Annotated in this window: 97 protein-coding genes, 1 tRNA gene and 1 pseudogene (1 of these 99 running past the window's edge); 49 read left to right on the top strand and 50 right to left on the bottom strand. The window is 54.3% G+C overall.

Features of this window, described 5'->3' with window-relative positions:
- Nucleotides 1-40 precede the first annotated feature (40 nt).
- The 5 genes from VN12_RS01760 (at nt 41) to VN12_RS01740 (ending at nt 7,261) form a co-directional block, all read left to right on the top strand.
- Nucleotides 41-1,702 carry a hypothetical protein gene (locus VN12_RS01760; protein WP_146675217.1) on the top strand — a complete coding sequence of 554 codons (1,662 nt, stop codon included), beginning with the start codon at nt 41-43 and terminating at the stop codon, nt 1,700-1,702.
- 42 nt (nt 1,703-1,744) lie between these two features.
- On the top strand, nt 1,745-3,415 hold the full coding sequence (locus VN12_RS26155) for a hypothetical protein (protein WP_205855165.1): 1,671 nt from the start codon (nt 1,745-1,747) through the stop codon (nt 3,413-3,415).
- Nucleotides 3,412-4,596: a prepilin peptidase gene (locus tag VN12_RS01750; RefSeq protein ID WP_146675216.1), complete on the top strand. Its 1,185-nt coding sequence runs from the start codon at nt 3,412-3,414 to the stop codon at nt 4,594-4,596. The genes VN12_RS26155 and VN12_RS01750 overlap by 4 nt, the downstream gene beginning before the upstream one ends.
- Before the next feature lie 95 nt (nt 4,597-4,691).
- On the top strand, nt 4,692-6,197 hold the full coding sequence (locus tag VN12_RS01745; RefSeq protein WP_240491291.1) for a sialate O-acetylesterase: 1,506 nt from the start codon (nt 4,692-4,694) through the stop codon (nt 6,195-6,197).
- 65 nt (nt 6,198-6,262) lie between these two features.
- Nucleotides 6,263-7,261, top strand: a complete 999-nt coding sequence (locus tag VN12_RS01740; protein ID WP_240491290.1) for a ligase-associated DNA damage response exonuclease — start codon at nt 6,263-6,265, stop codon at nt 7,259-7,261.
- 1 nt (nt 7,262) lies between these two features.
- On the opposite strand, the gene VN12_RS01735 is transcribed toward VN12_RS01740, so the two are convergent.
- On the bottom strand, nt 7,263-8,645 hold the full coding sequence (locus tag VN12_RS01735; RefSeq protein ID WP_146675214.1) for an O-antigen ligase family protein: 1,383 nt from the start codon (nt 8,643-8,645) through the stop codon (nt 7,263-7,265).
- 244 nt (nt 8,646-8,889) lie between these two features.
- Between VN12_RS01735 and VN12_RS01730 the strand changes: the two genes are divergently transcribed.
- From VN12_RS01730 to VN12_RS01700, 7 genes are all read left to right on the top strand, one after another.
- Nucleotides 8,890-9,783 carry a polysaccharide deacetylase family protein gene (locus VN12_RS01730; RefSeq protein ID WP_146675213.1) on the top strand — a complete coding sequence of 298 codons (894 nt, stop codon included), beginning with the start codon at nt 8,890-8,892 and terminating at the stop codon, nt 9,781-9,783.
- A 49-nt stretch (nt 9,784-9,832) separates the two neighbouring features.
- Nucleotides 9,833-11,032, top strand: a complete 1,200-nt coding sequence (locus VN12_RS01725; RefSeq protein WP_146675212.1) for a glycosyltransferase — start codon at nt 9,833-9,835, stop codon at nt 11,030-11,032.
- A gap of 71 nt (nt 11,033-11,103) precedes the next feature.
- On the top strand, nt 11,104-12,750 hold the full coding sequence (locus tag VN12_RS01720) for an ATP-dependent DNA ligase (RefSeq protein ID WP_146675211.1): 1,647 nt from the start codon (nt 11,104-11,106) through the stop codon (nt 12,748-12,750).
- On the top strand, nt 12,743-15,352 hold the full coding sequence (locus VN12_RS01715; protein ID WP_240491289.1) for a ligase-associated DNA damage response DEXH box helicase: 2,610 nt from the start codon (nt 12,743-12,745) through the stop codon (nt 15,350-15,352). The genes VN12_RS01720 and VN12_RS01715 overlap by 8 nt, the downstream gene beginning before the upstream one ends.
- Complete coding sequence (pdeM, locus tag VN12_RS01710) at nt 15,315-16,028, top strand: ligase-associated DNA damage response endonuclease PdeM (protein WP_168164145.1); 714 nt, start codon at nt 15,315-15,317, stop codon at nt 16,026-16,028. The genes VN12_RS01715 and pdeM overlap by 38 nt, the downstream gene beginning before the upstream one ends.
- Before the next feature lie 113 nt (nt 16,029-16,141).
- Nucleotides 16,142-16,669: a hypothetical protein gene (locus VN12_RS01705; protein ID WP_146675209.1), complete on the top strand. Its 528-nt coding sequence runs from the start codon at nt 16,142-16,144 to the stop codon at nt 16,667-16,669.
- Between the two features lie 79 nt (nt 16,670-16,748).
- Nucleotides 16,749-17,711, top strand: a complete 963-nt coding sequence (locus VN12_RS01700) for an AEC family transporter (protein ID WP_146675208.1) — start codon at nt 16,749-16,751, stop codon at nt 17,709-17,711.
- Between the two features lie 85 nt (nt 17,712-17,796).
- Here VN12_RS01700 and VN12_RS01695 read toward each other — a convergent pair whose 3' ends face one another.
- Nucleotides 17,797-18,909 carry an ADP-ribosylation factor-directed GTPase activating protein isoform b gene (locus tag VN12_RS01695; RefSeq protein ID WP_146675207.1) on the bottom strand — a complete coding sequence of 371 codons (1,113 nt, stop codon included), beginning with the start codon at nt 18,907-18,909 and terminating at the stop codon, nt 17,797-17,799.
- A gap of 193 nt (nt 18,910-19,102) precedes the next feature.
- Between VN12_RS01695 and VN12_RS01690 the strand changes: the two genes are divergently transcribed.
- Entirely contained in the window at nt 19,103-19,360 is a 258-nt protein-coding gene (locus tag VN12_RS01690) for a hypothetical protein (RefSeq protein WP_240491288.1), read from the top strand.
- 53 nt (nt 19,361-19,413) lie between these two features.
- Here the strand turns inward: VN12_RS01690 and VN12_RS01685 are convergent, their stop codons facing one another.
- Nucleotides 19,414-20,733, bottom strand: a complete 1,320-nt coding sequence (locus VN12_RS01685; RefSeq protein WP_168164144.1) for a PQQ-binding-like beta-propeller repeat protein — start codon at nt 20,731-20,733, stop codon at nt 19,414-19,416.
- A gap of 270 nt (nt 20,734-21,003) precedes the next feature.
- Here VN12_RS01685 and VN12_RS01680 point away from each other — a divergent pair, with 270 nt between their 5' ends.
- Entirely contained in the window at nt 21,004-21,204 is a 201-nt protein-coding gene (locus VN12_RS01680; RefSeq protein ID WP_146675205.1) for a twin-arginine translocase TatA/TatE family subunit, read from the top strand.
- Between the two features lie 150 nt (nt 21,205-21,354).
- Nucleotides 21,355-21,633, top strand: a complete 279-nt coding sequence (locus VN12_RS01675) for a twin-arginine translocase TatA/TatE family subunit (RefSeq protein WP_168164143.1) — start codon at nt 21,355-21,357, stop codon at nt 21,631-21,633.
- 220 nt (nt 21,634-21,853) lie between these two features.
- Here VN12_RS01675 and VN12_RS01670 read toward each other — a convergent pair whose 3' ends face one another.
- Nucleotides 21,854-22,087 (bottom strand): hypothetical protein, encoded by a 234-nt coding sequence (locus tag VN12_RS01670; RefSeq protein ID WP_146675203.1) that lies wholly within the window; start codon nt 22,085-22,087, stop codon nt 21,854-21,856.
- Between the two features lie 168 nt (nt 22,088-22,255).
- On the opposite strand from VN12_RS01670, the gene mutY reads away from it, so the two are divergent.
- On the top strand, nt 22,256-23,377 hold the full coding sequence (gene mutY / locus VN12_RS01665; RefSeq protein ID WP_146675202.1) for an A/G-specific adenine glycosylase: 1,122 nt from the start codon (nt 22,256-22,258) through the stop codon (nt 23,375-23,377).
- Between the two features lie 19 nt (nt 23,378-23,396).
- On the opposite strand, the gene VN12_RS01660 is transcribed toward mutY, so the two are convergent.
- The gene (locus VN12_RS01660; RefSeq protein WP_146675201.1) at nt 23,397-25,460 is read right to left on the bottom strand and encodes a YgiQ family radical SAM protein; all 2,064 of its coding nucleotides are present in this window, start codon (nt 25,458-25,460) and stop codon (nt 23,397-23,399) included.
- Between the two features lie 406 nt (nt 25,461-25,866).
- Between VN12_RS01660 and gap the strand changes: the two genes are divergently transcribed.
- On the top strand, nt 25,867-26,895 hold the full coding sequence (gene gap / locus VN12_RS01655) for a type I glyceraldehyde-3-phosphate dehydrogenase (protein ID WP_146675200.1): 1,029 nt from the start codon (nt 25,867-25,869) through the stop codon (nt 26,893-26,895).
- A 182-nt stretch (nt 26,896-27,077) separates the two neighbouring features.
- Here gap and VN12_RS01650 read toward each other — a convergent pair whose 3' ends face one another.
- The gene (locus VN12_RS01650; RefSeq protein WP_146675199.1) at nt 27,078-27,920 is read right to left on the bottom strand and encodes an ABC transporter permease; all 843 of its coding nucleotides are present in this window, start codon (nt 27,918-27,920) and stop codon (nt 27,078-27,080) included.
- Complete coding sequence (locus VN12_RS01645) at nt 27,917-28,939, bottom strand: ATP-binding cassette domain-containing protein (protein WP_146679752.1); 1,023 nt, start codon at nt 28,937-28,939, stop codon at nt 27,917-27,919. The genes VN12_RS01650 and VN12_RS01645 overlap by 4 nt, the downstream gene beginning before the upstream one ends.
- Before the next feature lie 53 nt (nt 28,940-28,992).
- Between VN12_RS01645 and queC the strand changes: the two genes are divergently transcribed.
- The 4 genes from queC (at nt 28,993) to tgt (ending at nt 33,212) form a co-directional block, all read left to right on the top strand.
- Entirely contained in the window at nt 28,993-29,691 is a 699-nt protein-coding gene (gene queC / locus VN12_RS01640; RefSeq protein ID WP_146675198.1) for a 7-cyano-7-deazaguanine synthase QueC, read from the top strand.
- Nucleotides 29,692-29,804: 113 nt separating this feature from the next.
- On the top strand, nt 29,805-30,875 hold the full coding sequence (locus VN12_RS01635; RefSeq protein WP_146675197.1) for a PstS family phosphate ABC transporter substrate-binding protein: 1,071 nt from the start codon (nt 29,805-29,807) through the stop codon (nt 30,873-30,875).
- Nucleotides 30,876-30,905: 30 nt separating this feature from the next.
- Entirely contained in the window at nt 30,906-32,075 is a 1,170-nt protein-coding gene (locus VN12_RS01630) for a YbaY family lipoprotein (RefSeq protein ID WP_146675196.1), read from the top strand.
- A gap of 3 nt (nt 32,076-32,078) precedes the next feature.
- The gene (tgt, locus tag VN12_RS01625; RefSeq protein ID WP_146675195.1) at nt 32,079-33,212 is read left to right on the top strand and encodes a tRNA guanosine(34) transglycosylase Tgt; all 1,134 of its coding nucleotides are present in this window, start codon (nt 32,079-32,081) and stop codon (nt 33,210-33,212) included.
- A 29-nt stretch (nt 33,213-33,241) separates the two neighbouring features.
- On the opposite strand, the gene VN12_RS01620 is transcribed toward tgt, so the two are convergent.
- The 9 genes from VN12_RS01620 to secG form a co-directional block, all read right to left on the bottom strand.
- Nucleotides 33,242-34,033 carry a metal ABC transporter ATP-binding protein gene (locus VN12_RS01620; RefSeq protein WP_315850183.1) on the bottom strand — a complete coding sequence of 264 codons (792 nt, stop codon included), beginning with the start codon at nt 34,031-34,033 and terminating at the stop codon, nt 33,242-33,244.
- Complete coding sequence (locus tag VN12_RS01615; RefSeq protein WP_146675194.1) at nt 34,033-35,061, bottom strand: metal ABC transporter solute-binding protein, Zn/Mn family; 1,029 nt, start codon at nt 35,059-35,061, stop codon at nt 34,033-34,035. The genes VN12_RS01620 and VN12_RS01615 overlap by 1 nt, the downstream gene beginning before the upstream one ends.
- Nucleotides 35,058-35,792: a bacillithiol biosynthesis deacetylase BshB1 gene (bshB1, locus tag VN12_RS01610; protein WP_146675193.1), complete on the bottom strand. Its 735-nt coding sequence runs from the start codon at nt 35,790-35,792 to the stop codon at nt 35,058-35,060. Before bshB1 ends, VN12_RS01615 begins: the two co-directional genes overlap by 4 nt.
- Entirely contained in the window at nt 35,789-36,427 is a 639-nt protein-coding gene (locus tag VN12_RS01605) for a phosphopantothenoylcysteine decarboxylase (protein ID WP_146675192.1), read from the bottom strand. The genes bshB1 and VN12_RS01605 overlap by 4 nt, the downstream gene beginning before the upstream one ends.
- 9 nt (nt 36,428-36,436) lie before the next feature.
- Complete coding sequence (locus VN12_RS01600) at nt 36,437-36,982, bottom strand: flavoprotein (RefSeq protein WP_146675191.1); 546 nt, start codon at nt 36,980-36,982, stop codon at nt 36,437-36,439.
- Nucleotides 36,983-36,997: 15 nt separating this feature from the next.
- The gene (locus tag VN12_RS01595; protein ID WP_146675190.1) at nt 36,998-37,261 is read right to left on the bottom strand and encodes a DNA-directed RNA polymerase subunit omega; all 264 of its coding nucleotides are present in this window, start codon (nt 37,259-37,261) and stop codon (nt 36,998-37,000) included.
- Nucleotides 37,246-37,842: a guanylate kinase gene (gene gmk, locus VN12_RS01590; RefSeq protein ID WP_146675189.1), complete on the bottom strand. Its 597-nt coding sequence runs from the start codon at nt 37,840-37,842 to the stop codon at nt 37,246-37,248. Before gmk ends, VN12_RS01595 begins: the two co-directional genes overlap by 16 nt.
- Nucleotides 37,843-37,905: 63 nt before the next feature.
- Entirely contained in the window at nt 37,906-38,784 is an 879-nt protein-coding gene (locus tag VN12_RS01585; protein ID WP_146675188.1) for a YicC/YloC family endoribonuclease, read from the bottom strand.
- An 83-nt stretch (nt 38,785-38,867) separates the two neighbouring features.
- Nucleotides 38,868-39,494, bottom strand: a complete 627-nt coding sequence (gene secG / locus VN12_RS01580) for a preprotein translocase subunit SecG (protein WP_240491287.1) — start codon at nt 39,492-39,494, stop codon at nt 38,868-38,870.
- Nucleotides 39,495-40,755: 1,261 nt separating this feature from the next.
- Here secG and VN12_RS01575 point away from each other — a divergent pair.
- The 6 genes from VN12_RS01575 to katG all read left to right on the top strand — a co-directional run bounded on the left by VN12_RS01575 (nt 40,756) and on the right by katG (nt 49,902).
- Complete coding sequence (locus VN12_RS01575) at nt 40,756-41,358, top strand: hypothetical protein (protein WP_146675186.1); 603 nt, start codon at nt 40,756-40,758, stop codon at nt 41,356-41,358.
- The gene (locus VN12_RS01570; protein ID WP_146675185.1) at nt 41,355-42,260 is read left to right on the top strand and encodes a hypothetical protein; all 906 of its coding nucleotides are present in this window, start codon (nt 41,355-41,357) and stop codon (nt 42,258-42,260) included. The genes VN12_RS01575 and VN12_RS01570 overlap by 4 nt, the downstream gene beginning before the upstream one ends.
- A gap of 42 nt (nt 42,261-42,302) precedes the next feature.
- Nucleotides 42,303-43,313, top strand: coding sequence for a sugar phosphate isomerase/epimerase family protein (locus tag VN12_RS01565; RefSeq protein ID WP_146675184.1), 1,011 nt, complete (start codon nt 42,303-42,305; stop codon nt 43,311-43,313).
- 54 nt (nt 43,314-43,367) lie between these two features.
- Complete coding sequence (locus tag VN12_RS01560) at nt 43,368-45,065, top strand: sulfatase-like hydrolase/transferase (RefSeq protein ID WP_146675183.1); 1,698 nt, start codon at nt 43,368-43,370, stop codon at nt 45,063-45,065.
- A 623-nt stretch (nt 45,066-45,688) separates the two neighbouring features.
- Nucleotides 45,689-47,233: a mechanosensitive ion channel domain-containing protein gene (locus tag VN12_RS01555; RefSeq protein WP_146675182.1), complete on the top strand. Its 1,545-nt coding sequence runs from the start codon at nt 45,689-45,691 to the stop codon at nt 47,231-47,233.
- A 158-nt stretch (nt 47,234-47,391) separates the two neighbouring features.
- Nucleotides 47,392-49,902, top strand: coding sequence for a catalase/peroxidase HPI (gene katG / locus VN12_RS01550; RefSeq protein ID WP_146675181.1), 2,511 nt, complete (start codon nt 47,392-47,394; stop codon nt 49,900-49,902).
- A 155-nt stretch (nt 49,903-50,057) separates the two neighbouring features.
- Here the strand turns inward: katG and VN12_RS01545 are convergent, their stop codons facing one another.
- Together VN12_RS01545 and VN12_RS01540 are read right to left on the bottom strand one after the other, a co-directional pair.
- Complete coding sequence (locus tag VN12_RS01545) at nt 50,058-51,299, bottom strand: rhomboid family intramembrane serine protease (protein WP_146675180.1); 1,242 nt, start codon at nt 51,297-51,299, stop codon at nt 50,058-50,060.
- A gap of 142 nt (nt 51,300-51,441) precedes the next feature.
- Nucleotides 51,442-51,723 (bottom strand): hypothetical protein, encoded by a 282-nt coding sequence (locus VN12_RS01540; RefSeq protein WP_146675179.1) that lies wholly within the window; start codon nt 51,721-51,723, stop codon nt 51,442-51,444.
- Nucleotides 51,724-51,920: 197 nt separating this feature from the next.
- Here VN12_RS01540 and VN12_RS01535 point away from each other — a divergent pair, with 197 nt between their 5' ends.
- A complete protein-coding gene (locus VN12_RS01535; protein ID WP_146675178.1) occupies nt 51,921-53,156 on the top strand; it encodes an acyltransferase family protein in 1,236 nt (411 codons plus the stop codon).
- Here the strand turns inward: VN12_RS01535 and VN12_RS01530 are convergent.
- A complete protein-coding gene (locus VN12_RS01530; RefSeq protein ID WP_146675177.1) occupies nt 53,153-53,494 on the bottom strand; it encodes a hypothetical protein in 342 nt (113 codons plus the stop codon). The genes VN12_RS01535 and VN12_RS01530 overlap by 4 nt on opposite strands.
- 323 nt (nt 53,495-53,817) lie before the next feature.
- Between VN12_RS01530 and VN12_RS01525 the strand changes: the two genes are divergently transcribed.
- Genes VN12_RS01525 through VN12_RS01515 form a run of 3 tightly spaced genes read left to right on the top strand, consistent with a single transcriptional unit; the run spans nt 53,818 to nt 58,180 of the window.
- Nucleotides 53,818-55,242 carry a MotA/TolQ/ExbB proton channel family protein gene (locus VN12_RS01525; RefSeq protein ID WP_146675176.1) on the top strand — a complete coding sequence of 475 codons (1,425 nt, stop codon included), beginning with the start codon at nt 53,818-53,820 and terminating at the stop codon, nt 55,240-55,242.
- Nucleotides 55,239-57,155 carry a hypothetical protein gene (locus VN12_RS01520; protein ID WP_146675175.1) on the top strand — a complete coding sequence of 639 codons (1,917 nt, stop codon included), beginning with the start codon at nt 55,239-55,241 and terminating at the stop codon, nt 57,153-57,155. The genes VN12_RS01525 and VN12_RS01520 overlap by 4 nt, the downstream gene beginning before the upstream one ends.
- A 20-nt stretch (nt 57,156-57,175) precedes the next feature.
- Nucleotides 57,176-58,180, top strand: a complete 1,005-nt coding sequence (locus VN12_RS01515) for a hypothetical protein (protein ID WP_146675174.1) — start codon at nt 57,176-57,178, stop codon at nt 58,178-58,180.
- Between the two features lie 96 nt (nt 58,181-58,276).
- Here VN12_RS01515 and VN12_RS01510 read toward each other — a convergent pair whose 3' ends face one another.
- Nucleotides 58,277-59,884: a TolC family protein gene (locus tag VN12_RS01510; RefSeq protein ID WP_146675173.1), complete on the bottom strand. Its 1,608-nt coding sequence runs from the start codon at nt 59,882-59,884 to the stop codon at nt 58,277-58,279.
- 265 nt (nt 59,885-60,149) lie between these two features.
- Between VN12_RS01510 and VN12_RS01505 the strand changes: the two genes are divergently transcribed.
- Nucleotides 60,150-63,395: an efflux RND transporter permease subunit gene (locus tag VN12_RS01505; RefSeq protein ID WP_146675172.1), complete on the top strand. Its 3,246-nt coding sequence runs from the start codon at nt 60,150-60,152 to the stop codon at nt 63,393-63,395.
- Entirely contained in the window at nt 63,385-64,749 is a 1,365-nt protein-coding gene (locus tag VN12_RS01500; RefSeq protein ID WP_168164142.1) for an efflux RND transporter periplasmic adaptor subunit, read from the top strand. The genes VN12_RS01505 and VN12_RS01500 overlap by 11 nt, the downstream gene beginning before the upstream one ends.
- Before the next feature lie 29 nt (nt 64,750-64,778).
- On the opposite strand, the gene pyrF is transcribed toward VN12_RS01500, so the two are convergent.
- Together pyrF and VN12_RS01490 are read right to left on the bottom strand one after the other, a co-directional pair.
- Nucleotides 64,779-65,663, bottom strand: a complete 885-nt coding sequence (gene pyrF, locus VN12_RS01495; RefSeq protein ID WP_146675170.1) for an orotidine-5'-phosphate decarboxylase — start codon at nt 65,661-65,663, stop codon at nt 64,779-64,781.
- 91 nt (nt 65,664-65,754) lie between these two features.
- Nucleotides 65,755-66,594 carry a YdjY domain-containing protein gene (locus VN12_RS01490; protein WP_146675169.1) on the bottom strand — a complete coding sequence of 280 codons (840 nt, stop codon included), beginning with the start codon at nt 66,592-66,594 and terminating at the stop codon, nt 65,755-65,757.
- A gap of 184 nt (nt 66,595-66,778) precedes the next feature.
- Here VN12_RS01490 and VN12_RS01485 point away from each other — a divergent pair, with 184 nt between their 5' ends.
- On the top strand, nt 66,779-68,698 hold the full coding sequence (locus VN12_RS01485; protein WP_146675168.1) for a hypothetical protein: 1,920 nt from the start codon (nt 66,779-66,781) through the stop codon (nt 68,696-68,698).
- A gap of 563 nt (nt 68,699-69,261) precedes the next feature.
- Here the strand turns inward: VN12_RS01485 and VN12_RS01480 are convergent.
- From VN12_RS01480 to VN12_RS01470, 3 genes are read right to left on the bottom strand one after another with little or no spacing between them, the layout of a single operon-like run.
- Complete coding sequence (locus tag VN12_RS01480; RefSeq protein WP_146675167.1) at nt 69,262-69,816, bottom strand: cob(I)yrinic acid a,c-diamide adenosyltransferase; 555 nt, start codon at nt 69,814-69,816, stop codon at nt 69,262-69,264.
- The gene (locus VN12_RS01475) at nt 69,816-71,096 is read right to left on the bottom strand and encodes a hypothetical protein (RefSeq protein ID WP_146675166.1); all 1,281 of its coding nucleotides are present in this window, start codon (nt 71,094-71,096) and stop codon (nt 69,816-69,818) included. The genes VN12_RS01480 and VN12_RS01475 overlap by 1 nt, the downstream gene beginning before the upstream one ends.
- The gene (locus tag VN12_RS01470) at nt 71,093-72,310 is read right to left on the bottom strand and encodes a hypothetical protein (RefSeq protein WP_146675165.1); all 1,218 of its coding nucleotides are present in this window, start codon (nt 72,308-72,310) and stop codon (nt 71,093-71,095) included. The genes VN12_RS01475 and VN12_RS01470 overlap by 4 nt, the downstream gene beginning before the upstream one ends.
- Nucleotides 72,311-72,741: 431 nt before the next feature.
- Between VN12_RS01470 and VN12_RS01465 the strand changes: the two genes are divergently transcribed.
- The 4 genes from VN12_RS01465 (at nt 72,742) to tmk (ending at nt 74,685) form a co-directional block, all read left to right on the top strand.
- Nucleotides 72,742-72,815 (top strand) — tRNA-Arg (locus tag VN12_RS01465).
- Nucleotides 72,816-72,925: 110 nt separating this feature from the next.
- A complete protein-coding gene (locus VN12_RS01460) occupies nt 72,926-73,618 on the top strand; it encodes a hypothetical protein (protein WP_146675164.1) in 693 nt (230 codons plus the stop codon).
- 15 nt (nt 73,619-73,633) lie between these two features.
- On the top strand, nt 73,634-73,882 hold the full coding sequence (locus VN12_RS01455) for a hypothetical protein (protein WP_146675163.1): 249 nt from the start codon (nt 73,634-73,636) through the stop codon (nt 73,880-73,882).
- A 62-nt stretch (nt 73,883-73,944) separates the two neighbouring features.
- Entirely contained in the window at nt 73,945-74,685 is a 741-nt protein-coding gene (gene tmk, locus VN12_RS01450) for a dTMP kinase (RefSeq protein WP_205855164.1), read from the top strand.
- A gap of 24 nt (nt 74,686-74,709) precedes the next feature.
- Here the strand turns inward: tmk and VN12_RS01445 are convergent, their stop codons facing one another.
- The 3 genes and pseudogenes from VN12_RS01445 to VN12_RS26730 all read right to left on the bottom strand — a co-directional run.
- Nucleotides 74,710-75,594, bottom strand: coding sequence for a BRCT domain-containing protein (locus VN12_RS01445; protein ID WP_168164140.1), 885 nt, complete (start codon nt 75,592-75,594; stop codon nt 74,710-74,712).
- An 85-nt stretch (nt 75,595-75,679) separates the two neighbouring features.
- On the bottom strand, nt 75,680-76,114 hold the full coding sequence (locus VN12_RS01440; RefSeq protein WP_146675161.1) for a hypothetical protein: 435 nt from the start codon (nt 76,112-76,114) through the stop codon (nt 75,680-75,682).
- 84 nt (nt 76,115-76,198) lie between these two features.
- A pseudogene (locus VN12_RS26730) lies at nt 76,199-76,345 on the bottom strand (GYF domain-containing protein); the annotation flags it as partial.
- A 317-nt stretch (nt 76,346-76,662) separates the two neighbouring features.
- On the opposite strand from VN12_RS26730, the gene VN12_RS01435 reads away from it, so the two are divergent.
- Both VN12_RS01435 and VN12_RS01430 read left to right on the top strand, forming a co-directional pair.
- Nucleotides 76,663-77,040, top strand: a complete 378-nt coding sequence (locus VN12_RS01435; protein ID WP_146675160.1) for an IS5 family transposase — start codon at nt 76,663-76,665, stop codon at nt 77,038-77,040.
- A complete protein-coding gene (locus tag VN12_RS01430; RefSeq protein ID WP_146675159.1) occupies nt 76,947-77,504 on the top strand; it encodes an IS5 family transposase in 558 nt (185 codons plus the stop codon). The genes VN12_RS01435 and VN12_RS01430 overlap by 94 nt, the downstream gene beginning before the upstream one ends.
- Nucleotides 77,505-77,546: 42 nt before the next feature.
- Here VN12_RS01430 and VN12_RS01425 read toward each other — a convergent pair whose 3' ends face one another.
- Together VN12_RS01425 and VN12_RS01420 are read right to left on the bottom strand one after the other, a co-directional pair.
- Nucleotides 77,547-79,820, bottom strand: a complete 2,274-nt coding sequence (locus VN12_RS01425; RefSeq protein WP_146675158.1) for an ATP-binding protein — start codon at nt 79,818-79,820, stop codon at nt 77,547-77,549.
- A gap of 44 nt (nt 79,821-79,864) precedes the next feature.
- A complete protein-coding gene (locus VN12_RS01420) occupies nt 79,865-80,230 on the bottom strand; it encodes a hypothetical protein (RefSeq protein WP_146675157.1) in 366 nt (121 codons plus the stop codon).
- Between the two features lie 199 nt (nt 80,231-80,429).
- Here VN12_RS01420 and VN12_RS01415 point away from each other — a divergent pair, with 199 nt between their 5' ends.
- Nucleotides 80,430-80,726, top strand: coding sequence for a DUF1580 domain-containing protein (locus VN12_RS01415; RefSeq protein ID WP_146675156.1), 297 nt, complete (start codon nt 80,430-80,432; stop codon nt 80,724-80,726).
- A gap of 519 nt (nt 80,727-81,245) precedes the next feature.
- Here VN12_RS01415 and VN12_RS01410 read toward each other — a convergent pair.
- On the bottom strand, nt 81,246-82,064 hold the full coding sequence (locus tag VN12_RS01410; RefSeq protein ID WP_146675155.1) for a DUF3037 domain-containing protein: 819 nt from the start codon (nt 82,062-82,064) through the stop codon (nt 81,246-81,248).
- Complete coding sequence (locus VN12_RS01405) at nt 82,061-82,918, bottom strand: hypothetical protein (protein WP_146675154.1); 858 nt, start codon at nt 82,916-82,918, stop codon at nt 82,061-82,063. The genes VN12_RS01410 and VN12_RS01405 overlap by 4 nt, the downstream gene beginning before the upstream one ends.
- Before the next feature lie 984 nt (nt 82,919-83,902).
- Between VN12_RS01405 and VN12_RS01400 the strand changes: the two genes are divergently transcribed.
- A complete protein-coding gene (locus VN12_RS01400) occupies nt 83,903-85,255 on the top strand; it encodes a hypothetical protein (protein WP_146675153.1) in 1,353 nt (450 codons plus the stop codon).
- 83 nt (nt 85,256-85,338) lie between these two features.
- On the opposite strand, the gene VN12_RS01395 is transcribed toward VN12_RS01400, so the two are convergent.
- The 3 genes from VN12_RS01395 to VN12_RS01385 form a co-directional block, all read right to left on the bottom strand.
- The gene (locus VN12_RS01395; protein ID WP_240491286.1) at nt 85,339-85,899 is read right to left on the bottom strand and encodes a PEGA domain-containing protein; all 561 of its coding nucleotides are present in this window, start codon (nt 85,897-85,899) and stop codon (nt 85,339-85,341) included.
- 167 nt (nt 85,900-86,066) lie between these two features.
- Nucleotides 86,067-89,138, bottom strand: coding sequence for a PVC-type heme-binding CxxCH protein (locus VN12_RS01390; RefSeq protein ID WP_146675152.1), 3,072 nt, complete (start codon nt 89,136-89,138; stop codon nt 86,067-86,069).
- A gap of 41 nt (nt 89,139-89,179) precedes the next feature.
- The gene (locus VN12_RS01385) at nt 89,180-89,614 is read right to left on the bottom strand and encodes an RrF2 family transcriptional regulator (protein ID WP_146675151.1); all 435 of its coding nucleotides are present in this window, start codon (nt 89,612-89,614) and stop codon (nt 89,180-89,182) included.
- Nucleotides 89,615-89,750: 136 nt separating this feature from the next.
- Here VN12_RS01385 and VN12_RS01380 point away from each other — a divergent pair, with 136 nt between their 5' ends.
- The gene (locus VN12_RS01380) at nt 89,751-90,302 is read left to right on the top strand and encodes a DUF3365 domain-containing protein (RefSeq protein ID WP_146675150.1); all 552 of its coding nucleotides are present in this window, start codon (nt 89,751-89,753) and stop codon (nt 90,300-90,302) included.
- 58 nt (nt 90,303-90,360) lie between these two features.
- On the opposite strand, the gene VN12_RS25590 is transcribed toward VN12_RS01380, so the two are convergent.
- The 3 genes from VN12_RS25590 to VN12_RS01370 are packed head-to-tail and all read right to left on the bottom strand — an operon-like array spanning nt 90,361 to nt 93,262.
- A complete protein-coding gene (locus tag VN12_RS25590; protein ID WP_168164137.1) occupies nt 90,361-90,537 on the bottom strand; it encodes a hypothetical protein in 177 nt (58 codons plus the stop codon).
- 11 nt (nt 90,538-90,548) lie between these two features.
- The gene (locus VN12_RS01375) at nt 90,549-91,964 is read right to left on the bottom strand and encodes a purine-cytosine permease family protein (protein ID WP_146675149.1); all 1,416 of its coding nucleotides are present in this window, start codon (nt 91,962-91,964) and stop codon (nt 90,549-90,551) included.
- Nucleotides 91,965-91,993: 29 nt separating this feature from the next.
- Nucleotides 91,994-93,262 carry an L-rhamnose isomerase gene (locus tag VN12_RS01370; protein ID WP_146675148.1) on the bottom strand — a complete coding sequence of 423 codons (1,269 nt, stop codon included), beginning with the start codon at nt 93,260-93,262 and terminating at the stop codon, nt 91,994-91,996.
- Nucleotides 93,263-93,351: 89 nt separating this feature from the next.
- Here VN12_RS01370 and VN12_RS01365 point away from each other — a divergent pair, with 89 nt between their 5' ends.
- Nucleotides 93,352-94,689: a hypothetical protein gene (locus VN12_RS01365; RefSeq protein WP_146675147.1), complete on the top strand. Its 1,338-nt coding sequence runs from the start codon at nt 93,352-93,354 to the stop codon at nt 94,687-94,689.
- Here the strand turns inward: VN12_RS01365 and VN12_RS01360 are convergent, their stop codons facing one another.
- The 4 genes from VN12_RS01360 to VN12_RS01345 form a co-directional block, all read right to left on the bottom strand.
- Entirely contained in the window at nt 94,690-95,469 is a 780-nt protein-coding gene (locus tag VN12_RS01360; protein WP_146675146.1) for a DUF4013 domain-containing protein, read from the bottom strand.
- A gap of 138 nt (nt 95,470-95,607) precedes the next feature.
- Nucleotides 95,608-96,792, bottom strand: a complete 1,185-nt coding sequence (locus VN12_RS01355) for an aminotransferase class V-fold PLP-dependent enzyme (RefSeq protein WP_146675145.1) — start codon at nt 96,790-96,792, stop codon at nt 95,608-95,610.
- 30 nt (nt 96,793-96,822) lie between these two features.
- The gene (locus VN12_RS01350; protein ID WP_146675144.1) at nt 96,823-98,286 is read right to left on the bottom strand and encodes a hypothetical protein; all 1,464 of its coding nucleotides are present in this window, start codon (nt 98,284-98,286) and stop codon (nt 96,823-96,825) included.
- The gene (locus VN12_RS01345) at nt 98,287-99,147 is read right to left on the bottom strand and encodes a leucine-rich repeat domain-containing protein (RefSeq protein WP_146675143.1); all 861 of its coding nucleotides are present in this window, start codon (nt 99,145-99,147) and stop codon (nt 98,287-98,289) included.
- A gap of 191 nt (nt 99,148-99,338) precedes the next feature.
- On the opposite strand from VN12_RS01345, the gene VN12_RS01340 reads away from it, so the two are divergent.
- Nucleotides 99,339-99,956: a pyroglutamyl-peptidase I gene (locus VN12_RS01340; protein ID WP_168164136.1), complete on the top strand. Its 618-nt coding sequence runs from the start codon at nt 99,339-99,341 to the stop codon at nt 99,954-99,956.
- 9 nt (nt 99,957-99,965) lie between these two features.
- Nucleotides 99,966-100,766 (top strand): nickel pincer cofactor biosynthesis protein LarB, encoded by an 801-nt coding sequence (gene larB / locus VN12_RS01335; RefSeq protein ID WP_146675141.1) that lies wholly within the window; start codon nt 99,966-99,968, stop codon nt 100,764-100,766.
- Nucleotides 100,767-100,794: 28 nt separating this feature from the next.
- Here the strand turns inward: larB and VN12_RS01330 are convergent, their stop codons facing one another.
- Both VN12_RS01330 and VN12_RS01325 read right to left on the bottom strand, forming a co-directional pair.
- A complete protein-coding gene (locus VN12_RS01330) occupies nt 100,795-102,618 on the bottom strand; it encodes a DEAD/DEAH box helicase (protein ID WP_146675140.1) in 1,824 nt (607 codons plus the stop codon).
- A 3-nt stretch (nt 102,619-102,621) separates the two neighbouring features.
- A complete protein-coding gene (locus VN12_RS01325) occupies nt 102,622-103,173 on the bottom strand; it encodes a hypothetical protein (RefSeq protein WP_146675139.1) in 552 nt (183 codons plus the stop codon).
- Between the two features lie 277 nt (nt 103,174-103,450).
- On the opposite strand from VN12_RS01325, the gene VN12_RS01320 reads away from it, so the two are divergent.
- Nucleotides 103,451-103,933, top strand: a complete 483-nt coding sequence (locus VN12_RS01320; protein ID WP_146675138.1) for a hypothetical protein — start codon at nt 103,451-103,453, stop codon at nt 103,931-103,933.
- Between the two features lie 247 nt (nt 103,934-104,180).
- Here the strand turns inward: VN12_RS01320 and VN12_RS01315 are convergent, their stop codons facing one another.
- A complete protein-coding gene (locus VN12_RS01315; protein ID WP_146675137.1) occupies nt 104,181-105,653 on the bottom strand; it encodes a sodium:solute symporter family protein in 1,473 nt (490 codons plus the stop codon).
- Nucleotides 105,654-105,881: 228 nt separating this feature from the next.
- Here VN12_RS01315 and VN12_RS01310 point away from each other — a divergent pair, with 228 nt between their 5' ends.
- Nucleotides 105,882-107,429 carry an amino acid permease gene (locus VN12_RS01310; protein WP_146675136.1) on the top strand — a complete coding sequence of 516 codons (1,548 nt, stop codon included), beginning with the start codon at nt 105,882-105,884 and terminating at the stop codon, nt 107,427-107,429.
- Nucleotides 107,430-107,493: 64 nt separating this feature from the next.
- Entirely contained in the window at nt 107,494-108,564 is a 1,071-nt protein-coding gene (gene tsaD, locus VN12_RS01305) for a tRNA (adenosine(37)-N6)-threonylcarbamoyltransferase complex transferase subunit TsaD (RefSeq protein WP_146675135.1), read from the top strand.
- Here the strand turns inward: tsaD and VN12_RS01300 are convergent.
- The 5 genes in view from VN12_RS01300 to VN12_RS01280 are tightly spaced (at most 39 nt apart) and all read right to left on the bottom strand, a layout consistent with a single transcriptional unit that may run on beyond the window.
- Nucleotides 108,537-110,045, bottom strand: a complete 1,509-nt coding sequence (locus VN12_RS01300) for an arylsulfatase (RefSeq protein ID WP_168164135.1) — start codon at nt 110,043-110,045, stop codon at nt 108,537-108,539. The genes tsaD and VN12_RS01300 overlap by 28 nt on opposite strands.
- A gap of 25 nt (nt 110,046-110,070) precedes the next feature.
- Nucleotides 110,071-112,092, bottom strand: a complete 2,022-nt coding sequence (ligA, locus tag VN12_RS01295; RefSeq protein WP_146675133.1) for an NAD-dependent DNA ligase LigA — start codon at nt 112,090-112,092, stop codon at nt 110,071-110,073.
- A 39-nt stretch (nt 112,093-112,131) separates the two neighbouring features.
- Nucleotides 112,132-112,914, bottom strand: a complete 783-nt coding sequence (locus VN12_RS01290) for a response regulator transcription factor (RefSeq protein WP_146675132.1) — start codon at nt 112,912-112,914, stop codon at nt 112,132-112,134.
- Between the two features lie 11 nt (nt 112,915-112,925).
- The gene (locus tag VN12_RS01285) at nt 112,926-114,290 is read right to left on the bottom strand and encodes a hypothetical protein (RefSeq protein WP_205855163.1); all 1,365 of its coding nucleotides are present in this window, start codon (nt 114,288-114,290) and stop codon (nt 112,926-112,928) included.
- 9 nt (nt 114,291-114,299) lie between these two features.
- On the bottom strand, nt 114,300-115,343 hold the 3' portion of the coding sequence (locus VN12_RS01280; protein WP_146675131.1) for a PVC-type heme-binding CxxCH protein. Its footprint extends 3,699 nt past the window's final position; the window shows 1,044 of its 4,743 coding nt (coding positions 3,700-4,743); the start codon falls outside the window, past its right edge — the gene reads right to left on this strand; its stop codon occupies nt 114,300-114,302.

The following is a 115,343-nucleotide window of genomic DNA, read 5'->3' as shown; positions in this document are numbered from 1 at the left end:
GGACAAGGGCTTTGAACTGCTGGGAGATTGGAAATCGGCGATGGATGATACGTCAAATCGACAAGTGCCAGAAAGTTTTGAACGACCCTTTGATTCCCATGAAGCTGCCAACATTCACGAGACGTCAAGGTATGGGGCAGGTGGGGATCGCCCTGTTGGGAGGGTTCTCGAAGAAGGGACCGCAACCCGCCCTACCCAATCTTGGGCCAACCCTACCCGATCTTGGGTAAGTGCCTTATGGCGTTCGATGCCGAGTTGGTTGATTAGCACCGTAGTGCATGTGGGGGCGATACTCGCGTTGGCGGCTTGGAACATTGAGCCCATCCAGAAGGAGATCAAGCTCATGTTGACGGCGGGCGAGGCACTCGATGAAGGCGAGGATTTGGAGCAGGTCGAGCTCTCGGCGGCGGAGGCATCGAGTTTGGAGGTCTCCGAGTCGGAGAATATTCCATCTGAGATGCCGGCAGTGGATACGTCCACCATCGCTGAGTCCGACTTTTCGGAGATAGTGTTACCGAGCGGGCCGGATCTAAGTATCCCCAGTTCTGCCAGTCTGGCACCTCAGAGCGCGATGTCCGCACAGAGCAATGCCGCGATGAAGGCGGCGATGACGGGGCGATCCAAGGAAGCCAAGCGAGAGCTTTTGAAAAAATTTGGTGGGACGAGCGACACCGAACGGGCCGTCTCGATGGCATTGAAGTGGCTCGCCGAACATCAAGACAAACAAACTGGGGCTTGGACGCTCGCGCACGGTATGGTCTGCAACAACCAGTGCGACCATTCTGGCCGGCGGGATAAGAGCTTTAATGCTGCAACAGGCCTAGCGCTTCTTTGTTTCCTCGGCGCAGGACAGACGCACATGGAAGGGGAGTACAAAGAGGTTGTGTTCAAGGGGTTGAGCTTCTTGATCCGCAATGTGAAGTATCAGAAGGGCATGGGGTCGTGGTGGGTCGGCGAAGGGGGGAAAGGACTCGATGATATGTATGCCCATGGGATCGCAACGACCGCACTGTGTGAGGCGTTTGGGATGACCCGTGACCCAAAGCTGCTCGAACCCGCGCAGGCGGGTGTGAACTTCTTAGCATTTGCCCAGAACGCTTCGACGGGAGGCTGGCACTACGCCCCAGGCGGGCTGGGGGATACATCGGTGGTGGGTTGGCAGATGATGGCCTTGAAAAGCGCGTCGATGAGTGGATTGGCAGTGGATATCAATGTCGTGCGCAAGGCAAATCTGTTTCTCGATCAGATGGCTTGGGATAACGGCACGGCCTATCACTACGATTTCAAGAGGATGGCGAGCAAGTCAGGTTACAACGCGAGTTGCACCGCCGCTGCGGCGTTGTGCCGAATGTACTCGGGTATGAAGAAAGATCATCCATCTCTGCAGGGAATGGTTGAGAAGTTTGGCAAGGCGGGACCGAGCAAGTCGACGACTTATTACAACTACTATGCGACTCAGGTCATGAAGCAGATGGGTGGAGATGTTTGGGAGAAGTGGAATGCGAAGATGCGGGATCAACTAGTATCGACCCAATCTCAATCAGGACATTCCGCTGGGAGCTGGTATTGGGACGATGGGCATAGTACCGATTCGGCAGGGCGTTTCTATACGACTTGTATGGCAACAATGATTCTAGAGGTATACTACCGATATCTTCCGATTTATGCGGAGCAAGAGGAGGAGGACGCCTTCGCCCTTTGACGCTTGTCCGATCACTGGTCCTCAGTTGAAGGAAATCGATCCATGGACCGTCTTGATCTTAAACGATGTTGGATTTGGTTTTTGGCCCTGTCTTGTGGGCTTCAACAGGGCTCGCTTTATGCATTGCCGCAGACGGCGACGATCCAGAGTGCAATCCGCTCGCGGAATAGTGATTTCGAGCTCAAGGCACCTGGGTTGGAACGTCCTTCCACAGCGACATTGACGGACGAGGACTTGACGATTCGGTCGCCAGATGGATCGGTATCCCGTTACAAGAGGTTGACCCGTTACGACACCAGCGATGGAGCGTTTCTGAGCTATAGTTCGCGCGAGCTACAGCAGATCATACGATGGCCTGTCAGTGGTAGCGGTGGAATGCAGATCGGGACCTTGCAGCAGGGGCGCATCCAATTTGTTCCTAGCCGTATGACTGTTCATCCGGTTGGGAGTGGCAACGCAGAAGCCGCAACGCCCGGCGTTCTTCCCAATCTGCTCGAGCAGCCACCTTCGGTACCACGACAGTTACCGACTCCTAGTCAACTGCCCAGCGCGACGCAGCGGAGTGAATCGGGAACCGTTGTGGGAGAACTGCCAACGATGTCCGCCATGATCTTCGCCATCGGGCCGAGTTCGAGGCGCTATTTGTCCGTTGAGGGGATTGATCGATTTCAATTGCGGACGGCGGCGGATGATCCGAGTGCAGCATGGTTTATTCAACCGGTACGCGAAGATTTGGTTAGGATCCAGCAACGGGTTGATTCCAAGTGGATGGCGATTGGGGTTGGAGGCCCGCAGCCGCGCGATGGACTCCGATCCAGGCGCGGAACGAGAGGGTTTCCCTCGGGGCCAAGCTTCGGTGGAGGAGTATTCCCGCCGGGTGGAGCGTTTGGTGGAGGAGGGTTCGGGAGCGGCGGCTTTCCCGCATTGCTCGCCCCCGTGCATGGAGGGATCGACCAATTGTGGCGCGTACAGAGTTACATGGGTGGCGGCTATTACTTCGAAAGCGTCATGTATCCTGGCATGTGCCTTACCTTTCCGACGACAGGTGGCCTTTGGATAAGGCCATGGGCATACGATCCTTGGCAAATTTGGTATCCCATGACTCCGATTGTTCCATTGCCCGTGCCACAGTTTCGGACAACGCAGCAGCAGTTTGTACCGAATGCGCCGTTACCCCCCGTCGACATCGAATTGGCGAATCGTCATAGTGGCGAGCTGTTGGTTCTATTTGCCGACCGCAGGATTCCCGACAACCCTGTGAAAATCCGAATTCCTGCTGGAGAGCGAAAGCGGGTGCGAATAGAAAGGGATGCGGGAGGGACGATTGTAGAAAGCGTTTCCATTGACGATGCATTGGGAAATTGGGTAGACGAGCAGTACACCACTCCAGTTCCCCCTGCTGTTTTATATGATTTGAGTGTCTACGAGATATTCTTGCAGTCGATCGCCATCGATCGAACGGGGACAAGTCCCAATGTGGTAGAGGACGTCAATTTTCAGCCTCGGAGCATTGGCTTTTTTCTATTGCCACCAGGAGACGAACTCGTAGAAGGAACGGAGTTGGACGTCTTTCGAGCGGCTCAGGATCAAGAGAATCCCGGGGCTGTCCGTCGTCTGTCCGAACGGGACTTGAAAGAGGGCGGGAATTCCAATACGAAGGATCCTTTGAAAGAGATCCTCAATCAAGTTCAGAAGCAACGAGCTGCGTTTTGACCGACCTTCCTAAATCTTGGAACGCTTTGAATGGAACCAACGCATTTTCGCAATCCGTGGCGCTCGAGGGTGACGTAGGCCCCCCCAGGATCCGCCGACGGAGAAAACGCATTCTGCGGATCAACTGGATGCTCATCGCGCCCCTTTTGTTATGGGTGTTCGGGTGGTATCTGTACACGTATCCCGGAGTGGCTTGGGAAGAGGGGCTGAGAAAGTGGTGGAATCCCAAGCCAAAGACTTGGTCTACGACTTGGAGTTCGCCACAACGCGAGTTGATTCGAACGATTCAGTACCTGGCGACCTTTTGGTTCTTTTACTTCGGTGCGAGCATCGGCAGCTTCTTGAACGTCGTCGCAGGGAGATGGCCGGTTGGAAAAGGGATTGTCTTTGGGGGCTCAAAGTGTCCGTACTGCGCCAATCGGCTTCGATTTATTCATAACACCCCCGTCATTGGATGGTTGTGGTGCAAGGGGCGTTGTGCCTTTTGTCATCTGCCGATCGCCACTCGGTACTTGTGGATGGAGGTGATCATCGGTTCCATCTTCATGGTCCTGATGTTTCGAGAGCTTATAACGGGAGGAGCAAATCTACCCAACTGGCGCGTCGAGTCGTTCGTCGGATTCGAGAACACCATATTTTCTCCGAAGTGGCTTTTGATCACCGCCTATCTTCAACACGCTATGTTGTTTGCATCCTTGGTGATGCTCGTCTCGTCGAGCATGGAGGGGCTTCGTTTTCCTTGGTTGGGATGGTTTGGATTTGTGGTCATTATTTGCAGTCCCAAGCTCTTTTATATGCCGCTAGAGTTCGTGCGGTGGTCGGATGGACTAGCTATCGCGCGTTCGTTTCCCATTTCGTTTTTGTCTACGGGTTCTACCCTTCTAGCTGGTCTTGGTATGGGAGGAGCGGTGGCGGGTCTTACGTGCGTCATGCTTCCGAAATGGGTAACCAGCGACGGGAGAACCCACTGGCGGCAAGCCGGTTGGATGGTGGGCGGGGTGTTGGGATGGCAAGCGGCGCTCGTTATTTTTGTCGTGGGATGGTTCGCATATTTGCCGCTTTCCATGGCATTTCGGCACAATCCAAGAGCCGCAACGCTCACGCTCTTGGCAACTTTCATCACCGTGGCGTTCGGTCACCACATGTTTTGGCGTGAAATCGCTAGTATGATAGGGCTTTAACGGGGGGCACGATCGTTCCCCTTCCAGCCTTTACCCTCCAGCTGCAATCAGCAGCCTTGGTAGTATTCCCTCCCAATCTCCTCAAGGAAATCGTAATGAGAATTCGGTTTTTGCTAACCGCAGCGTTGGCATCCCTTTCGTCGATGGCATCTTCGGTCCAGGCCGAAATCAAGCTTCCCAATATCTTCTCCGACCACATGGTCCTTCAGCAGGGACAGGAGAACAAGATTTGGGGCAAGGGTGAGCCTGGTGAAACCGTAACCATCACCCTCGGTGACAAAAAGGTAACTTGCAAAGCCGATGGCAAGGGAGATTGGAGTGCCAAGCTCCCCTCGATGGGGCTTGGGGAGCCCCTCGTATTGAAAGTAGCTGGATCCAGCACGATTGAAATCAAGGACGTTCTCATCGGTGAAGTTTGGATCTGTTCCGGTCAGTCCAATATGCAATGGTCCGTGAACTCATCCAACGATCCAGACCTTGAAAAGCTTTCGGCCAAGTATCCGAAGATTCGAATGATCAACTTCCCTCAAAAGGGAACTCAAGAAGCGATTTGGAGTCATGACGATCGCAAGTGGATGGTCACCACGCCCGAAAACGTCGGAAACTTTTCCGCGGTCGGCTACTTCTTTGCTCGGCAGCTTCATCAGACGACCGATGTGCCCATCGGAATGATCAACAACGCATGGGGAGGCTCCGCCTGCGAAGCTTGGGTCAACCGCGACGTCCTCAGCGCTGAGTTCCCCAAGTTGGTAGACCGTTGGAAGGGGATGGAAGACGAGTTCGCGAAGCTCAACAGCAAATCAGATCGCAACGAACAAGAAAACAAACGCTTGGGTGATCTCGGTCGCCAGATGAGTGGCAACGCTCGACCCGGTAACATTTACAACGGTGTTCTCAAATCCCACCTTGGATATGGCATCAAGGGAGCTATTTGGTACCAGGGAGAATCCAATGCAGGGCGAGCATACCAATATCGTGACCTGTTCCCTCGTATGATCAAGAATTGGCGCGACGAATGGGGCCAAGGGGACTTTCCATTCTACTGGGTCCAATTGGCTGACTTCCAAGCCGAAGTGAAAGAGCCAGGCGACAGCGATTGGGCGGAACTTCGCGAAGCCCAAACGATGGCCATGGACAAGCTCCCCAACTCGGGGCAGGCGGTGATCATCGATATCGGCGAAGGGAAAGACATCCACCCAACCAACAAAGAGGATGTGGGCAAACGATTGGCACGTTGGGCGTTGGCCAAGCAGTATGGGATCCAGATCGACTTTCAAAGTCCTCGGTATGACTCCATGGTCGTCGAAGGAGACAAAGCGATTGTGTCCTTCAAGCACGTAGGATCGGGATGGCGTCCGTTTGATGTGAACGAAGTGATCGGATTCACCGTCGCCGGCGAAGACAAGAAGTTCTACAACGCCACCGCGAAGATCTTGAAGGATGGTCGCATTGAAGTCTCCGCACCGGAAGTCAAAACACCCGTTTCCGTGCGTTACGCTTGGGCGACCAACCCAGTCTGCAATCTATTCAGCAAGAATGGGCTTCCTGTCACTCCATTCCGGACTGACGATTGGCCTGGCGTTACAATGGGTCGTGATTAATCCGCTGTTCGGGATCCATCGGGCAGCATGTGTTGACTGATGGGGGATCCGAATTGCAAGATTTATTGAAATGGACACCGTCCGGTCTCTATTGCGAGCCGGGCGGTTTTTTTATCGATCCTTGGCGAGCCGTCGAACGTGCGGTGATCACGCATGCGCATAGCGATCACGCTCGCATGGGATCGAGTCGTTATCTTTGCGTTTCGGATGGGGAGCGGCTTCTTCGAGAGCGGCTCGGTCCATCCATCTCCCTCGATACGTTGGGCTACGGCGAAACGATGACACTCGGAGATGTCCGTTTGTCGCTTCACCCGGCGGGGCATGTTCTCGGTTCGGCGCAGGTTCGCATCGAGCGAAAAGGGTATACAGCGGTTGTAAGCGGCGATTACAAGCGGCAACAGGATCCTACTTGCGAGCCCTTCGTACCGCTTCGGTGCAATCTGTTTGTAACGGAGTCAACGTTTGGCTTGCCGGTGTTTCATTGGACTTCTGCGGAGGCAGTTGCCAGCGAGATTATCGAGTGGAAGCAAAAGAACCACGAGGCTGGGCGAGCGAGTGTTTTGTTTGCGTATTCACTCGGTAAAGCCCAGCGATTGATGGCCATGGTGGGGGATCGATGCGGTCCCATCTATTTGCATGGAGCGATGGAGGGAACGACGCACTCGTACCGAGCTTCAGGCCGAGCGTTGCCGGCGACCGTACAGGTTCGCGATGCCTCGGTGGACACACCTTGGCACGAAGGGATTGTTCTGGCACCCCCCAGTGCTCAGGGGAGCCCTTGGATGCGTCGCTTCGGAGACTACTCCTCGGGCGTCGCGTCGGGTTGGATGGCGATACGCGGGACACGCAGGAGGCGGGCCGTCGATCGAGGGTTCGTTCTTTCGGATCACGTGGATTGGGAGGGGTTGCTTCAGACCATTCGCGAAACCGAGGCTGAATCTGTCTGGGTCACGCATGGCTTTAGCAATATAGTCGTTCGCTATTTGGCCGAGCAAGGGATAGACGCTCGGACGCTTGAGACCCAATTTGTCGGCGAATCACCCGAAGCGAGGGAAGATGCTTAGATCATGCGCTGGCTGCCTCGCGAAATCGTTTCGTCTGTTCGACCAGTTCGTCTCGATAGACTTGGACCATTGCGAGAGAGAAAGCCAGGATCGTGTATTCGATACTGGAGAATGAAACTTCATGGAATGCCATTTGAATTGCATGGACCGCGATCGTGCAATAACCGAGGATGGCGGCGCTGCGGCCGAAAGGGTTCGATAGGGGATGGGTGAGCAATGTCCATCCATTTCGGAGTTGGCTCCACGCGACGAAGCTGAACAGCACCGCCCCGATCAGGCCCAAATCGACGAGCAGGCTCAGATAGGAATTGTGGTGGACATATCCTCGGATGGATTCGAGGCGAATCGAGGTTGTGCGATCGTCGAGGTAGGGGCGATTGAGGACTTGAAACTGATTGAATCCAAAACCTGCCAAGGGACGATCTTTGAACATTTGAACGGAAACGTAGGCAAACGCGCCTCGCATCTTCGTACTTTCGAGCGTTTCTGCTTCGCTGTACTCTCGTTTGAACGCAACGAGGCTGGGGCCCAGAATGAGACCACCCATCGTACCGGTCACAACCAAAGAACCTAGCGCTATCGCGCGCATTTTGCCGGTGAGCATTGTGGACATCAAGATGATCACGACGGCGATCGCTCCCATCCATATGCTCCGCGTGTAAGTCAGGAGGATTCCAAGCAGGAGCAAAGGCGAGAGCGAGAGTGTGGTCAACCAAGCCCATTTTTGGTGTGGATACAGTCGCAGTACGAACGCCCAGAGGATGGAAAGGCAAAAGCAAAGGCACATTCCCAATCGAACCGATTGCAGCATCGGTCCGCGAGCTCGTCCGAAGTGGATGCCGAGAGTTGGGTCGGCTATGAAGGAGGGCCACACCAAACTCCATTGCTTGGTAATTTCTAATAGGGCTGTGATGCTTAAATAAACTCCGAATATCAAGATCAGGACAATGGCGGGCCAGGCGTCGGAGGGCTTGAGTCGCGAATGACGCATCAGAAAATAAAGGAAGACCGGTGCAAGGTATCCATTGATCAGATGCATGACGGTCGAGGGTTGGCCCGGAATCTCTTTTCCAATGGGCGTCATAAGCGTTCGGAGAATGAGCCAAGACAAGAAGAGGAAGAGGACGGCATCGCTCCCCGTCATATTGCGCCAGTGCGATTTGCCATGGTACAGATCCCACGCAAATTGGCCTGCCACGACGAGAATCCAAGCCCGGTCGATCGTGAGAGAAAGACCGCCTACATCCAGCTTGAGGTATTCGGGCGGGAAGAGAGTCGTAGCAACGAGAAAGAGAACACTGCCAGCGAAAACATTATGGACGCGCAGGAAGAAAACGCTCCAAGCCAGAACGGATAAACCCAACAATGTGGCAACAAATTCCACCGAATGACCTCGTTACTTGTTTCAGCGAAAGCGTCCTCGCTTTGACACATCGACCGAAATCTGCAGTGAAAACCTGAGAATCCCGCCGTATGGACAGGAATCCCGTCCGAGGTCGATATAGCCGGAACAACTGGTGCGACCGCTACGTTTTGGCAGTCTTCTCTGATCAATTATCTTCTCGCAGTTGGCACAAACTGAATTTCGTCGAATTTTTGAAGGTCCCTCACCGACGGAGTTCTAAATCATGCCATCTTTATCACGAGAAATCGGATTGTCGCTTTACCGCTGGTCGACGATGCGAACTCGATTGCATCTCGCTAAACAATTTGAGGCATCTGGAACCTATCCCGCGGCGGTACTCTTCTACCATCGCGTTGCCGATAAACACCCTAACGGCTGGTCGATCTCGAACGCGAATTTTGTTCAGCACCTGAACTGGGTGCAGCAGCACGCTCGATTTGCTTCGCTGGGTGATATTCGAAAGTCTCAGTCGAATGGCCATCGTCGAATTCCGATGGTCGCGATCACCTTTGACGATGGCTATTCCGACAATTGCGAGCGCGCCATTCCCGAGATCTTGGAGCGCAAAATACCTTGTACCTATTTCGTATCGACCCACTTTGTCGAGTCTGGAGAGCCGTTCCCGCATGATCGCGCAGCGGGGATACCTCTCAAGCCGAATACCATTGAGGAGATCCGGCGCATGGCTTCGCAGGGGATCACCATTGGCGGACATACCCATACCCATTTGGATTTGGGAAAGACGCTTTCCTCCGAACAATTGCGGCGCGAGATCTCCGATTCCAGAAAGAAGTTGCAGGATTGGAGCCAGCAACCGGTTACCTATTTCGCGTTCCCATACGGATTAAAAGACAACGTCTCCCAGCAGTCGATCGATGCGGTATTGGAGGCGGGTTTCGAATGCTTTCTTACCGCAGCGGGCGGGCTCAATTGGCCTGGAGAGGACCCCGTCCATTTGCAACGCATTCACGGAGATCCCGGCATGGCCGCACTGACGAACTGGCTCACCCTCGATCCACGCAAACTCAACTTGAAATCACCGGTGGTGATCGACCCATCCGCGCTCCAACGTCCGACTGACTCCTCCAGTGAGTCAGGCCAGTCCTCGCCGGGTTAAAACCAATCCTCGTTCGTCTTTTCTCCTTTGACCTCCAACCTAATTCCGTATGAACGCAGTTGCATCTCCACGCCTTCGTCCCATTTCGACCCCTTCTTCCCAGCCAACCGCGTCATCCGCGACGAAGCGCGCGCTGCGAACCACGTTCGTTATCACAAGCATGCCGGTAGGGGGCGCCGAGACGCTGCTGGTGAACTTGGTTCGTGGGTTCGATGATTCGCAAATCGAGCCGAGCGTTGTCTGTTTGAAGGATCGTGGACCGCTAGGGCAAGAGATCAGCAGTGATTTTCCCGTCTACGATCGGCTGTTGAAACACAAATACGACATTGGTATTTTGAATCGATTGACCAAACACTTTCGACGCGAGAAAACCGATGCCGTCATCACGGTCGGTGCGGGCGACAAGATGTTTTGGGGCCGACTCGCGGCAAGGAGAGCGGGTGTTCCCGTTATTTGTTCTGCGCTTCACTCGACCGGATGGCCTGATGGGATTGGCAAGCTGAATCGAATGCTCACATGCATTACCGATGGATTTATTGGCGTCGCGAAGTCGCACGGTGAATTCTTGGTCGAGCAAGAGCGATTTCCCAAATCCAAAGTCTTCGTGATCCCCAATGGGGTCGATACCAGACGATTTGCTCCGTCGACAAACGCTTATCAAGATGTCCGAACGGAGCTCGGAATTCCAAGCGATGCCAAACTGATCGGGATCGTAGCCGCCCTGCGTCCCGAAAAGAATCACGGTCTCTTCCTGCAGCTTGCCAAGCGGCTTCAGGAAAAGAACCTGAAGACGCACTTCGTCATTATTGGAGATGGACCCGAGCGAGCATCCCTACGCGTGCAACGGGCGACCATGGGACTTCAGCATTGCGTTCACTTCTTGGGTTCCCGAAGCGACACCCCAAGGCTTTTGGCGGCGATGGATCTTTTTGTTCTGACCAGTCACAATGAAGCGAGTCCGGTTTCGATTCTGGAAGCGCTCGCGTGTGAAGTCCCGGTGGTTGCTTCCCGGGTGGGTTCTATTCCGGACACGGTACTCGATGGATGGAACGGTTACACCGCCACCCCGGGTTCTGTCTCCGATTTCGAAAAAAGAGTCCAATCGATCTTGGATCGGGCCGACGAATCGAAGGAGTTTGGCAGAAACGGGCGCCAATTCGTCGAAAGCCATGCTTCCCTGCAAAATATGGTCGATTGTTACACCGATCTGATAGGACGGATCTACGAGGCGAAGCAAAAACGATCGTAAGAGGCGGAGGCAGGGGCTGGTTCGAGCGATAACCTATTTCCCCGCCACTTCACGGGTGGCGATAATGGGGCATGCGAGCCTTCTGCCAACTCTATCGCCAGATCGACGAAACAACCAAGACGAATGCAAAACTCGGTGCGCTCGTTCGTTATTTTCGTGAGGTGGAACCTCGCGATGGAGCTTGGGCGGTCTATTTTCTTTCTGGTAACAGACCGAAGAGAAGCTTGAGCGGTGCCGCGATTCGTGAGTGGGTCCAAAAGCGGACGAGTCTTCCCGATTGGTTGATCGAAGAGAGCTATCAATACGTTGGGGATCTTGCTGAGACAGTCCACTTGCTAGCTGGATCGAACGCGAGTCCCTCGACGGTCTCGCTAGCGAGTTGGGTGGAATCATTCTTGATACCCCTTTCGAGATCGCCCGTGGAAGAGGCTCTCTCGAGTCTCGATTCGGTTTGGGATACTCTTCCTGGCAGCGAGCGGTTTGTTGCGTTGAAGATGATCACGGGAGGATTTCGAGTAGGCGTGAGTCGTGGGCTCGTCACCCGCGCTCTTTCTTTGGCTTTCGAGATTCCTCCGGAACATATTGCCCACCGCCTGATGGGTAGTTGGACCCCGAGCGAGGAATTCTTTCGGCGATTAAGATCCCCTGCATCCAGTTCTTCGTTCGAGGGGCAGCCGTTTCCTTTCTGCTTAGCGAACGCGTTGGAGTCCGACCCCGCTGTGTTGGGTTTGCCATCGGACTATTTGGTCGAATGGAAATGGGATGGGATTCGAGCTCAAGCCATTCGAAGGTCAGGGGAGTTCTATCTTTGGAGTCGTGGAGAGGAGCGAATCGAAGAGCAATTTCCTGAAGTGACAAAATCATTGCTAGGGCTTCCCGATGGTACGGTGCTCGATGGAGAGTTACTGGCTTGGCAAGGAGACAAGCCGATGCCTTTCCAAGCCATGCAGCGACGGTTGGGGCGTCGGAAAGTCGGTCGCAAGCTGTTGACAGAGGTGCCGGTTCGCTTTGTCGCGTTCGATTTATTGGAACTAGATGGTCGGGATGTTCGGGATCAGCCGCTAGAGTGGCGCCGTGCGGCGCTGGAAAATCTTCGCAGCGCCCTAGGAGATCCGACGCTCGCAGAATCGACACAGGACCCCATATGGAATATCTCTCCAATTGTTTCTGGAGATTCGTGGGACGCGATCGCACTGGCTCGGGAGGGTGCCAGAGAGATCGAAGCAGAGGGGCTCGTTGTAAAGAGAAAGAGCAGTCCCTATTCGGGGGGACGGACCAAGGGCGTTTGGTGGAAATGGAAAGTGGCACCTTGGACCTTTGATGCCGTCCTGCTTTATGCTCAAAGAGGACATGGAAGGCGAGCGAGCCTGTACACCGATTTTACGTTTGCGGTATGGGATGGCGATCTACTGGTTCCCTGCGCGAAAGCTTATTCGGGACTTACGGATGATGAGCTTCGGGCGGTGGATCGTTTTGTTCGAGAAAACACACGAGAGAAGTTTGGTCCTGTACGAAGTGTTGCACCGAAGTTAGTCATGGAGATCGCCTGCGAAGGGATTCAGCCTTCGACACGACACAAAAGTGGCGTCGCGGTCCGCTTTCCGCGAATTCTCAGGTTGAGATTGGACAAGACTCCTGACCTGGCGGATAGCTTGGATTCACTCAAGCAGAGGATCGTCGATCGGGCGAATACAACCGAGGAAAACGAGAATGCCTGAAGAGGCCAGTCCCATCGCCAATACAGCAATGGCCGAGAAATCCCGGTCACCCTGCGAGGAAAAGCTGCCTCGGAGGTTCGATTTTCGCCGGGCAATCGATTGGTTTGAGAGCAAGGGGTGGTCGCCGTTCCCATTTCAGCGAGAGTGTTGGACCGCATATATGCGCGGCGAGCACTATTTACTTCATTCGACGACTGGGACTGGCAAGACGCTTGCTGCGTGGTTTGGCCCAGTGCTGGAGTACCTATCGGAATCAGGGAGTAAGAGGTCTAACCCTCCGCGATCGCGCTCGTCCGAGCCGCCTCTGACTGTACTTTGGATTACTCCACTGCGAGCCCTGTCTGCCGATACCGAGGAGACGCTACGTGGCACGATTGAGGAACTGGGGATCCCATGGACACTCGAACGCAGAACGGGAGACTCGAGTGCGCGGACGAAAGCGGCGATTCGAAAACGGCTCCCCACCGCTTTGATCACCACGCCCGAAAGTCTGACATTGCTCCTGTCGTATGCCGATCTCCAGGACCAGTTCCGATCGCTTCGGTGCATTGTCGTAGACGAGTGGCACGAACTGTTGGGATCGAAACGTGGAATGCAAACCGAATTGGCGCTCGGCAGGCTCTCGTCCTTGGCACCGCAAGCTAGTCGATGCGCATTGAGCGCAACGATTGGTAACCTTGACGAAGCATTGAGTGTGTTGGTCGGGCGCCAGTCGACTCGAGCTGCAAGGATGGTTCATGGAAAGTCGAAGAAGAAGATATCTATCCGTTCGATTCTCCCGGAGAGTATAGAGCGATTCCCTTGGGCAGGCCATCTAGGGATGTCGATGGCCCCACGCGTTGTTGAAGCGATCGAACCGGCGAAAAGTACGTTGGTCTTCACCAACACACGCAATCAAACCGAGCAGTGGTACCAAGAGCTGCTACGACTGCGGCCCGACTGGGCAGGTTGTTTGGCTCTCCATCATGGTTCGCTCGATGGGAGTGTTCGGAGCTGGGTGGAGCAAGCCCTGCGTGAAGGGAAGCTGAAGGCGGTTGTTTGCACCAGCAGTTTGGATTTGGGTGTCGATTTCAGCGAGGTTTATCAAGTTATTCAAATCGGTAGTCCCAAAGGGGCTGCTCGATTGTTGCAGCGCGCGGGGAGAAGTGGCCATCAACCCGATGCGGTTAGCAATCTCCAATTCGTGCCGACCAACACATTTGAGTTGATTGAGCTAGCTGCCGCCAAACGCATTGCAGCGAGCGTTGCCAAGGGTGGAAATGGTCTTGAACATCGACCATCTCTTTTATCGCCACTGGATTGTTTGGTGCAACATTTAGTTACGAGAGCGATGGCCGAGCCATTTGATCGCGAGTCTCTAAAACGGGAACTAGCGTGCGTCGCTGGATATCGAACTCTGTCGGATGACGATCTGGAATGGGCGTTCAAGTTCGTCGTAAGCGGTGGGGACTCCTTGCGGGCCTACGACGAGTTTCGACGGGTGCAAGAGACAAGTGGTCTATTTTCGGTGGTGGATCCGCGGGTCGCCAAGCTCCATCGCATGGCGATCGGTACGATTGCCAGTGAGATTTCGATGTTGGTCCAGTATGCCACAGGACAGACCCTGGGGACGGTCGAGGAGGGATTCATCGCTAAGTTGAAAGCAGGTGATCGATTTCAATTCGCGGGCAAGACGCTGGAACTGATTCAAGTCCGGGAGGGGACTGCTGTGGTGAAGCGGTCGAAACTGCTGCCCACCGCGACGCCGAGGTGGGGTGGCGGCAGGATGCCCCTCTCGACGCAGATGGCATCGGAGGTTCGCGAATTGCTTGACGAAGCCGCCGCGGGACGCTTCATGGAGGATGAGATGAAAGCGATTCGACCTGTCCTCGAGTTGCAGCGGCGATGGAGTGTCGTGCCGAAGAAGTCGGAAGTTTTGGTAGAAAGTCTGGAATGGAAGAATAGTTGGTCGATCGTTCTTTATCCCTTCGAAGGCAGGATGGTGCATGAAGGATTAGCATCGCTGGTTGCCTATCGAATCTCTCGTCGCGTCGAAGTGACGATGAGTATGACAGTCAACGATTATGGATTGATGATTCAAAGCAACCAGCCATTGGGCAATGAGCCGGCGTTCTGGAAGGAATTATTGACTCAACAAGGGTTGGAAGAGGATTTGCTCGCAAGTCTCAATGCGACGGAATTGTGCAAGAGGCAGTTTCGAGAGATTGCACGCATCGCTGGGCTTATCCATCCCGGCTATCCCGGGCAAGTCAAACGAGGCAGGCATCTGCAGGCTTCGAGCAATATGTTCTTTGATGCGTTTGTTCAATACGATCCTTCCAATCGATTGCTCCAGCAAGCCCGCGACGAGGTGATGCGGTCGCAGCTCGAGATCGATCGAATACGAAACACATTATCCCGTCTGGAGAGCTCGGATTGGCGATGGATTCTTTTGAAGCGTCCGACGCCCCTTTCGTTCCCATTGATTGTCGAGCAACTCCGCCAGAGAATGAGTAGCGAGTCGCTCGAAACTCGAGTCCGAAAGCTACAGGAACAGTTGGAAACGGAATTAGCGAAGGAAGATCGTGGACGGAACGAATCGGGAAAAGCACGCCAGAAGTAAAAAGCCGTGCACGCTGATCTTTTCCAATCAAGAGCTGGAACTGCGACCGACAGGAACGGTGGTTTGGGAAGCGAAACGAACGTTGTTGATTTCTGACCTGCATCTTGGGAAAGAGGTTGCGTTCCAACGCTCTGCCATTCCCTTGCCCGCTGGTGCGACGTCGAGGACCCTTTCGAGATGGACCCAGGAACTGCAGTCGGGCGAGTTTAGTCGATGTATCGTTCTCGGTGATCTTCTCCACTCGCGAATCGCGCATGGTGCATCGCTCGAACGTGATTTGGACGCGTTCCGCGATCGGCACCAGGAGATGGAATTCCTCTTGGTGTTAGGTAATCACGACACCTCCTCGCGGAAGTGGTTGCAACGCTGGAAGTGGTCGTGGGTAGGAGATGTTTATCGGGATGAAGGCATTTGTTTCGTCCATGATCCACTAGCGGACGAATCGACCGAGGAAGCGAGAGTAGGGGGGCACTGGCATCCGCTGATCCAGTTGCGTGACAACGGAGAGAGGCTCAAGTGCTTTTATGAGGTTCGCAATCGGCTCATCTTGCCGTCTTTTGGCGAGTTGACGTTTGGAAAAAAACTGATTCGCACGCCAGGTGATCGCGTTTGGGGAATCACTGGCTCGGAGGTGGTCGAGCTGCCGCGAGGGGTAACCTCGTCCGCTGGTTGGTAGTTTGGGTGGTTTGTGGCGCATTTTCTGATAAAGTAGATTTTTCCTTGAAGGCGAGAGGTGCGGCTGCCGATATCCGAGATGTGACATCAATTCCTTTGAATGAGACCTCGGCTATGGCATGCAATCCAAACTGCGCGGGCAAATCCTCTTTGTTGAGCTCGTTGATTCTTTCAATGCTTTGCTTAACTTTGAGCGGTTGCTCCATGTTGGTGGGGCGATCAAAAGGTCCGCTCGATAACCTGGATACCCAGAGTTTGAAGGCTGCTGGATATGGCATCGGTCCTCATGGAGCCGAGCGTCCCGTCCTCACCGATAATGGGGAAACTTGTGTGGTCCTTGACATCACCGATGGCAAGCGTCATTTAGAGAAACTCCCTTTGCAAAATGGGCAATCCCTTTTTGTGGGAGATGTGATTCGAGACGCGGATCTTTTCAAGAAGATCGGTCGCATGAAAGTTACGGTGCTTCGTCCTAATGGCGGAAATCGACCGCCCGTTCGGATGGATGTGGATTTCGACGATTCGGGCAAGCATGTGATGGAAGGTCAAAACTATTCCTTGCGGCCAGGGGATCACATTATGATCCGCCGCGACGAAAAGCCATTTTTCGGGGGGATGTTGAAATCGATGGCGAGCCGCTAACTGCGGTAGCGGTCGACGTTGAGGATTCGCCTGATCCGTCGTGACAACCCAACCCGTCGTGACATAGGAAGGCAATTCTTTGAACAGCCAATATCTATCCATCGCTACCACCGTATCGGGAGTCTTTCTCGTCATGGCGATGGGAGCGCTCGCCCGCTATTTGAAGTGGTTTACGAGCGAAGTGGATCGGTCCCTCGCAGGATTCCTTTCCAACGTTTTATTGCCAGCGTTCTTCTTTCATCGGATTATGACGGATACGAAGCTATCCGCCGATCTCACCGCATGGACTCCCACTCTCTTCGGCGCGGGTCTTACGATCTTCGGCTTTCTCTTTGCCTATGCCATCGCAGTCTCGATCGGTCGCTGGTTTGGATTAGAGACCAACAGTCGAGCGCGAACGTTCGGGCTATGCAGTGGGATTGCAAACTATGGCTATATTCCTTTTCCATTGGCAGAAGCTTTCTATCCTGGTTGCGTCGTTACCTTGCTAGTACACAACGTCGGAGTCGATGTCGCCCTTTGGAGCGTGGGGTTGTTTATCATTAGCGGCCAGGGGCTCAAGAAATCTTGGAAGCGCATCGTATTCAGTCCCCCACTTCTCTCCGTAGCGATCGCCTTGGCGATTCGGCAGTTGGGCTGGAATGTCTGGGTTCCACGGCCGATTCTTAGCATGACCGATCAACTGGGGCGTTGTTCGATCCCGATTGGGTTGGTGTTAAGCGGTGCCATCGTCTACGACTGTTTGACCCAAGTCGATTTGAAGAATGCATGGAAGCCCCTAATCCTGGCGATTGGGGTTCGGTTGATTGCTTTGCCTGTACTCTTTCTCTTGATCGCCAAACATTGGGTTAGCGACGTCGATTTGCAGGAAGTGCTACTGCTGCAAGCATCGATGCCGGCGGCCACCTTTCCCATTGTGATGACTCGATTGTTCAATCAAGACATCGAGGTGGCGTGTACCGTCGTGGTTGGAACATCGCTGATTGGATTGGTGACCATTCCATTTTGGATGGTCACGGCCGCTGCGTATCTTGGGTTTTAAACCGTGTTCTCCGCGCGGCCGCATGCGTAGGAGCGTCAACACGAAAACGACTGGAACGGAGCCTTAGCATGTACTGCCTATGGAACTACTTGGGTGCGGGCTCCGGAAATCGACGTTCCGCGTAGAGTCTGAGCCCTGCGAGCGCGTGATAACCTCCGCCGCATTCGAGGTCCGTTGGCTCGGCGTTGTGAAGCATCTCGCACAATCGGAGAACCGATTTCTCTAGCCACGGTGCGCGGAGTTCTTCCGCCGGCAACGCGTAGGCGAGGAACTCGAGTGTGTGTCCTGTCGCACCGATGCAGGTGCTCAAGTCGGCGCTGTTTCCGGCGCGTTCGGTATAGCGCGTCGAAAAGGAACCGTCGCTGTTTTGAAACGCTTTGGCTTTGGCAATGGCGCTTTCGACAACTTGTTTTGCTTTGAGCCATCCACCTTCAAGTCGACCGCCCTGCTTTTCACGATAACGCACGCTATGAGCCAATCCCATGAGGCGGTGCATTCCGCCGCATGCGCTGCGAGTGAGATCCTGTCCGGCCTCTCGTTCGACAAAGGGTTCCAACGTCCACTGCCGCCCGTCGGTTCCCTCCCATTGCGTCTCGTTAGGAAAGTAATTGGTAAGTGCGATGAGAGTCCAGGAGTATTCTTGGTAGGGGTTTTGGCAAATGTCTCGCTGCGCCTGTCGGGCCCAATCTTCCAAGGTATGTTCGTTCTCACCGATTTTGATTTTGGTGCTCAGCGGAATGTTCACTTGGGACAGGTATCCGAGGAATTGATCCACGTGTCCTTGACCTGTGAAGCTCCCTTCTTCGACCGAAACGCGAATTCCTTTTCGGCCAGTGCTCGCCAGGAGATCCCCTTCGCGGAGTTCCCAGCCAGCCAGTTCGCCCCCTTGGAAAAGATAGGGAAGGGCCCGCTCGGTTTTTCCGTTTGCCTCCATCAAAAGTGCGTCGCCGTACGCAACAGCCCCATGGATGACTTGCCAAGCGGCATTGCGATCGCTAGCAAGGCCTCGCAATCGAAGATTTCGGTCCAGAGTCATCTGGATAATCTCGCGCAGTTCCTCGGGGGAAACGGGAGCGGGATCTCGCTGCGACGACACCTCGGAAATTTTTTCCGGTGATGGCAAGCAACCTACATACAGGGGGGCGGCCAGTACCAAGGAAACGAACAAGACCGGCTTCAAGCTAAAACGGCAGGACATACAGCGAAAATGGGATACGAGCAGGAAGTAGAAAAAACGCGTTCTTCCGATAAGCCGCGATTTTAGTCCAAGGAGTGGGAATCCCTACCACGTTGACCCGGGAATTACTATCTTTTCAAGTTGGGGTGCCGAAAAGCCGAGATCGAGATCTTGGGGTCGGCAACCAACGCGAAACACAAGGGAGGACAGCATCATGGCTATGGAAAACTACACTCGCTACCAACAGGGTGTCATCAAATCCTACTACCAGAATCGAGACAATGTTTCCTTTCAACGAGTCCAGGAGCTTTTGACCGATCTTTATTTGGCCGAGGGGAAGAAGAAAGAAAAGGTCTGGGAAAGCATGTTCAATCACCTTGAAAAGCTGGGTGTTCCCCCTGACCAGTTGGAACACCTGAAGAAACAGAGGAAGCCCGAGTTAATCGCTCAGCTGATTCAAAAAAAGGTGTAGCGAAGGCGGTTCAATTCGAACTTCGTTTGGTGGCACGTCCGTGGGATGCGGCGTTATTGGTTACCAAGCCTCATTAAGTATTCTTGACGTTTGTCCCCTTCGAACGTGGCAACCCGCAAGTAGACTTGGCCATTGCAGATCGCTGGGCTCGCAAACGATTCGTCGCCAATTTTGTTTTTGGATACTTGGACGAATCGTTCGGGGTTGGCTTCGAACACAAACAGATCGCCTCGTTCGTTGGCCCAGTAGATTCGATTTCCGACGAGAACGCCCGAGGCGCTGACCGGGCCGGAGAGCCTCTGTTTCCATTTTTCTTCGCCTGTCGTGCCATCCCAGCAGAAGAGAACTCCGTTGTCGGTCAAGCAATAAAGATGGCCCGCATGGGCTACCATCGACTGCTCGTAAGCCTTTTGATTGTTCTTCCAAAGTGGATTGCCGGTTTTCACATCGATGGCGATGGTTTCGGCGCGAGGGTATCCACCGCTGGCGAAGACGATCCCATTGTCCCAGACCATGGTTCCGCAGGTTGCCATGGTGGTTCCTTTCGTCTCCCACCGCAGCTTTCCATTGGCTGGATCGTACGCGCTCACCTTGTCGATACCGCTGATGAGCAAGTAGTCTTGATCGCCATGGGACATGACTACCGGGGTCGAAAACGAGGTGGATTGAGGGCGATCGGTTCGCCATCGTTCGACTCCGGAGATTCTTTCCAGTGCGACAATGGCCGATGGGCCGTCGTACTCGTACGTGAACAATACGGAGTCGTTGTATAGGACGGGAGAGGGGGCGTAACCGTACTCGTATTGCTTTGGATTGAATGCACCGAGCTTCGTTTCCCACACCAGCTTGCCGTCCAGATCGATCGCGGTTCCCCACACCGCTTCGTGATGGAATAGTGCGGAGAACAGATGGTTTCCGTCGCAAGCGAGTGTGGGACTAGCTTCTGTGTTCTTGGGGTGATTCTTGGCAGGAAAGCCCCCTTGGTTCAGTTCTCGTTTCCATAACTCTTTTCCAGTGTCGCGGTCAAAGGCCATGACAAAGTGCACTTGCTTCGCGTTATCCGCGCTAAGCAGGAACACCCGTTTGCCAACGACGATGGGTGACGAATGACCGCGACCTGGAACGGGCGTTTTCCAAACCAGGTTCTTCGATTCATCGAGCGTGTCCGGCGCAGGAGCTCCAAGGGACGAGCCATCCCGGTTGGGACCTCGCCACCACGGCCAGTCGTTGATGGGGTCGAAGGTGATACCCTTCGTTCCGGCGATCGGGTACGACGGCGACTGCCCCACCGCGGTAGAGAGAATGCAACCGATCAAGAGTCCGATGGAAGCCATGGGAAATAATTGGTGCCAGATGCGGGAGCTTGTTCTCATGCTGAACCGTACAAAAGAAGGGTGCAAAGGGGGAAAGGTCGCGATTCTAATGCAGGCGACGATCCTCCCCAACATTTTTTTGCGGAGCGAGGGAGCCCAGTAGTGATCGTTGCGCTCGATGGATTGCATCACATGGTGTCTAAGGTGCGTTAAATCGCCTTTAGTTCGGCGGAAGGTGTAGCGGGCGTTTGACAGCAGACTGGGTTCACCTAAAATGAAGGTGTCGAATCAAATCTTCTTGATTCCCACCCCCACCTTTGGAAACAGCATATGTTCCCCCTCGCATTTCTACCCTCGGTCGGAACTCAGGAACTTTTGATCATTTTGGTCGTCGCGATGCTCCTGTTCGGTAGCGCGAAGCTTCCTACTTTGATGAGAAACTTGGGACGCAGTGCGACCGAGTTCAAGAAGGGGATGCGGGACGATGATTCCGAGCCATCCTCCGATACCGCTTCCAAGCCATCCGCCTAAGGTGCCAAGTGCATTTCAATCCCTGTGGGGTCGATTGACTCCGCAGGCGAATGGAGTGTGCAAATGGGCAGCGGTTGGTGATGCAGTTTGTGGTTGGTTGTCAATAAATTCATGGAACATAGCGTGGTTCCATTTCCAGAGGGGTGTTGGATGAATTCAATTCCATTCGCGATCATCGGTGGCATTGGCAGCTCCGAGATGGTGATGCTGGGAATCGTCGCGTTGATGTTGTTTGGGTCGAGACTTCCGGAGGTGGCCCGCAACCTGGGAGGGACTTATCGAAACCTTCGTCGCAGTGTCGACGATTTTAAGAAAGAGTTCGAAGCGGCTGATCCCGTCGAACCTCGATATATTCCGGCAGCCATGAAAGAGGATGAAGAGGGTCTTCAGACAGACGCTCCCAAGTTCACTCCACCGCCTTCTTCGTAATTTGGCTTCTTCGTAAGATGGCTTCTTCGTAAGATGGCTTCTGAGTAGTCTGGGCTCTACGCAACCTAGTTTCTGCGTAGTTGATTTCTAGGTAGTTTGTTTCTTCTCAGTGAGCGTTTCGAATCGTCGGCTGGAATCTGCGAGCGAGCATCCGTCTCAAGGGTCTGTTCCGGACTGGTCGCTGGGAGCCAGCTCTTTTGGCAGTCAGCTCGTCAGGCAGTTAGGCTTGATGGGCCTCGACCGCGTCTGCTTCGCTGAGTAGGCTTTCGAGTCGATCGAGTTCTTCGTTGATCTCCTTCGAGAGACCAGAAAGGGATCGAGGAGCCTCTGGAGAATTGCGACGGAGTGAAATCGCGTCGACGTCCTCGGTATTTCTTTTGAGCCGCGTGATCAACATGCGGTCCAATTGATTCAGATACGATTCTTCTTGCGTTCGCTCTAACCAAGACGCCATAGTAGGACTCCTCGTGACATGAACCATACAGTGAATGGGACTGGGCATTCGCTCCAAAGAAGAACGTAGAACACCGTTTCGAGGGAGCTTGAGAAATTTTCTTACTCTTAAACCAAATCGACCGAGAGAGGCGTTACAGGCCCTACGGTTGTTACATCGATCGCAAGCATGAAGACTTGGACGGCTGAAGAGCTACAGCAACTGCGCAAGCGAATGAAAGTTTGGTTCTCGAAACAGGGGCGATCGCTCCCCTGGCGGGAAACGCACGACCCATATGCGATTTGGGTGAGCGAGATCATGTTGCAACAGACGCAAGTAGCGACGGTGATCCCCTATTTCCATCGATTCTTAGACGCCTTTCCTACAGTGACTGCCCTGGCGGACGCTCCTGAGGAACGGGTTCTGTTGCACTGGGCTGGGTTGGGCTACTACCGACGTGCAAAGCAACTGCATGCTGCCTCTAAGGTCATTCGGGACCAATGGGAAGGTTGCTTTCCTCGAGACTACGATGCGATCCTCGCGCTTCCCGGGATAGGACGCTACACGGCGGGAGCTATCTCTTCGTTCGCGTACGATATGCGAGCACCCATCGTGGAGGCAAACACTCAAAGGCTTTATGCGAGATTGCTTCGGCTGCGAGGGCAGCTCACGGAGCGAACGATTCAGAACCATCTCTGGAAATTTGCGTCCGACATCCTGCCGGAGCGATCTGGGAGCGGCAGGCTAAACCAAGCGGTCATGGAGCTCGGTTCGCAGGTCTGCACACCGAAGGCCCCGTTATGTCACGAATGCCCATTGCAAAGCCTCTGTCCCACCTATGCGCACTCGGAGCAGTCCGAGATACCGTCTCCAAAGCCATCGAAGGTTTATGAAGACAAAGTGGAAGTCGCGCTTCTGGTCCGAGACGAAGGTTGCCGTTATTTGCTGCGACGCTGTCAAGCAGGAGAGCGGTGGGCTGGATTATGGGACTTCCCAAGATTCGATGTGACGAGTGCTCAAAGCGAAGACGAACTGATGACCTCCGCGTCCCGACAGTTTTCAGACCGCTTTGGCGCATCTGTTTGTTTGTCCGATGAGGCGATGCAGATCAAGCATGGGGTAACTCGATACCGGATTTCGCTCCGTTGTTTCCACGCTTCGGTGGAGGGCTCAAACGGCAATCCATTAGAGCCATTGCGTGGAGAGGATAGTCCGGATGCCGTTTGGTGTTCGGTACATCGCTTGACCGAAGTGCCCTTGAGCTCCACGGGAAAGAGGATCGCCAAACACCTGGCGGGGTTGCAGCGATAGGGGGCGAGCAGCCTCGGTATTACTTTACCCGGCGGCCCGGTCGGTAGCCTGCGTTGGGCTTCTTACCGCTCTGAGCAGCGGTCGATCGTTGCTCTTTTCGGGGGCCTTTTCGTTTTCTGGTTTGGTTTGCAGAGGAAGCGTTATCGGACGGCCGGGACTCGGGTGCATCCGATGGTTGCGAGTTCGCTTTGGGAATGGTGTGAACGTATTCACCCCGAAAGCGTTGATTCGCATCGGCTCGTCGTTTTTCGAGCGCCTCCTTCGGGGGGCGGGACGGGATGAGACAGTCGCAGCCCTCCCCGATCAGATCGGAACGGTTGACCGACCGAAGCGCCTCTCGGACCTCGAAGTAATTCTCGGGTTTGAAGAACTGCATCAACGCGCGTTGAGATTTTCGATCCCGAAGTGCTTTCGCGATGTAAACGGGTTTGAGATTGAACGGATCCAAGCCCGTGTAGTACATGCTGGTGGCCACGTCGAGCGGCGCTGGAATGAAGTCTTGGACTTGATCCGGTTTGTAACCGTTTCGTTTGAGGAACAATGCCAATTCAATCATCGACTCGATCGAGCTACCGGGGTGAGAGGCGATGAAGTACGGGATGATGAATTGTTTCTTGCCGGCTTCTTCGGACGCCTCTTTGAATTGCTCCGTAAAGAACTCAAAGTCGTCATTTGCGGGCTTGCGCATTTTATAGAGGACGTCCGGATCGACGTGTTCGGGAGCAACCTTGAGATGGCCTCCCACGTGGTGTTTGGTTAGTTCCTGGATGTACTCCGGAGACTGGCGTGCCAAGTCCATACGGATGCCGCTGGCGACCAGGACCTTTTTGATGCCCGGCGTCTCCCGAGACTCCCGCATCAATTCCATCACGGGAGTATGGTCGACTCCGAGGAGTTTGCAGATCTTTGGGTGGACGCAGGACTGGCGCCGGCAAACCGCTTCGACATCGGGCTTGGTGCAACGCATTTGGTACATGTTTGCTGTCGGGCCACCGATATCGCTCACGATCCCCTTGAATTCCGGGTCGGCCGTCATGCCTTGGATTTCCTGGAGGATAGACTCCTTCGAGCGAGATTGAATGATTCGCCCTTGGTGGGCCGTGATCGAGCAAAATGTGCAGCCGCCGAAGCATCCTCGCATGATCGTGACGGAATTCTTGATCATGTTGAAGGCGGGGATCGGCTCGGTGTAACTCGGATGGGGCTTTCGCGTGTAGGGAAGGCCGTAGATACGGTCCATCGCTTCCTGGCTGATGGGGAGTTGCGGCGGGTTGGCCACGATGACTTGCGTGCCATGTCGCTGCATCAATCTGCGAGCATTGAGTGGATTGGTCTCGTTATGGATAATCCGGGTCGCGAGGGAGAAACGTACTTTGTCCGAAACGACTTCCTCAAAGCAAGGCATCTCGAGAGCGTCCGACGGGAGGGCCTCCGAGGCGCCGAGGGCGTAAGCGACCCCTCGCATATCTCGCAGATCTTTGACCGTTTCGCCCGCTTCCAGTCGGCGAGCCATCTCGATGATCGAGTTTTCTCCCATCCCAAATGCGACCAAATCCGCCTTGCTATCGAGCAAGATACTCTTGCGAACTTTATCGCTCCAGTAATCGTAATGAGCGAAGCGACGCAGCGAGGCTTCAACACCCCCGGCGATGACCGGAACCCCCTTGTACGCTTCGCGGGCCCGCTGGCAGTAGGCGAGGGTCGCGCGATCAGGACGCAGACCAATTCGACCTCCAGGGGAATAGGCATCGTCGTTACGAACCTTTTTGTTCGCCGTGTAGTGATTGATCATGCTGTCCATGTTGCCAGCAGAAATCGCAAAAAAAAGTTTCGGGCGCCCGAAGCGCTTCCACTCCTCGCAGGACTGCCAATCGGGTTGGCTGATGATCCCCACTCGATATCCGGCCGCCTCGAGCACCCGCCCTAGGATCGACATGGCGAAACTCGGATGATCGATATAGGCGTCGCCGGTGACGAAAACGACATCCAATTCGTCCCAGCCGCGAGCTCGTGCCTCCTCCATGCTCATCGGCAAGGGAGCTTTCCCCAGCGGTCCATGGGGCGCTCGCTCTTCTCGCTCCATGCCGAGGTTATCCAAGTACCGGGAAACAATGTTCCCATATCTGCCCCCATTCGACGCGCAGGAGCTATTGTCCGCCTTTGTGAGATCTGCCGAGGGGTTCAAAACTGGAAGAGATTGCGACATATCTGGCGACATATCCGTCGATGGCACGAAAAGCTTTTATCAGCATAAAGTGAGCTGATTTCATTGTAGGCGAGAATCGGAATTCGACATGGGGTTTTCTTAGCGATTGCTGATGTTTCAGGTCGTTTGTATATTCAGCGGCACATCGAGATTGAACCGGTCGCCTAGTCGACGGGATGTGGTTTCGGTGAAAGGGTTGGGGAGGTAACCTGATCGCGAACGACGGGGTACGCGGCGGCCTCAACCAGTGTCCGTTTCTTTTTTTGAGTTGGAGATACCAGCGGTGACAGTTCGAATCGCAATTAACGGGTTTGGTCGTATCGGTCGATTGACATTCCGCAACTTGATGAGCCGATCGAGCGAGTTCGAAGTTGTTGCCGTCAATGACTTGACCGACAACGCAATGCTCGCAACTCTTCTAAAGTACGACAGCATTCACGGTCGCTACAACGGCACAGTAAGCTACGACGACAAGCACTTGATCGTCGACGGCAAGAAGATCCTGGCGTTGGCCGAAAAGGATCCGACCAAGTTGCCTTGGGGCGAAAATAACATCGACATCGTGATCGAGAGCACCGGATTTTTCACCGGTCGGGCAAAGGACGGTAAGCCAGGTTACGATTCCCACCTTACAGCGGGTGCTAAGCGAGTCGTGTTGAGCGCCCCTGCCAAGGATGGAGCCGATTTGACGTGTGTTCTCGGGGTTAACGACGACAAACTAACGAAAGATCTCAAGTGTATCTCCAACGCATCCTGCACGACAAATTGCTTGGCACCTGTCGCCAAGGTTCTCAACGAGACCTTCGGTATCGAGACCGGCTTGATGACCACCGTTCATGCTTACACGAACGATCAACGCGTTCAGGATATGCCGCACGCCGATGCGTATCGCGCACGAGCCGCCGCTCTGAACATCATCCCTACGACGACTGGAGCAGCTTCGGCAGTTGGTTTGGTCATTCCTGAATTGAAGGGCAAGCTCACCGGTATCGCGATGCGAGTTCCAGTTCCAACCGGTTCGGTTGTCGACTTGACCGCTAACCTCAAAAAGGATGCCACCGTCGCAGAAATCAACGCCGCGATGAAGGCGGCTGCGGAAGGTCCACTCAAGGGAATTCTTTGCTACACCGAAGATCCCATCGTTTCCAGCGATATCATCGATGATTCCCACAGCAGCATCTTCGCCGCAGACTTCACCCAAGTCCTCGGTGACAAAGGCAAGCTGGTTAAGGTGGTTTCCTGGTACGACAACGAATGGGGTTACAGCTGCCGAACCGCCGACCTTTGCGCTCGTTTGGCAAAGCTTCTCTAAGCGATGAAGCTGGGCTCGCCCCAGTCCTCTGCAGAGGTGGTGATCACCGCCTCTGCGACAAAAGTCAACATCCAAGAGCCGGAACCGCACGATGCGTTCCGGCTTTTTTTACGCGCAGTTCCGAGCTGCCGGGGGAATGACGCTTGTTTCCGACGCCCAACGCTCAGGCTGCAGGCTGTGCATCAGCCGCCGAATCCGCTGTAGCGTTTCAACCCCGCGGCATAGAGCACGCGGCTCAGTATGAAAAAGAAAAAGGTCCATCCGATGAGCATGGCCATGTCGATCGCCAAGGCGGTTCCTGTCACCTTGCCAAGGAACACGGCTGCGGGGAAGTAGGCGAGATACTTGATGGGCAAATAGCCGACAATCGTCGCAAACGGCTCGGGGAGAATGTCGAGCGGGAACATGTGACCCGATAGAAAGAATTGAAAGAGCATATAGACAAAAAGAAGCGACGAAACCTCGAGCATCCAAAATCCTACCAGTCCGATGCAAGTCTCAAGATAGAACCCAAGCGCAAAGCTGAAGACCAGTGAGCCGACGAATGCGAATAGCACTTCAGGTTCTGGCCATCCGCGCGTGAAGTAGTCACGACACAGGAAAAACACGAGCGCGAAGGGGAGAGTGGCGATGGTGTAGTAAGCCAGTTTATGCGCAACACGAGACCAAAAAAGAAAGGAAAGCAAATCAACGGGTTGCACCAAGAACTTTTTGATCTCGCCATCGCGCACTTTGAGAGCGATGCTCGACGAAAGTCCTGGCATCGACGAAAAGGCACGCCCCACCATGGTGAGCAAGTAGTAGGCGACCATGTCTTGAAAAGTGTAGCCGCTGAGGGTGGCAGTTTTAGGAGAGTCGGGATCGAGCGATTGAAAGATCGCCCACCAGAGGAAGATCTGGGTGACGATGGGCAAGAATCGCATGAGCGTGCCGATCGCGAAATCCCCTCGATACGCGACTCGCTCTGCCAAAGCCATTTTGAGGATATTCCATCGCAAGCTCCACGCGCTGGCCCAGTCGCTCATGACTTCACCTCGTTCGATGGGAGGTGCGACGGTGCATGAGGGCCGGAAACGTGTGCGAAAAGTTTAGCGATGACTTCCTCGAGCGGAGGATCCGCGACAGCCATGTCGTGAATCTTGTAGTTGTTGAGAATCCCAGATAATACCTGGGAGACTTCGCTGCGATTGCAACGGAGCGAAACCCTCGGCATCACAATCTTCTCAATCGTTCCCAATCGCTCCAAACCTTCGGGCGATACGCCATCGGCTAGCTCGAGCGTGATGATCTTGTTCGTAGAAAAATCCTCGACGATACCTTCGAGGGAACCATCGTATTGCACGGTCCCCTGCGCGATAACCACGACACGCTTGCAAAGTGCAGCCACATCCTTCATGTAGTGGCTGGTAAGCAAGACCGTGATTTTTCTCTCTTCCTGGTAGTGCTTGAGAAACTGTTGGATTTTGTGCTGCGCGATAACATCCAGCCCGATTGTCGGTTCATCCAAAAAGAGGACTTCCGGACTGTGCAGTAAGGCGGCGATGAGCTCCATCTTCATCCGTTCGCCCAGAGAAAGCTCTCGAACGGGGCGACCTAACAATTCGCCGACTTCGAGCAAGTCTGTCAATTCATCCCTGGTTCGTCGAAAGCTCGCATCGTCGATGTTATAGATCTGCTGGTGCAGTCGAAAGGACTCTTGAGCGGGAAGATCCCACCACAGCTGATTCTTTTGTCCCATGACCAGCGCGAACCGTCGGCGATACTCGAGGTTACGTTGCCAAGGTACAAAACCCATGACGCTGGCCTCGCCCGAAGTGGGGTAGATCACTCCGGATAGGAGCTTGAGGGTTGTCGTCTTACCCGCTCCGTTGGGGCCGAGAAATGCGACGAACTCGCCTGGCTCCACTTGCAAGCTAACATTGCGGACCGCTTCCACGGTCTTGTACTCGCGATGAAAGAGCCCGCGGAGAGCCTGCCCAAGCCCTTCTCTCTTTTGGTAGACGCGATACGATTTTGACAAGTTGCGAATTTCGATGATGGCCATGGCGGGATTATAGAGATTCATCGGTTCCCTCCTAGAAAGAGAATGCTCCGAAGATGAAGAATTTAAAGAAACCCGCGGTGGTTCTGTTGAGCGGTGGCCTCGATTCGGCCACCTGCATGGCTCTCGCACGCGAGCAAGGTTTCTCGTTGTACGCAATCAGTTTCCGATACGGCCAACGGCATCGGGTGGAGCTGGAAAAGGCCCAGGCGGTCGCCAGCGCTTTCCAAGCCGAGAAGCATGTGATTCTCGATATAGATCTTGGCAAGCTGGGTGGGAGCGCGTTGACCGATGTCTCGATCGATGTACCGAAACATGAATCGGTGGACGAAATCGGCGAGGATATTCCACTTACCTATGTTCCTGCTCGCAACACCGTCTTTTTGTCTTACGCACTCGCTTGGGCCGAAGTCCTTCAGTCCAATGACATCTTCGTCGGCGTGAATGCCCTGGATTACAGCGGTTACCCCGATTGCCGGCCGGAGTATATCCAAGCCTTCGAGACGATGGCGAATCTGGCGACGAAGCGGGCGGTGGAGGGAGATCGCCTGACGATTCATGCACCATTGATCCATTGGTCGAAAGAGGAGATCGTTCGCAAAGGCTTGGAGCTGGGCGTAGATTATTCCCTCACATCATCCTGTTACGATCCGTTGCCGGGCGGATTCGCTTGCGGGCACTGCGATTCCTGCCTTCTTCGCGAAAGAGGCTTTCGGCTCAATGGAATGCAGGATCCGGCTCGACAGCCCTTGTAGGGGAAGTTCCGAGCTGGGATTGTCCAGGCTGCCGGGATCGATCTGGGCACCAAATGCGAATTCCTGTAGATTGATGCGATTGATCAGCGTTGGCGATACCAAGGAGGAGTTTCATGCGCGTCGCATTTGTTTGCAGTCTTTTGATTTCTATGGTGAGTGGGAGCGGTGTCGCTTCGGCTCAAACCCGTGCAACTCCCGCTAGCAATCCCGTTGCCGTTCAGCCCAGCGGTGTAGCCACGACGAGTGTTCCGGCAGCCCCGGACTCCCAGCACCTGGCCCTCATGTCGCTGCTGGAGTGTCTAGAGCTTTATCATCCCTCCAAGGACTTGCAGGGGGCAGCAAAGCTCAGTGGCTCGACCACTATGATGTTGCTCGGTAAAGCTTGGGCCGATCGCTTTCGAAACTTCCATACCAAGGTCGAATTCACACGCGGGCCCGACGGTACCGATGCCGGCATCAAAGCGCTCGCAGAAGACCCGAGCTTGATCGTCGGCGCGAGTCGCCCGATCTCCGAGCAAGAAATAGCAACACTCAAAGCGGGTAAATGCAAGGAACCGATGAGCGTGATCGTCGCGCTCGATCCGCTCGCGTTGTATGTGCACGAATCCAACCCGCTCGCAGCCGTTACCCCGGAGCAACTCGAGGGCATTTTGAGAGCTCCTGCCCAAAAGGGCGTCCATTATGCGACTTGGGGGGAATTGGGTGTGACGGGTGCTCTGGCAGATCAGCCGATTCGCATCCACGCTCGCAGCGAAATCGCTGGCACCACCGCGTTTATCAAGCAGTTCCTATTGCGAGGAGAAAACGTGGCCAAAGAAGTGGGCTCGCACATGTCCAGCCAAGCGGTCTGTGAAGCCATCGCTAAGGACACAGCGGCTGTCGGAATCGCTGGATTTGGCGATGCGGTACCCGGGGTACGAACCGTGGCTCTCTCCCTGAGAGGGACTATTGTTCCAGCGAATGAACAAAGCTTTTTGAGCGGCCAGTACCCGTTGGTCCGACCATTGGTTCTGGTCTTTGACAAGGCGCAAATGAAAACCGATGGCGGATTGCGCGAGTCGATGCTTCGCTACATCCTCAGTCGCGACGGGCAGATGGAAGCGATCCGAGCGGGCTTCTTTCCGTTGGATCCATCGTTCATTCACAAAGAGTTGGATGAGATCTGCGGAACGCAGATGCGATAACCCCAAGAGTCATTTTTCAGGAGCTACAACATGAATAAGCTGATTGCATTTGGGGTAGGAATCGCTTTGCTCGTTTCCGGTGAGCATGTTTCCGCCCAATCGTCCACATGGGTTGATATGCTTTCCGGGGCTTTGCCTCGGTCCACCTTTCCCACTCCGAGTACCACCCAGCCCTCCGCGTCAAGCACCGGAAATTGGGGAGCCCCTTCGTATGCGGGTGGGTACCTCAACACGCGACGTGATTGGAAGTTGGGGGTGGGTATCCAGAACAACGAGGTCGGGGCGATTGTAACGACCGTAGCGCCTGGGAGCGCGGCACAGCAAGTCGGGCTTGGGGTGAACGATGTGGTGGTCGCTGCCGGTCCTTCCCGATTGGGACTGGTCGATGGCAGAGTGATCGAGCTCGCCGAAGAGATCAAACGGTACGCGGATTCCTATGGTCGTATCAATCTCTTGATCATGGATTCACGAACACGAAGCTTGCGCAGCGTCACGGCGAACTTGACATCCAACTCCAGCGCATTGTCAGGCTCGATCGCAATCCGTGACAATATGAACTTGCCCGCGGGCGCTTACCTCAATGTGCAGCTCAAAAACATCACGCGACCGTTCTATGAGGTCGGCGGAGGGAGCACCACCGTGGCCGTGCAAGGCTTTGGGCCATTTGCGTATGAACTCAATGTCGATCCACGTTATGTGTCGCCCAGCGATCAGTACCAACTGATTGCAACGATCACCTATGGAGCACAAATTCTCTACCAACTCAACAACCCGCCTACGCTCAACGCCAGCTCGTTAGGTCAAAACTATAACTTGGTGTTGGACCGTTCTGGTGGCATCTCGACGGCCGGCTCGTCTGTCAGTGCCGCTTATCCACCCTCGTTCGGTGGTTCCAGTGAAGCCATTAGCAAACTCTTTTTGCAATACTTGGGTCGCGCTCCTTCGTCCGCGGAATTGGTTGGATGGCAAGGCTACTTGAGCCAAGGAAATTCGCTCGACGCATTGAAAGTGGGAATCCTTTCCAGCATCAAGTATCGAGAGATGTTTCGAGGCGATGACGCAGCGTATGTGCAAAGCTTGGTGACGGCCTTGGTGAACCGAACACCAAACCAACAAGAACTCAGTTTCTGGTTGGGACGGCTGCAAGCGACCGGATCGGCGGAGACCGTTGCCCGTGAAATATTGGATCAACGGCGCTAAGGTATGGTCCAATCCTCCCGATTCCCCTTCGAACTTTTGGGGGTAGATGCGTCTACCCATGCAAGGCGAGGGCGATTGCACCTGACTCACGGTGTCGTCCAAACTCCTGCCTTTATGCCCGTTGGAACGCAGGGGACCGTAAAGGGCTTGACCATCGACCAAGTGGAGTCGACCGGAGCCGAAATCCTGCTCGGGAACACGTACCACCTGGCGCTGCGGCCTACCTCCGAACTCGTCGCGGAACTGGACGGACTGCATCGCTTCATCGGTTGGGACAAACCCATTCTCACCGACAGCGGTGGCTTCCAGATTTTCTCGTTGGGGGATTTGAATCAAGTCACGGAGGATGGAGCGACGTTCAAATCGCATTTGAACGGGTCAAAGATCCATTTGCGCCCTGAGGACTCTATCCGAATCCAGCAAGAGCTCGGTAGCGATGTCGCGATGGTGCTCGATCACGTTATCGCATTGCCCGCCGAGAAATCTGCGGTTCTCGACGCGATGCATCGCAGTATCCGTTGGGCCGAGCGGTGCAAACGCTACGCATCCCGCGAGGATCAAGCGTTGTTCGCGATTGTTCAAGGCGGTCTCGATATCGAACTTCGTCAACAGTGTGCAGAAGGCTTGGTGTCGATCGGTTTCGACGGTTATGCCGTGGGTGGTTTGAGCGTGGGCGAACCGCCCGAAGAGATGCTTCGTGTACTCGATGGTATTTGTCCTGTTTTGCCAACCGACCAGCCTCGCTATTTGATGGGGGTAGGGACGCCCATCGATTTGGTGGAAGGGGTTGCGAGGGGCATCGATATGTTCGACTGCGTCATGCCAACTCGAAACGGACGCAATGCCCTGGCCTTTACGGCAGACGGACCGCTACGGATGCGGAACAGTTGTCACACACGCGATGCCCGACCGATCGAAGAAGACTGCCCCTGTTTGGCTTGTAGGCATTCGCGAGCCTACATACGTCATCTCTTTATGTGTGATGAAATGCTAGGGCCGACGCTGTTGTCGATTCACAATCTCACGTTTTATCAACGGCTCATGGCCGCCGCTCGATCGGCCATCGAAGAGAATCGTTACGGCGTATTTTTGGATGAGCAGCGAGTGAGGCTCGCGCCCAAAAAATCACAGGATTAGACGCGTCATTGCGCGAAGGGTGTCGTGACTTACAGAGATTGTCGACGGCGAATCGCTTCGGTGACTTCATCCAATAGAGTGAGACGTCCACCGTACGTGCGTCGAAGGTTTTCGGGGGTGAAGGTGGAGTCCATCGGTCCCCAGGCTACGGCACGAACATTGAGGAGGATCAACCAGTCGAAGTACTCGGGGACGGTGTGCAGATCGTGATGGACAACCAGGATTGTCTTGCGGTTTTGTTGCAACGTACGGAGGACTTCGATGATCGACTGCTCGGTGGCAGCGTCGACGGCAGCGAAGGGCTCATCCATCAAATAGACATCTGCCGATTGCACCAATGCTCGGGCGAGAAAGGTGCGCTGCTGTTGACCTCCAGAGAGTTGGCTGATCTGACGAGAAGCCAGCTCGGCAATCCCCACTTGCTCAAGCGCCTCCATGGCTTGCTGCCGATGTCTACTTTGCACGGGGCGAAACCAACCGATCTGGCGATACAGTCCCATCAAAACAACATCTAGCACCGAAGCTGGAAAATCCCAATCGACCGATTCACGTTGAGGTACGTACGCGACGCAAGGTAGTTGCCCCTCCATCGGTTTTCCCTCCAAGCGAATATCGCCACTGACCCTAGGGATCAAGTTCATCATGGCCTTGATCAACGTGCTCTTCCCTGCGCCATTGGGGCCTACCAATCCGACCAATGCACCAGAGGGGATATCGAGACTGATTTCCCATAAGACTGGCTTTCGCTGGTAAGCAACGGTCAAGTCCGAGATGGCGATGGCGGGCAAATCGATTGGACGATGGGATGGGAGAACTGACATTAAGAAACCGCTCCACGAACTGACCCGTGGCGAATATCGTTCGCGGAAGGGGTCGGTGGAGGAGGAGGTGTCGGCGACCCACCCAGTGCTTCGACAATCGTGCGCGCGTTGTGCTCCATCATGCCGAGATAAGTATTGGTAGGGGGCTCGTTCCCCATCGCGTCGGTGTAGAGTGTACCCCCGAGTGCTACGTCCCAACCTTTCTGCTTGGCTCCTTCACGGAGCGATTGCACACCCTTTTCTGGGACGCTGGATTCGATGAAAACCGCGGGGACCTTTTGTTCGACGATTAACGATACCAACTCCTCGATCCGCTTCAGCCCGGCTTCAGACGTCGTCGAGATTCCCTGAATCCCCTCGACACGGATTTTGTATTGCTTGCCGAAATATTGAAACGCATCGTGCGAGGAAATGAGAATCCGCTGGGATTCGGGAATCGTTTGCATCCACTCCGAGATCACTGTGTTCAGCTGCTGCATCTTTTGCCGAAGTGTTGCACCTCGAGCAGTGATTTCGCTTTGGTGATCCGGCAAGAGTTTGACGATCGCGTCCTCGACTTTGAGCGAGACCATTTCCCAAAGAGTCAGATCCATCCAGCAATGTGGATCCATCGCTGAGTCTCCTTCACCGTGGCCAAGCAATCGATCTTGAGGTAATTGGTCGCACAATGGAATGCGGGGGGAGTTATCGGACTTCTTCTCGAGAACATCCCCCATGCGGCCCTCCAATTTCAGCCCGTTATAGAGGACTAGTGAGGCGCGGAGGATACTGCGCACGTCGTCCGAACTGGGACGATACAAATGCGGGTCCACCCCCGGTCCGATCAGTTGCTCGATGGTTGCCAGATCCCCAGCAAGCGTTTTTGCGACATCGGCAATCATTCCCGTTGTCGCAACGATGACAGGCTTGCCTGCGGCTGTCCCTCGCTGGCTCGAGGAGCGAGAGGGGCATCCCGCGAATAGGACCCAAGCTGCTCCGGTGCATCCGAATGTTCGGCGGTTTAACGTGTTTTGTAGGGCTTGCTTCATAATAAGGATTGGAGATCGGAAAGTCCGATCGGTTCTTTCGATGCAAAAGGCTCGCCGTAACGGGTACCGATCGCTTTGCCCCAGAAACCTGCTTCCTCGCGATAGCGTTCAATAAAAGGTTCTTCGGGGACGGGGCGACCGGTGACGAATTGGCTCTGGTAAGCTTCGATCGCGGCCGCTTTTGCTTTCCAGTGTAAGGAAATATCGACGACAAATGCGGGTTGCGGGACGAGTTTCAGGTGGATGCAGAAGTAATAAAAGATTCGTTGTGGATGGAATGGCTCACCGGGAATGTCGCTTTTGGTGAGTTTGCTCCAGAATCGAGCGGCCTCGACCAATTCCGTTGCTGCGACGTGATCCGGGTGGGCGTCTGACCAGTAAGGGGCAAACAGCCACTTGGGGCGAGTAAGGCGAAAGATGCCGGCCAGCAGACGTCGATTCTCGAGCGTCGGTTCGAGGAAGCGGTTTCGCAATCCAAGGTTATACCGCCATGGATTGCCCAGCCGTTCGTTGGCCCGTGCGGTCTCGGTTGCCCGGATCTCCGGCGTGCCGAATGGGGTCGGCTCACCATTGGTGAGATCCAAAATTCCGACCTTCCAGCCTTTCGCCTGAAGCATGGCGATGGTCCCTCCCATCCCGAGTTCGGCATCGTCAGGATGGGGAGCGATGACCAGAACATCCAGCGGGCTTGGGATTACGGGAAGACCGGGATACTCTGGTACTGCATTCATGGATTGGAATCGAGTAGATGTTTTTGAATTTGATGAAGGATTCGGTCGGCCACGAGTTGCTTCGGTCCAGCGACTTGTTCGACAACCTCCCCGTCCCGTTTGATGATTTCCACCGCGTTGTCGGGAGAGTTCATCGCCTCGGCGCTATTGGAAACGATCATATCGCATCGTTTTTTTGCCATCTTTACGATCGCGCGAAATCGAACATCCTCGGTTTCGAGCGCGAATCCGACAACCCATTGATCGATCCGCTTGAGGGCTCCGAGCGTCGCAACGATATCTGGGGTCTCACGGAGAGAGAGTTGAAGACCCTGGCCGGTCTTCGAAAGTTTTTGGGAGGCGATCTCGATGGGCATGTAATCGCACGGGGCGGCTGCACCGATGAGCCCATCAGCCGTAGCGAATGCGGATTGCGTCGCCTCGAGCATTTCCTGGGTTGAAATCACGTCGATGACCGTCGCCGCAGATGGATAGTCTACTTGGACCGGCCCTGATATGACGGTAACCTGATGACCTAATCGAAGGGCGGAAGTGGCGAGGCACGCCCCCATCTTTCCGCTGGACGAGTTGGTGAGATAGCGAACCGGATCTAGGTACTGCCTAGTCGGGCCGGATGTAATCACGATATGAGCCATGAGGAGATGCTAGGACTCCTCGCGAATCAACAGAGCCATGCAGGCTTCGAGAATCGCATCGGGCTCCGACATTCTCCCCTCACCGGACCGCCGACAAGAGAGCCAGCCCGAGTCGGGGCCGACAAAATGAACACCGTCATCGCGAAGCTGCTGAACATTCCGCTGCACCGCTGGTTTCGACCACATCGCGGTACTCATGGCCGGAGCCATCAACACAGGGCATTCGGACTGAAGATAAAGTGTGGGAAGAAGCCCGTCACCGAGCCCATAGGCGCAGGAGCCGAGAATGTGCGCTGTCGCGGGGGCAATCACCAAAAGGTCGGCGCCATCGACGAGCTCAATGTGAGGCCCCAGCGGAAAACGGCTGTCGAAACTGTCGACGACTGGGGCCTGGCCGCACAATGCAGCGAGCGCCGCACGACCGATAAAATGCTCCGCCGATGGGGTCATCGCAACCGACACACGGTTGCCGCCCTGAACGAGCCTGCTAACCAGCGCGGCCGTCTTGTAAGCTGCGATCCCGCCGGATATTCCAACAACAATGCGATGCGCCATAGGAGCGAATTCGCATTACAGGTCGCCGGAATCCAAGTCCAGCAATTCACCTAGATCTGCGGTCTCGCTGAGAATCTTCAGTTCACCATTGGTGGTCAAGAAGATTTTGTCCTGAAGGATTTCGTGGATCACGATCTCCATCTTGTCGTCCGAGTTCATATCGACCAAGGGACGGCTGCCGCGATTGAGCTGCACAAGCCTCTTTTGGATCAACGTCGAGAGCTTGAAGCGTCCGCCGACTTTGTTGACGATGGCTTCTTCTTTTAACTCTTCGAGCATGGAATCTTTTCTCCTTGGTATTGCTGAAGCAGTCGATCGATCTGCTCCACCGTGTTGTCGAGGTTTACGTTGATGATTTCGTGTGCGTAGTGATGCCGCATTTCCATCTCATCCGCCGCGACGTCCAATCGCCGCTTGAGGGAATCGTCTGATTCCGTGCCGCGATCCCGAAGCCGTCGCTCTAGCTCCTGCATGGAACCAGGGTGGACGAAAATGGTGATTGCGTCCGAGTAATCTTGAAGCACCGACAACGCACCTTGCACATCGATCTCTAAGATTACCCACTTGCCATCATTTAGACCAGCCGAAACGGTCTCTTTCAAGGTCCCGTACCAAGTTCCCCGTCCAAAGACTTCCTTGCACTCGAGAAACTCTCCTGCCTGACGCTTGTTTTCGAACTCGTCGCGACTTAGGAACCAATATTCCCTGCCGTGCTGCTCCCCCGGCCGCGGAAGGCGGGTGGTGGCCGATACGCTCAGAGTAAGGGGGAGCGAACTGCGATCCATGAGCTGTTTGACCACCGAGGACTTACCAGCCCCCGAAGGCCCGGAAATAATGATCAGCTTCCCAAATTCCGTCATAGCTGGACCCGAAAACGGCTCTTCTTGTTGATTTGACTGGATAAATTCTATTCTACGATCGGACTATTCTATGTTTTGAACAAGCTCTCGAATTTGCTCGAGAATTGTCTTCATCGACACGACGCACACGGAAATTTCGGCGTCGTTCGCCTTCGATCCAATCGTATTGGTTTCCCGTCCAAGCTCTTGGACGAGGAAATCGAGCTTTCGACCCTGGCTTTCCGATGCGCGGAGCACGGTCTCGAATTGATGAAAGTGACTCTCCAGCCGCGTCAACTCTTCCGAAATGTCGGCTTTATCGCAGAAAAGTGCGACCTCTCGAACGAACTCCGAGGACTCAAGATCCAGCCCACGGCTCTCGCAAGCCGTCCGAATTCTCTGCTCAAGCTTGGTTTGATAGTCCAAGACAACCTGCGGCGCCCGTCTGGAGATGCTGTCGCGAAGCGATCTGAGATCTCTCAAATACTCCTGGAATTTGTTCGACATGGCCTCCCCTTCGGCCCGCCGCATCGCCTGCAGATCCTGAAGCGCTTCCGCGCACGCCTCCCGGATTCCTTGCTCCAACTCGGGATTATCCCCCGGTTTGGGCGTATCGAGGACGCCGGGAAGCGCCATGAATCCACTAACATCGGGGTGGAAAGGAAGAAGCATCGCGTCCGCGGCTTCCTTCGCCGCCCGAAGATAGGCTTGGAGCACCGGCTGGTTGACGAAGGCCGATTCCTCGACATCACTGGACGTGACGCGAACGTACAAACTAACACTTCCCCGCTTAAGGAAATCGCGAACAAGTCCCTCCAAATCGGACTCAAGGGGGGCAGCCAAGTCCGAAAGCTTGGTAAGGATTTTCAGAAAACGGTTGTTTACAGTTCGGATCTCCACCTCGATGGCATATCCGCCAAGCCGTTTCGAAGACTCCCCGTGACCGGTCATGCTCAGCAGCATCGGAATGCCTGCTGAATGAGGGGATGGGATGGATCGCTCGGCATAGATAGGGCCAGGGGGAGCAAGGAGCAAAAGGTTGAGAACTAGGGTTTTGGTTCGGTGGACGTTCCTGCAGGATCCACAGGGGGAGGCGCGTCGGTGGATGCGGATTCCTTAGGAGTTGTTTCGGACGCGGGAGTCGCCGCTGGAGTTTCCGTTGCAGGAGCAGCCGTCGCCGGCGCTTCCGTAGCTGGGGGGGGTGCCGGCGGCAGGTTCACGGCTGGCAAATTCACAGCAGGCAAATTGACCGGGGGAACATTCACCGCCGGGGCAGGTGTCTCGGGCGCGCCGGACGCGGGCAATGGACTCGACCCGGCGGGTGCAGGGATTGCTTCCCCTTCCTTGGGACCGATGGAGAGCGCTCCCGCGCCAGAAGTGGTCGTGACGCTCGGATCCGCTTCAATATCCAGCGTTTCAGGCAAATACCACCAACAAACAAAAGCGCACAGACAAATCCAGAGCAACACCGAGATGGCCGTGATTCGAGTGAAGATATCCCCCGCTTTCACGCCAAACGCACTGGACCCGCCAGCACCGCCCAAAGCACCGGTGAGACCGCCGCCGCGACCACGCTGGAGGAGAATGATCAGAATGATGAAAACCGAGAGAAGAAACAGCAGCGGTCCAAAAATGTATTGCGATAGCTGGAACGCGAAAAACGGGGTAGGCACGGAAAGTAGCTCCTTCGACTCGAAATTCTTACCAAACTCTTGGTCCAACCGGTTTTTTAGCAGAATTTCTCGGACTTGTTGAGAGCCGTTTCCATTTCTGACTGTTTTCTTGGGGGGAGACCTTCATGCACGACATTTCGTCACCCAATACCGGCCCCGGGTCGTTGACATGCCACGGGAGTCTGTTACGCTTCCGACTTACGTAGTTTACGCAAAGCCCCTAACCGGTAGATTTTGCCAAGCATTGGTTAACCAGGCGAAAGCACCGCAAGGAGCGTCGAAGTCGGTTTTGACGCGAGTGGTCCATATTGATTCAGGATGTACATCGTGGCGTTGCGTGGATCCATTTACTGTTCCCTAGGGAGGATGTTACGAATGATTAAGGTACGATTGGCATCGTTGGCCTTGGCAGCTGTTGTTGCCTCGAGCTCTTTTGCTTCGGCTTCTTGCGGCGGCCGAGAAGGCTTGCTCGCAAAGCTTCACGCACGCAAGGCTTCTTGCTGCGAGCCAGCTCCAGTTTGTGCACCTGTCTGTGCACCAGCACCAGTTTGTGCACCAGCTTGCGAACCAGCACCCGTTTGCTGCGAACCAGCTCCAACCTGCGGTGGCCGTCAAGGTCTTCTCGCTCGCTTGAAGGCTCGCAAAGCTGCTAAGTGCTGTGCTCCAGAGCCAACCTGCTGCGAACCAGCTCCAGTTTGCGCACCTGTCTGTGCACCAGCTCCAGTTTGTGCACCAGCTTGCGAACCAGCACCAGTTTGCTGCGAACCAGCTCCAACCTGCGGTGGCCGTCACGGTCTTTTCGCACGTTTGAAGGCTCGCAAGGCTGCTAAGTGCTGTGCACCTGAGCCAACCTGCTGCGAAGCTGCTCCAGCTTGCGGATGCGCAACCGTTGCTGCTCCAGCTTGCGGATGCGCAACCGTTGCAGCTCCTGCTGCTGGCTGTGCATCGTGCGGAACCACCGTCAACGCCGGTGCTGTTCAAGCAACCGAAGCCGCTCCTCCTGCAGCACCAGCTGCTCCTGCATCCGCTAGCGACGCGAAGCCAGCTGCTTAATGTCGTTTGCTCGGTACTGGTTTTTCCAGATACCACCAACCCAAAGAAAAAAAGGCCGAGGTGTATCCACCCCGGCCTTTTTTTATGGAACAGCTCGAGAATAGTTCTTCGGAGTTCTTCCTTCCCGCATCCAGGAAGATGATTAAACTCTCCTGGAACGCCCCTCAACGAACCTCCCACCGCCGTTTCTCCAATCCCACTTCTCCCTGTGCGCGACCCAGATTCGAACCTTCCCAATCGCACCGTATTGCCTGCTTCGTTGAAGAGGATCATTTCGGTTTGCGTGGTATTCCATTTCCTCCTTCTCTGGACCGTTTACTCCTCGAATTGGAGACGATCGGCGACCCAAGATCGCTGGATTACCACTTTCCATCCCTATTTGTTTGGGCTCGGGCTCGGAACGGAGATGATTCCAGTCGACTGGGGACGCGCCCCCCAAGCCGATCTGCCTAGCCGCTTGATCTTGCAGTACGAAAACAAAGCCCTGATCTACTTGGACTCCCGAACGTTGACGTGGGATCGACTCAAGCAACGGCAGTTGCTCAGCATTTTGGTCACTACCATCGATTCCTTGGACGACGAGAGTGTTACGCAAGTCCTCGCTTCCATCGTCGCGCACGCAGAGAAGATCCAAGGCAATGGCTTCGAACTTGTTCGAATAGAACGGATTTCCGATCCCGAAGTGGGTTATGAAGAGATCTATCGCGCTTCGGTTGTGCGAGATGATGTGGGGCCGTTGCGTTTTGTCCCGGCGTTGGAACCCCAACGCACGATGCGACGCGTGATCGAAACAGGAGGCCCCCAGTCATGAATCGATGGCTTAAACTGGCGGGTGACTGGAATCGCTTTTGGTTCCGCGGCGACGCGGAAGTTCGTTCTTCGACGATTCGAATGGGGCTTGGCGTTGCATCGCTCGTCGCATTTATTGGGCATATCCTATTCGCGAATGCTTGGCTCGGCTCGGATGGCTGGCTCAATCCCTCCTCGGGACTCTATCTGGTCGGACAAGGCGTGGCAGGAACGGGTGCCGAATACCGATGGTCGGTTTTTTACACATATCCAAACCTACTCGTGCCCCTCAGTTGGGTTGGTGCTGTCCTGTCGGGGCTGCTGGCGGTTAGTATTGCGCCTCGCTTTTGTGCGTTGACTGCATTCCTTTTGCTCGCCATGTTCCACCACCGAGCACCTCTCTTACTGGGGCGTGGCGAACCACTTGTTCTCCCCTTTTTGCTTTACAGCCTGCTTCTTCCATCGACAGGGCTTTTCCCGTTTGCAAAGAGCCCGCGCGCCGATGGATCCACGGTTCCCCTCTGGAAGCGGGAGCTGGCCACTCTGGGGCTTCGGTTGATGCAGGTCCATTTTTTGTTTTGGTTCTTGTTCAGTCTTACAACCATGCTCGGGAACGAGGGGTGGTGGACAGGAGAATCGGTCCGGCAGCTTCTGGCCGACGCTCAAGGTTGGATACCCACCTCATGGGCAACCGTGACGGTAGCGGAGTGGATCACGCATGGTGTCATTCAAATTCAAATTGCCTTCCTATTTTGCATGCTGCTCCCGCCCCTTCGTGTGATCGGTTTCGGGTTGTTCGTACTGTTTCTCGCTGCGGCACTGCTCGTGATCGGTGACTGGCAATACGTTATCATCTTGGCGGGCGCATCGTTGCCCCTCTGGGTGGGAAACCGTTGCTGCGCGTTGAACCCTCGGGACGCTTAATTTCCTATTGGTCCATATTCTTTCCTCGGAACGATCCCTCTTATGAGTCGCAATAATCCCCCCGGGAAGCCCGATCCAAGAACCACTCGAATCCACCGACGAGCCTTCGCGAGCGGTCTCGCTGCCGCGACTGCAGCGACAGGGATATTAGTAAGCCAAGGCTATGCCTCCTCACCGGCGAACAACATTGCCACCGAACCTTCCACTCCAATCGTCAAGACCATGCCAAGCTTCCGCTACTGTCTCAACACCAGCACCATCCACGGCGAAATCGTTCCGATCGAGAAGCAAATCGAGATCGTGCAATCGGCAGGCTATGATGGCATCGAGATTTGGCTTCGCGATGTAGACAAGTTCGTTCAAGGGGGCGGCAAGGTAACCGATTTGCGAAAACGAATCGACGATGCAGGGTTGCGAGTCGAGAGCGCTATCGCGTTTGCAAATTGGATCGTGGACGACGAGGCAAAACGCAAACAGGGCTTGGAACAAGCGAAACGGGAAATGCAGACGGTCCTCGATTTGGGTGGAAAACGCATCGCCGCTCCACCAGCAGGCGCCACCAATGGCGATCGACTGGATCTCGATCTGGCAGCAGACCGATATCGAGCCCTCCTCGAAGTCGGCTCGCAAGTAGGCTGTTTGGCGCAACTCGAAGTTTGGGGATTTTCGAAAAACTTGTCCCGCTTGTCCGAAGTCCTTTACGTTGCGGCTCAAGCCCAGCACCCAGACGCATGTATCCTGCCCGATATCTATCACCTCTATAAAGGAGGATCGCGGTTCGAGGATTTGAAATTCCTGGCTGGAAAAAAAGTCCATGTCTTGCACATGAACGATTACCCCAATCTTCCTCGCGAATCGATCAATGATGCGGATCGAGTTTATCCAGGAGATGGAACGGCTCCGATTGCCGACGCACTCCAAACGTTGATTAGCAGTGGCTTTGAAGGAGTCCTGTCCTTGGAGCTTTTCAACCGCGCTTACTGGTCCCAAGATCCCTTGTTGGTCGCGAAAACCGGTTTGGCGAAAATGAAACAATCGGTTGCCGCTCTTTGATTTGCCAACCTTCGGTCACTTGACTGGTCCCTCTCCTTGAAAGGACGTTTTCCTGTGCGAAGCTTTCTGTTCCCAGCCGTCTTGTCAGTGACCTGCGCTCTGCTTTATGTCGCGATACTCCCTGTTGCCATCGGGAGTACGCCGGATGGGGCCGATGGAAAGCGCCCAAACATTTTGCTGCTCCTAAGCGACGATCACAGCTATCCCTATCTGAGCTGTTATGGTGATCACAATGTGAAGACGCCTAATATCGATCGCCTTGCAAAAGAGGGATTTGCATCGCACCGATTCTTTACCGCATGTCCTCAATGCGTTCCATCGCGGGCGGCTCTCATGACGGGCAAGTCGCCGGTGGCAGCCCGCATGACACGCTTCTCGTCACCTTTACCTGCCGATCAAATCACCTTGCCGGAAATCCTGCGCGAGCAAGGGGGATACTACACGGGGATCTGTGGCAGGTCCTATCATCTCGATGGGTCGGTAGGCCGAGGAAACGATGTCGCGGATACGATTCTGCGCGAAAACAATTTGAGAACATTCGAAAATCGAGTTCAGTTCCTTCAAGGCTGTCGCGATGAAGCGGTTCCTGGAGTCGTTGAAGAGTTTCTCGATGGCCGTCCTGAAGACCAACCATTTTTTCTATGGGCCAATTTCAGCGATCCGCATCACGTGTGGGATGCTCCCCAGTCGTGGCGACCCGATCCAAAGGACTTGAGTCTGCCGGCGCACTGGCCGGACATTCCCGAGATGCGCGAGCAGTTTGCTGATTACTGCGCGGAGGTGAATCGATTGGACGATACGGTTGGCAAAGTATTGGCGGTCATGGAAAATCGGGAGTTGCTCGATAACACCATCGTCGTGTTCCTGGGTGATAACGGTGCTGCTCTACCCCACGGCAAAGGTTCCCTGTACGATCCGGGATCCAATGTCCCCTGCATCATCCATGGGCCTGGAATCGCGAAATCGACGGAGTCCAGGAATCTGCTCAGCGGTGAGGATGTTGCCCCTACTTTGCTGGAGGCTGCGGGGCTCTCCATTCCGAAATCGATGACGGGTGTCAGCTTTTGGTCGCTCGTCACGGGAGCCGATTATCAGTCGCGGCCTTATGTGTATATCGAACGTGGACCGCACGGTTCTGCTTCCGTCTCTGTGAATATGTCTTCCAGTGGTTACGACTTGGGACGAGCGGTGCGAAGCGATCGGTTCAAGTTCATTTACAACTGCACCCCTTGGTTACCCTATTCCCCGGTCGATTCGGCATCGGGACCAGCTTGGACCGCAATGAAAAAACAGAATGAGGAAGGGACTTTGGCGGATCAGTGGAAAGCGGCCTACTTCACAGTCCCTCGCCCTGTTTATGAACTTTATGACTTGGAGTCCGATTCCTCTGAACTCCACAATCTCGCTGGGAAGCCTGAATTTGCCGAGTTGGAAGACCAACTCCGCCGAGCGCTCACCGAAAAGATGATTCTCGACTTCGACTACTTGCCGCTACCAGAGCCTTATTCCGAAGCCACACGTCGAACGAAGCAGCCATCGGGGCGAGCGCAAGGCTCGGAGGTCGATCCGGCTCGCGTGACTCGTTTTCACGCGTTGGATCGGGACGAAGATGGAAAACTCTCGCCCGTTGAATTCCGTGTGAATCGCAATCCCGAGGAAGCAGCACGGTGGTTTAGCCAACGAGACGCCAATCAAGATGGCTATGTCGATCTTCGCGAATTCGCACCGCGTTCACCGATTAGCCGACCTTAGCGACACTCCTGCTATCGTGTCGAGCAAGGTCGATGCCCGGTTGCCTAACCGGCTCCCCTGCCATATCCGAATCCTTCATTCGACTCACATCGAGGATCGTTATTACGAGCCATGCTTTGCTCGGTGCAGCAATATGTCATGCTTCGATGGGGTTTCTCGCCCCTTTGGTGGAAGAATCCGGTAACTCCGTAATCAGTCCCGACTTCTTTTGCTTGAAGGTGCCTCCTTTTCCTCATCATTTTCCCTCCGCGTTTCTCCGCAATCTCCGCGGTTAATCCCTCTCATCCCGCTGGTCCAGAGCTCAACCCCGAGCTCATCGCTCTCGCTGTTATCGATTAGAAATCGCGATTCTTCTAGCGTTTTAAAGCACAAAGAGATTTTGCAAAATCATTTTCCTGACTCCAGGAACGTTAGTTGCTTTTACGTTTGCTCGCCGTCGTTTCGATTGATTCGTACCGCCGCCCCCGCTGGGGGAAGCGATGGAAAGAATCTTCCTCCATCCGATTGGGACATTACGGCAGTGTTGTTCGGTCAGCGACCCGATTGGTTCCTGATAAACCAGATTGTTTCATGGTGCGTCATCCGCCCTTCGCGGAGGCTTGAATGGAAAAGAGGTAGTCGGAGTGCGACATCATCGAGGGCTGGTCGGGAATTTTTGCCAAGCATTGTTTGTTGTTATGCTTTTTGGGTTGGCGGTGCATCGAGAGGGGTGGAGTTTGCGACTCGCAGCGCAGGATCCGCCTGCAGTGGAAGAATCGGCACCGGCAAAGCCGGAAGACAAGGGAGAGGAGAAGCTGGCTGCACCGGTCAAGGTGGAAGTGGAACCGATTGCAGAGGACCGTCAGATCGAGCGACGGTTGCTTCGGATCCTCACTGCCACCGAATGGTTCACCGAGCCGGATGTTCGTGTCGACGAGGGAGTCGTGTTTCTTGCTGGGATGGCGAGGCGCGAAGAGCACAAAAACTGGGCTTCGGAGCTCGCGCAGAAAACCCAGGATGTCGTCGCAGTCGTCAATCGAATGAGTGTTCAAGCGTCTCCGCTATGGGACCTTCGGCCCGCATGGCGAGAAGCCGAGGATTTGGGACGCAATCTTATCCGTTCCGTCCCCTTAATGCTCCTTGCTCTCGGCTTGATTCTGCTGACATGGTTGTTAGCTGGAATCTCTCACCGTCTGGCGAGATTCACCTTTGACTCCAAGCTCAGGAGTCCGCTGCTGGCTGAGGTCGCTGCCAGGGGGATAACTTTACTGGTCTTCGTTATCGGATTGTATGTTTCACTGCGCATATCGGGATTGACTCAAATCGCAGCAACCTTGTTGGGTGGTACCGGATTGATAGGGCTTATCATCGGTATCGCATTTCGCGACATTGCAGAGAACTTTCTCGCCAGTGTCCTCATCAGCGTGCAGCGCCCGTTCTCACTTGGTGATCTCATCGAAGTCGGTGCGAATATGGGGTTCGTTCAGAGCGTCACCATGCGCGGTACCTTGATGATGACATTGGAAGGCAATCATTTGCAGATTCCGAACTCCATTGTTTATAAGAGCATCATTCGCAATTTAACGTCCAATCCGAATGTTCGGCTGCAGATCGACATCGGCATTGGGTACGACGATTCCATCAGCAATGTCCAGCAAGTCATCTTGAAGGTACTGCAGGAGCACGAAGCGGTCTTGGACAATCCCGAGCCCATGGTCTTGGCCGATACGTTCGGCACGTCCTCCGTCAATCTTCGCTGCTACGCGTGGATCGATACGTCCAAGCACAGCGGCCTTCGCGTTCGTTCTTCTCTCTTGCGGTTGATTAAACAGGCCATTCAAGACGAGGGGGTCTCGATTCCGGATGGCGCGCGTGAAGTGATCTTCCCGCGTGAGATTCCCATTAGGATCCTGGATCCTCAACCGGCCGTTGCCCATGAAACCAAAGCGGCCACCATGCTCTACGATGGTTCGTCCACCGCGTCCGCAAAACCAATTGTTGCACCGACTGCGAATAGCGACGATGAACGGCGAGAGGCCGCAACGGAGGCGGAAGCGGGATTGGTGAGCGAAGCGGAAGAGATCAAAGAGCAGGCCCGTAACGCGAGAAAACCGGAGGGGGGAGAAAATATTCTGGCCACGGAGGTTGAAACTCCAGACGACGAGGGTGTTGACGAAAAGAAACAATAACCAGCTTCCTGCCGTCGTCCTGGCATTCGGAAAACGAATCCGTCGCATGCACGTTCGTCATTGGACTCTCGCAGGAAACAGGTCTATCGTGCATTGTCGCGTTACAATCGACTCAGTGATGTTTTCCTTCCAATCCGACTCAGAAATAGAGGATTTCCATGCGCAGCTTCACCGCGAATTTACGAATGAAAAGTGGGAAGAAACTCTCCACTCCACGAGTGCGTCGCCGCCGTTTGAGCGTCTTGCGATCCCTGCTCTGGGGAACGCTGGCGATCGGTTCGGCGAGTTTATCCGGCACGGTAATCCTGGCTCAATCCCATGATAGTCCGGTACCTGCGGCGGCGGCCCCGCACGTTGGAGGGCCCGGTGTGGGGCATGGAGCAGGTCATGGCGCAGCCGGTGGGAAGTGCCCGGTGACCGGCGCATTCCAGTCCTTTGCTGCCTTGGCGAAATCCGTTCAGCAGGACGATTCCGGTATCGAAGGCACCGTCGGTTCGATGAGCAATGGTGATTGGTGGCCCGATCAACTCAACCTAAAAATCTTGCATCAGAATTCCCCGATGGGGAACCCCATGGGAGAAAGCTTTAATTACGCCGAGGAGTTTAAGAAGCTTGATCTCGCTGCGGTGAAGAAGGATATCGCGGCACTGATGACGCAATCACAGGATTGGTGGCCCGCCGATTACGGGCATTATGGACCGTTGTTTATCCGAATGGCTTGGCACAGCGCCGGTACCTACCGCGTTCAAGATGGCCGAGGCGGGGCAGGATACGGAACCCAGCGATTTGCTCCGCTCAATAGTTGGCCTGACAACGCGAACTTGGACAAGGCACGCAGGTTGCTCTGGCCGATCAAGCAGAAATATGGGAAGCGGATCTCCTGGGCGGATCTTATGGTCTTGACCGGCAACGTCGCACTGGAATCGATGGGCTTCAAAACCTTCGGATTCGCAGGTGGACGAGCCGACGTGTGGGAACCCCAAGAAGACATTTACTGGGGCCCGGAAAGCGAATGGCTCGGTGACAAACGTTACACCGGAGATCGCGACCTGGAGAATCCCTTGGCTGCGGTGCAAATGGGACTCATCTACGTCAATCCAGAAGGCCCTAATGGAAAGCCCGATCCAATCGCGGCAGCCCGCGACATTCGAGAGACATTTGCCCGCATGGCCATGAATGATGAAGAAACGGTCGCTCTCATCGCAGGAGGTCACACGTTTGGCAAGGCACACGGTGCCGCGTCGCCAGAGGGAAATGTCGGCCCCGAGCCAGAAGGGGCTTCCATTGAGGAGCAGGGACTCGGCTGGAAGAACAAGCTGGGGAAAGGGAACGCGGGTGACACGATTACCAGTGGTCTCGAGGGCGCGTGGACCACTACCCCTACCGAATGGTCCAACGGATATTTCGAAAACCTGTTCGGATACGAATGGGAACTGACCAAGAGTCCCGCCGGCGCAGCGCAGTGGAAACCCAAAGGGGATGCGGGGAAGGGAACGGTTCCCGATGCGCATGACCCGAAGAAGTCGCACGCACCGATCATGTTCACGACCGACCTAGCACTCCGCATGGATCCCATCTATGCGAAAATCTCGAAACGGTTTCATGACAACCCGAAGGAGTTTGAGTTGGCCTTCGCGAAAGCTTGGTACAAGCTGACACATCGCGATATGGGGCCCGTCGCTCGATGCCTGGGACCCGAAGTTCCCGAACCTCAAATTTGGCAAGATCCCATTCCCGCCGTCGATCATGAACTGGTCGGCGAGCAAGACATTGCATCGCTCAAGTCTCAAATCGTGAAGTCCGGTTTACCCATCTCGCAGTTGGTCGCGACTGCGTGGGCTTCCGCATCCACTTTCCGAGGGACCGACAAACGGGGCGGAGCCAACGGTGGTCGTATTCGTCTGCAACCTCAAAAGGACTGGGCAGTCAACGAGCCTGCCGAATTGAAGACAACTCTGACTGTTCTCGAAAAGATTCAGAAAGAATTCAACGGAGCTCAGCGAGGTGGAAAGAAGATATCCATGGCGGATTTGATTGTCCTCGCAGGATGTGCTGGAGTGGAGGAAGCTGCCAAGAGAGCGGGAACGCCTGTCCAAGTTCCCTTCGAGCCTGGTCGCGCAGATACCACGCAGGAGTTGACCGATACTGCCTCCTTCAAGCCCCTCGAGCCAACCGTCGATGGCTTCCGAAATTACAAGCACCCCAAGCACAAGCGACCTGCCGAGCAATACTTGGTGGATCGGGCTCATATGCTGACGTTGTCTGCCCCCGAGATGACAGCTTTGGTCGGAGGGCTCCGAGTGCTCGGAGCGAACACGGGGAATACCAAGCTCGGTGTATTCACCGAAAAGCCGGAGACTTTGACCAATGACTTTTTCGTCCACCTGCTGGATCAAGAAACCGAGTGGAAGAAGTCAGGCGATTCGGAAGAGGTGTTCGAAGGGAAAGACCGAAAGTCAGGCAAGGTCAAGTGGACTGGTACGCGTGTCGATTTGGTCTTCGGTTCGAATTCCCAGTTGAGGGCCATTTCGGAAGTGTATGCGAGCGGCGACGGAAAAGAAAAATTCGTGAAGGATTTCGTTGCGGCTTGGAACAAAGTGATGCACCTGGATCGCTTCGATTTGGATCCGTCGCTTCGGCAAGCGGCAAAGAAAGTAGCCTCCAACTAGCGAATGGGTGCGGCCAGTTACGGGTGGCGTCCGCGGGATCGGCCATCGGATAGTCCTGCAGTCGAAATTGCTTCGACTGCAGGCATGGGCTAGGGCACTCGGTCCAATGCGGAACAAGGAGCTGCACCATAGTCTCGCAATTATTTGGAAAGTATCTAGTTGGAAAATTCGACCACGCCGGCGTCGATCAATTTCTGAGCGTGGTTCGCGAGCTGGCGTATTTCATCCAATTCTTTAGAACTTAATTGGCTTCGATCTATTCCTCGCATGAAACGCAAAGCGTGGCGAGGCCGTTGCTCCTTGAGCCACATCTTGATGAGCAGCTTCTGCATGGCCGTTCGATGTGTCTCGAACGAGTCGATATGCAGTGACATTAGCGGCGCCACAGCCTCGTACTTGCGTTCCTTCAGTAGCCCGTGGATAGTCGCATACAGGTCTTCTTGATTCCAAGTGATTCCGGGATTGGACAGGGTTATCTTCTCCTGGAGTTTCGCCGCGAGCTCATAGGAGCCCGAGTCGATCGCAGCTCGAACTTGGTCACGAAATTGAACTGCCCGCTTCTCGGGTGGCAAACCATTTTGCAATGCCTTTTGGGTAGCAATTCGATCGGAATTGGATTGTTTAGCACTGGCGGCACGCTCGCGAGCCATTTCCATGGCGACTCGATTCTTAGCAATCCTAGAATTCGCACCTGTGGCGCCGGAAAGATAGGAGAAGATATCCCATCCCTCGCAATCCACTTGCCCCGCTCTTACCATCCAGAGAGCGAAGGGTAAAGCGACGATGAATCCTACGATGTGGAACAACTCCGAACTTACTTGAAAGCCGCCGAGACCAAAAAAGAGAGCTTCCTTCGCGACGAAGAGTGCGCCGAATACCAGAATCGAAATCTCCAGGGTCCCTCCCGCTCTCCCTAGCAGCCAAATGACTTCGAATTCGTTCGCAGGAGCCCATGCAATACAAAAAGCCAAGAGCCCGAAGATGACGCCGGATGCTCCCAACGAAATTCCCTCCCACGCAAAGACAATCGAACTCAACTGCGCGACCATCCCGAAAACCGTGCCGACGATCGCATAGAGACTCAGAAATCGGACAAGACCAATCTTCCCCTCGACGATCAAGCCGAATGACCAAAGGAAGATCATGTTGCCGATCAAGTGAATCCAGTCAGCATGAAGGAAATTGCATGTAAACCATTGCCAAGGTTGGAACGCTCCGAATTCCAGCGCGAGCCTATCGACCCAATAGAATGACTCTTCGAAGGCCTCTGGAGAGTCCATTGCACCCATGGAAGGTAGATTGCAGAACAATAAGAAGCACCCGAGATTCGCAGCGATTAATCCAACGGTTCCAATCGGGTAATGATAGATGGGTGCATCGGTAGATACCGGTATCATGGGTCGGGCAACTCACGCAATCACGAACGAAGATGATGAAACGGAGACCCGAATTATAATCGGAATGACTCAGTAGGGTTCCATCACAATGTGTTCATGTAGAGAAAGTCTGTGTCTCCCTCCAGGAAATCCATTTCCGTCATCAGATAGAAGAATAGCGAACGGAACCCAAATTCTCCCACTCCTGCGTCTCGTCGTTCCATCGTACTGCAACTTGGCTGGGGGACTCTTGGTGGGAGATTTCGATGACCCAGGCTCCCGATTGATTTTTGGGAACCATCAAAAAATCCGCGACGGAGCCTGTGTGCTGAACCTTGGAGTCCGACGTGTCACAGTAGGGTCGGCTAAAGTTCAAGATGCTAAGGCTTCCGCCCCTCTGATTCGCTAGTTCTTCCCCAATCTGCTCTTCAATCGTTCGTTTCATTCGAAGTTTGGGAAGGGTTCGAGTAAGGGCGGCGCCTTAGCGTAGAGATTTACGCTTTCCGTTCTTATATCACGCATCCCGACCTTCAACCCTGTGGATTACCGAATCCCTCCGGAAAACTGGAAACAAATTCGAGTCCCTCCCCTGCACAATCCTTGCAATCTCGGTGGTATCATTCGCGGACTAGGACTGAATCTATGCCAAACGACGACATTGCGAGAAACGAAGACATTACGAAAGGCTTAGCCAATCACCAACCTGAGGTTAGAACCCACCGCCTCCAATCTCTCGATGCGTTTCGAGGGATGGTCGTCCTGATGATGGCGTCCGGTGGAATGGGCCTGGCGAACGTGGCATCCTCGTTTCCGCAATCCTCGTGGATGCAATGGGTCGGACGACAAACAGAACACGCAACGTGGCGAGGTTGCACCCTGTGGGATCTCATTCAGCCCGCCTTTATGTTCATGGTGGGCGTTGCGTTGCCGTGGTCTCTTCAGAAGAGGAGAGCGAGTGGGGATCGATTTGCCCGGCTCCTTTGCCATGCTCTATGGCGATCGCTGTTGCTCGTGTTGATTGCGATTTTTCTCACGTCGGCCTGGAGTTCCCAAACCGAATGGGTCTTTACGAATGTCCTTACCCAGATCGGTCTTGGATACCCCATCCTGTTTCTGCTGGGATTCGCCCCGGATCGCGCGGTCTGGGGAATGACGCTCGGGATTCTCGGAGCGACTTGGGTGGCATTTGCGATCTTCCCAATTCCATCACCTGATTTTGCATGGGAGAAGGTCGGTATTCCGGAGACTTGGAATTTTCTCACCGGCTTCGAATCGCATTGGGAAAAGAATGCCAACATCGCAGCTTGGTTTGATCGCTGGTTTTTGAACCTGTTTCCGCGCGCGAAACCTTTTGAATTCAGCAGCGGTGGGTATCAGACGCTGAACTTTGTTCCTTCCATTGCAACAATGGCGTTCGGGATGCTGTGCGGTCGAGCGTTGCTCCCTCCCGCGAACGTGGGCCGTGCGGCAGGTGCAATCGCATGCTTTGGTGTTGTCGGCATCGTCATGGGCGTCGCGCTCGATTACTTCGGAATCTGCCCGATGGTCAAGCGGATTTGGACCCCTAGCTTCGCTTTTACCAGCTCTGGAGCGGTCGCGCTTGCACTCTCGTTTTTCGTCCTGGTTATCGATCTTGCGAAATGGAGACGTTGGGCATTTGTGTTCGTCGTTGCTGGGATGAATCCCTTGACGCTCTATTGTCTTTGGCAATTGAGCAGTGGATTTATCCGAAAGCAAACAGCGATTCACCTAGGCGCCTCGTTTTTCCATTCTCTCGGGGAGGTATGGAAACCTGCCTTAGAACGCGGGTGGGTCCTACTCGTTCTGTGGTGCATCGTCGCATGGATGTACCAACGCAAGATCTTTTTAAGGCTCTAGCGGTATCGGCGGGTAGTCAGGATGTCCCATGCGTACCATTCCGCAAAAAGCAGGAGCACCGGAACAACTGCGAGCATGAACTGCATGATCTGATTCGAGCCAGGAAACTCCGGCAGCTTTGTTTCCAATCCCTTGGCGAGGGCGAACACCATTCCGGTATTCATCATGCACAGAATCGTGCTCACCAACGCGATCCCGAGAATGTACCCCCCCAGCTTCCAAACGGCTTTTCGGTCTTGCGCCGAGCTCATCGATTCGTCGTTTACCATCTCGGTTATCCCCTTTGCGTTGCCATGATAGAGAATTCGAGTGGCTGGTACCAGTCGCCGCACGAGCATTACCCTGCTCCTGACTTGATGGAAAAGTCGAGCAACTCACCGAAATCGAGGGGAGAGGCATCATTCGACTGATTCGACCGCTACAGATTGCCAAACTTTCCAGGCTTCGGCTAACCCTCCCTTCGCCCTCCTGCCGATGCAACAGACGGATGATCGCACAGCTAGTTGGGATTGCATGCATTCCCGGTGCGGACATTTGGCTTGCCTCGATCCTTGGCGATTGATACAAGACCCAGACGGCTCCGAAGGAACAGCAATCCTTCGATTCGTTCTACCCGAAGGCAGGGACTCCCGTGTTCAAGCGATTACGTCAAAACGTGGCCATGTTTCAAGCACCTATGATCTCGTGCACCGTGATCGGGAGTTTGATTTGTTTGGGGTATTACGGCGTATTGCGAATAGGTGATGAACGACTGGCGTTGTTAAAGCGCTACTCTACCTGCCATGAGGTGGCGTACGTTACCGTCGAGTTGTTCTTCATCGCGGCATGCGTATTGACCTACAAATGCTTAGAGGTCTTCAAACAGCAGCGATTGCAACGCCAAAACGCAATCGCGGTCGATGAAATGAAGTTGGCGAGATCGGACGAAGACATCGAGGGCTATCTCGATCAACTCCTCTGGCTCGAGGCGGCTTGGAAGTCGCAATCTCGCTCTTTGTATTCCAGTTGGTTTGGACAGCGAATACGCGATTTTCTGCAAACTCAATTACTCCGCAAATCCTTGGAGCAAAGCGACGAGACGAAACTAAAGCTTTCGGAACGTGACGCAGACCTCCAGCATGATAGCTACGCATTGTTGCGCATCTTGGCTTGGGCGATGCCGATGCTCGGATTTTTGGGAACCGTTCTCGGTCTCTCGACCACCCTCGGACAGATGGATGCCTCCGCGCTCGCGAGCGGTTCGCAAGAGGCGATGAACGATATTACCCAAGGTCTTTACGTGGCATTCGATACAACTGCCGTGGGTTTGGTGCTCACGATGGTTGTCATTTTTGCCCAGTACATGGTCGGTAAACAAGAACTCCAAGTTCTCCAGCACATCAACAACCTGTCGGACGATCTGCTCGGTAATACCTTGGTGATTCGATCGCAAAATCACGATTTCACCAAGGTGGAGTCGGCCGTGGAAGCCGTTACGGCCTCGGTGCTGAAATCGGTCGAAAAGCTGGTTAAGAAGCAGTCGGCCCTCTGGCAGGAGGCGTTGCAGCAAGCGGAAGAGAGATGGAAGCTGGCGACCGTTGGCACCAGTGACGCCGTCCAGCAATCGTTGCTGCCTGCCATTTCCATGGCGATGGAAAGCCTGGTCTCCCCGCTTCAAGAACACCAAGAACGGATCGCAAAACTTCACGCGGAAGGTGCGACACTCGTCGATCATCGGATCCAGCAGTGGCAAGTTACGATCTCGGACCAAGCTAGATCGATGGTCGAGCAACAATCCGAAATGCGCAAGCAGACAGACCTTCTGCGTGGATTGATCGAAAAGGCGGAGTTGGTGAAGTCGATGGAAACACCTCTTCAAGCAACGCTGCAACGCCTTACCGATGTCGACCGATTTCATGACGCCGCGGTTTGTCTCGCCGAAGCGGTCGCGGTACTTGGCACTCAAATGGAACGATACGGCTACCTGGGGCGACAGCCTGTGCGTCGTCGATCGAGTGCAGAAGATGCATCTCCCGCAACACCTGTATCGCAAGCCCATTCCGACGAGACACCGATTTCCATTCCTTTCCCGAGGAAAGCAGGATGAGCGGTCGAAAACGCCGCGGCGACCAATTAGCGCCAGCCCTGTTTCCTTTCATGGCTGTTCTCCTTTGCTTGATTGGTGCTCTCGTCCTGATCTTGTCGATCACGGTCACCAACTCGCATGCTTCGGCTCGCAAAGATGCAGAATTGGCGTTCGCGGAAATGGAGGGTCAGGAAAACCTAGCCGAGTCCGTATCCGAAGGGCTCTTGGAGACGCGAGAAGCCTCCAAAGAGGAACTCGAGAAGCGCCGCGAAGCCTTGCAGTACATCGAAGACCATTTGCGCCGCCTCCAGGAAGAGTACGCGGAGATTCGAAGCAAGCTTCGGCGGCTGGAGTCGAACGAGTTGACGGTCCAAAGTGAAAGCGATGCGCTGCAAAACCAATCGGATGCTCTGAAGAAGCAAATCGATGCGAAAAAAGCAGAACTGGCTGCTCAGGTGGAGGCGTTAAAAAGGAAGAAACCTGCCTTCGCCATCATCCCCTATTCCGGCCGAAATGGGACATCGCGACGGCCGATCTATTTGGAATGCCGGGCTGATGGGGTGGTCATCCAACCCGAAGGTGTCCTGATTGCCCCCAAAGACATGTTCCCACCAGGGCCGAGCAACCCGCTCGCATCCGCTCTCCGAATGCTCCGTAATCGTTATGAAGAGTCAGATCGGGCGCAGGGACTGGCGTCTCAGCCACCCTATCCCCTATTGATGGTCCGCCCTGATGGGGTGGAGACCTACGCGGTCGCACGCAAGGCGATTGAAAGTTGGGATGACCAATTTGGCTACGAACTGATCAATGCGGATATGGAACTGGCGTTCCCCCCGAGCGTTCCCGGTACGAAGGAGATGCTCGAGCAAGTCGTCGAATCGTCGAAACAACGGCAGAAAGCTCTGCTCGCCGCCAATCCTAAACTCGCGCGAGAATACGCCATGGCGATGGATAGCTGGCAAGATTTCGATCAAGAACCATCAGACGTGAGTTTGGGGGCAGGCGGGGGAGCCGGTGGAGGGAACAGCTCACTCAATCTGCGGCCTATCGAAGATGCACAAAACTGGAGTATGGTGCAGCCCTTAGTCAATGGATCATCTCCTACGTCCACATCGAGCAGCACCGCCCAACAACCATCCGCTATGGGATCGGCTCATCTTCCAAACGCAGCGGTTGGGGCCGCGAGTAGCGGCGCCCTTGCCGCCATGCAGAGTGGGTCTATTCCGAGCTCCTCATTTGAACAATCGGTTGCACCCAACGGGCAGAGCGATCCCAAGGCAACCAATCAGTCGGGTACTGCGGAAGGGTCCGAGGGCGGTCAAGCCTCCAACACACCACCTCCAACATCCAGTTTGGCGGTGACGAACCAATCTGCCGGCAGTTCCAGCTCTCAACAGAACACATCATCCATGGGGGGCGGAGGGGCTCCTACGACCGGCAGCATGACTCAACCGGTCGATGCGGTGAATCCGGAACAGGGGCAGACGCCGCCCGCTGTACCCTCGGCTTCCATTCAATTAGGCGAGTCGAATCAAAAGTACGTCAAGCCCGAAGGGGACTTGAAACCCATTTCGGTGGGGGCCGGAAAGAATTGGGCCCAAGCGAAGGCAGAAGGAAAAGCGACGCCTGTTTCACGAACCATTCAAATTGTCGCAATCAACAGCAAGTGGCTTATTCGCTCCGAACAGAATCCAAACCAATTCGAGCGGATCATCCTATTGGCAAATGGGCCAAAGCAGGTGTCCGATGAGTTGGCGGAAGCGATCCGAGATCGCGTCGACTCGTGGGGCCTTTCGCTACCAGGTGGGTACTGGGTGCCGATGGTGGTCGTGGAATCGGCTAGCGACGCGCAAACCAGCGTAGGTCGCCTCGAACGATTGCTCGAAGGAAGCGGCGTCGATTTGCGCGTCGTTCCCCTGACCATTCCCAAATAGAGGACAACGCGAGGGAGACGATGGGGCGCAAGCACAGCGAAGAGCAACTGGTCGGCGATGACTGCTTTATGGATACGATCGCGAACTTGATCGGGATCCTCATCATCCTGGTGATGATCGTGGGGGCGAGAAGTTACACGTCGGCTAAGCAAGTTGTCGCCAGCGAGATCGATAAGCGACGCGAAGCTCTCCAGCAGCCTCGTGAACTTTCGAGACGGATCGAGTCGGACATCGACGACCAAGTGGAACAGATGCAGCGATACGAAATCGAACTCGCCAACCGAAGCATGGAACGCATGATGCTCATCGATTCCGTGACGATCGCGAAGCAGGATTTGGAGAAGCGATTGGGAGAGCTGAAAGACGAAAACCGCGAGGATGTTGAATCCAGCTTGGAATTGAACGAGCTGCAGCAGCAACTGGCGGATCTACTCAAACAGGAAGGGGAACTCGTGCAACAACAACGCCCCGCTGCCATCCTGCAACATCTACCCACACCGATGGCAAAGACCGTTTTTGGTCATGAAATCCATCTTATGTTGACCAAGGGCTTGGTGACTGTCATTCCCTGGAATGAATTGGTCGAAACGCTCAAACGCGAAGCCCGTGGGGCTGTGCAACGGAACACGCAAAAGAGCCAAATCACCAACACGCTGGGACCGATCTCAGGATTCTCAATGAAGTACTCTCTGAAGAGTCAATCGGGAATGATGAGCGATGGCTCCACCATGCGCATGGGACGATTGGTCGAGCTCGATAAATTTGTACTTGTCCCCACCGCGGACATCCTGCAGGAATCTCTCGACGAAGCATTATCAACAACGGGACGTTTGAGGGCTGAACTGGCCTCGCACAGCGATAAGAATGTGACGGTGACCGTCTGGGTCTATCCAGATAGCTTTCAGGTGTTCCGAGAACTCAAAGAGCGGCTGTTCCCTGAGGGATATTTGTGCGCCGCTCGGCCACTTCCCTTCGGCGTTCCCATCGGAGCATCCCCCAACGGAGCCTCGAGCACGGCCCAATAAGCTCCTCGGCGCAATCGCTTGCGCGTCTCCTACACACGTGTTGGGAGATCCATTGTCATACATTCAGGACGCGTGAGGTCGTATCGGAACGACGCCTCATTCCGATTTCGCGAAGGAAGCGTCGACGGGCCAGCCGAGGGACCACTGCAGCTGAAGTTGCGCTCGATTGAAGTTGGCAATGGCATTGAGGTATGCTCGTTGTGCGGCCTCCAAAGCTTGGATAGATTGCAGAGCCTCAATAGGTAGCCCCTGTCCATCTCGTATGCGATCCATATTGCGGCGATAGGAGTCGCTGGCGGTCGCGATGGCTTTTTCGGCAACAGCGATCTGCTGCCTTCGCATCGTGACCTGCACATTCGCCTCCGCCACTTGCTGAGCGACAAGGTCCATCCATCGCAGTTTCTCGAATGTCTCTTGCTGTACCTGTGCATTCCGTTCGTTCCGAGCGCCTCGTTCACCAAATCCCAGGTTGCGGGTTTCCCAGACCATCATGGCATCGATGTCGTATCGACCACCAAAGTTCTCGGCGTTGCTTCCGAGACCTCCTCCAAAGCTTGTCGTACTAAATCCGAGCAGAACGCTTGGAACGAATGGTGCGTACTTCTCTCTCTTGAACGCTTCGCATGCTGCGGCGACGAGCGCCTGGGATTCTTTCAGCTCCGGCCGGACCGACAATCCCATCGCAATCAACGATGCTTCTTCGGAAGAGGGAGGGGCTAACTCTAGTGGAACGATGACTGGTTCTTGAGGGAGTAGCTTGCTCGTCATCGTGACGCTCAGCTCCCGAGCCAAGCGGGTGGACGCGACAAGTTGGCGTTCTTGCGCCGACAACAGTCTGGATTGCAAAAGCGCTATCTCGGTCGCTGTCCGATCGGCATCCGATTGAAGCCCCGCGCCAGCGTCGGCATAGTCCCGAGTTACCTTTGCCAAGTCTTCCGTTCGCGTGGCGGATTGAGAAAGTATCTCTTGGTCCTGATAGGCCTCGAGCAACTCCATGTACGCCATGGCACCCTGGAGCAACTGCTGATTCAATGCAGCATGGGCAGCATGGGAACGCGCCCAAGCGGTCTTCTCCGCGGCCTTGGGTAAAAACAATGCATCGGCCAAATGGAATTGGGCCACGATACCGGGTTGGGTTGGAGAGCCCGCTGCGACAGCACCCGCCCCAAGGCCATAGTTCATCGAATTCAAATTGACGTCGACGATCGAGCCGTCAACTGCCTGGTAATTCCCATCTCGGCGACGATAGTTGAACCCGGATTGAATACTGGGCAGCCACATAACCTTCGCACGATCGAGCCGTGCATAGGCCTCTTGCACACGCCAGCGGGCAAAACCGACGACGGGGTGTTGCCCCCCGATCATCGCGAGCGCTGTGGGAAGATTGATCGGTACCACATTCGGTTCACCGATTTGTTCCGAAGTGACATTTGCGGTCGCTAGGGTAGGTGCTTCTTCGATGGCAGACGCTTCGCGAACGAAACCGGTTGTGGATGCCAGGGCAATGGTGCCTTCTGGAATGGAATGCGGTGCATGGTTGACCTCCGCGATACCCGATGCGACGGGTTCCCGCATGGGAGGTAGGGGCAAGGAAGAGACGTCGGGACGAGAGGTTTTGGAGTGGTTTGCCGGAGTTGTCGCGCACCCAGGGAGGGTAAGAACTCCCGATACCCCGAGTGCCCAAGTCAAGTAAGTTCGTTTCATTTCGACAATTCCCTCCAGCTCATCTCATTCCAGCATCCGTCTGGATCGCTTGTACGGAATCTGTTTCGGCCTCCGATAAATCCTGCGCTAGGGTCTGTGAGGAACAAACGGCGAATTCTAGGTTCAAGGATGTGGGGGGAATCGAATGCACGGACTAAAATGATGACCACAATTTGGTAAAGTCTACGGCTTGGCTTAAGGTGAACGACTGCGGAAGCCTTGCGGGCCCTTATTGATTTCGTTGGTCGACTCGGAATTCTTTTGAATGCAACTCATCCTTTCAGCTATGCGCCGTCCAGCAACTGTGATGGTGCTGGTACTGAGCTTGGCCCTCGGTTGCTTCTTGGCCGTTGGACCGTCGATTTTTCAACAGTTCAAATGGTCCTACCCATCGGGCTTGCCGCGGGGGATGGAAGTCGACATCTTCCCGAAACTCAATTTGCCGGTGATCTATGTTTGCCAGCCCTACGGTGGGATGGATCCAGCGCAGATGGAGGGCTTCTTAACCAACTACTACGAATACCATTTTCTGTACATTAGCGGTATTCACCACGTCGAGTCGCGGAATGTCCAGGGCACCGCATTGATGAAGCTGTACTTCCATCCTGAGGCCAATATGGCCCAGGCGATGGCGGAAACGATCAATTACGTCAATCGATCCCAGGCCTTCATGCCGCCGGGGACGGTTTCTCCCTTCGTCATGCGATTCGATACCGGCTCGGTACCCGTCGGTTATCTGGTTCTTTCAAGCGACACGCGAAGCATTGCCGAAATTCAAGACCTCGCGCTCTTCCGCGTCAGACCGATGTTTTCGAGTTTGCCCGGAGTATCCGCACCGCCGCCGTTTGGTGGCAGCGCTCGATCGATCGTCATCACAGTCGATCCGAAGAAACTGCAGTCCTATAGCATGTCTCCGGATGAAGTCATCGTTTCCCTTACAAAAGGGAACACTCTCAGTCCTTCGGGGAACATTCCCATTGGGGATAGTTACCCGATCGTTCCCGTCAACTCGGTCGTGAAAGATCCCCAACAGCTTGGCACTATCCCGATTCGTATGGGTGAGAATCCCGTATTCCTTCGCGATGTGGGAACAATCCAAGATTCCGCCGACGCGCCGGCCGGTTACGCGTTGGTCAACGGCAGACGAGCTGTGTATATCCTCGCTACGAAGCGGGCCGAAGCTTCCACCCTGAGCGTGATCAATAACATCAAGAACGCGCTTCCAAAAATGAAGGAGGCGCTCGGTACGGACGGGGAAGGAATCGATGTGCGCTTCGAATTCGATCAATCTCCATACGTCACGCGGGCTGTAGGAGGGGTGGTCAGCGAAGGCCTACTTGGAGCGTTCTTGGTGGGATTGATGATACTCCTGTTTTTAAGAGATTGGCGCAGCTCGCTGATCGTTGTCCTCAACATCCCTCTCTCCCTCTTCGCGGCTGTACTCGCATTGTGGATTTCAGGTCAAACCATCAATCTGATGACTCTCGGAGGTTTGGCGTTGGCGATTGGGATTCTCGTCGATGAAGCGACAGTGTCGATCGAAAACATCCACTCTCACCTGCAACGAGGTGTTCCGTTAGCACGAGCCGTTCGGGACGGTTCGCTGGAAACGATCCGTCCACGACTTTTGGCAATGCTCTGTATCCTCGCTGTCTTTGTCTCGTCATTCTTCATGCAGGGGGCCGCCAGAGCCTTGTTCGTCCCCCTCTCGCTCGCGGTCGGCTTCTCCATGATCGCATCCTATTTCCTCTCTAGTACCTTCGTACCGGTGATGGCGGTATGGCTTCTCAAAACCCATCATCCTGGTGCAGGTGAACACCCGACAAAGGCGACCCTGTCCTGGTTTGATCGCATGCGTCACGCCTACGAAGGGACTCTCGGCAGTTGGGTTCAACTACACTGGGTTATCGTCCCCGTCTACTTGATCCTCTGTTTTGGAGCCGTGGCGTGGATCACCCCGTCGCTGGGACGAGGCGTGTTTCCTGTGGTGGATGCAGGACAGTTTCGATTGCGTATGCGAGCTCCCGATGGCACCCATATCGAAAAATCGGAGTCGCTCGCCAAACAAGCACTCTCGGTCATCGGTGATGAACTTGGACGGGACAATATCGAACTCACGCTCGGTTACGTTGGAATGATCCATTCCAACTTCCCAGTCAACGCGGTGTATCAATGGTCCCGTGGTCCAGAGGAAGCAATCCTGTACATTGACCTCAACGATGCGATGCATCTTCCAGATGAGATTCTCAAGGAACGAGTCCGAAATCGGCTGGCCAAGGAAATGCCCGACGTGCGATTCTCATTCGAACCATCCGATATCGTCAATGAAGTCATGAGCTTTGGCTCTCCCACACCCATCGAAGTCGTGGTGAGTGGTGCGGACTTTGCCAAGAATCGAATCTTCGCTGATAAAATCAAAACGGAACTGGCTACTATTCCGTCGCTACGCGATATCCAAACGGGACAGTCGATGGACTATCCGACCGTTCAAGTCAATGTGGACCGAGAGAAGGCAGGCATGGCCGGTCTCACACCCGTCGATGTCTCGCGCGCCCTCGTGACTGCGACCTCTTCAAGCCGCTTCGTCGTTCCAAACTATTGGGCCGAACCGAAGAGCGGCGTCGCATACCAAGTCCAAGTGGAAATACCGCGCCCTGTTGTGCGGTCTCCGTACGAAGTCGAGACGATTGGGTCCGTGGAGCAGTTGGGACGTATCCCGCTCCGAAAGACGGACTCTAGCCAAGTCCTGATTCGAGATGTGGCGTCGATCGAACCGGGCACCATGCCCGGGCAATACGATCGCTACAACATGAAACGTCAAGTCTCACTCACCGCGAACATCTCCGGTGCAGACCTTGGTTCGGTTTCTTCGCAGGTTTCCGATGCGATCCGACGCGCTGGGACGCCGCCGACGGGCAGTACGGTAGAAATACGTGGTCAAATCCCACCGATGCAGGAGATGGAGGCGGGGCTTTCGATCGGATTGCTGCTGGCAATCATCGCGGTATTCCTTCTGCTCACTGCGAATTTTCAGTCTATCCGATTGGCATTGGTCACGATCTCGACCATCCCTGCCGTGGTTGCAGGGGTGGTTCTGATGTTGTACGTCACTCGGACGACGATCAATGTCCAATCGTTTATTGGAGCGATCATGGCAGTGGGAGTCGCGATGGCCAACGCGATCCTTTTGGTGACCTTCGCGGAAAAGCGACGGACCGAATTTCGTAATATTTCGCGCGCTGCCGTAACGAGCGCTGGGAGTCGCCTGCGGGCGATTTTGATGACTAGTTTCGCGATGATCGCTGGCATGCTCCCCATGGCGCTCGCTCTCGGCGAGGCGGGGCAGCAAAACGCCCCGCTCGGACGAGCGGTCGTGGGAGGCCTGATCGCCGCAACCTTTTCCACGCTCTTCCTATTACCCTTGTTCTTCACGTTGTTGCAGTCTAAGGCGAGTCTGAAGTCTGCGTCCATGGACCCCGATGATCCTGAGAGTCGATACTATGCCGTCTAATTTGAATCCTCTCCCTAGACGATGGAGTTGGGCGACACTCACCTTGTGCGCGACCCTTGCGGGATGCAGTGCCCCCAAAGGCCGCGATGCGGCTGGGGACGCGCCCAGCGCGAGTCAGTCGGCAATCGATCGTGTCTCCGCTGGCAAACCCGTTAAAAAGACCTTGCAGCTCTTCACGGAACAGCCTGGACGCGTCGACGCTTTTGAGTCGGTTCCCGTCCTCTCAAAGATCTCCGGGTATGTCTCGACCGTTCATTTCGATATCGGCGACCCTGTAAAAAAGGGAGACGTGCTCCTTCGTATTCATGCCCCTGAATATCAGGATCAAGTCAATCAAAAGAAGGGCTTGCTCGCTCAAGCGGAGGCGCAAATCAAGCAAGCAGAAGCTGCGTTCGCGGCCGCTCAAGCTGCAGTAAACTCCGCCAAAGCGATGGTCGCGCAGGCCCAAGCGAGCTTGTCTCGCAATGAAGCGGAGTTCGCACGATGGGAGTCCGAAAGCGAACGCATTCAACAATTGGTGAACAAAGGGTCTGTTACGTCAAAACTCGCAGATGAGACGTTGAGTCAGTTCGAGGCCTCCAAAGCGTCCAAACTCGAGACCCTTGCGGCGATCGAATCGGCGCGGGCATTGGAGCAGGAAGCAATCGCCAAGGTTGGGACTGCAGCCGCAGATGTCGAAGCGGCCAAAGCGAAACGGAACGTTGCCGAGGCGGAGATCCAGCAAGCCGAAACGATGATGACATACACCGAACTCATCAGTCCGCTAGACGGGTTTGTGATCGGACGCAAAGTCGATCCAGGACATTATGTGCAACCAGCCGGCTCCAACAATGCGCAGCCATTGATGACGGTTGCGAATGTGAGCCGAGTACGTGTCTTCGTCAATGTTCCTGAGCAAGAAGCCGCGTGGGTCGACGCCGGTTTTGAGGATCCGACCAAGGGGGATAGTGTGACCATCTTAGGTCAGGCCGTCGCGGGCGGAGCAAAAGAGGCGAGAGTGACCAGGACCAGTCTGCAACTCGACGCGCAGAGCCGGACCCTCGCTGCGGAAATCGATCTAGACAATCCCGATTTGAAATGGCTCCCAGGAGCCTTCGTCACGGTCAAGATCCTACTAGAAGAACGCGCGGATGTTTTCACTCTCCCTGTCGCGGCGATCGTGAAGGATGGGGCCGCGACCGTTTGCTGCGTTGTGGTCAACGGGAAAATCGAACATCGAAAAGTCGAATTAGGACTGCGAGTTGGTAATGACGTGCAGGTGGCATCTGGGCTCGATGGGAGCGAAATGGTCGTGCTGGCCCGCGCTAGCTCCCTCGTTCCCGGTCAAGCCGTCGAGATAATCGTCCAGAAATAGCATCTCCAAACAAACGGTTCCGTCGGCCGCTATCGCAACTGTTCAATCATTTCCCGCGTGGCGGCCTCGACGGCTTGCGTCCAATCGCCTACCGAAGCGTACTGTGGTTTTTCGTGCGCGAAGATGATGCCTCTCGAACTGTTGACCACCGCGCCGAGCCCTCGCGAATCCAATCCGTGCCGGACGTCCTCGGCCGATCCGCCCTGTGCGCCGTAACCTGGGATGAGAATCCAAGCGTTTGGCATTCGCTGCCGCATCGCGATCAACTGCTCGGGATACGTAGCACCCACCACACATCCAACCGAACCATACCCGTTCGGCGAATCTGCCGTCTTCATTGCTTGTTCCTGAACGTAGTCCGCGACTCGATCGGAAATCGTCGCCCCATCAAGCGATAGATCTTGCATGAAACCGCTTCCTGGGTTGGACGTCTTTACCAGAACGAATATTCCTGCATCCGCTTCGATACAGCGATCAACAAAGGGATCCAGCGAGTCTTTGCCCAGAAACGGACTGACGGTGAGAGAATCCGCTCCGAACGGACTATCTGTTCCCAAGTACGCCTTCGCATACGCGGTGGCGGTCGAACCGATATCGTTTCTCTTTCCATCCAAGATGACCAGCAGCCCCTTCGAAGTGGCGTAACGGACTACTTGCTCCAAGACGCTCACACCTGAAGGGCCCAGCTCTTCAAAAAATGCGCTCTGGGGCTTTACGATGGGTACCAGTGGCGCAACGACATCGATGATCGAGTAACAAAATGTTCGATACGCATCTGCGGTAGCTTGCCATCCTCGGGCCCTCGGATCGACCCGCAGTACACCGGGCAACTGCTGCCACCTAGGGTCCAATCCGACGCAGACGGGATTCTTTTTCGTGAGAACGGCGGAAGTCAGTCGTGAGCCAAAACCCATGGATTCAAATCTAATTGGAGAGAGTCGATAGTATGTCGGAATGGACGTCGCAATGGACGTCGACGTGCGAAAAGGAAAAAGGGAACAGCCACTACTTCTTTGCCGGTGCTAGCAAGCGTGACACGGCATCAGGAATTGGCTTGTCGATGTACTCCGGTTTCGCCGTTTCATGTTCGGGTTCGGAACCAAATGCGATTTCGTCGGATAGCTTCAATACCAATCGAATCGGTGTGTTCCGCTTGGGGATGCGATCGGTGTAAGCATCGAATGCAAGGTTCGAATTCGCTTGTTCGCTCCGAACTACCAAGTCCATCGTCGAGGTTCCGAAGTTCGCAACACAAACCAACTCCCCGCTGTCAGCCATGTAGCGGCGTTCTTTGGTAAGTTCGTCAACGTACTCTTTGCTACCGGCGAAAACCCAATCCCATTTGAGCTGGTTCTTCGTACCCATGTGCCGAACCCACTTCTGAGCGATGGTCGCTTTGGCTTCCTCTTTGTCATCAAACCAAAGCACATAGATGCGAATCGTGGAGCCGTGCGCAGGTTTGAATGGCTCGAATTTCGCTGGTGAACCCGGCTTGGCACCGATCGCGAGAAGGGCCGCATGCACCAGTTGCGATCGCGCGAACACAGCGACGACCGACTCGTGTTCCTTCGTACCCGCGGGGCAGGCGAACATTTCGAGCGGTGCCTCACGCTGGGCAATGTATCCGTCGAGCACAACAACCTGCTCGTTTCGATCGATCCATACGCGATCGCTAGGATGGAGCGACTTGCAATCCAGCGGGGGAGCGAACGCTTTGGTTACACTTTCCTTCAACTCTTCCTTGCTCATCCATCGCTCTTGATCGGGCTGCTGCGCGAACAAGCGAGCGGAAAAGAGGAGAGTGGCCATAGCAACCCACAACGCTGATCGAAAAGGTGATATCATCCCGCTTGTGTCCTTGCGTTGTCTGGAACGAAACTTTTTGGCGTGTCTATACCCCAAGGTCGAATTTTGATGAAAACCGACGTGGGGCCAAGAATCATCAACTCGGCGCTTGCAACTTGAAATCCGGCAACAACAATTGGCCTTCGACATCTTATCATCAATCTCGAATCTGGACGAGACACCTATGGACTGGGTAAAACCCAAACACCGCGCGAAACAGCTTCAACGGCAAGAGGTGACGGAGAACGAAATCTCCGCGGGAGCTTGGCTCAAACAGCTTTGCGAAGACAACGTCGCACTCCTCCAAGCTTCGTTGCCAATCGACAACACCAAAAAGGCAAAGCGGACCGATGACTCGGCATCGATCGAATCCTATGTTCGCTCGATCGCGTGGGGAACCGGGGTTTGGGAAACAGAGTCGGACACTGGTCTGGCGATGCTGCAGGATTTAGTCCATTCCTTCGGTGGCGCCGCATCGAGATCCAGTCGCAAAGCATCGACACCTTCTCTCGCTCCGAATCAGATCGCTCACGCGAAGAAGATCGGAACTTGGATCACCCAGCAATTGCCTCGCGCCGGGTACGACCCATATGTGGCACTGACGTGCGCGGGCTGGATCCATGCCCTCCCTCACGTCGGTCGCGAGATCAGTCCTGCTCTTTGGCTCGAAGTCCTGCAGTCGATCATGACGCAAGTCAATCGCGGGTGGGAAGCTGGCCCGGAAGAAGGTCTCTTTCCCTGGATTCTGTGGGCTTGCGAAATTCCACTAGGGCTCGCAAAGCAATTGTCGCACCTTGGTGGCAAGGATCGAATCGTTAGCGATGCATTGAATCGTATCGCGCAGCTCCTCGAGGAATCAGCCGAAGAACCTGCGCCGTTGATGCGTTTGGGAGGGCAAGATCTGCGAGCAACTCTCGCTTCGATTGTCCGCAGCCGTTGGGCCGCCGATTCGGTTGGAGCCAGGAAGTGGTATCCACCCCAACGCAAAGCCATCACCAAACTCGCAACTTATGCGCTCGGTCTCACAGATACCGACGGTCGGCAGCTTCTCTTTGATGAAGCCGATACGAACCTGGATTCGGAGTTTTGGCTCGCCCTGTACGAACTCTCGGATCGCAATACTAAGCTCGCTAATACAATGGCTTGCGCCCTCCCAGACACGGTTGGGAAAGCCCTCCAGCTCAAACCAGCTCGCTTGCGGAAAGACAAATCATTGGATGCGTCGATGCCCAAGTTCAGCCATTATTGGGAGGCGAGCTCGATCGCTACCATGCGGCGTTCCTGGAGAGATCCAGGATGTCGGCTTGCAGTCGATTTCTCGAGCGATGTGATCTGGCTCGATCTTCTGGGCGAAAACGGCGCTCGAATCTTCTCGGGGGATTGGGATGTCGTTGTGGAAAAGGACGGCGTTCCTCAATTGATCGATCACGCGTGGCAAGAGCTTTGCTGGTTCTCCGATGACGATGTCGATTACTTGGAACTCGAATGCACAATCGGGGAAGAGTGCAAAATCCAACGTCAAGTCATGCTGATACGAGACGAAGGCATGGTCTTCTTCGCAGACGCTTTGATTGCTCAGGAATCGGCCCGATGGAAACTTCAATCGACTTGGTCGGTCGCGCATGGACTCCGATTTTCCTACGACGCGAAAGTCACCGAAGCAAGGCTTTGCAGCGATCACATGGATGAGACGGAGGGGGAAAGCGTCGCCCTGCTACTACCGGTCGCCATGCCTGAATGGCGACGCGCAGTCAAAGATGCTTCGCTCGAATGCCGGGACCATACCCTGCTCTTGACCGCGGAATGCAATGCGAAGAGCCTTTACAGTCCTCTCGTTGTAGCGCTCCAATCGCTAGGGAACACCAAAGCCTATACTTGGCGACAACTGACAATCGCGGAAGAACTACGCATCCAGCCTCGCGATATCGCAGAGGCGTATCGTCTACAGATCAACCGCGATCAGTGGGTCTTCTATCGTTCGCTTACGCCATGCACTCGCCGAACCGTCATGGGGCTTCACCTCAATACGGAATTCTATGCAGGACGCTTCTGTCCTGACGATGGCCAATTCGAAGCGATTGTCGAAGTCAATCCAGATGAATGACTTGCATCCATCTTCTCGATAGCCGACTTAACGAACCACTAGGGTTGAGCCTCTAGGGGTTACCTGTTGGTGCTATCCCTTTCCGATCTTTGCGCCTTTGCGAGACCCTTCTTGGTTTTGAGAGTAGGAAGAAGTTGCGCGCCAAGGCGCAACGACGCTAAGGATATAGGGGGCCGGGGATGGGAAGATGATCGAAGAGATAGAACTTCGATTTGGTCATCGATCGAATCACTATTAGGAGACCAACGATCTATATCCTGACCCTTTCCCCCTACCCTTCCATCCCTTTGCGGTCTTTGCGCCTTTGCGAGCCCCTTCTTGTTTTGGGAGTAGGAAGAAGTTGCGCGCCACGGCGCAAAGGCGCTAAGGATATAGGGGGCCGGGTATAGGACGACGATCGAAGAGATAGAACTTCGATTGCGTCGTCTATCGCATCCCTTTTCGAAGCCCGACATTCTCCATGCTCCTCCTCGCTCTTCACTCACTGCCATCCCTTTGCGGTCTTTGCGCCGTTGCGAGCCCCTTCTTGGTTTTCGGCGCAAAGTACTGGGATCAGCTCTGCTTTACTTGCGCGGGCTCTCCCAGCGGGTGTCTTGAATTCCGGCGACGTGATTGGAGTATCGCGCCATCACGAATAGCAGATCGCTCAATCGATTTAAAAACACGATGATGTGCGAAGCATCGCTTACTCGTCCCGAATTGCTAAAACTCACGATTTCTCGCTCCGTTCGCCGGCACACGGTTCGAGCGACGTGCAAGTGAGCGGCTTGAATCGTTCCCCCTGGCAAAATGAAATTGCGCAGCGGCTGCAGTTGGGACTCGAGGTCATCGATCCATTGCTCCATCTGAGTCACATAGTCCTCTGCCGGCCATTTGAGTCCATGCTCCTCGGGATTGGGAGTGGCCAACTCCGCACCAATGGAGAAGAGCTGGTGCTGAATATGAACGATCATTCGATCCATATCCCCGGGCAAGTCACTAGCCCTGGCGAGCCCCAGCACGGCATTGAGCTCATCGATCGAACCGTAGGCGCAGATTCTCGCATCGTTTTTCGCAACGCGCGGGCCTCCGAACAAGCCCGTCGTTCCGGCATCACCGGTCTTGGTATAAATCTTCATCAAACTCTTCCTTCTTCCAAGTTGTCTGCCATGACTCGATACAAGTCCAACGTCTCACGTCCTACGATGAGAGAAAAGACTCGGCGGATTTGCTCAAGCCCCAGTCCGATCCCCACCCCCGCATTCCAGCTTTCGCTCGATGCGTCCCATCTCAAACCGTCCGTTTGCAATCGATAATAACCCGGCTCACAGGTGACAAAAGACCAGTCAGTGGGTTCCGCCGTGGCATGCGATTCGACGGGCTGGGGATGGGTTGCCTGCGATGGAGCCTTCTCTCCGCAATCTTGGATGGGGTAGGTGCGACAGTCGAGTTCCGGCCAACCGGATGTCGACCGCAGGTAAGGGAAACTAGCGATCCCGTCGCAATGGAATTCCACGGTTGTTTCGTCTTCCAATAGCAGTTGCAGGACCCAACGATCCTGATCGCTTTTCGATACTTTTTCGACTCCCAAGACGGGGTAGGTTTGAATCTCCGTTTTCCCCGCTGCTTCGATCCGTTCCAGCGTGCGAGCAACATAAAGGTGATGCGCGGCGGACTCGCATGGAAGAATCCATGTCAACCGCGACGAGGAACTCGGGTCCAGCCATTCCAAAAACTCTTGAACGAACAAGCAAGCTCGATCCGAAGCTCCCACAACGCCGATATGTTTTCCTAGAATTTGTTTGGTCTCAAATTTTCGATCCAGCGGCGAATGTTTGAGAAATGACTCGCGATGCGTGAGCTCGTCGATGGCCAATCCGCCACCTGGCCCCATGCCCGATGTCGTCTCCCAAGCTCCTCGGCAATCGAGAACCAAATCGGCTCTCGATACCCAAGTTCCTCGATGGCGTCCTTCGACGACCAAGCGAAATTGATCTTCGCATCGAGTCTGGGCATCGATCTCCTCGTGGCGATAAGTCCTCAATCGCGACACACTCGAAACCGGACTCAGAAAATGGATGTCATCGAAGAGCAAATCGGTCTTCGCTAACGGAAGCAGATATTGGTCGGCATACTCTTTCCCGGACCACACGGTGTCGGGATTCGGAAGCACATAATCGGGATTCTGCGACTTGATCGCCGCGTGGCCCAAAGGAGACGTGCATGCGGAGACTGGGCAACCCAGAGTGCGTTCATTCCAATCGAGCATGCGATGCGCCACGCGTCGCATATCAAAAATGGATACGAAGTAGCCTAAGAATCGAGCGTAAATTGCTGCTTCAATCCCGATCGGCCCTGCACCGATAATCGCCAACGTAGCAGGGGAATCTAATTCGGGATCCCAAGGAAGCTCGATCATGGTAACGGAATGTCTACGAGTGCAAAGTCGACCTCTTGAACGTGCAAGCTGCCGGGGGCGCGGAAGACAAACTTACAACCTTCGAGCCCTTTTTCTAGTTCAAAAAGAAAGGACATCCCCATTTCCTTGTCGGTCATTCGAGTGGTCGACCAACCGACATTCTCTATTCGCTGATCCTGGCTATCGAGCAAGAAGACATCCTGCAACGTCGACCAAGCCTGCGACGAAACTGGCTTGCCCGAAACCGATGCCCCTCCCCCCTCATGTTGGACCGACACAAGCAGTTCATAGACATCGCGGTTCTTTCGAGCTTGTTCCAATGTGACGTTTAAGGACCCGTTGCTCAACTTTGCCGATCGCTTGTTCGCGAGGTCGGAGAAGGAAACACCCGCCATGCGGCCCGGCACAGCCGCTTGAAAGGCCCCTACGAAGCGATCAATCTTCTTCGCTTGTTTGGACGGCATCGGAAAATCGAGGGATATTTGCAATTGAGATCCGCCGACTGGAATGAAGGTGATGGCTTCCTGGGTACGAGGTCGAAGGATTTCACCGTTATCGCAGATCAATTGAATCTTCTCGGTGCGGAAGGTGATGAGCGAGGGATTGAGGCGCGGCTCCCAAGCGAAAAGGAAATCGAGCGTCAACGTGCTGCGATCCGGAGACTGCAGGTTGCTCGATTGAATGACCTGAATCGGTTCCAGCCTAAAGGCCCCCGAATAGGCCGCCATTTGAATGCGGAGTGGAGCGTCTTCCTGCTGCGGAATCAATCGAATGGATTCCCCATCCCCCGGCATGACGGTCAAGTTGAGTTGATCGAGGACTTCATCGAAGGCTTCCCAGAAAGTGGTCTCGGAAAACCTAGCGTCGATCGTCAAATCGAGGCCAGGCGTTTCCTCCAACGGGATAGTATTCCCTGACAATTCACTGATCTTGCGTAACGCATCGGAACCTGCCATGGACCCAGTCAGTTGGATGCGCGTTGGGAGAAGAATCGACGCTTGCTCCTGGGCCTCGAGGGTCTCGCGGATCCTTTCGATTCGGAGCAATGCCTCGGAACTATCCGAATCGCGAACTGGGGGGAGTTTGTCCAAAATGGCGGGGCCCAGCTTAAGCAATTCCTTCTCTGCATCCTCCCGCTCGCTGGTTCGATTGGAGTCGAGCGAACGGAATAGCTTTGAAACCGCTTCCTCCGCTGGAGGTACAACGGTTCTCACTTCAGGAGGTTCCTGTGATTCAACGATCTGGACCGAAGCAACGATCAAAACGGCGCAACAACAAAGGATTCGGCAGCATCGGGTGAGGCAATCGAGCAAGCTAGAGGTCAACCAAAAAGAGCGGGCCATGATGAGAGCAACGGGTAAGCGTGTGGAACGAAAACGGGGAGCCATCGACTACTTCGTTAGTTTACCACGGCAAGGAAGTGGGCAGGACTTAGTCAGACGTCGAAACGGCCCAAGGGGCAGACAGGCGGGGAGAAAGGAGTGGTAGGGAATCGATCGAATGCAACTTTCGAGTTGCCCCTTTGGCCAAAGAGTGTGTAGAATCCGCAAGAGTCGTACGGGTTGTCGCCGGCCAATTTCCACTGGCGTGTTCTGTGCGTTCGATTGCCACAAATGCTTGCATGGCAAAGCGATACTAAAAACATGGGGTCATAGCTCAGTTGGATAGAGCAACGGATTTCTAATCCGTAGGTCGTAGGTTCGAATCCTACTGGCCCTGTTGATAGAAAACCTTGTGATTCGTTGGTAAAACGAAACCTGCCGGCCTCCGGCAGTGCACATTTTTCAACTTGTTGATTTCAGTAGTTACTGAGAACAAAGGAGTGAGATGTGCGAGTACCGGCTTTAACCAAGCACAAGACCGGCCAAGGCGTCGTCAGAATCGCGGGAAAAGACTATTACTGCGGCAAATATGGTGAACCTGAAACCCAGGCAAAATACGAGAGACTGATCTCGGAATATCTAGCGAATAAGCACTCTTTTTTCGCCGTTAAGAATGAGAATTGCATCGAGGATCTCGTCGTAGCATACGTTGAGTATGCAACGGAGTACTTGGACCTCCGCGAGGTGAACAACATCAAGCTAGTCGCTCGCTCTCTTGTGAAGGAGTACGGAGACCTAAAGGCCGATTGCTTCGGCCCTGTTCAGTTCAAGGCCTTTCGCGAGGCCTTCACCCATGGTGGAAATAACAGGAGCCGCCAGTACGTCAACAAATGCATGAGCATGGTGATTCGAATGTTCAAGTGGTGCACCGGCGAGGGGCTCGTCGATCCCAAGGTGCTCGCGACCATCCGCGAGATCCAATGCCTCAAACGTGGACGCACTACAGCCCCCGAGTCGGCTCCTGTTCACGAAGTCCCCCAGCACATTGTCGAGGCGACTCTTCCTCACCTGCCGCAAGTGGTCGCCGATATGGTGCGGCTGCAGCAGCTCCTCGGCTGCCGGCCTGGCGAGCTCTGCACGATCATCCGTCGCATTCCATCGTTTGCCTTAGCTCGTACGATCGCCGTCGAGCTCCCGTAAGCAGCCGGGAAGCAGATGGTCATCCGCAAGTGTACTACCTCCAGAGGTCCGCTCAACAACGTTTGGTTGTGGGTCATCGAGTCGCGAGAGGGATTCCGCCTCCATGGCGAGCCCCTCACCAAACGCGGCTCCCTTCGCTTCCACGCTCGATTCAAGAGATACGATGCGGTGCCGATCTACTGGCCCGTTGGGGTTTCAATTCCCAGCGATTTGCCGCACAAAAGCGGTAAATTGAACGCGGGTGGAGATGAGATGCAAGACTAGCTGGTTTCGTGCTACAATCCTGCGACGCCAAGATGGGAAATAGCAAACGAGAGCCTTTTACAATGCCAAGCCAAGACGGAATACTGATCGCTATCGAAGGGATTGATGGCACTGGTAAAACAACTCAAGCGAAATTGCTAGCGGATCTATTGTCTGGTGCAGGAGAGGTGGTGAAGCTCTCAAAAGAACCTACTGATGGGCAATGGGGCAGAAAACTTCGAGCCTCAGCTCAGGCCGGCCGACTGCCACTTAAAGAAGAGCTTGAACTCTTCGTGAAGGATCGGAAAGAGCATGTCGAGACGCTAATTCAGCCTGCTTTGGATCGTGGGGGAATCGTGATCCTTGACAGGTACTTCTACTCGACGATTGCCTATCAAGGAGCTCGTGGCGCCAATCCAGGGGACATCGAGGCGATGATGCAGTTCGCCCCGGTTCCAGATGTCGTTTTTCTTTTGGACGCAGATCCAAGAATTACAATTGGTCGCATTTCAGAGGGTAGAAACGAAACGCCAAACGAGTTCGAGGGCTTGGAGAACTTACAAGCTTGCAGATCGGTTTTCCTCGATCTCGCAAAAACACGCGACGAGATACATTCTATCGACGCCACCTTACCAATCGACTTCGTTTCGATGAGTGTTTGTAAAGCGTTGCTGGATACCGTTCTATACGCAAAGCGCTGTAGGAAAGTAAACGGATGCGATGTGTTCGACTGCGGTTTCAGAGCCTTAAACGAATGCCGATGGGCGATTCTTAAGTCGAAACTCAGCCCAGCTCAGTTACGAGCTAGTTTTTCTAAAGCATGAGATTGTCAACGGCGCCGTACTGTATCAACGAGAATCCTCGACGGCATCCCACAAATCGTTTTCATGAACGATCAAAAGCCTAGCACCTTCTTTTCGAAGCTTCATCGCTTGCTCAACCTTCCGGCCGTAACAGGCATAGGCCCAGCAGGGGTTTCCTAAGTCTCCAATAACTAAGTAATCGAGATCGCTTACCACTCGAGGGTGGGCAATGCCGCCAAGATCTCGAATCAACTGCTCGAAACCAGATCGATTCAATCTACTGCTTGACCCCGTGAAGCAGAACTTGTTGTCGTCGAAGTGGATCTCGGGGCACATAGCGCAAACGCCCATCACTGAATGCTGAATCAATCCTCCGGCCGATTCAGGCTTCAATTCGCAGAAGTCGGACATGAACGACATGAGCATGGCGTGTTCTTCATTCGTAATCACGCCATCGGAAAGAACGGATGTTACGAGCGACTGAACTTCGTCAAATGGCCAAATCCTTTGGAGATGCTCATGCTCAAAGGTCCAATCCCTCAGTTTTTCTACTTCCGCTTGATTGATCACTCCATCCGCGATCACACCTTGGAGGATGCCATGCAGAACCTGCATATCCCCTTTGGTCCGTTGCTCAAACTCATCGCCGGCAACCTTCCTCGCGAGCCAAAGAATATCGTCTCGCTCTGCTTCATCGAGCTTACCGTCCTCGAGGGCGTTTGCGATCAAAGGGAAGAATTCATTGAAAGGATGAAGCCGCTCGTAGGGTTGATGGAACAGCATCCATTCGCTTAGCAGTTCGATCTCTGATATATTTACGGAATCATCGAAAGCAATTCCCTCGACGATCCCGATTAGCATGTTCACAGCCTTCGTAAGGACAGCGTGATCGCAAAACTTTGCATAGGGATTCTGATCCGAATGATACATAGATAATCCTTCTAGAATTGTATGGTGGTACTTTCGGTTGAGCCGCATGTGCGAGCTGCGAAAGGGAAATGGTAACTGGCGATAACTATCGATTCGGATTACCAGACGCTGCACCGACGATGCAGCAAACGTGAAGCACCAAACCAGGAACGATAAAGCACACGTAACCAATGGTTGTGAGAAACAGCCATATAATCCCGTTCAACACCTGTCCTTTGTACATCTCTCCCAATCCAGGTATGATGAAGCTTAGGATCGCAGCTACTCCTGGGTTCCATCGGGGTGCATGAGTACTAACAACCGTATTGTGAATAACGTTCTGAATGATCGGCTGCGGACTTGGGAGCGATGGCGGCAAGACCTGGGGGGCAATGGTCGTCGAGAGCTGCTTGTCTAGAAACTCGTTGCAAAAGCGACACTTGATTGCAGTCAACAATATCTGCTCGCCGCAGAACGGGCATGGTGCCTTGTCGACAGGCTTCTCGAGGAGTACTTCCTGCGCGATAACTTGAGTTCTCACTTCGACCGTTCCGTTTCTTGAATCGGTGGTCTTTGTTGATGCTCCAGTCTCGACGACGACTTCCTCGGCAAACAATCCTTTTACTTTTGTTGCTCGGGTCCACTCTCCATCGTTCCTCAATCGAAGCATCGTTTCGGGCGAGATCTTCTGCTCACTTGCGAGCCTTTTTAGATCCTTTGAAGCGATGGGGCCGACAATTTTGCCCTTGTGTTGTACACACCAGTCTTTCACAGAACGACTCCATGGGTCTTCGAGTAGGCGTTCGCCCTAGGAGATGCATCGTTCCAAAATCAAAGGTGGGCTTTTGAAAGAAAGGCGCGTCTGCAGATGGGGCGTAGGCGGGTTCGGGTTGATATCAGGCTCGGGTTATGCAATTGTAACTAACTGCCCCTCGCGTTGTAAATACTTTGAAGAATGCAATGTTCCATCGATCCCTAGCTATCCAAGATCGCGAACGTCAATAATCACTAGGCTCTGTTTGAAAACTGGTGTTTTCGTAACTTTGCGAATTTGCGATAATCGACGGATCGCCAATCAAGGAGGATACGATGGCACGTCACAGATTAACCGATTTGCAATGGGAATGCATCGAGGAACTGTTTCCGTCTCCGAAGACAACGGGGCGGCCTCCTACGAACTACCGCTTAGCGTTTGATGCCATTCTTTGGATTCTGCGCACCGGATCGCCTTGGCGCGATCTCCCTGAAGAATTTGGGAAGTGGAGAACTATCTACGGCCTCTACGATAAATGGAACGGTGATGGAACCCTTGACGCTGTTCTGAATAAGCTTCGTTCAGCTCGCATTGATGATGGTGCAATCGATAGTGATCTATGGTGTGTCGATGGGAGCGTCATCCGTGCCCATCGATGTGCTTCTGGCGGTGGAAAAAGGGGGCGCCAGACGAGCCAGCTGATCATGCACTAGGCCGTTCGCGAGGCGGATATTCAACCAAAATCCATCTTCTCGTGGATGGCATGGGCAATCCTCTGGCATTCACCATTACGGGAGGGCAAGCTCATGAGACCACAGCACTGCTCGAGGTCCTCGAGAAGGCCGACAACGATCTTCATGACAGCGAAGGTCGCCCGGTTGCTTGGCCAGTGAATCTTGCAGGAGATAAAGGTTATCGAGCCGAATGGATCGACGAGACGCTCATCGATCTTGGAATCAATCCGATCATCCCGTCGAAGTCGAATGAAGATCGCGACGCACGAACGGCACAATTCGACGGGGATTGTTATCGACGCCGGAATATTGTCGAACGCTCCATAGGTTGGCTCAAAGAGTGTCGACGCGTCTTTTCGCGATTCGAGAAGACCGCCATTAACTACGCTGGGATGATTAAAATGGCGATGATCGAACGATTCCTCCGAATGATGTGTAGTTAACAGTTTTCAAACAGAGCCTAACATTTTTGCGATTTTAGTTCACTAGGTTAACTGATTACCGTTTGAGCTGTCTCCGTCTAGCAATGGATCTTTAACGTCGATCGAAGCGGAGTGATTCTTTGGGGCAGGTAGTAACGCAACCGATGGAACGATTGGAACTTTGGGGTCTGATATTGTGGTCGTTGGGCGAGTCTTTAGACCATCTTCGAGTAGTTGTTTATCCTGGGGCGCTGAAACTCGGTCGAGTAGAGCTGGTAAATCATGCGACATATCCTTATGGCCTTCAAGATCAGAATCCTTTGACGGTGTATCTGAACGATCAATATCAGGAACGTACTCTGGGTACTTGGCTTTGAGATACGCGAGACCGTCATCCATATTGGCCGCGTATTTCAAATGTTCTTCCAAATACCGAAGCCTCGCACGTGCGGACTCAATTATTTGTCCCCAAGTAAAGGCCCAAACCGTAAGACGATACTCGTCCTGTTCCAAATATTGTCCCTGTGGGCGATTCCTTTGATTATTGACCTGCTTGTCAATTGGCTTGGTCATCCGATTTGAAATGGCGATAAAACGCCAAGTAACACCCGTATACTTAAATCTTTCGTCTTCAGCGACGGCAAACGCATAGTTTCGTACTTGAATCATCACTTGATCATTGATTGACTGTGATGGTCTTTTCAACTCGACAACCAAGTGCTCGACTTGCTTCCTTCCTACTTTCGGGATCGAGCGAGAGAGCATAAGATCCACAATTCCCTTCTTGCCATTCAGATCAACAACATCTAAATCGTAGTCGACATCTCCTGCATCGCTATTGCTATTTAGTAGACCTGAGTGACGCCTAAGAACTTCGTTCAAAGACTGGTCGTCGACAGTCAAATTGAATTCCTCTCCAAAAATCCAGGTGTTGTCAGCCAATATGCGATGTAACTCAGATCGTTCCTTAAGATGCTTTCTGAAATTTGGGTCGAACAAAATCGTCTCTAATCCTTTGAGAAACTCTAGGCGATCAGCAATCAGTTTCGCTGTATTGATGATCGCAGAAAGCGACGTCCGATTCAGAAGATTAGCAAACTCTTCCTGCTTTGACTTAGGTAGTTCGAGGACTTCATGAAGAATCCTGCTTACATCACTTGGCTTTTCCTCCAAGGCATGCTTGAGCAAACGTAGGGCAAATTTTTTGCTTTTTGGATCAGCATTCTCGAAATCAGGTAGATAGTCGTGCAAGCTAAGCGCGACGACATCGAACACCCGCCTTTCCGCTTCCTCGATTACGTTGGTTGGATTCCCAGTGAAGGGGTAAACCTTTTCGTTTTTCCAAGAATCAACCACTTCGCGACCTAAGCTTACCTGCTTTTTCGAGAAGTGTTCCTTGAGTTTCTCTCGAGCTTTTGATTTCAATTCTGCGATTTCCGAGCACAACTCGTAAGCACCCAAAAGGTCTTCGTTTTCGAGGACTTTCACTAAGGAGCTTTTGATGTACGACGTAAAGTTGAAGCCGCTTGCACGAATCCCCGATGGGATTGAGTCAAGTGTCGTACCGTTTTCGTCGCATAGAAGCAATTGGCGATCTGATTTGACCTTCCATTCAATGATGGTCATCGAAACAGGATGCTGAACACCATTGAATTCAATTGGTGGTAACTCCAAGTCGGTCGCTGCGGATTGAACGCTCGCCGGGTTAATTTTCTTACCATCATAGATTATCTGCACATCTGGATACTTACGAAGGTAAAGTGCGAAGCATTCTGTGATCTGCTGGATTGCTGACTTGCCTTGGAGAGATCGGAAATTTTTCTTGATCTGGGTTATTTCGACTCGTGTTCCGCTTCGTTTGTCGGTTTGCGAAATTGGTCCTCTTAGAAACGTTCCCAGCGAAGCACTCTCTCCACAAATTGAATATGTCCTTTGCGAATCTTCGGACCGGAACGTCGTTTTCCAGGTCACTTTCGAGCCGATGCAAAAGGACTTGAATCTACCTTTGCCTGCTTGACCGTGCATTTGCCTTTTCTTCTCGGAAGAGAGGCGCTGAGTTCTCTTCTTAGATCCGCCAAGGCTTTCAAATACATCCTCTGAATCCGAATACCGAATGCCATGTCCATTGTCCTCGACGACAATTCGGTCGATCGCTGACAACCCATTTACGTCGATCGAGACTTTCACCTTTGTCGCATCGGCGTCGACAGCATTCCAAATAAGCTCTTGTATAGCCTCCATCGGCTTGGCTCTAGCAGCAAGTCGCTCAAGATAGTCCCCCTTGACCTTGACCGTGATGCGACTTGAGCCGTCTGGTAGAGTGGGCGGGGTATTCATGGGCGAAGAAATGTTTCGGATTAGTGACCGGTGAAACCAAAGAGCTACTCTTTGGGCTTGGCTCGCTTTTTGGAGGCGGCGATGACGCGATCGGCTTGGGCAAGCTTTTTCTCTGCTGCCTCGACGTCCTTCTTGGATTGTTTCCTTGTAGGCGCGAACCCCTGCCCGGGCATCAGCAGTTCAGAAGGGTCGATCTTTGCAACTCGAACCGGACCAACAAACTTCGCCGATTGGTCTTTAACGAATTGCATCCCTCTTGCAAGCGTGGGCCATCCATCTGTTTCGATAGTGGAAACTTCGATTGATTTCAGGTCTGCAACCGTCTGATCCACCGCCGTTTTCAGCTCGCCAAGCATTTTGGCGAGCAACTCGAGCTTTTCGACGTGGATGGATTCTTTGGACTTTCGCATGAGACCCGGATTGTCGCCCAAATTTTTCGAAAGTCAATAAACGCTTCGTAGATAAGAACTTACGTCCATCTTGACCAAGTAGTTACGAAGTAACGACAAAAATAAGCCGCTGCGATCGTTGCATTGTTTGTACATACTTCGTAAAAACAAAAAGAGAAGAATGCTTGTCTCAATCAACTTTTCATAGGTCTCACCCATCATGTTGGATACCGAAAAGCTCATGCCCCTTGCTGATGCTGCCAAAATCGCTCTCGGCTTCGACAAACACAAAAGCACCATCTACCGATGGGCGACCAAGGGACTTCGCGGCGCGAGCGGCCGTCGCGTCTTCTTGAACGATCGCCGAATCGGGGGCGAACTCATGTGCACCATCCAGGATGTCCGTGAGTTCGACGTGGCTATCAACGCTCGCATCGAAGTTCCTCGCCCCGTCAAACCGACCGCGGGCCAACGCCAATACGTCAAGGATCGCCTCAAGGCGCTCGGCCTGACCTGATTCTCTTCGCGTCCTCCCGACGCTGCCCAACGCGATTCCGACAGGATCTCGGGCGTGACCTGCTCGGAATCGCGAAGGGCTTTTGCTACTCTGCTGGATTCGCTGTCACTCAACCATGGAGGTATTGCAGTGCTCGTTCTCTCTCGTCAACAGGATGAGCGGAACGTCCTGACCAACGGTTCCGACACGATCGTCGTGGTCGTGTGCAGCAACTCTTCCCACACACGCGCCAATCAACTGGTTGTCGTTATCGGCACGAATCGAAGATCATGGCGTTTGCCAGTGATGCCATGCGTTTCACCAAATGAGCCGATGACTACGAAGCCAAAATCGCTTGCCTCGAGGAAAAGCTACCTTCGCTCACCACGCGAATCGATGAGCTTAACAAGCAATTAAACCAGATCGAACTCGAGTTGCTGGAACCCTAGTTGCGTCGCGCGATCGCCGCACTCAGATCTTTGACAATTAGGTTGACTCATGCATTGAGCCGTCGAGCGCCGCGAACCCGGCGGCCTTTTGTTACGCGCGCTTCACTCTGGGCTTGCCCGTTCGACGTATCTCGTCAACCAATTTTGAAAGGTCGTGATCCAGATGTAGTCGGACATTGGATTCCTCAAGCACCTTGCGAACGATTGGTATTGAGGGATCGGACATACTGGCGAAGCGGCCAATGACATTAAACTTCAATTGTCCATACTCGTCATCGGGGGTGTCTTGAAGTATCTTGCCTTCCATCGAGTACTTTAGCGCGCGATTGAAATTCGATTCTTCCTTATCCGCTGCAAATGTTACTGGCTGCAACAAATGGAATGCACCGTTTTGGAATGCGAAAGGGACTTTGGTTTCTCGTTCGAGAATCGGTACCGATATCGGGACATTCGTCTCAATAAGATCTGCAACTTTGCCCGCTTCGAATCGCGTCTGCAACGACTTAGTAAAGGACTCCCGTTTTTGTGGCTTAGCCTTACCACCCACCAATTGTTCAAATAACTGGTCGATTGTCTCTTGGCATTCTCGAACCTTTACGAACGCTGGTTCGGTTAGCTGAATCTGATTGCCACGAGTGTCAATAAACTTTTGAAACGTTTCTAGCGTGGTTACCCGCCCATGTTCAGCTTCGATTCGAGCGGAAAAGCTTTTCTTAAAATCGCTCAACAGTTTTGCGTCATCACCTGTGGTTCCGAAGAAGTGGCGAACACGTTCATTGTCCGCAACCATCCGCGTTTGCAGAAACGCGCGTTCAGGTACAAGCAGAACAACGCCAATGTTGACCGTCTCCCGCCTAGCGAGATCAGGGCAATACTGAACAATGCTGTAATGGCCTTTAACTGGATTCATGATTTACCTCCATCAGAGAGGTCTATAGTAAGTTGGGGCGGATCAAACAATCTGGATTCGATCGTTTCGGCCACGAAGGTTGCTCGCTGGAACAAATAGCTAGCAAGTGCCGACCAGACCGGTGAATCCAAATGCCACTGAAGCGGGACTAGTCCCACAGCATCCTCAATCTGTGACCGCGACACACCGCCGAGAATCCTAGCGTAGTGCCGGACTGCGTCACGGGACAATCTCTTCCGAAACTCGGGAAACAGCCCGTAGACGTCCTCGTCCTTGATGTTGGCGATGGAACCGACACTAGTGGTCAATTCACCACCGAATTGGATCGCATGGCTGAAATCCATGACTCGCAAGGACAGTTTCCCGTCTTCGGTACTTTCCTTGCTGAAAAATACATTATCCCAGTTTACTCGGTTCTTGGGTAGCTGGTAGCGATCGGTATTGCGTAACCAGGTGTCCACGACAACCAAGCCTGAAATGGCATCGGGATTGTCGATCTTTGCTAGCAGGCGTTTGCTGCCATCCCAAACTGAACCATCTTCGCCCCTGGTCACAAAGGCAGGACCTGGTTCGGCTTTGCCAGCTTTAAAGAACGGCAATTCATCTAAATCAGTCACCTCGATCACTGCATAGTCGAATGTCGGCAAGCCGAGCATTGCCGAAAGATGAGTACCGAGCAGATCCTTCACCAGTGCATGTGGCCCGTCTGGATTACCAAGCGCCTTCAGGTAAGCCAAGCCAGCATCCGTTCGTACGATAAGAGTTCCTGCGCCACTATTCACATGGTTGATGAACTGGGTGACTTCCGTCGGTTGCCAATTAGTAGAAGAATGCCAGGGTATCGAGACGGTCATCACTCGTCCTTGCGCTTGTGCATGCGTGTTGGGGCTAATGCCCGCTGGCCTCTCGAATTAGACACGTTGTCATCTTTCTCTGTTACACACTCTCACAAATGTGCTTACTCGACTAAATCTCCCCCGCAGCGGCTTTTTGCAGTATCTCCTGCAAATGCCCCGTCGCTTGTCGGGAATAGAAGATTGTGTGCGTGATTCTACTCTGCAGGAAGATTGGAGAAGAATCGAACGCGGAGAATTTCGCGAGGTTGGGCGCTAAACGATACGGGGCTGGATGTCCGAAAGGCGTCGAACTGCGAGAGCGACAAGGTCCTTTGGAGAGTATCTCTAACTTACCGGCGTATCGATGGTGCGGGTCTTTTGATTCGTACTGCATCGGGGGGCGAATTCGCGCCAAGGCGCAAAGCCGCTAAGTATTGGGGGGGCCGGGGAGAAGAAGATGATAGAAGCGATAGAATCTTGACTTGGTTATAGATCGGATCACCTTTCGGAGACCAACGATCTGCATCCTGCCCTTTTCCTCTTACCCTGTATTCCCTTTGCGGTCGTGGCGCCTTTGCGAGACCCTTCTTGGTTTGAGGCTGGGAAGAAGTTGCGCGCCAAGGCGCAAAGGCGCGAAGGATAGGGGGGCCGGGGCGAAGAAGAGATTGAATATCGATTTGGTCATCGATCGAATCACTATTCGGAGACCAACGATCTGCATCCTGCCCTTTTCCTCTTACCCTGTATTCCCTTTGCGGTCGTGGCGGCTTTGCGAGACCCTTCTTGGTTTTGAGGCTGGGAAGAAGTTGCGCGCCAAGGCGCAAAGGCGCTAAGAGGTCGGCGTGGTCGCGAGGGGGATGGGAGCAGCGGGCGAGGGGAGTGGCGGGCTACGGGGGGGGGAAGTGTGATACGATTGAGCCCATTACGCAATTGGCTTGATGCTGACTCTCCGTTCACAACGGGCATCTTTGTCCAATACAACTCCCATCGCGAGGATCCACGATGTCCAGAACTTCGGAGAAACCACTTGGCCCTCTTCGGCTCCTCATTCTGTTTGGTGTTGGGATCGGCATCTTGGCAGTCGTCGTTTTTGGCGAAACTCGAAAACTAAATGAACGCTCCGTCGTGATCAAAGAAATACGTGAACAGGGGGGGAGCGTTGTCCTGGGTGAGCCTACCAAGGAACAGTCGCCATGGCAGTTGCGATACTGGATTCAGTCCCTCGTCGATGACAACCATGCGTCCCAAGTATATGCCGTCCAACATCAACTTCAAACCGAAGAGGATCGCACTCGAATTCTTGCACTGGACGAAATGGGAAGCCTCTCTCTCAAGGGGGATTTAGATCCCAACCTGCTGAACAAATTTCAAAAGCTCCCGTTCCTTGAGTATCTTTCTCTTGAACAAGCAACGATTGACGCGCTGACGGTTGAAAATCTTGCGGGTCTGTCGAGCTTGAAAACGCTCTCTCTAAGAGAATGCAACCTTACCGTTCCGTTGTTGGATGCGCTAGCGGCGTTGCCTTTGGAACTTTCCCTCTCCTTCGATAATCAGCCCTTGCCGGATGAATTGCTCCTAGCGCTTTCGAAAACCAATTCCCTTCGAAGACTCCAAATCGATCACTGCAAGATGGACAACAGCAGGCTGCAGTTGCTTTGCGGTTCCAGTGCGGCGGTCGTTTTTTCCTTAGACAGCTCGGAAGTGACGACGCTCGGACTTTCAAAGTTCCTTCCGCTCAATAAAAGATGGAGTATCGAACTGCACTGTAAAAATGCTGATCGAGCGGACTCAACGCTCCCCAATCGATTTCCACCTGCCGATGTGATGGACGCTCAAACCCGATTGGACTTCTCAGGCTCTTGTATCGACGACGCCCTATTTGAGTGCATCGGGCCAGCCAAGAACCTTCAAACACTCGGGTTAGACAATTGTTCGATCAGCGATAAGGGAATGGCTCGGCTCAAGGAGTTTGCGGAGCTAAAGCAATTGTCGATCGCCAGCAAGACTTTGACCGACGAAGGGTTAGAGCCTGTCGGGCATCTCTCCAAACTGGAGCGATTGTTTGTCAATGCAGGTGCTGTGAACGGAAAGTTCCTCGACGCGTTGCCGGTATCGATCCGGTCACTTCACTTGCGCGCTCCTTTGTTGGAACCTTCGTCCGTGGGTGTTTTAACCAGACTCAATCGTCTCGAAGAGTTGACCTTAGAAGGGGCCAATATCACGGATGTCTCGCTTGAGTCACTTCCGGCGTTCCCGTCGCTTCAGAGTCTCACCCTGTACGACACCTCTGTTAGCGAAGAAGCTGTCGCCGGCTTTAAAAGTCGATCCCCTACCTGCAGAATTATCCATGAGTAATCCATCGCATGCAGGAGCGGAACGAGCCAAAGGTGAATGTTTGCTCGACCATGGCTCGCGTCGCTCGGCATCTCGCCTCATTGTTAGGGTGAGGGTGCGACCGGGATCGGGGTGATGGGGAGTACTGGGGTGACTGGCGGCGGTTGCGAGACTGCGATTCCCTGGCTTGATTGCAGTCGCAGTTGCTCTCCGCTGTCGATCAATGCGTCGTTGGTGACGACCGGTTCCGGTGTGAGTTGAACGTCGATGATCCGCTCGTCCCGACGTTCAAATGGCCATAACGATTCGGAAATGAAGTCGAGAGGTGGAATGGCATACCAAGGAGGATTGAATCGCCTCAAGAACCGCTCGGTTCGATAGCCGTCCCGAACGATTTCGAAATTTCGTGTCCCGTAGTAGGTATAGTTTGTGGAGACTGGACTTAGTCCAATCGGTTGCCGATCGACATAGACCATGGCACCGGGTGGATTGGTGCGCACCGTCATCCGCTTGCGAATGCATCCAATTTGCATTGCAATCATCCCTGCCATGCAAACGCATGCGAGTCGAGTGATGCGAGTCAATTCCATGGAAGATGGGATGGTTGGGGGGGCTGCAGTCCGGTCTTCGTTCGGGAAGCAACGGATGAGTGGTTCATTTGCCATCGCGTCCCGTTCAAATTGCTAAGCCAGCAAACGAACGCCCCGCGACTTCTTGGACGATTCCATGGACAGTACCCCAACCGAGGAAATGGACGCAAGTCCGATTGCCGCAGACTTGATTCCGCAGACGAATTGCAAGCACTTCGTCTGCAGGCACCTGCGGGCTTTCCTCACTCCGGCAAGGAGACTTGGCTTTCGTGCATCAAGTAGGAGAGAAGGTCTCGGACTTGATGCTCCGATAGATTTTGCAACAGACCGTCTGGCATCAGCGAAGTAGCCGATAGCTTGGTCGCCGCGATCTCTTGCTTATCGATTGTCACCCGTTCCTGCGCGGTCTGGATCGTTACGGTGCGATCCGTTCGGTCGACGACTGCACCCGTGATCACCCGATCATCGACCAATTGGAAGATGCTGGTTCGAAACTCCGCACCGACACTGGCGCTCGGGTCTCCGATATTCTCAAGGAGATAATCGAGATTGCGTCGATTGGAGCCGGTCAAGTCCGGGCCGATTCTCTTTCCAATCCCATACAAGACATGGCAATTGGAACAATGCTGTTGGAAGAGGGCTCTTCCCGAACTCAAGTCTGCACCTGCGACGAACTCGGATGTCATTTTGTTCCGCCATTGGTCCATCCACGCTTTGCGTTCGGCTGTCGTGGCTTTGATCTCACCCCACACCTCCTGTAATTGCAATGTTAGAGATTCATCTCCAAACGACTGGATCTGCCGAGCATGAAAAGCGGAAATCTCAGAGGGTGAAATCCTGTTGGACCGGACTGCCTCCAGCAATTCCTTGGCCGTGGTTGGGCGTGAAGCGAGCGTATTGATCGCCTCGGTACGTTCAGCGGGTGATAATCCCTTCCATCGATTCAGGAGTTGCTTGGCAGTCTCCGGATGATCGTAAAACGCGAGTCCTCGGATCGCTTCCAGGACCAATGCGCGATCTCCCAGCCACTGGAGCAACCTAGGCGACAAGTCCTGTGGTTTGCTCGCGAGTAGTGAACGGAGCGCCTGCTTTCTCACCTCCGGATCGAGTCCGCCGTTTTGAATCAGGGCAAGCAAATCCTCTTTGGCACGGCCATCGCCGAAAGTCAGTCGCAATGTTTGCAACTCCTTCGTCACTCCGTGCTCTGGTGTGCTCGAGACCAGGTTTGAAAGCTTCTCCCAGCCCTTAGGTGGCTTAGCCTTCTGCCAGCCCTCCAACGCTTTTGCCATCCCGCGAACGACATCCCCGGCCTGGGTGAAGCCATCCACGCACGCCGATTCGACCAAGGAGTCAACGACCGCAGGCTGAGACTCGATCAGGAGCGTCAGCCTTCGCGACACATTCTCTGTTACCAAAGGAATCTGAGAATCAGCGATCAAGCCAATCGCTTCTGCAGGATTGCTTGGTACGGCACCTTCGATCCCGTACCAAAGCATCTTGGGAAAAGATCGGTCGTTGGCCCATTGCCCTTTTCGACTCAACGCCTTCGCGATCGTCCAACGCTGCTCAGCTGGCAGCTTCTGCAGTGCCGACGCGAGATAGAGATGGACAAGACCCGATGGGTCTTTCTCCGCCAATTGCTGCAAATGCCCCAGCGATTGGGAAGATAGAACCGAGTCGCTGGGCTGGCAGGAATCGGTCAGGAATCGAATCGCTGCGACGCGAACATGCTCGCTGTCATGCTGAAGCAGCTGGTGCAAATGAGACTCCACTACGAGCCCTGATTGGAAGGCAGCTTCGACGTGCCGCAGCAATATCGCTGGGGTGTCGGACTGCGCGATGCCATTATGAACAAGCGATTGCACCGAGGTACGCGTCGCTTCGTCGGCGTCCGCCAATCGCTCCGATAAAACACGACGCGCGGTGCGAGCCCACCATGCGTTTGGGTGCGATAGGTACTTCACAAGCTTTTCGTTGGACTCCTTCGTTAAATCGAACGGAGTCATGGCGCGAGGCGATTGATAGGAGAGTCGATAAACGCGACCGCTCGTTCGGTGCACGCCATCGTGATCGTGACATTCACCTGTATCGCTCCAGTCCGCGATCAAAACGCTACCATCGGGAGCCGTGATCAACTCCATGCCGCGGAACCACGTATCGCTGAAAAATGCGAAGTCGGGAGCTCGCCGTCCCACATAAGCGGTCCCTTGCCGTTCCAGGGAATTGCTGTTGATTCGAAGGCCATGGAGGTTGAGCGTAAAGAGCTTGTGACGGTAACTCTCGGGCCAATTGTCACCCTGGTAGATCATCAAACCGATGTGGGCATGTCCGCCCCCTGCTGCATCGGTTTGATTGGACATTCCCTTTTGAATCTCATTCCACTTTTCGCCGGTATCCCAGTGAACATGATCCGCTGTTTGCTCAATCAGTTGATAGGTATGCGGGTTGATGTCGATGCCATACATCCGTTCGACATGGGCGCCGGGGACAACATGCCACAGATGGCCGATCACGGTATTGATGACGAACATTTCGCCATGCTCATCGAAATCGAAACCCCAGGAGTTGGTCATGCCATGGAGCACCGATTCCACACGTTTGGAGATCGGATGAAATCGCCACACGCCGGTGTTGATTTTGATTCGTTGCGAATCAGAGGCTTCGGGGGGGCCGATGCTACTGGTGGCTTGTATGCCATGCCGACCGTAAAGCCATCCGTCATTTCCCCACTTCAATCCGTTGGCTGGAGTGTGACCGACGGCTTCCTCATCGAAACCGTTCAGAACGACAATGGGGGCTGAATCCGGGGAATCGTCGCGATCGCGATCTGGGAAGAAGAGCAGATTGGGAAGTGAAATCGCCCAAACACCTCCATTCCCAATTTCAATGCTGGTAAGTTTATGAACATCGTCCGCAAAGACTTTGCGAGAATCAAAGGAGCCATCTCCATCCGAGTCTTCCAAGATGACGACGCGATCCCTCTGCTTGGGGTCAAAGCCTCCCGCCCCGTTGCCAGACCAGCTGTAATTTTCCGCAATCCAAATCCTGCCCCGTTCATCAGTCGTCATCGCGATCGGGTTTTGAACTTGCGGTTCGGACGCGACTACAGAGAGTTGGAATCCGTCCGGCAATCGTGCTTGGGCAACGGTTTCACTCGGCGAAAGAGGGAGACTCGTCGATTTTTCCGAATTCTGAATCGGAGGGAAGTCGTCGGCAATGCAGGGTATGTTGGCGACCAAATGGAGTAGGGTCGTCCACAACCAAGCCATTGCCAAGGGAGCGAAGACACGAGCTACGGGGAGAGAGATCTGCATAACTGTCAAGTCAATCGGCGGGAGGAATGGAGGAGGGGCGGCTAAGGAAGTGCCGGCCCATCGCAGAGGGCTTTGCTGGGATTAGGGTCCGCGAGCAGATCCGCTAGCGTTGTAGACCCAAACGCTTCTTCGGTTCTGCGCAACGCATCGTCCATCTTACTATGTAGCGAGCAAAGTCGCTTGCCATGAGAGGCCAGATGAAGCGGACAAGATTTGATTCTCGGTATGGGCTCCACCGCGTTGACGACTCGCAAAATTGTCAACTCCGTCGAAGGAATCGCAAGCGTAACTCCACCCCCGATCCCTCGTTGCAGCCGGACGATCCCCTCTCGCTGCAGTCCCTGAAGAACTTTCGTCAAGTAAGCAAGTGGTACTTTCGTCCTCTCGGCAATCACCGCGGTCCGCTGGGGCTCCGCCGGAAACTGGGAAAGGTGCATCACGGCCCGCAAAGCGTACTCAACCGTCTGCGAAAACATAAAACCCTCCAAAAGAGGACATTGACATCTCCTTAAGAGCGGGCTAAGCTCCAAACAAGACCTTCGGGTCTAGTTTTCTGTCGAGCGTGTGAAGCATTGGATTATCGGTGAACCCCAGGGTTATGCGAGGTGTGGAATGAGACGATTTGGAGTTTTCTTGACGGTTGTGGCTGGATTCGGGCTGACCATGTTGGGCGGAAGTCAGCTTGCGACAAAGACTTCCGCACAGGAGGCAAAGAAGCAGGACTATGCTCTTCGCCAGGCCAAAAGAGAATTGGCGATGCTGGACGACATTTACAAAACCAGTATTGTCCTGATCACGACCCACTATGTGGACAACAAGGATTCGATACCCGCAGGTACCGCGTTCAAAAAACTGTTTGATGCGATCCAAGCTAAGAAATGGCACGAAGTTCGATTGATCGATGGCACGGGCGATCCCTACAACCCGGATAATGAGCCAAAGGAAGGCTTCGAAAAACGAGCCATGAAGAAGATCTTGGACGGAGCCCCGCAATACGAAGAGGTTGTCTCGGAAGAGGGGAAACGTTTCTTGTTGGCCGCCACTGCGATCCCTGTTGTGATGGACAAGTGCGTTATCTGCCATCAAGTTTACGCCGATGCTCCCAAAGGGAAGGCGATCGGGGCATTGGGATATAAGATCCCATTGCAAGAAGTCGCTCCGTAACCCAACGCAGAGCGAGTGATCGCGTAGCGACGCCCATTCATTTTCTTGCGAAGGGACACTAACGTTCGGTTCCCTTCATCCAAAACGGCGCTGCGGCGAACCAAGCAACGCAGGAACCGAGCATGACGTGTTGCATCGTTTGATGATCCAAAACATGCACAAGGTAGAGGGCGGGGGGAGCGATGGTTCCAATCAAAGCTCCAATTCCAATCACCATCGCCATGTAGCGTTTCATCGGGTCGATTCCTATTTCGAAAATGGAGTTGGGTTCTGAAACGCCGGTGTTCTCCACTTGCCGAGAACGATATAGAGCAAACCGCAAAGGATCGTCGCCGGTAGGGGCAGGTAGGAGGCAAAGACGCCGTACTGCCGATGCAGAAACAATGCAATCGCGACCGGGATGAGCCATGCCAGGAGCACATTGATGTTGAAGGATAATGCTCCATTCGCCGCCGGCTCCCGAGCGATACCGAATCGCTTTGCCAAGAAGTGATCGACGATGATGACCGCGCCAATCGGAGCGAGAATGGTGCCGTAAATTCCGACAAAGTCGAGCAGGTTCATGGCAAATGCTGGAAACATGCCAGCGAACGTGCAGATCGCTCCTGCAATCAAGGTACTCGAGAGCCGACTGAGCGTAGGCATCACTCCTTGGAAGGCCAATCCCGCTCGATAAATCGTCGGGTTCGCCGTTGTCCATCCGGCAACAATCACGCAGATCAAGCCCGCCGCGCCGACCGCATCATTGACCATTGTGCCAGGATCTTTTCCCTTGGCTGGATCCACGCCATGGACGCGCACCCAGTAGACCAAGAGCAACGCCGCACAAATCCAGGCGATGTAATGACCCAGAAACATACCGGCCGCCGACGCGTATCCCGCGTTGTGGGACTTGGCAAAACGCAAGACACTCAAGTCGGACATCCCCAGGTGCATCGCGGCGTTGCAAAACCAAGAAAAGCACACGACACCGAGGAACGATATTTTTTCAGGGGTGCCTTCTGGTGGGCTCAGCAACTCCCATAAATCGACGCTATCCAGCCTTCCCAAGGTTACCAAAGCACACGCGACAAAAACCAAAAGCATCCATGGCGCCGAGTAGTGCCCAATCCTCGCAACCCAATCGTATCCTTTGGCAGCCACGATCGTCATAGCAAGTCCAATCAACGTACAAGCGAGTATCCACCCGGCCCCTGTGGGAAAACGCGATTCAAAAGTAGGCATATCCATCGACGGAAAAAACGGTCCTACCGCGGTGGCGGAAACCGTGATCATGGCTCCACCCAACATGCAAAAGAGCAATCCGTTTGCCAGGTTATAAAGGATCACCAATTTTCTGCCTGCAATTCGTTCCAACTGGTAATAGAGCGTCAATCGACGCTGGGTCGCGATTTCCGCTGTCAGAAACCGCCACGTGAGGACGGCGAGAAGATTGCCAATCAGCAGCCCCAAAAGCAGACTGCTCGCACTGGCTCCCCACGCCACAAATAGAGGACCGATCATAAATTCGGTGCCTGCCGTATGCTCGCCCGCATACATACCCCAAAAGGACGAAGGTCCCTTGCAGGCATGTTCGGGGATCGGCTCCCGTTCGTACTCGGATCCGAAGTCCGATTGCGATGAGATTTCTAGCTCTGTCCGATCTACTTGTGTTGCGTTCATCTCATTTCCATCTTTCTCGCTGCGACGCTCTATCTACGTTGCGATAGAACATCCGACTCGTACTCCTGAACGTCGCTCCACCACTCAAGGCCTATGGGTACGTTCTGCACTTCGCAGAACTTGTCCCACACGTGAGTCCATGGAAGGGATTTTAATTCTTCCATCCACAATAAACGGGCCGTTAGATCCCCCCGTTCCTCCGCAAGCCGAACCTCTGCCGGCTCCAAAAGCGCAATTAAAAGTGCTTTGAGAATACTTCGTGTTCCTAAAATCCACGCGGCAATCCGGTTGATGCTCGCGTCAAAATAGTCCAGCCCCACATGGGTTCGGTGCAACGCATTGCAACGAACCAGCTCGTGGGCAATCGCCAGTGTAGGATCGTCTAGCAAGACAACGTGGTCGCTGTCCCATCGCATCGGCCGACTGACGTGAAGGAGCAGGCGGGGAACGAACATCAAAACCGAACTGATCTTGTCGGCGATCGATTCCGTCGGATGGAAATGCCCCGCATCCAGGCAAAGCAGCTTCTGGTGCTTGATCGCATATCCCAGATAGAATTCATGGCTCCCCACCACATACGCTTCACTTCCAAGACCAAAGAGTTTGCACTCCAAGGCATCGAGCAAATGCGATTCCGGATGGGGCGATTGAAAAATCTGATCGAGGGAGTCGGAAAGTCGCAGGCGGGGCTCTAAGCGATTCGCAGGAAGGTCCTTGGAACCATCGGGAATCCAGATATTGTTCACCACTGCCGAGCCAAGCTCTGCTCCTATCTGCGATGCGATTGAACGGGTCCGTATGCAGTGCTCGATCCAAAAAGCGCGTACCGATGGATTGGCGTGACTCAGCGTGAACCCATCGGCAGATTGGGGGTGGGAAAAGCAGGTGGGATTGAAATCCAAACCTACCTCTTGCGATCGAGCCCAATCGACCCAGCTTCGAAAGTGCTCGAATTCGATCGCATCGCGATCCACCTTCGCGTCTCCGAAATCGCCATAGATGGCGTGTAGATTGATGCGATGCGAGCCGGGGATGCGATTCAAAGCGACTTCCAGGTCGGCGCGAAGCTCGTCCGCGTTGCGCGCCGCTCCAAAGTGGGAGCCTGTAACAGCAATACCTCCCGATAGGGCATTGGAACTGGTCTCAAAACCCCGGACGTCATCCCCTTGCCAACAGTGAATGGAAATGGGGATCGACGCAAGCCGTTCCAATGCAACCTCCGTATCGACGCCGACCGACGCATAGCGATCGCGCGCCATCCGGTAGGCCAATTCCACGGAGTGGGAAGATTTGGACATAGAAAATCAAAGAAATGGGAGAGGTTGTTCGTTGACCAACATAATGGTAGAAGAATGGAATTGCCAGCACCCCTCATCCATTCGAACCCATGGCTCCTTCGGATTCTTTCAGCCCGCGTCTTGCTCTGTTCCTGTCGATCAGCGGACTTGGTACGAACTTAGTCGGTGCGTATGGCAATAGCGTTGCCCCCACACCCCATCTGGATGCGCTCGCATCGAAAGGAATCGTCCTCGATCAATTCTGGGCAGACTCCATTCGGGCCGATCGCACATTGCAATCTCTTTGGTCGGGTTTGCACTCGGTCTCCCGCGACTCGTGTAACGAAGAGGGCAAACTACCTGCCATCGATGATCCGCACCAAGAGTATTCTCCGTGGAGAGAGCAGATCGCTCGAGGTCTTCTTATTACCGATGACCGGGAGCTAGCAGCAAGCAGTGCGGTGGAATGTTTTGACCGAGTGCTGCTCGTGGAGAACGAGGACGAGGACGAGGACGAGGACGAGGACGAGCAGGAGCAGGAGCAGGAGCAGGAGCAGGAGAGAAAGAGTGCCTCGATGGAGTTCGAGCGACTGATCGAGGCTGCGATCGGGACCTGGAGCGAATGCACGGCCGAGCATCCCCTCCTTTGGATCCATTCCAGGGGGCTTCGAGGTGCCTGGGATGCCCCATATGAATATCGCGAAATGCTTTGTGACGAAGACGACCCCAGCCCTCCGACGGATGTGACGCCGATGGAGTTGCATGTAGATCGTCAAACGGATCCAGATGACATCTTCGGAATCTCGTGCGCGGTAGGGGGGCAAGTCTTCGCGATGGACCAAGTGATCGGTGAAATGCTGGAATCCCTCCGTGAAGCGGGATTTCTTACCAACTGCTTGCTCGGAATCCTAGGCGTTTCCGGTTACTCGCTCGGAGAGCACGACTATGTCGGTGGGAGCACGATGAACTTGTACGCCGAGTCGCTGCATATTCCTTGCTTAATCCTCCCCGGCGAGATGCTCGCTCTCGGGGGGCGTCAAGGCGTCATTATGCAACCCCATGACTTGGGCGAATGGATCGAGGACTGGTTTTATAGCGAGCAAGACTCGGACTTACTTTCACAGTTCCTTGAATCCCTCCTGAATTCGCGTTACGACGGGGAGACTCGGATCGGAGCCGCAGTCGCTTGCGAAAACAATCAAGAATACGTATGCAGTCCGGCTTGGTCCTGCCGGCTAGAACAGATCCCTGGACAGCAGGTAAAAACCGAACTCTTTGCTAAGCCCGACGATCGTTGGGAGCAAAACGAAGTCGCTTCGCGGGCTATCCCCATTGTCGAGAAATTGAACGTTTTAAAGTCCAAGCTAATCGGACATTACCGATCGACTTCATCCGAACAGCAACCCCTCAATTGGATCGACGAGGAATTGATCCATCCCATGCGATGATCAGATCAAAGGGAAAGCCGATGGCCCACCACGACTGAGGTGGATGTCATGAATCTGCGCTAAGAAATCGCAAGTGATCAATCGCAGAATTGGGGAGACCAGAAAAAGTCCAACCAGACACAACAACGTTCCGAGCAAGGTCGCAACCATCGAGATAACAAAAAAGTAGAGTACCGCGAGCAGCATGGTGAACACCATATTCACGCAAAACGCTTTGATGAACGCGACGTCCATTCCTGCCATGAAATCATTTGCCAAGAGACTTTTCAACGTCACGGCAAACAAGACATAGCTCGCGGCTACCATCGCGAGAAATCCTATGGCTCCAGTGGTAACACCGGAGAGGATTGCAAAGAATGGTGGGCCACCGTCGGCGAGCGCGGCGGTCGCAATGGCGCCGATCGATACAGGTACTCCGACGATAACCGAAAGAGCTGCAAACCCAATCATCTGCCACAAAAAGGGCCACAGTCCGCGGAGCAAGTATTCCGTGACTCGCTCTAACTGAAAATCGGGCCAATACCTTGTTCGCCCCCCGCTCCTCGCAATCGCCACTTCTCCCGCATATCCGAGATAGATGATGTTCCCAACGACGAACAATGCGAGGATCTCCATGATGAACATCCAAAACAAATTGACGAGCCAATTTGGACTCTGGAACGGCGATTTGATCATCCGTCCGAAATCGAGCGCATGGATCGGCAGGAATTCCTCGTTCTGAAAAACCGGCGAAGCGACAGGTGGCTGTTCGCTCGCGTAGTAAGGATTGTCGCTGCTCATGGGATTCTTTAGCGATGGATTCTAGCGCCTAGGACTGAACGAACACGGAGTATGGACGGGTTCGTTCGTGGAAGACTACTACTTCGAAAACCACGAGTATATCTTGGGCGAGAAATTTTTGGTGTTCTCTCCGGAAGCTCAAAAGACATCTTCCAGGAGTCGAATCCCTTCACATACCGCGTCGATGTCCGCCTCGCTCGTGGTATGCCCCAAACTGAAACGCAGGGTTCCCCCCGAAGCAATGGTTCCCAAATGTTCGTGAATGCGGCCGGCGCAGTGAAAGCCAGCGCGGCATTCGATCCCGAGCGTACTCTCTAGGACCATCGCCCATTCCTGACAAATGCCTGGTTGAGCCTCTCCGGGATGCGGCGCTATGCTGATTACGGGTAACCTGGTGCGCGACGAAGGGGTGTCGGGTCCGATCAATCGAAGCCGCTTGCTGTCGCGAATCTCGGCCAAAATGCGTTCCACCCACGGCTCCCAGCGCTCTGGTCTATCCATGCGTTCGCATTGCAATGATGCGTGGAGGGAAGCGATCGCAGGCATGTTTCGATTCCCGGATTCCATCGTTTCGAGCCAGCCGAACTCGCCAGTGATCGCGTCGCTTGAAGAACCCGTCCCACCAATCCAAAGAGGAGCCAACTCCGACTGTGCCTTCGGAACAACAGCGAGAAACGCGCATCCGAGAATCGAACCAAGCCCCTTGTGGCAAGGGGCTGCGAGAATGTCGATGCCTGTGGATCGCATGTCCAAGGGCAGCATCCCCGCGCTCTGGGCCGCATCGACCATCAGGCGGATTCCATAGCGATCCGCCAACTCTCGCCATGCCTGAATCGGTTGGATCGCCCCGGTAACATTCGAAACATGGTTCACAATGAGCCATCTCGTCTCCGGTGTAACGGCTTGTTCGACGTCGTCCAAGTCCACGAGACCGGTTTCATCGCAGCGGATCGCATCCCAAGTGAGCCAACCTCGTTGTTCGGCGAGGGCTAAGGGGCGCAGAACGCTGTTGTGTTCCGTAGCGGTGGTTAGCACATGGAGAGGCGATCTGGCTTCATGAGCTCGAAGCGCGATCCCAAAGATAGATGCATTGAGTGCTTGGGTACCATTGCTGCAAAAAGCAATATCGAGCGGGGAGACGGCACCGATCCGCTCTGCCAATGCGACTCGGGTCTGGTGAATGCACTTTTCTGCATCGAGCGCCGATCGATAAGAGCCTCGACCGGCCGCGGCACCGCACTCTCGAAGGTACTGTTCGACAGCCGTTAAGACGCTCGGTGCCTTCGGCCAACTCGTCGCCGCGTGATCGAGATAGTTACGCATGCCTTCAACAACTTCTCCATGCGACGCGGATCATGGAAAGACATAACGAAGGAAATTGCGAAACGGCTGATTGGGCATGTAGGCAGTGGGCTGTCCGTAGAGTCCTCGGCCAACCTGAGCGAGCGATACGTTCTGCCCGAATCCGATCAAACTTCGGTAGCCGGAATTGTAGCCGTTATATGAATAGGGGTAGTAGGTCGGCGGCGCGTAGCTCATAGGGGTGCCGCTCGGCATCGAAGTCATCGGAGCATAGGGACGTGGGGCAGTGCCACATGTGCTGCAGTCAGCCGTCTCGGGTCGAAACAGAGTCGGCGAAACCATGAATCGTGCATCGATTTGCTTCGGAGGGGAACTGACAAAGGGCTCGCTCGTCACGTAAGTCGACTCGTTGGTCGCGTACCGTGGTGGCTGACTCGAAACGGGTATCCCGGGCGTGTAGGGGATGGGTTGTGCCACGGGAGCAGTCGGGTATCCCGGATACGTTGGAAACGTAGGGGTACCAACGACGGGAGTCCCATAGGTCGGTACGGAAGGAATGTAGGTCGCTGGGGGAGCAGGCATCACGACCCCAGTACCCAGCCCGGTGCTCGGCCCTGTCACTGCACCCGAAGTCGGCGGTGGGACGATGCCGGGGACAACCGATGCGCCTGGATCGTAAGGTGCTGGAACGGTCGGTATGGTTGGGACGCTCGGTGTGGAGGGGGGGTAGACCACCGTGGGGGGATACACGCCCGTCGGCGGATAAACCCCTGGAATCGATGGGTTGGTAGTACCCAAATTGGGTATCCCCGATCCAGGAATCGGAGCGACGGGAGTTCCTTGCGAGCCAAACGGGATCTCTTGGAAACGAGAGGTTCGATCGACGCCGCTCACAATCGGAACATTCGCCGACGCATAGGTTACGGAATCGTCGATCTTGGGGATTTGGGTCGCTAGAGTATCGTTTTCGAAGCGAGCGGAGCGAAAACCATCCGATTTGGCAACCGAGCGAGGAGCATTTGCACGCTCCGTCATCGCCGAGCGGTCGGCCCTCTCTTTCCCGGTGCCGACTCCTGCCTCACTTGGCAATCGAGAAAGATCAATGCTCGATTCCCATGCGATCCGAGGAGAACGATACTCACCCCCTTGTTCGCCTTTTAGTTGGGGGGGCTGCTTTGCGTCCAAATCACTCGATTTGGTCTGTTTATCGCTTGCCGGTGCAGCCCTGGTTGGAGAAGGGGAAGCCGCAGGCGACTTCACCGGTGCAGAAGGTTGTTTCGCATAGTCGGCAAGGGGATCGATTGGCCCTCGCGAGTCGTTTGCCTGACTCAACGCATAGCGCAATTGCTCCAGATCCGTAGCCGCTTGCTCGTCGGAGCGAGGAATAAACCTTATACGAGCTTCCTGTTCACTTTCTGCTTTGCTTTTTGGTTCGTCTTCAGCGCGCGCGGGGAGCGAGTCGCCGAAAGGAATGGCCATGCCCAGCAAAAAGAAAGCTCGTGTGAAACGTTGCATTTATCGCTTCTCGGGATTGATACGGACTCCAACTTTCTTGAGCTGATCGATGGCTGCATTCAAATCGCCTGCCACTTTCGCATCGAGATAAAGCCGAAGAAAGGGAGCGAAACGGCGGGCAGTATCCGCCTCGCAGATCTCGACAAGTGGGTCGAGCGATTCGATGGGGTTTTTATCCAGCATGAGCAAGCTCAATTCTTTGACGCCTTTGAGGAATTCAACTTTCTTCAGTCCACAACCATTGAGGTTAAGCGTCTTCAAGCCCCGCAATTCTGCAATTGCTGCCGCGTTTTCAAGTGGGTTTCCGGCTGCTTGAAGCGTCCACAATTTCTTCAGTGCAGCGACATGTTCCAACGATTTGATCTGATTGTCGTTGAGGTAGAGGGAGTTCAGGTTCGTAAGGTCCTTGATGGGGCTCAAGTCCGCGATTTTGTTTTTGGAGACTTGCAGGTATTGGGACTGTTTGAGGCCGGCAATCGGACCGATGTTTTCGATTTGATTCCCGGACAAGTCTATCGATTGCAATTGTTTCAGTTCAGCGATCGGAGCCAAGTCGGAAATCTCGTTATTAGCAAGATCGAGCTTCATGACGGCTTTGCAGTGTTGCAGTCCTTCCAAGCTCTTGATTCCCTTGCCTCGCGCGACGACTTGGGAGATGTTTTTCACATCCTCCGCCTTGATCGGTTCGTTGTTGTAGCGCTTTTCGAAAACCTCCCAGCGAACGGCGGCCTCCAAGGCTTTGTCAGGAAAAATGTCCTGCGCGAGCGAGATCGGGCCCTGGGTTGCCGTCACGACTAGGGCGAGGGAATAGACCGCGTACGCGAGGGCAGAGATTGCTTGCGTGGCGAGTGATCGAGTCATCCTGAAAACGCTTTCGGAGGGAGATGGGAGGTAGGAGGCTGAAAAACCGTGTTATCCAGACTGACACTCACTTTATCTGAACGAAGTGGGCAATTCCAGGGTTGTTCGGGTTGCAGGGGCTGTCTCGACGATTTTTTGACCTAAAACGGGTATAACGTATAGGCAATCTTCCTTTTAAAAATGAGGCCCAAGTGCGAATCCTGCTCACCGCCTTTGAACCCTACGACAGCTGGGATCAAAATTCCAGCTGGGAGGCATTGATTTGCCTCTTGGAGAGTCGAGGGGCGATGGAGGGGGTAACGACCCGCAGATACCCCGTCGATCTCGCTTCGCTGCAGGAGCGATTGTTCAAGGACTTATCGAAGGGGTTCGACGCGGTGCTCCATTTGGGCCAGTCGCCGGGGGCAAGTCGAATCCAACTGGAAGCGATTGCATTGAACGTGGCCGGTATGACGGAATCCCAAGGAGAGTTTTTTGGGCCTATCACCTCCGCAGGGCCAGTCGCCTTTCGCACCGACTTTCCCTTGGACCTTTGGAAAAGAGAATTGCTGCAAAATCGGATCCCCTGTTCGATTTCCTTTCACGCAGGTACCTACCTCTGCAACGCGGTGATGTACCTAAGTCATTTGTGGTACTCCCACCATCAGCTTCGACGCCCAGTCGGTTTCATGCACATCCCTCTCACGCCCGAGCAAGTGCTTCGTTCGCACCGTGAGTTTCCTTCCATGCCGCGAGAGCAAGCGGCTGAGGCTATCGGACTCGTCGTCGATCTTATAAACTCGCACGACTACGAACCCCAGTTTGCTTAGACGAGTGCGATGGCATCCCACAACAATTCCGAAGCTATCTCCGATTGGATTCGACAATACGAACGAGGCGAATTGAGCCCGTTTGAGTTGGGGCAACGCGTGCTCCATGCTTCGATCCCAAGCGATGGCTCCGTCATGATCGATCGAGACCGTCAACGAAGATGCGGATTTCCTGAAGTCGTCTATGGGGCGGGCAAATCGGTCGAAGCCATTCAGACTGCCGTAACTCGTTTGCTCGAATCGCACGGAGGCGCAAATCCTCCTGAAGTGCTGGTGACACGAGTCATCCCGGAACAGGTCCGAAGCTTGAGCGAGCTTTTTCCATGGCACCGCTGGAATCATCGAGCTGGTACGTTTCGAGTTGGACGGGAGTTAACCCCGCCAAGCCCCGATGCCCTGGAGTGCAAGAGCGGCGTGGGGAAAGTCGCTGTCGTCAGCGCGGGAACGACGGACGAGCCTGTCGCTTTAGAAGCGATCGAAACATTGGCTTGGATGGGAGTCCCTTCCAAACTGGTTCAAGATGTCGGAGTGGCGGGGCCCTATCGCCTCTTGGCTCAAATCCCTGAATTGCAAACCATGTCTGCGATTGTGTGTGTGGCAGGGATGGAAGGAGCGTTGCCCAGTGTGCTCGGCGGATATGTCAGTTGTCCCGTCATCGCGGTCCCAACCAGCGTTGGCTATGGCGCCAACTTTGCAGGGCTCTCCGCACTGCTCAGTATGCTCAATGCGTGTGCGTCCAATATCGCTGTGGTGAATATCGATTCGGGCTTCAAAGGCGCTTACATGGCTGGGCTTATCGCCACCCGCTAGTCCTCCGATGAGGCGAGAGGCAACGGATTTAGGCGGCCTTCGTTTGAAGCTTTGGCAATGAGAGTCCAAAAAGACCGAATATCTCTTTTTGACTCAATCCAAGATTTCCTGGCGTACCGGTCTCGGCAAAAAGGGACTGGAACAATTGTCGCTTTTCTTCGAGCACATCGTGAATGCGTTGCTCGATGGTATCGACCGACATCATTCGCGTGACCGTAACGGGTTGCTTCACCCCTAATCGGTGCGCTCGATTGATCGCTTGATCCTCCACTGCCGGATTCCACCATCGATCAAATAAAAAGACATAGTGGCAGAACTGCAAGTTCAGACCGACCGCCCCGGCGCCATAACTCATCAAGATGACTTGGCAGCTAGGATCATTTTTGAATCGATCGATCACTCCATCGCGCTTATGCGATGCAATGCGGCCGTGGTATTGCAGCGGATTGTATTTGGCTAGCTTCTCTGCCAGCACGTCGAGCGTTTCGACCCACTGGCTGAAGATAATCGCCTTCTGTCCACTCGCCCCGACTTCTTCCAAGTCGGCTTCGAGCCTCTCCAGCTTCGCCGACGCACCGGTAGCAGGGTCGAAGTTGCAGATCTGCTTCAACCGCAGTACGAGCTCGAACACATGCTGGATGGTAAGCGAATCGCCCATTTCGTTGAGCTGAATGATCCCTTCCTCCTCGGCGCTCTTGTAGCTGGCTCGTTGCTCGAGAGTAAGGTCAAGATCTGCTGCCCGAAACAGCTTGGGAGGCATATCGGTGAGCACTTTGTCTTTGGTGCGGCGCAACACATAGTCACGCGTTGCCTTACCCATCGATTTGAGATGCATGTCGTCATTTAGATATCCGGGCGAGAGAAACTCGAAGATGCTGACGAGATCTTCGATGGAGTTCTCGATCGGTGTCCCAGTGAGTGCCCAAGATCGAGAACGTGGAATCGACCGCACGATCTCGCTCGTCGTGCTATTTCGGTTCTTGATACGCTGGGCTTCGTCGAGAACAACAAGATCGAATTGGAGAGAACCGCTATCGATCAAATCGCGATCGCGCATCATCAGCTCGTAGTTCGCGATCTTGACCGGCGCTTGCGGGTTATTCCAGATCCATTGCCGTTTATGCGAGTCCCCTTCCAATACGGCGACGGGGATCTCGGGAGCCCATTGACGAAACTCGCGCACCCAATTGGTCACCAGCGGTTTGGGGCATATGAGCAAGACATTGCTTAGCTCGTTGGAAAGGAGCAGCATGCGAATGGTCGTGATGGCCTGCATTGTTTTCCCCAAGCCCATTTCGTCAGCGAGGATCGCGGCCGCGCGGGGGAAAAGGAACGCGATTCCCTCCATTTGGTAGGGGAACGGTTGGAAAGGGAACGTGAGCTTCGCCGATTGAACGATTGTTTCGAGGGGCGGCTGCAGGACGTAGTAAAGGCGATCTTCCAATCGAACCAAATCGCCAGGCGGCCGCATACGGGTGATCTTATGTGGTTGACCTGGTTCTTGGGATACCTGATCGGGAGGCTTGGTTGGCCCGTTGGATACCTTCTCCTTAGGTGCCTCCTTCTTTTCGTCAGGCTTATTCCAGTTCGGCATCTCCGGGAACGCGAATCCGATCGTCTTCGGAAGACTCTGTCCGAGCTGGATGGGGAGCGCCTGGATCGATTTCCAATTTTGAAAACCCTCCAGCGCCGCGCTGGTCGTTACCTCAACCGCCGAGTCAAACTCGATGGTTGCCCCAAAGGGCATGTAAGTACTGGCATCTACTTGATCGAAACCCAGCGACCAAGACTCGCAGAGCTCAACACTGGCCTGATCCTTGGAATTCGCGTCCATATCGGCGGTAGTCCCCATGGATTAAGCTGCTTTAGTCGCTGGATGCGCTTCACGGAGCGCTTCTTCAATCCGTCCAAAAGGTTCGATCAGATCGATGTTGGGTTCGTGCGATCGAAAGATGTTGTCGAAGGATTCCAGATCTTTGCGGTATTCAGGCAAGACCAGCAGTTTCAAGCTCCCCAGTTCGGCAACCTGCAAGTCCGATCGATCCAAGTGGGGCTGGGTGAAGGTAGACGATCCACGGTTCCAACTACCCTCGATGGCCGCAATCGGAAGTGGATGAATATGCCTCAACGACAGCGAAGCAGGAGTGTCCGTAAAGAGGACAGACGGAGCGCTTTTCGCCTTGAGGACGAGAGCCCGGGCGATTTGTTCGCCACACACGAATTCGTCCAACGTCGCACCGTAGAGAATCTGCTGAGCCCGGGTGGTCATCACCGGAAGCGTGCAGTGGAATTCCAGCGGTCGAGCCAAGTGGTTCAGCACCAGCAGGCCACCGAAGTAACCGTGGACTGTATGTTTTCGGACGGTGAGGAATCCGAGCGCCATTCCGTTGGGTTTGGAAACTTCCATGCGATTTCGTCGGAGGTTCATCGAGGAGACAACGAGCCGAAGGGTCGTAGAATGGTTCCTTCGACCTGACTTTAGTAGCACATACAGTCCGATCCGACTTCTCGGAATAACTGAACTAATCCTCAAAGTCCGCGCAATCGTCAAACTCATGAATCATGAGACTAAATGCTCGACGAAGCGGAGGGTTGATAGCTATACTGGGAGCTCGGATCAGCAGAAATTCCAGCCCGTTTGGGTGGGATTGGCTAAAGAACTCTCGAGACCATTGAGTTGAACCATGGCGAATGAACCGACCCCTTTTGCTCCCGTTTTCAGCATTGATGTGACCGCGGCCGAGGCAGCCAATGCACCCGCCGCGACGCCACCAGCACCGAAGGGGAGCGATGTCGGTTCGGCCTTGATCGGGTTGACCCGTCAATTGATCGAGATGCAGAATCGTCAAAATGTTCTTTTGGAACAGCTGCTGCAGATCAACAAACAGGTGCTTCAGGCTAGCAATCAGGCGAATCAGCAAAGGCAATCCGAGATCACCCAATGGCGTAACTCGCATCCCAAATTGGTTCGTTCCTGCAAGAATGCACTGGAATCCTTGTCGCAGGTTCAGATCGATTTTTTGCAGACGTTGGCTGACGAGGTCGAGGATCAAAAAGAGAACTTGGCCGAAAGCGAATACGCCTTCAACGATTTTCTAGATCGCTACGGCCCCCGCATGGCTCACTTGAACGGGATCCTTCAAGTTCTCGGGCATCTCGGCGGCTAACTCCACCCGCCAGCACCGTATCCCCATTTTTATGGCCGCCCGTCTAGTGATCGCCGGACAAGCGGTCGCCCTGTATCTGGCGATCGCCCTGTCTAGCGGTCGCCCTCGACCGTTTTTCCTGTCTTCTAGAAAAGGCAGTTTTCTAAAAGAGACAGTCTTCTAAAAGAGGCTGATTCCACCGAGGAAGTCAGCCTCATCCCTTCTCTTCCGAATCGTCGAATCATCCACGATCGATTGCGACTCCCATTTACCCAATTTGGTCGGGGTGGACAGGGTACGACTCCCTTTCGGTCGTGTGCTTGGATCGCATGAACTGAGGCATGAGAGAGCCGACGAGCATCCCAGTCACGCTGGCGAGCAACCCGCCTAGGGAGCTTGGGAATACATCCTCCATACCATGAACGAAGGTCAAGATACCCCATGCCGTGACGCCAAAGAGAATCGCGAGGAGGGCTCCCTGTGTCGTAGCCCGCCGCCAATATACCCCAAACGCCAAAGGAACAAAGGCACCGGCCAAGGTGATCTGGTAGGCGCTGGAAACATGCTCATAAATCGACGTGCCTTGCATCAAGATCGCGTAGGTTAGTACCAAGCTGGTGAAAACAAAGATCGAGATACGCATCGCGAGCAAGATGTGTTTGTCATCCAGTTTCGGATAGATGTGCCGCAAGATGTTTTCCACGAAGCTCGTCGAGGGAGCGAGCAACGTTGCTGATGAACACGACTTGATCGCCGAGACGAGCGCCCCAAAAAAGAGGACTTGCGCGAAGAACGGCATCTTCTCAAGAATGAGTGTTGGTAGGACCTTTTGCGAGTCCGATTCGAGCAGCTCGCTGGCTTTCTCCGGCATGATCAAAAGCGATGAAGTCACAATGAACATCGGAACGAACGCGAAAAGGAGATAGCAGACCCCTCCAATGACAGCGCCGTTGCGAGCCGTCTTGCCGTCGTTTGCCGACATGACGCGTTGGAAAACATCCTGCTGCGGGATCGATCCGAGCATCATGGTGATCGCCGAGCCTATAAAGAAGAGCCAAGCGTGGAAGTTCGATTCGGGGAGGATGCGGAACCAATCCTTTTCGCTCGCTAATGCAAAAACCTTGTCCGCTCCGCCAGCCAAACCGGCCGAGTACCAAGCGATATAAGAAAGGCCGATCACCAGCACGATCATCTGGATGAAGTCGGTGTAGGCGACCGCCAACATCCCACCCATCATGACGTAAACAAGGACTAGCACCGTGCCAACTACCATGCCGACCGGAAGGGAGATTGCTCCACCTGACAAGATCGTGAAGACCAATCCCAGTGCAGTAATCTGAGCGGCGACCCATCCGAGATAGCTCAAAATAATCAAGATCGAAGAGAGGATCTCGATGAGGACCCCATAGCGGTTGCGATAAAAGTCACCGATCGTCAGCAGATTCATCTTGTAGAGACGCTGGGCGAAAAAAAGTCCGACGAGAACGAGACACATCGATGCACCGAAGGGATCTTCGACGACCTCTCGCAGTCCACCTTCGGTGAATTTGGCAGGGATTCCCATAACGGTCTCGGCTCCAAACCAAGTCGCAAAACTGGTCGTGATCACCATGTAGAGTGGGAGCGAATGCCCAGCGACTGCGAAGTCGGAGGTGTTTTTAACGCGAGAGCCCGCCCAAGCTCCGATGAGCAATGTGCCCACCAGATAGAGAATCACGAGAATCAGTAACGCCAAATTCATTCTGGAAAGATACCTCCGAAAGCATCGTTAAGACGGATTCCACGCCAAGCTCTGACCATCACGTGGGTAGGCCGAGCATCAAGGCGCCATAGGACGGGCCGGGGAGAGAATGCAAGGCTGCAAAAACCCAAAAAACGGTCAAGAGCGGACTCCTAGCTTTTCGGGTTCTTGCTAAGATCCTAGGGCCCGTATGATAGATCAAATTTGTCTTTTGGAGCCAGATCCCTAATGTCAAACAGTCAGCTTTTTCGGAAAAAGTCGTTGGACGCAATGGTCAGCGAAATGGAACGGGGAGAAAGCTTAAAACGTACCCTGGGACCGGTCGCTTTGACCTCCCTCGGCGTGGGTGCCATCATCGGAACGGGGATCTTTGTTCTGGTTGGAAAGGCCGCCTCGGATCAAGCAGGTCCGGCGATCATGCTTTCGTTTGTCGTCGCGGGTCTCGCATGCGTTTTCGCTGCCCTTTGCTACGCCGAGTTTGCTTCCATGGCTCCGGTCGCCGGCTCTGCTTACAACTACGCGTACGCGACGCTCGGGGAGTTGATGGCTTGGATCATCGGATGGGATTTGATCCTCGAGTATGCGGTCGCTTCCTCGACGGTGGCACATGGTTGGTCCAAATACTTTCAGAAGCTATTAGACCAATTGGGCATCAACGTGTTCGGGCCTGGCTCGGCACTCCATCGCTTTACCGATGCACCCTTCGATTTCAATCCGGCCGATGAAACCGTGACCAAAATAAGGGCCACAGGCGATTCGATTACGGTCGCTGCCGACACGTTTTTCACGACTGGCTATTTCTTCGATTTGCCCGCCGTGTTGATTACAGCGATCATCACCTTCATCCTGGTGCGGGGTGTGAAGGAAAGCGCGTTCACTAACGGGATCATGGTGGTGGTCAAGGTTGCCGTTGTGCTTTTCGTCATCATCGCCGGTATGCGATACGTCAAGATCTCGAATTGGACCGACGACTTCGCCCCCTACGGCTACGGCGGAGTTACATTTTTCGGCTCCCCCATCTTTGGTTGGTCAGACAAAGGAATGCTCGCTGGAGCCGCTGGTGTGATCTTCGCCTATCTCGGTTTCGATGCGGTTTCGACTCAGGCCGAGGAGGCCAAAAACCCAAAACGAGATTTGCCGATTGGGATTATCGGGTCGCTGGTGATCTGTACCCTGCTTTATGTACTCGTCTCTGGTGTGTTGACGGGCATGGTTCCCTACAGACAAATCGACAAAGACGCACCCGTCGCGACGGCCTTTGAGCAAGTCGGTTTCGAATCGGCTCAATTCATCGTAACCGTCGGGGCGATCGCAGGAATCACTTCGGTACTCCTCGTGATGATGATGGGACAACCGCGAATCTTTTTGGCGATGGCACGCGACGGACTGTTGCCTCATGGATTTTTTGGCGCGATTCACCCGACCTTCCGCACTCCCTACAAGTCAACCATGCTGACGGGATTGATGGTCGCGGCGGCCGCCAGTCTTTTGCCCCTCAACATCCTGGCCGACTTGACCAGTATCGGCACCCTGTTCGCCTTCGCACTCGTGTGCGGGTCTGTGTTGGTATTGCGAGTCACCGACCCCCATCGACCCCGACCTTTCCGATGTCCATTCTCACCCTGGTTTCCAGGAATGGGAATCTTTCTATGTGTGTTGTTGATGCTTTCCCTGCCAGGCGAGAACTGGCTGCGGCTGGTGCTATGGCTGTTGGCTGGGCTCGCGATTTACTTCGGCTACGGGTATTGGCGCAGCAAACTACGAACTGCCACCTAAAGGTGCACCGGCATGCGGATCTCGTTTACGCCCCTGGAATCGACTTGCAACCAAGCGAAGTGAAATGGCTTTCGGACAACTACCCAACGATCGCTACCTACTCGCTATCGAGTCGACATGCGATGAGACCGCCGCTGCGGTTTTGACTCGCGACGGAAAGATCTTGGGTGAGTGCATCGCTACCCAGGAGGAGCTTCATGAAGCCTTCGCCGGCGTCGTCCCTGAGATTGCCGCGAGGGCTCACCTGGAACGCATCTTGCCAGTGATCGATTTCGCGATGAAGCAATCCGGAATCGAGCCAAAGAGCCTGGAAGCGATCGCTGTTGCCACGCACCCTGGGCTACCTGGTTCGCTCCTGGTCGGGTTAGCCGCCGCGAAGGGACTCGCTTTGGCCTGGAACAAACCACTTGTTGGGATCAATCATGTTCAAGCCCACATCTACGCATGCGGTTTAGGGCGAGAAAGTTCGATTTTCCCGTGTGTGGGGTTTGTCGTCAGCGGAGGTCACACAACTCTCTATCGCTGCGAGTCGGCGACTCAATGGCACTATCTTGGCGGCACCATCGACGATGCTGCGGGGGAGTGCTTCGATAAAGTAGCGGTCATGTTGGGACTTCCCTTTCCCGGTGGTCCACAGCTATCGAAGCTAGCGGAAACCGGAGACCCGACCGCTATCTCTTTCCCTCGCCCATTGCTGGATCAACCGACAAGGCTCGAGTTCAGTTTTTCCGGATTGAAGACGGCTGTTCGATATCACATCGGTGGGACGGGAAAACAGGATTGGAGCACCTGCGATCTAAGCGAAACGCAGAAAGCCGATGTTGCTGCATCCTTTGAGCAATCCGTCATCGACTGTTTGGTAGGCAAGAGCCTGCAAGCGATGGAGCGGACCCAACTACGACGCCTTTGCGTGGGAGGAGGAGTCGCCGCCAACCGACGCTTTCGAACCCAGCTCGAAACCGCCTGTGCCTCGCGAGGTATTGAACTGATCGTTGCGCAGAAGGAGCTCTGCACCGACAATGCAGTGATGGGAGCTCTGGCTTGGGAACGTATCGATCAGAACGATTTCGATGGTCTCGAGCTCGATGTGCAGCCTGGTCTACTCCGTTACCGCGATGGGGCGGTCCCGACTTGAGCCTCGAATAGGACTTTGAATGGATTCACCGGTGCGAGTGGCACATCTTCGTTTACCATATTTGGACGCGCTTCAGACCACCATCGATCGAAAGCCTTCGAAAGGGACTCAACGATCTCAGGATGTTGGCTAGCGATATTCGTCTTCTGCGCGGGGTCTTCCCGAAGATCGAAGAGCTGCCATACTGGTTTCGTCCCACCCGCAACGCTGACCAACCCGTAACGATCGTTGCGGATCGACGCATTTCGGTATTGGCATGAATCGGGTGACGCTCCCTTTTCCCACCGTCCCACATGGGCGACCAAGGTCCGATCGGTCCATTCTGCTGACACTCGCTTCTCAGAAGCTTCCAAGAATCTTCGAAGCGATCTGCCTTGAACCTGCTCGGAAAACTTTTGGCTCGAAGGTATTTCTAAGAAGTCGAGCATCGTCGTCGCGACGTCGATTCCGCCCGCCAGCACGTCGCAGTCCCCCGGTTCAATCTTGCCTGGCATCGACCAGTAGCTGAGCGCTCGTGTTCCACCGACCCATGCAGTCCCCTTGAGGCCTCGCATTCCCGAGTTGAAGGTCTTTCCCCCCTCGGTGCCTCCATTGTCATTCATGAACACGACCAACGTTTCCTGATCGATCGCGAGAGACCGCAGCATATCCAACGTTTTGCCAATGTTGACGTCGATGTTATGGACCATTCCGAAGAAGTTAGCTTCTTTCTCGCTGAGACCCTTCCCTTCATAAAGGGCTCGATCCTCAGGCCTCGCGATGTAGGGGGCGTGGGGGGCATTGGTAGCGATCCACGCAAACCATGGCTTCTCTTGGGCGGAGCGTTCATTGATCCACTGTCTCGCTTGCTGAAAGAAGACATCGGTGCAGTAACCCTTGGTCTTTTCAAACTTGCCGTTGTGGAGAATCCAAGGATCGAAGTACTGATTACCCGGTGCGTCTCCGCAGCTCCCCGGGTAAGACTGGCCGATTCCCCCAGCGCCGTGGATGAACACCTCCTCAAATCCCCGATTGCCCGGTTGATAATCGGATTCGTCCCCCAAGTGCCATTTTCCAAATATTCCCGTCTGGTACCCCGCGGACCGAAGGACTTGCGGGAGCGTCTCAGCGTCCAGGCGCAATCGTTCTCGCTCCAAAATGGTGTGGGTGATTCCATTGAAGAACTCATGACGGCCCGTCATCAGCTGCGATCTCGTGGGCGCGCACGTGGGTGCGACCATCATCCGTGTGAAGCGACAGCTGGCGTCGTGCAATCGATCCATATTCGGCGTTTTCAGCAAAGGGTTGCCATGAGCCGATACATCCCCGTACCCTTGGTCGTCTGTCAAGATAAAGAGAACGTTCGGCTTCTTTGCATTCGCTTCGCTGACGAACGCTTCCGCCATTCGAGGGGCAAAGGAAAAACAAACGGCTGCACCTAAAATCGCTTGGTATACAGCACGTATCGATCGTGAAAAAAGGAACACAGAACGGATTACCATGGTACCGACCATCCAGCGTGAGAGGTTAGGAAGGGGAATCGCTCAGGAATTGTTCGATAAATTCCGTCTCAGTCAAAACAGGAATGCCGAGCGACTGAGCCTTTTCAAGCTTGCTGCCCGCAGCTTCCCCAGCGACGACGAAATGGGTTTTTTTGGAAACACTGCTCGCAGCTTTGCCACCGAGCTTGATGATCCGACGTTCGATCTCGTCTCTTGAAAAGCGGCTCAGTGTACCCGTTACGACGATCGTTTTGTCGGCGAGTAGACCAGACGCGTCAATGGTGTCCTCCTCCGTGGTTGCCAATGAGACGCCAGCTTCGCGTAGTTGATCGATGAGCTCGGTTCCTTCTGGGCTACGTAGAAACTCATAAACACTCGCAGCGATGATCGGGCCGATTTCGGGTGTGGAGGAGATGGTGGTCAATTCCGCTGCGATGAGGGCATCGATCGTGCCAAAACGTCTAGCGAGGACTTGCGCGACTCGTTGTCCGACATGCCGAATAGAAATTGCATTCAGGACGCGACTGAGCCCTCGCGTCTTGCTTGTTGCGATTCCCGCTAGCAAACTCTCAGCCGATTTCTTGCCCATTCGCTCTAGTTGGAGAAGATCATCGAGCTTCAGTCGATACAGGTCACCGAGACTGAGCACCAATCCGGTGTCGACCAATTGGTTGACCAGCTTCTCCCCCAAGCCTTCAATGTCCATGCAATCCCGGCTCGCAAAGTATCGCAATCGTTGACGCCACTGCGCCGGGCATTGTTTCGAGACGCAACGGATATAGACCCCGGCAGGATCCTTTTGAAGAACCGACCCGCACTCAGGACAGTGGGTTGGAAATTGAAACAGAGGTAGCTCATGCTCACGACGATGACGTTCGACTCTCACGATGTGAGGGATGATCTTGCCAGCCTTTTCGACGACGACCCAATCGCCAACCCGAACGTCTTTTCTCTCGATCTCTTCCGCATTGTGGAGGGACGCACGCGCGACGGTGGTGCCTGCCAGTTGTACCGGTTCCAATTCGGCGACAGGCGTAATCGTCCCTGTTTTTCCGATCTGGGTTCTGATCTCTAGCAACCTTGTAACAGCTTCGTACTTCTCAATTTTGTAAGCGATCACCCATCGAGGCGATTTGCTCGTAGCTCCAAGTGTTTCGCGTTGTTCAAGCGAATTCACTTTGATGACGATCCCGTCGACCTCGAAGTCGAGTTCATGCAGCGTTTCGACAATGCTGTTGCAATGTTGGATCAGCTCGTCTTTGTCTGTAAAAACCTTCACGCCTGGAGTGATGGGAATTCCCATCAAGCGGACTCGCTCCAAAAACGCCATGTGTTCCTGCTCCTGGATACCGTCGCAATAGCCGATACCATGACAAAGGAATCGCAGCTTCCGCTGAGCGCAAAGTTTGGGATCCAAGAGCCGAATCGACCCAGCGGTCACGTTGCGAGGATTTTTGAACTCCGGTTCGCCCGCTTTGACTCTCTCTTCATTGAGTGCGACCAGATCGGAGTTGCGCATGTAGACTTCGCCCCGCACCTCCAACCATTCCGGGATGGACTCTCCGACGAGACGTTGGGGCAGGCCACGAATGGTTCTAATGTTGTGCGTGATATCGTCCCCGACTTCGCCGTTTCCTCGCGTGACGGCTTGGGTGAGGAGTCCCTTGTCGTACCGTATCGATGCCGCGACGCCATCCACCTTGAGCTCTACGACCCATTCGATTCGTTCGTCAGGTAGAAGCTTTTCGGTCCTTTGAAAAAAGTCACGAAGCTCTTGTTCGGTGTAGGTGTTCTCAATGGAGAGCATCGGTATTCGATGTGCGACCTGCATCAAGCCATCGACGGGACGGTCTCCCAATCGTTTGGTCGGGCTGTCGGGACTGGCCATCTCTGGATAGAGGGCCTCCAACTCCTGCAGTTCGCGAAGGAGTCGGTCGTACTCCAGGTCCGTAATGGTCGGTGCCGCGAGAACGTAATAGTAGTAATCGTGCTGGCGGATTTGATCGCTCAGCCACTCTATGCGTTCAGCAGCTTTTAGATGGACCATAGGGAAGACGTCGATAAGAGGGCAACTCAAAACAAAAGATCAGGGATTCGGCGTCACATCCAGTTCATCGATCGGAGGAGATATATCCGGAGACTGAGGCGTATCGGAAACAAATCGATAGCCCGCGTCCCGAACGGTTAGGAAATGCTTCGGCTTGGCCGGATCGAGCTCGAAAATTCTCCGTAAACGGAGCATGAATTGATCGACGCTGCGGGTCTGCATGTCGCCGCTCATATCCCAAACTTCTGCCAACAGCTCTTGGCGACTGATAACGCGTCCTTCGTTTTCAGCAAAGTACCGTAACAGCTGTAACTCCTTATGCGTCATCTTGACATCTTTATCATCCACGACGACTTCATATGTGTCGAAGTTAATGGTCGCTCTTCCGAATCGGATGGCGTTGAGTTTCGTTCCCGCCGTCTCCATCGGCTTGGTCGATTGCTGCGGATAAAGACGCATTAGATTCTTGGCCCGTGCCAGAAGCTCGTCCAGATCGAACGGTTTGGTGAGATACTGATTAGCTCCGCAATCGAATCCACGCGTGCGATCTTCGGACAAGCTTCGAGCGCTCAGAATCAAAACGGGGACCATCACCTTCTCGTTTCGCAATGTTTCGCATACTGCATATCCGCTCATCCCTGGCAACATGAGATCGAGGATGATCAAATCAAACGCATAAGGGTCCGCGCGAAGCAGCTTCAATGCCGTGGGACCGTCTTCGACGAGAGTTACCCGATAGCCTTCGGCCTCCAAGTTGTACTTGACCAAAGTGCCGATATGCTTCTCATCTTCCACAACCAAAATTTGTTTGCGGCCTTTCATCCTGCTCTCGCTCACTTGCTTTTTCCGGAGAGCAGATTTTCCATCGCTCCGATCAAGATCGGTTCTGCTTCGGCTGAAACGCTCGAAGAGGTGGGAGCGACTTCGTATCCCCCCTCTTCATACGCCTTGGCGGTTCCAATGTATCCGGGACCGTAGTCTCCATAGGCTGCCATCATGACGTGAAGATCGGGACGCATTGTTTTGGCTTTCAATTGATATTCGACGAATAGCTCTCCCGGCATGGTGAGCATGCGAACATCCCCCACATGCAAACAACCAATATCGATTGCATGTTCTTTCTTGACTCGTTCCAGCCATGCTAGTTGATCGGCGAGCGAGATATAACCGCGTGCAGGAATCGATTTGAGTTTGGCGATTAGGTCCTTCTCGTCCAGATGGGGAGCGGCGGGCAGGTGAACCGGAGTCGTCTCGAACCGAATCTCCAGTCCGTCCACAGCGATTCGCTTCGCGTTCTCATATGCCTCCTTCATACCAGCGGCCAATCGATGGGCCAAAATCATTCGATTTGGATGTGAGCCGTCATTGTATTTTCCTGCAGCAATGTTTCCCCCTGCGCCATTGAAATGAACGTGCAAGGCTGCGTTGACGTCCTGACCTCGCATAAATCTGGCAATCCCTGGAAAGTCAGGGCTTGGAATACCCAGCCGATAGTAGCTCTGAGGATGGCAAGCATACGAACTAAGGACCGCAATCGGTTTGTCTTCATTCCAAAACGCCAAAACCGAGACAATGGGATCGATCGTTCCTTCGGGCAAGCGAATCAACTCGGGGATTTTGCAGCTGCTTCCTCGCATTCGCCCGACTTTTCCATCGTCATTCACCTCGACTCGACGATTCGAAGCTACCTCGCGGACCTCCGATTCGCCATAACCGTAATGGGTAACCTCTTGCGCTTGCGCGATTCCGATCGATAACGCCTTCGATGCCCGCTCGATGACGTCCCGATGAAAATCGCCCTCGAATCTCGAATACCCCTCAATCTGGAGATCGTGGACAATTCGTTCTGCCGTAAAGTCGCAGCCGGGCGCGTCGTGTTGGTGCAACGCATGCACCGCAACGCGATCGCGAGTCGTATTCGCGGCTTTGGCCAATGAATCACGGAATGCGTCATGCCCCTCGTTCGCGATTCCAATCCAATCCACCGCGCACAGAACAATCGGTTTTTCAGCGCCCAGGATAGCGATGCCGCGGCAGCGGAGCGTCAACTCGTCAACCCGTTTCACCGGGTCATACGCCATAGGGGTTCCGAGAGGAGGCGTCGCGTCGACATCGAATGTCGCAATGCGAAGCCCTTGTCCCAACGCGCTACCGGTAACCGCACAAGCGACCAATACGACGGCGATGATGCTTCGCATGCCTTTCACCTACTTTCTTTCGGATCGGAGATAAGCGATCAACGATTGGATTTCGACCTCCGAAAGGGGAGTCAGCAAATCGCTTGGCATCATCGATGTCTTGCTTTGCTTCTTCTGTGCGATGTCATCGTTGTAAATGACAACTTCATCGGTCGCGGTTTGTAATTTGAGGGAGTTTGCGTTGCTCTGCTTCAGGAGGCCCGTGACGACCTGATCGTCGATCGTCTGAACGATCCATGGCTGATATTCCTTCGCCATGACCGCACTAGGGTCCATAATGTTTTCGAGTAAGTAATTGAGGTCGCGACGATTGGAACCCGTTAGCTCAGGACCGATCTTTCCGCCCTCGCCGAATAGAATATGGCACTGGCCGCAAACTTTTGCAAAAACCGCTTTGCCCCGGCTCAAATCCACTTGGTCATTCGTGGTCTCGACCAATGCCCTAATCTTCGCAACGGCTTTCTGCTTGTCCGCGTCCAGACTTCGTACGTCCCCCCAAACTCGAACGATCATTTCATTGAGCGGTTCGGACTCGAGTCTCTGGATCTGCTGAACCATGTCTGCAGACAGCTCACCCGCGGGAAGCTGCTTTTTCTCCAGCGCCGTCAAGAGAACTTCCGCAGTTGCAGTCCGACGAAGCATCGCATACCAAGCAGCGCGACGATCGGTCAGTTCGGGCCACTGGATGGCCGTTCGGAGAACTTGATTGGCGCCTTCGGCATCGAGCGTATCGGCGATCGCTGAAAGGGCTGCCGCTCGGAGGCTGGACTTCTCGAGCAGTGCAAACGCCAACTGCGAGGCTCCCTCGGCCTTGACCTGCTTGAGCACGTTCAGTGCTGCAATGCGATCTGCATCTTGCGCTTTCGAATCCCCAACGACTCGTCGCAGCATCTCCAGCGCGGCCGTATCATTGAGTTTGCTGGCCAACTGCGCACCACGCTGACGAACCGACGCATCGGCGTGCAACAGGAACTTCGAGGACAGATCACTCCAACCCTTCGGGGCCCCCACGGTCCGTTTGCTCTCGAGCCCTACCAAAACTGCGTCAAGGAG

The organism is Pirellula sp. SH-Sr6A, from assembly GCF_001610875.1.
In the GTDB taxonomy this organism is placed as follows: domain Bacteria; phylum Planctomycetota; class Planctomycetia; order Pirellulales; family Pirellulaceae; genus JBKCUI01.
Note: the sequence above shows the minus strand (reverse complement) of the source record. Positions and strands in the feature narration are given on the sequence as shown.

Excerpts from the sequence above, each read along its gene's own strand:
- VN12_RS01760 (WP_146675217.1), top strand. The coding sequence starts at position 41 with ATGGATGATACGTCAAATCGACAAGTGCCAGAAAGTTTTGAACGACCC.
- VN12_RS26155 (WP_205855165.1), top strand. The coding sequence starts at position 1,745 with ATGGACCGTCTTGATCTTAAACGATGTTGGATTTGGTTTTTGGCCCTG.
- VN12_RS01745 (WP_240491291.1), top strand. The coding sequence starts at position 4,692 with ATGAGAATTCGGTTTTTGCTAACCGCAGCGTTGGCATCCCTTTCGTCG.
- VN12_RS01730 (WP_146675213.1), top strand. The coding sequence starts at position 8,890 with ATGCCATCTTTATCACGAGAAATCGGATTGTCGCTTTACCGCTGGTCG.
- VN12_RS01725 (WP_146675212.1), top strand. The coding sequence starts at position 9,833 with ATGAACGCAGTTGCATCTCCACGCCTTCGTCCCATTTCGACCCCTTCT.
- VN12_RS01720 (WP_146675211.1), top strand. The coding sequence starts at position 11,104 with ATGCGAGCCTTCTGCCAACTCTATCGCCAGATCGACGAAACAACCAAG.
- VN12_RS01715 (WP_240491289.1), top strand. The coding sequence starts at position 12,743 with ATGCCTGAAGAGGCCAGTCCCATCGCCAATACAGCAATGGCCGAGAAA.
- VN12_RS01705 (WP_146675209.1), top strand. The coding sequence starts at position 16,142 with ATGGCATGCAATCCAAACTGCGCGGGCAAATCCTCTTTGTTGAGCTCG.
- VN12_RS01695 (WP_146675207.1), bottom strand. The coding sequence starts at position 18,909 with ATGTCCTGCCGTTTTAGCTTGAAGCCGGTCTTGTTCGTTTCCTTGGTA.
- VN12_RS01690 (WP_240491288.1), top strand. The coding sequence starts at position 19,103 with ATGGCTATGGAAAACTACACTCGCTACCAACAGGGTGTCATCAAATCC.
- VN12_RS01685 (WP_168164144.1), bottom strand. The coding sequence starts at position 20,733 with ATGAGAACAAGCTCCCGCATCTGGCACCAATTATTTCCCATGGCTTCC.
- VN12_RS01680 (WP_146675205.1), top strand. The coding sequence starts at position 21,004 with ATGTTCCCCCTCGCATTTCTACCCTCGGTCGGAACTCAGGAACTTTTG.
- VN12_RS01675 (WP_168164143.1), top strand. The coding sequence starts at position 21,355 with ATGAATTCAATTCCATTCGCGATCATCGGTGGCATTGGCAGCTCCGAG.
- VN12_RS01670 (WP_146675203.1), bottom strand. The coding sequence starts at position 22,087 with ATGGCGTCTTGGTTAGAGCGAACGCAAGAAGAATCGTATCTGAATCAA.
- mutY (WP_146675202.1), top strand. The coding sequence starts at position 22,256 with ATGAAGACTTGGACGGCTGAAGAGCTACAGCAACTGCGCAAGCGAATG.
- VN12_RS01660 (WP_146675201.1), bottom strand. The coding sequence starts at position 25,460 with ATGGAGCGAGAAGAGCGAGCGCCCCATGGACCGCTGGGGAAAGCTCCC.
- VN12_RS01650 (WP_146675199.1), bottom strand. The coding sequence starts at position 27,920 with ATGAGCGACTGGGCCAGCGCGTGGAGCTTGCGATGGAATATCCTCAAA.
- VN12_RS01645 (WP_146679752.1), bottom strand. The coding sequence starts at position 28,939 with ATGGCCATCATCGAAATTCGCAACTTGTCAAAATCGTATCGCGTCTAC.
- queC (WP_146675198.1), top strand. The coding sequence starts at position 28,993 with ATGAAGAATTTAAAGAAACCCGCGGTGGTTCTGTTGAGCGGTGGCCTC.
- VN12_RS01635 (WP_146675197.1), top strand. The coding sequence starts at position 29,805 with ATGCGCGTCGCATTTGTTTGCAGTCTTTTGATTTCTATGGTGAGTGGG.
- VN12_RS01630 (WP_146675196.1), top strand. The coding sequence starts at position 30,906 with ATGAATAAGCTGATTGCATTTGGGGTAGGAATCGCTTTGCTCGTTTCC.
- tgt (WP_146675195.1), top strand. The coding sequence starts at position 32,079 with ATGGTCCAATCCTCCCGATTCCCCTTCGAACTTTTGGGGGTAGATGCG.
- VN12_RS01620 (WP_315850183.1), bottom strand. The coding sequence starts at position 34,033 with ATGTCAGTTCTCCCATCCCATCGTCCAATCGATTTGCCCGCCATCGCC.
- VN12_RS01615 (WP_146675194.1), bottom strand. The coding sequence starts at position 35,061 with ATGAAGCAAGCCCTACAAAACACGTTAAACCGCCGAACATTCGGATGC.
- bshB1 (WP_146675193.1), bottom strand. The coding sequence starts at position 35,792 with ATGAATGCAGTACCAGAGTATCCCGGTCTTCCCGTAATCCCAAGCCCG.
- VN12_RS01605 (WP_146675192.1), bottom strand. The coding sequence starts at position 36,427 with ATGGCTCATATCGTGATTACATCCGGCCCGACTAGGCAGTACCTAGAT.
- VN12_RS01600 (WP_146675191.1), bottom strand. The coding sequence starts at position 36,982 with ATGGCGCATCGCATTGTTGTTGGAATATCCGGCGGGATCGCAGCTTAC.
- VN12_RS01595 (WP_146675190.1), bottom strand. The coding sequence starts at position 37,261 with ATGCTCGAAGAGTTAAAAGAAGAAGCCATCGTCAACAAAGTCGGCGGA.
- gmk (WP_146675189.1), bottom strand. The coding sequence starts at position 37,842 with ATGACGGAATTTGGGAAGCTGATCATTATTTCCGGGCCTTCGGGGGCT.
- VN12_RS01585 (WP_146675188.1), bottom strand. The coding sequence starts at position 38,784 with ATGCTGCTGAGCATGACCGGTCACGGGGAGTCTTCGAAACGGCTTGGC.
- VN12_RS01570 (WP_146675185.1), top strand. The coding sequence starts at position 41,355 with ATGAATCGATGGCTTAAACTGGCGGGTGACTGGAATCGCTTTTGGTTC.
- VN12_RS01565 (WP_146675184.1), top strand. The coding sequence starts at position 42,303 with ATGAGTCGCAATAATCCCCCCGGGAAGCCCGATCCAAGAACCACTCGA.
- katG (WP_146675181.1), top strand. The coding sequence starts at position 47,392 with ATGCGCAGCTTCACCGCGAATTTACGAATGAAAAGTGGGAAGAAACTC.
- VN12_RS01545 (WP_146675180.1), bottom strand. The coding sequence starts at position 51,299 with ATGATACCGGTATCTACCGATGCACCCATCTATCATTACCCGATTGGA.
- VN12_RS01540 (WP_146675179.1), bottom strand. The coding sequence starts at position 51,723 with ATGAAACGAACGATTGAAGAGCAGATTGGGGAAGAACTAGCGAATCAG.
- VN12_RS01535 (WP_146675178.1), top strand. The coding sequence starts at position 51,921 with ATGCCAAACGACGACATTGCGAGAAACGAAGACATTACGAAAGGCTTA.
- VN12_RS01530 (WP_146675177.1), bottom strand. The coding sequence starts at position 53,494 with ATGCTCGTGCGGCGACTGGTACCAGCCACTCGAATTCTCTATCATGGC.
- VN12_RS01525 (WP_146675176.1), top strand. The coding sequence starts at position 53,818 with ATGTTTCAAGCACCTATGATCTCGTGCACCGTGATCGGGAGTTTGATT.
- VN12_RS01520 (WP_146675175.1), top strand. The coding sequence starts at position 55,239 with ATGAGCGGTCGAAAACGCCGCGGCGACCAATTAGCGCCAGCCCTGTTT.
- VN12_RS01515 (WP_146675174.1), top strand. The coding sequence starts at position 57,176 with ATGGGGCGCAAGCACAGCGAAGAGCAACTGGTCGGCGATGACTGCTTT.
- VN12_RS01510 (WP_146675173.1), bottom strand. The coding sequence starts at position 59,884 with ATGAAACGAACTTACTTGACTTGGGCACTCGGGGTATCGGGAGTTCTT.
- VN12_RS01505 (WP_146675172.1), top strand. The coding sequence starts at position 60,150 with ATGCAACTCATCCTTTCAGCTATGCGCCGTCCAGCAACTGTGATGGTG.
- VN12_RS01500 (WP_168164142.1), top strand. The coding sequence starts at position 63,385 with ATGCCGTCTAATTTGAATCCTCTCCCTAGACGATGGAGTTGGGCGACA.
- pyrF (WP_146675170.1), bottom strand. The coding sequence starts at position 65,663 with ATGGGTTTTGGCTCACGACTGACTTCCGCCGTTCTCACGAAAAAGAAT.
- VN12_RS01490 (WP_146675169.1), bottom strand. The coding sequence starts at position 66,594 with ATGATATCACCTTTTCGATCAGCGTTGTGGGTTGCTATGGCCACTCTC.
- VN12_RS01485 (WP_146675168.1), top strand. The coding sequence starts at position 66,779 with ATGGACTGGGTAAAACCCAAACACCGCGCGAAACAGCTTCAACGGCAA.
- VN12_RS01480 (WP_146675167.1), bottom strand. The coding sequence starts at position 69,816 with ATGAAGATTTATACCAAGACCGGTGATGCCGGAACGACGGGCTTGTTC.
- VN12_RS01475 (WP_146675166.1), bottom strand. The coding sequence starts at position 71,096 with ATGATCGAGCTTCCTTGGGATCCCGAATTAGATTCCCCTGCTACGTTG.
- VN12_RS01455 (WP_146675163.1), top strand. The coding sequence starts at position 73,634 with ATGGTCATCCGCAAGTGTACTACCTCCAGAGGTCCGCTCAACAACGTT.
- tmk (WP_205855164.1), top strand. The coding sequence starts at position 73,945 with ATGCCAAGCCAAGACGGAATACTGATCGCTATCGAAGGGATTGATGGC.
- VN12_RS01445 (WP_168164140.1), bottom strand. The coding sequence starts at position 75,594 with ATGTATCATTCGGATCAGAATCCCTATGCAAAGTTTTGCGATCACGCT.
- VN12_RS01435 (WP_146675160.1), top strand. The coding sequence starts at position 76,663 with ATGGCACGTCACAGATTAACCGATTTGCAATGGGAATGCATCGAGGAA.
- VN12_RS01430 (WP_146675159.1), top strand. The coding sequence starts at position 76,947 with ATGGTGTGTCGATGGGAGCGTCATCCGTGCCCATCGATGTGCTTCTGG.
- VN12_RS01425 (WP_146675158.1), bottom strand. The coding sequence starts at position 79,820 with ATGAATACCCCGCCCACTCTACCAGACGGCTCAAGTCGCATCACGGTC.
- VN12_RS01420 (WP_146675157.1), bottom strand. The coding sequence starts at position 80,230 with ATGCGAAAGTCCAAAGAATCCATCCACGTCGAAAAGCTCGAGTTGCTC.
- VN12_RS01415 (WP_146675156.1), top strand. The coding sequence starts at position 80,430 with ATGTTGGATACCGAAAAGCTCATGCCCCTTGCTGATGCTGCCAAAATC.
- VN12_RS01410 (WP_146675155.1), bottom strand. The coding sequence starts at position 82,064 with ATGAATCCAGTTAAAGGCCATTACAGCATTGTTCAGTATTGCCCTGAT.
- VN12_RS01405 (WP_146675154.1), bottom strand. The coding sequence starts at position 82,918 with ATGACCGTCTCGATACCCTGGCATTCTTCTACTAATTGGCAACCGACG.
- VN12_RS01400 (WP_146675153.1), top strand. The coding sequence starts at position 83,903 with ATGTCCAGAACTTCGGAGAAACCACTTGGCCCTCTTCGGCTCCTCATT.
- VN12_RS01395 (WP_240491286.1), bottom strand. The coding sequence starts at position 85,899 with ATGGCAAATGAACCACTCATCCGTTGCTTCCCGAACGAAGACCGGACT.
- VN12_RS01390 (WP_146675152.1), bottom strand. The coding sequence starts at position 89,138 with ATGCAGATCTCTCTCCCCGTAGCTCGTGTCTTCGCTCCCTTGGCAATG.
- VN12_RS01385 (WP_146675151.1), bottom strand. The coding sequence starts at position 89,614 with ATGTTTTCGCAGACGGTTGAGTACGCTTTGCGGGCCGTGATGCACCTT.
- VN12_RS01380 (WP_146675150.1), top strand. The coding sequence starts at position 89,751 with ATGAGACGATTTGGAGTTTTCTTGACGGTTGTGGCTGGATTCGGGCTG.
- VN12_RS25590 (WP_168164137.1), bottom strand. The coding sequence starts at position 90,537 with ATGAAACGCTACATGGCGATGGTGATTGGAATTGGAGCTTTGATTGGA.
- VN12_RS01375 (WP_146675149.1), bottom strand. The coding sequence starts at position 91,964 with ATGAACGCAACACAAGTAGATCGGACAGAGCTAGAAATCTCATCGCAA.
- VN12_RS01370 (WP_146675148.1), bottom strand. The coding sequence starts at position 93,262 with ATGTCCAAATCTTCCCACTCCGTGGAATTGGCCTACCGGATGGCGCGC.
- VN12_RS01365 (WP_146675147.1), top strand. The coding sequence starts at position 93,352 with ATGGCTCCTTCGGATTCTTTCAGCCCGCGTCTTGCTCTGTTCCTGTCG.
- VN12_RS01360 (WP_146675146.1), bottom strand. The coding sequence starts at position 95,469 with ATGAGCAGCGACAATCCTTACTACGCGAGCGAACAGCCACCTGTCGCT.
- VN12_RS01355 (WP_146675145.1), bottom strand. The coding sequence starts at position 96,792 with ATGCGTAACTATCTCGATCACGCGGCGACGAGTTGGCCGAAGGCACCG.
- VN12_RS01350 (WP_146675144.1), bottom strand. The coding sequence starts at position 98,286 with ATGCAACGTTTCACACGAGCTTTCTTTTTGCTGGGCATGGCCATTCCT.
- VN12_RS01345 (WP_146675143.1), bottom strand. The coding sequence starts at position 99,147 with ATGACTCGATCACTCGCCACGCAAGCAATCTCTGCCCTCGCGTACGCG.
- larB (WP_146675141.1), top strand. The coding sequence starts at position 99,966 with ATGGCATCCCACAACAATTCCGAAGCTATCTCCGATTGGATTCGACAA.
- VN12_RS01330 (WP_146675140.1), bottom strand. The coding sequence starts at position 102,618 with ATGGGGACTACCGCCGATATGGACGCGAATTCCAAGGATCAGGCCAGT.
- VN12_RS01325 (WP_146675139.1), bottom strand. The coding sequence starts at position 103,173 with ATGGAAGTTTCCAAACCCAACGGAATGGCGCTCGGATTCCTCACCGTC.
- VN12_RS01320 (WP_146675138.1), top strand. The coding sequence starts at position 103,451 with ATGGCGAATGAACCGACCCCTTTTGCTCCCGTTTTCAGCATTGATGTG.
- VN12_RS01315 (WP_146675137.1), bottom strand. The coding sequence starts at position 105,653 with ATGAATTTGGCGTTACTGATTCTCGTGATTCTCTATCTGGTGGGCACA.
- VN12_RS01310 (WP_146675136.1), top strand. The coding sequence starts at position 105,882 with ATGTCAAACAGTCAGCTTTTTCGGAAAAAGTCGTTGGACGCAATGGTC.
- tsaD (WP_146675135.1), top strand. The coding sequence starts at position 107,494 with ATGGCTTTCGGACAACTACCCAACGATCGCTACCTACTCGCTATCGAG.
- VN12_RS01300 (WP_168164135.1), bottom strand. The coding sequence starts at position 110,045 with ATGGTAATCCGTTCTGTGTTCCTTTTTTCACGATCGATACGTGCTGTA.
- ligA (WP_146675133.1), bottom strand. The coding sequence starts at position 112,092 with ATGGTCCATCTAAAAGCTGCTGAACGCATAGAGTGGCTGAGCGATCAA.
- VN12_RS01290 (WP_146675132.1), bottom strand. The coding sequence starts at position 112,914 with ATGAAAGGCCGCAAACAAATTTTGGTTGTGGAAGATGAGAAGCATATC.
- VN12_RS01285 (WP_205855163.1), bottom strand. The coding sequence starts at position 114,290 with ATGCGAAGCATCATCGCCGTCGTATTGGTCGCTTGTGCGGTTACCGGT.